Here is an 88,393-nt window from a genome sequence, read left to right on the forward strand (position 1 = left end):
ATGGCGATCATGCACAATGCCGTGCGCCGCTTCGGCCCGGTCGGCGAGCCGGTCTTCTATGCGCTGGCCGGCATCGCCTGGATTCCGGTGGCCATGCTGGTCATCTGGTGGATGGCCAAACCCGATCCGGATGACGAGACTGCCTGACCTTCGCAGTCGCAGCATCGGAGTTCCGCCTTGACCGCCATCGCGCCGGCCATCGCCCGCACCGTCCCCGACCTTCGCGCCCTCGTCGCCTCGTGGCGAGCCCGGGGCAAGCGCGTCGGCCTCGTGCCCACGATGGGCGCCCTCCACGCCGGGCATATCTCGCTGGTCGAAATCGCCCGACGTCACGCCGACCGGGTGATCGTCTCGATCTTCGTCAACCCGACCCAGTTCGCCCCGAGCGAGGATTTCTCGAAATATCCCCGCACCTTCGAGGCGGATCTCGCGAAGCTGACCGAGATCGGCGCCGACGCGGTCTATGCCCCGACCGTCGAGGTCATGTACCCGCCGGACGCGGCCACGACCGTCAGCCTGAAGGGGCCTGCAACGGCGGGTCTGGAGGACGTCTCGCGACCCTTCCACTTCGCGGGTGTCGCCACCATCGTCGCCAAGCTGTTCACGCAGTCGGCTCCCGATGTGGCCGTCTTCGGCGAGAAGGATTTCCAGCAGCTCGCCGTGATCCGCCGCATGGCCGCCGACCTCGATTTGCCGGTGGAGGTGATCGGAGCGCCGACCGTGCGCGAGCCGGACGGCCTCGCCATGTCCTCGCGCAACGTCTACCTCTCCCCCGAAAATCGCGCGAAAGCGCCGGAGCTGCACCGCATCATGCGGGCCTGCTCGTCCGGCATCGCCGCCGGAGGAGCGCCGGAAAGCGCCCTCGCCCACGCCCGCGAGGCGATCGCGGCCGCCGGCTTTGCGCCCGACTATCTGGAACTGCGCGATGCCGCCGACCTCGGCGAACCGCGCCCCGGCCGGCCCCGCAGGCTGCTGGCTGCGGCGACGCTCGGCGCGACGAGATTGATCGACAATATCGCCGTCGATTGACGCAGGCGGCGCCCGTCAGCGAACGACAATCGCCTGATCGAGCCGCTTCCGGCATTCCGTCAGTTCGTAGATCGCCGCCTGAAGCCTGCGGACATCATCGGCGCTGAGCCGGCGCGACGCGGGTTGGGCCGGCGCGGGTTCGGCGGCCTGCGACGGCATCCGCCGCTCCTCGGGCGGCGATGCCACTTCCGCTGCCCGGTGGGCCATTTCAGGGGCTGCCGCCGGGCGTGCCGGAGCGCGGAAATCAGCGGCGCCGGCGGCAGCTCTCGTTTCGCTGCCGGCTGCCTCGCCAGCATGCGACGCGCGGGCATCCGCCGTCGCGGCCTCGCGACGAACCGGCCCGTCCAGCACGGGCTCGCGCCGGAACGCCGCGAAAGGCCGTTCGCCGTAATTGTCGCCGCCGAGCGGCCGGCCGGCAGGCTCGGCGTCGAGCGCCAGCGGCGGCCGGACCGGGTCGGCCCGCTCGCCTCGGAACAGTCCCTTGAGACCGGAGCGAAGCCCGTGCTGGGCCGGTGCCGCCGGCTCGTCCGGCTCCATGTCGGCATCCGCCGCATCGTCGGGCCCGATCTCGTCCTCGGCCATGGCGCCGCGCGCCGAAGCTCCGGGGCTGATCATGTCCGAGCCGATGATCTCGGGGCCCTTGGGCTTCGGCAGACCCGCCGCGCCCTCGCCGCGCCCAAGCGCCTGGATGGCCTTGACCCCGCTCTCCTTGATGATCCGCTGGACACCGCGGATCGTATAGCCCTCGCCGTAGAGCAGGTGGCGGATGCCCTTCAGGAGGTCGATATCCTCGGGACGGTAATAGCGCCGGCCGCCGCCGCGCTTCAGCGGCTTGATCTGGGCAAACCGCGTCTCCCAGAAACGCAGGACGTGCTGGGGCAGATCGAGGTCGTCGGCGACCTCGCTGATCGTGCGATATGCGTCCGGTGCCTTGTCCACCAATCAATCCGGTTTTTCGCGAGAGTGCCCGAAGGTCATAGCCATACCGGGCGGCGGAACGGTGGCGGATTCGTGTCCGCGCGGCAATCGCGAATGACGCTAGGAAAGGTTCAAATTTCGGGCTGGCCCGACAGCGAGGACTCAGTCCTTCAGGCCTTCGCCGCTCTGGCCGTTGATCTGGGCCTTCAGGATGTTCGACGGCTTGAAAACCATGACGCGACGCGGCGCGATGGGCACTTCCTGGCCGGTCTTGGGGTTGCGCCCGATGCGCTCGCCCTTGGAGCGGACGATGAACGAGCCGAACGACGACAGCTTCACCGTCTCCCCGTCGGCGAGACAGTCGGTCATCTCTTTCAGAACGAGTTCGACGAGCTGCGCCGATTCGGTCCGCGACAGTCCGACCTTCTGATAGACGGCCTCGCAAAGATCAGCGCGCGTGACGGTCTTGCCCGCCATATCGACCCCCCCCCCAGGACCCATGCCTCAATCGCGGCCGGATCGACCGGCCGCATTGCCGCCATCCGCCTTATCACTCTGATTTCATTATCACTATGGGTTCGACACGCGACGGTCAACCCGTCCGCGCTGGCATCGTCACCAGCGGATCAGCGCCGAACCCCAGGTGAAGCCGCCGCCCATGGCCTCCAGCATGACGAGATCGCCCTGTTTGATCCGCCCGTCCTTCACGGCGACATCCAGCGCCAACGGAATGGAGGCGGCAGACGTATTGCCGTGACGGTCGACGGTGATGACCACCTTCTCCGGCGCGATCTTCAGCTTCTCGGCCGAGGCGTCGATGATCCGCTTGTTGGCCTGGTGCGGCACGAACCAGTCGAGGTCCTCGGAGGTCGTTCCGGTCGCGGCGTAGGCGTCATTCATCACGTCGGTGATCATGCCGACGGCGTGCTTGAAGACCTCGCGGCCCTCCATGCGCAGATGTCCGACCGTTCCCGTCAGCGAGGGGCCGCCATCGACGTAGAGCTTCGGCGTGTGCCGACCGTCCGAACGCAGATGCGTCGTCAGCACGCCCCTGCCAGCGGTGCCGTCCGGCTGGTCCTGCGCCTCGAGCACGATCGCGCCGGCGCCGTCGCCGAACAGCACGCAGGTCGTGCGGTCGGTCCAGTCGAGGATGCGCGAGAAGGTCTCGGCGCCGATGACCAGTGCCCGCTTGTGGCTGCCCGAGCGCAGGAACTTGTCCGCCGTCGTGACGCCGAAAACGAAGCCCGAGCACACTGCCTGGAGGTCGAAGGCAACGCCGTGGCGGATGCCCAGCCGGTCCTGGATCGCGGTTGCCGAGGCCGGAAATGTCCGGTCCGGGGTCGATGTCGCCAGCACGATCAGATCGATGTCCTGCGCGTCGAGGCCGGCATGGGCGAGCGCCGCCTGCGCGGCCTTCAGCCCGAGTTCGGCGGTGGTCTCGCCCTCGGCCGCGATATGCCGCTGGCGGATGCCCGAACGCTGGACGATCCAGTCGTCGGACGTATCGACCATGGTCGACAGTTCGGCATTTGTCAGGACACGGGCGGGCAGATGACTGCCCACGCCGCGCACCACGGAACGGCGTGTCACGATGCGGCCTCGAGGGGAGCGGCCGGGGCTTCCGGCCGGGATGCATGATAGGCGTCGAGCATGGACCGAATCTTCGACTGGAGGTCGTAGCGCGCCATGTCGTAGGCGACATCGACCGCGCTGGCGAAGCCGAGCGGATCGGTGCCGCCATGGCTCTTGATCACGACGCCGTTGAGGCCGAGGAACACCGCGCCATTGCTCTTGCGCGGGTCCATCTTCTCACGAAGCGTCGAGAATGCGTTACGGGCGAGCAGATAGCCGAGGCGCGAGCGCCAGGTGCGGGCCATGGCCGCGCGCAGATATTCGCCGATCTGCTTGGCCGTGCCCTCGCCGGTCTTCAGGGCGATATTGCCGGTGAAACCCTCGGTGACGATCACGTCGGTCACGCCCTTGCCGATATCGTCGCCCTCGACGAAGCCGCGGTAGTCGAGCCCCGGAATGGGCGTGTCGCGCAACATCTGGCCGGCTTCGCGGATGAATTCGAGGCCCTTGACCTCCTCGACGCCGATATTGAGCAGGCCGACCGTCGGCGTTTCGAGATCGAAGACGACGCGCGCCATGGCCGCGCCCATCACGGCCATGTCGACCAGCGCCCGCGCATCGGCGCCGATCGAGGCGCCCATGTCGAGCACGATGGATTCGCCCCGGAGCGTCGGCCAGAGCGCGGCGAGCGCCGGGCGCTCGATGCCTTCCATGGTCTTCAGGTTGAAGGCCGCCATGGCCATCAGCGCGCCGGTATTGCCGGCCGAGACGGCGGCGGCGGCGCGCCCGAACTTCACCTCGTCCATGGCCTTCCACATCGACGAGACACGCCGGCCGTAGCGCAGCGCCTTGGACGGCTTGTCATCCATCCTGATGGCGATGTCGGTATGGACGATCTCGGAATGCGCCTTGACTCGCGGATTGGCGGCCAGCAGCGGCGTGATCTGGCGCTCGTCGCCGACCAGCACGAACTCGATGTCGCGGTGCCGCGACAGCGCGATCTCGGCGCCGGGCACGACGACGGACGGGCCGAAATCGCCCCCCATCACATCGAGCGCCAGTCTGACCTTTTCCGACATCGTCACGTCCGTTCGCGCGGCGCTCTGCGCCATTCAAGACCGCGCGGCAGCGACCGACGCAGGGAGCCGGGACAATAGCGGCTGCCCGCGCCTGCACAAGAGGCGGGCAGGCCGGATCGGTTCATTCGCCGCGTCATTCAACCGCCACGCTTCAGTTTGGCGAGGCCGGCAAAGGCCGAGCCTTCGCCCGCGCCTTCCGGAGCCTCGAAGGCGACGCCCGGCTTGCGCGGATAGGGATCGACGCCGAGCGCGAGGAATTCCGCCGCGATGGCCGCCGCGTCGATGGCGCCCCCGACCAGCGGATCATCGGCGGCGACCGAGGCGTCGATCGCCATGCCCTCGTCCTCGTCATGGACGAGATGCGGCTTCAGCATCGCCTCGGGGCGGAAACTCGCCTCGACTTCCTCGTCGATCTCGTTTTCCACGGGATCGAGGGTGACGACGCAGATCTGCCCGACCGTCGCGCGCACCCTGCCCTCGACGGCCAGGCCATCGCCGCGATAGGGCTTCACGTGCAGATCGACGTCGAGCTCCGACATCGATTCGACGCCGATGGCGGCGGCAAAGGCCGCCAGTTCCGCCGCGGCGAGCCCGCGCTTGCGGACATGGACGCCGCCAGCGGGAACGTCGGCGATGCGCACCGGCCAGCGCGGCAGGCCCTCTCCGGTTGGCGATTTGCCGGTCATGACAGCGGTCCTTTCGGCTGGGGTCCTTTCGGCACCGGCGGGAAGGTGATCGACCCGGCGGCCAGCGTGGCATAGGGGATCGCGGCGATATCAGCCGCCGCAGCCCTCACATAGGAAGCGAGCGCCGCGGTGTCAGCGGTCGCGTCGGCGCGGACATTGCGCGCCAGCGCCTCCTCCAGCGCCTGCGCCTCGCCGCTCGCGAGCGCCTCGTCATAGGCCCTGGTGCGCCCGTAGAAGGCCTGGCTCATTTCGCGGATCTTCTTCGGCACCTTGGTGTCCGCGACGCCCAGTTCGCGCAGCGCGCGGTCGAAATCAGCGAACAGCAGGTCGAACAGCGCCTGCCCCAGCTCACGGCGCTCCTCGCTCTCCTGCTTCAGGCGGTGAAGCACCAGAAAGACGTGCAGAACGACCATCTCGAACCGGCCATCGACCGTATCGGGAACGCCATGGTCGCGGAAGAAGGCAGGCTCGCGCGCCTGCGCCACGATGGCGCCGTAAAGCCTATCGATGGTCGCGTCGCGCGCGCTTCGCCGGAACAGGCCCAGAATCATCGGTTTTGGTGCCTTCGGGTTGAAATGGCCGCTGCCGGGGGTTAAGTCATCGCGCCGCCGCGTTCAAGCGTGGCGCACCGCGCCGGGGGCGCGGTCAGGTTGGGTCCAGAGGTTTCGACAAGATGAAGCGCGTGCCGTCCAGTCCCGCCGAGGCCGCATTGTCCGTGGGTTCGCGCCGTATCGCCGCGGCGAGGCTCGCGCTGATCGCCGGCGCCGCGGTAACGCTCGCAGCCTGCTCGTCCGGCCCGAGCATCACCTCGCTGACCCCCTCCCTGCCGCAGCAGGAGCGCATGGGCTTCGGCGAAACCTTCAACCGCGGCTACGTCCCCTCCGAGGAGGCGCTGGCCCAGGTCAAGGAAGGCAACAGCCAGGATCAGGTGATGATCGCGCTCGGCACGCCGACGACGATCTCCACGATCAACGGCGACGTTTTCTATTACATCTCCGAGCGCCAGACCCGCACCTTCCAGTTCCAGGCGCCCCGGACGGTCGAGCGCAACGTGCTCGCCATCTATTTCAACCGCGAGCGCAAGGTCGAGCGCATGGCCAATTACGGCCTGCAGGACGGCAAGGTCTTCGACTTCATCTCGCGCTCGACGGTCACCGGCGGCGAGGAAGCGAACCTGCTCCGCCAGATCATCCAGGGCCCGCGCACCTGATGGATGCGCGCCGCGCCGGACCTTCGGCGTGCACGAGACAAAAGCCCCGCTCCGGCGGGGCTTTTTCATTTCCGGGCTCTGCAACCGGCGGCTGGCGGGCCGGGCCCCGCGGAACGCAGCGCCCGGCCCTCGTCCGCACCAAAAAAAGCAAAAGCCCCGCGGGATCGCTCCCGCGGGGCTCGTTGCATGACGTGACCCGAACTCAGTGCGCGAGGATCGCGAGGAGCAGCAGCGCCACGATGTTGCAGATCTTGATGGCTGGGTTCACGGCGGGACCCGCCGTGTCCTTGTAGGGGTCGCCGACGGTGTCGCCGGTGACCGAGGCCTTGTGCGCGTCCGAGCCCTTCAGATGCGTCACGCCGTCCTTGTCGACGAAGCCATCCTCGAAGCTCTTCTTGGCGTTGTCCCAGGCACCGCCGCCCGAGGTCATCGAGATGGCGACGAACAGGCCGTTGACGATGACGCCGAGCAGTGAGGCGCCGAGCGCCGCGAAGGCCGAAGCCTTGGAACCCGACATCCACAGCACGCCGAAATAGGCGACCAGCGGCGCGAGCACCGGCAGCAGCGAGGGGATGATCATCTCCTTGATCGCCGCCTTGGTCAGCATGTCGACCGCGCGGGCATAGTCCGGCTTGTCGGTGCCGGCCATGATGCCCGGCTTTTCCTTGAACTGGCGGCGGACCTCTTCCACGACCGAGCCGGCGGCGCGGCCGACGGCGGTCATGGCGATGCCGCCGAACAGGTAGGGGATGAGGCCGCCGAAGATCAGGCCGGCGACGACATAGGGGTCCGACAGGTCGAAGGTGACCGGCGACATGCCCTTGAAGTAGCTGTAGGCGGTCGATCCGGCCTTGTTCGCCTCGGCGATGAAGTAGTTGAGGTCGTAGCTGTAGGCGGCGAACAGAACCAGCGCGCCGAGACCGGCCGAACCGATGGCATAGCCCTTGGTGACGGCCTTGGTGGTGTTGCCGACCGCGTCGAGCGCGTCCGTCGAGTGACGGACCTCCTTCGGCAGGCCAGCCATTTCGGCAATGCCGCCGGCATTGTCGGTGACCGGGCCGAAGGCGTCGAGCGCGACGATCATGCCGGCGAGGCCGAGCATGGTGGTGACCGCGATGGCGGTACCGAACAGACCGGCGAGCTGGAAGGTCGCGATGATGCCGCCGACGATGACCATGGCCGGCAGCGCCGTCGATTCAAGGCTGACCGCGAGGCCCTGGATGACGTTGGTGCCGTGTCCGGTGACCGAGGCCTGGGCGATCGAGACGACCGGGCGCTTGCCCGTGCCGGTATAGTACTCGGTGATCCAGACGATCAGGCCGGTGACCACGAGGCCGACGAGGCCGCAGGCGAACAGGGCCGAGCCGGTCACGGTCTTGCCGGCGACCGTGCCGATGACGCCCCAGCCGGTGACGAACTGGGTGGCGAGGGCGAGACCGCCGATCGACAGGATGCCGGTGACGATCAGGCCCTTGTAGAGCGCGCCCATGATCGAGTTGTTGGCGCCGAGCTTCACGAAGAACGTGCCGACGATGGAGGTGACGATGCAGACCGCGCAGATCGCCAGCGGGTAGATCAGCGCCGAGGTGAGCGCGGGCGTGCCAGCGAAGAAGATCGCCGCGAGCACCATGGTCGCGACCACGGTCACGGCGTAGGTCTCGAACAGGTCGGCGGCCATGCCGGCGCAGTCGCCGACATTGTCGCCCACGTTGTCGGCGATGGTCGCCGGGTTGCGCGGATCATCCTCCGGGATGCCGGCCTCGACCTTGCCGACGAGGTCGGCGCCGACGTCGGCGCCCTTGGTGAAGATGCCGCCGCCGAGACGGGCGAAGATCGAGATCAGCGACGCGCCGAAGCCGAGCGCCACCAGGCCGTCGATGACCGTGCGGCTGTTCGGGGCAAGGCCGCCCGGACCGGTCAGGGCCCAGAAATAGACCGCGACGCCGAGCAGGGCGAGGCCCGCGACCAGCAGGCCGGTGACCGCGCCCGCCTTGAAGGCGATGTCGAGGCCGGCGGCGAGCGACTTCGACGCGGCCTGCGCCGTGCGCACGTTGGCGCGCACCGAGACGTTCATGCCGATGAAGCCTGCGGCGCCCGACAGGACCGCGCCGATCAGGAAGCCGACCGCGACGGCGGTGCCGAGCAGGTAGCCGACGAGGACAAGGATGACGAGGCCGACGACCGAGATGGTCAGATACTGGCGGCGCAGATAGGCCGCGGCGCCCTCGGCGACCGCGCCGGCGATCTCCTGCATGCGGGCATTGCCTGCATCGGCCGCCAGCAGCGACTTGGTCGCCCATACGCCATAGACCACGGACAGAAGTCCGCAGCCGATAATTACCCACAAGGCTGTCGTCATCGATGTTTCCTCTGTCGCGGCGCCCGCACGCGGGGCGTCCGACCGGCCTTCCGGTGCCGGATATTGCCTGCTCGTTCTTTTTGCGGCTCGGACCGGCTTGCGCCCACCCCACCACGAGTCCGACGCTTTTTTGCCAAAGTCGCGCGGGCGAAGCAACGGATGGGAGCCGTGCGCGCCTCGGTCTTTTGGCGGTTATTCAGGGATTTCGAGGGATTCCAGAAAGAGAAGGAGCGATCAGGCCGCCGCCACGCGCCTGCGCGTGCCGACCACGAGCGCCACCGCTGCGGCCGCGACGATCGGAAACACCACCCAGTTCACCGCATCCCAGCCATAGGTCGTGACGATCTGGCCCGAGGAGAACGAGCCGATCGCCATCACGCCGAAGACGCAGAAATCGTTGACCGACTGGACATGCGTGCGCTCTTCCGGCCGCGCGGCGGCGGCGACCATGGCGCTGGCGCCGATATAGCCGAAGTTCCAGCCGAGCCCGAGCAGCACCAGCGCCACGTAGAAATGCGCCACCGTGATGCCGAGCAGCGCCACGACCGCCGAGAAGGCCGTCAGCGCCAGGCCGACCGACACCACCTTCGGCGCGCCGTAGCGGGTGATGAAATGTCCGGTGAAGAAGCTCGGCGCGTACATGGCGATGACGTGCCACTGGATGCCGTAGGCCGCCGCGTCCACCGTGTGGTCGCAGGCGATCATGGCGAGCGGCGCGGCCGTCATGACGAAATTCATCAGCATGTAGGTCCCTGCCCCGCAGATGACGGCGGTCAGGAAGGAGCGGTCGCGGAAATAGTCCGAGATCGGCCTGCGCACGGTGCCGGCGGGCGCCGGCTTCGGCTTCGGAATGTCGATGAAGGACAGGATCACGCCGGCGGCGAGCGCCACCACGGCCTGTCCCAGATAGGTGCCGGCGAACAGCACCGGCGGCATCGCGTCCTTCGTCCAGACGACGAGCTGCGGCCCGACCACGCCCGCGATGATGCCACCGGTCATGACCCAGGAGATCGCCTTCGGCCGGAACGCGTCGGACGCGGTATCGGCGGCGGCGAAGCGGTAGCTCTGCGCGGCGGAGGCGTAGAAACCGGCCGAGAATGTCGCGAGACAGAAGATCGGGAAGCTCGACCAGACGACGCCGAGATAGCCGAACAGGCCGGTGAGCACGCCTGCGGCCGTCGCCATCTGATAGGCCGTGCGGCGGCCATAGCGGCGCACGAGCATGCCGACCGGCAGCGAGGCTGCGGCAAGGCCGACGACGAAGATCGAGATGGGCAGGGTCGCCAGCGAGCGGACCGGCGCGAGTTGCGCGCCGACGATCGCGCCCGTGGCGAACATGACGGTCGTATTGGCGCCGGCAAGCGCCGTCGCCAGCGCGAGGATGAAGGCATTGCGCCGCGCCAGCCGGTCGTCGTGGTGATGCGCGGTGTCAGAGACGGAAGTTGTCATGGCGTCACAGGACGGTTCTTTCCCGTCCTGGCCTCGATCGGAAATCCCGTGGCTCCGGGGACCGGCACGGGGAGAATTTCCCACTCGATTAGCCGGAATCGGCACCGCCAGCCAGACGCCTTCAGACGGAGTGGGCTGCGTGCCGGGCATGGTGCCGGCGGCGCGGGCTGGGGCGCGGACAGGCGAGCCCTGCATGCCCGGCGCTTGCCGTGGGGCATCGATTGCGGCCACATCGCTCCCGAAACGCCGGGCAAAACGCCCCGAATAACCAGTTCAGACTGCAAGAGGCCGCATGAGCCAGCTCTTCTCGCCCTTCGCCATCGGTCCCGTGACCCTCGCCAACCGCATCGTGGTTGCGCCCATGTGCCAGTACTCCGCCGATGACGGCTCCATGAACGACTGGCACCTGCAGCACCTGATGAGCCTGGCGATGTCCGGTGCCGCGATGGTGGTGGTCGAGGCGACGGCGGTCGAGCGGCACGGCAGGATCACGCATGGCTGCGTCGGCCTCTATTCCGACAGCAACGAACTGGCGCTGGGCCGGGTGCTGGCCGCCGCGCGCGGCGTCGCCCTCCCCGGCACCAAGTTCTGCATCCAGATCGGCCATGCCGGCCGCAAGGCTTCCTCCGAGCGGCCGTGGGAAGGCGGCGGCCCGCTGAAGGACAATGCCGACCCCTGGCCGACGGTCGCGGCTTCGGCGATCCCCTTCGACGAAGGCTGGCACACCCCGCGCGAGCTCACCGGCCAGGACAAGATGCGCATCGGCTGCGCCTTCGTCGACGCCGCCAGGCGCGCCGTCCGGCTCGGGTTCGATGCGATCGAGCTGCATATGGCCCACGGCTACCTGCTGCACAACGTCATGAGCCCGGTCTCCAACAAGCGCACGGATGCGTTCGGCGGCTCGCGCGAGAACCGCTTCGCCTGGCCGCTCTCCATCGCCGAGGCGGTGCGCAAGGCCGTGCCGGACAGCGTCGCGGTCGGCGCCCGCATCACCGGGCAGGACTGGACCGATGACGGTCTGCAGGTGGCGGACGCGGTCGCCCTCGCGGCTGAGCTCAAGGCCGCCGGCCTCGATTTCGTCTGCGTTTCCTCCGGTGGCATCCATCCGAAGATCCGCGTCTCGGTGAAGCCCGGCTATCAGGTGCCCTTCGCCGAGGCGGTGAAGCAGGGTTCCGGCATCGCGACGCGCGCGGTCGGCATGATCGGGACGGCGAAACAGGCCGAGGAGATCGTCGCAAGCGGCGCCGCCGACATGGTCGCGCTTGCCCGCGGCATGCTCGACGATCCGCGTTGGGGCTGGCATGCCGCCGAGGAACTCGGCGCCGACATCCCCTTCCCGCCGCAATATGCGCGCGTCGCCAGGAAGGCCTGGCCGGGAGCGGCGCTGGCGCGTCCGCGCTGAGGTCCATCGCTTTCCAGGCCGGCAGCGCCAGGCCGCGAACGATGTTCAGCTCCGAAGCTCCTTGCCGCCGATATCCTCCACCCCCGGACCGGCCGGTCTCGCGCCGGTCGCCCGGTTGACCAGGACGGTGACGATCCAGAGCAGGATGCCGATGCCGATCAGCGCGCCGGCGACCCGGTACTGGACGGGATCGCGTCCGGTCCAGGGACCGGCCAGAAAGGCACAGGACAGCGCCCCGAGGATCGGCATGATCGTCGGCGTCCGGAAGTGCTTGTGCTCCACCGGCTCCCTGCGCAGAACCAGCACGGCGACATTCACCACCGTAAAGACGCAGAGCAGCAGCAGCGCGGTCGTGCCGCCGAGCGCCGGCACCTCGCCGACGAAGGTGATCAGGGCGAAGGCCAGCAGGGTGGTGAAACCGATCGCGATGTAGGGCGTATGGCGGGTCGGATGGACCTTGCCGAGCACCGGCGGCAGCACATGCTCGCGGCTCATGCCGTAAACGAGGCGCGAGGCCATCAGCATGTTGATGAGGGCGGAGTTCGCCACCGCGAACATGGTGATGAAGCCGAAAATCCAGACCGGGAAGTTCGGCGCGCCCGCCTGAACCACCTTGAGCAGTGGCGTCTCGCCGATGCCGAGCTCTTCGGGCGAGACCAGCGTGATCGCCGAGATCGAGACCAGCACGTAGATGACGCCGGCGGTCCCCAGTCCGGCCAGCAGGATGCGCGGGAAGATGCGCGTCGGATCCCTGGTCTCTTCCGCCATGTTCACGGAGTCCTCGAAACCGACCATCGCGAAAAAGGCGAGCGTGGTGGCCGCGATGACCGGCCAGAACAGCCCGCCTCCCTCGGCCGGCTTGAACTGGGTGACGCGCGAGACGTCGCCCTGTCCGAGGCTGATGGCCCAGAAGCCGATGACGATGATGATCAGCAGGCCGGTCAGCTCGACACAGGTCAGCAGCACGTTGACCTTCACGCTCTCGCCGACACCGCGCAGATTGATCGCCGCGACGAGCGCCATGAAGCCGAGCCCGACCGCCGTGATGCCCCAGGCGGAGAAGTTGAGCCCGAAGGCGTGGGAGAGGTTCGCCGCGAACGCACGCGAGGCGGTCGACGACGAGGTGATGCCCGAGCACATCACCGCGAAGGCGACGATGAACGTGATGAAATGGATGCCGAAGGCGCGGTGCGCATAGAGCGCGGCCCCTGCCGCCCGCGGGTATTTCGTCACCAGTTCGAGATAGGAGAAGGCGGTGATGACCGCGACGACGAAGGCGACGGCGAAGGGCAGCCAGACCACCCCGCCCACCTGTTTGGCAACCTGCCCGGTCAGCGCGTAGATGCCAGTGCCGAGAATGTCGCCGACGATGAACAGCAGCAGCAGCCAGGGCCCCATCACCCGGCGGAGACCGGGCTCGACCACCGGCGCGGCGGACGTGGCTGCCTGACTGGCGGTCGCATCGGTCATTCCCGAACCCTCCTGAACCGGCTTGCGATCCGCGCTGCCCGGGAACTGTCCGCCCGTTGGTACGTTCCGCCATCGCCTGCCGCAACGGCTGGATTGCGGGGATCGCGGGCCCGGGCCGGCGCGCCGGCGGTCCACAGCGCTCCCTTTGCTTACGCGAAGCTTGCGCCTATAAGGGCGCGCCCGCAGGCGCCCGCTTGCCGGGTCTCGCGCGATTCCGCCTGCTACCGAACGGATTGTCCAAGAACCCGGCGCATGAGCACCGTCTTCGTCCTGAACGGCCCGAACCTCAATCTGCTCGGCACGCGCGAACCGGCCATCTATGGCTCGACCACGCTCGCCGACATCGAGGCCCTGTGCCGGACCGAGGCCGGCAAACACGGCCTGTCGGTCGACTTCCGCCAGTCGAACCTCGAGGGCGTGCTGGTCGACTGGATCCACGAGGCCGGGCGCGCTTTCGCGGCCGGCACGCTCAAGGGCGTGGTGTTCAATGCCGGCGCCTATACCCATACCTCGCTCGCCCTTGCCGACGCCACCAAGGCGACCGGCATTCCGCTGGTCGAGGTCCATATCTCCAATGTGCATGCCCGCGAGCCGGTGCGGCACCATTCATTCCTGTCACCCGTCGCGCGCGGCATCATCGTGGGGTTCGGTCCCCTCGGCTACGCGCTCGGCATCGCCGCGCTCGCATCCCTGACCGCCTGACGGCGGCGGCGGCAATCAGTTCAAGAGGGCACCATGCTCAAAGGCAAATCCCCCATCGATACCGCGATGATCCGCGAGCTTGCGCAGGTGCTGGCCGATACGGACCTGACCGAGATCGAGATCGAGCACGAGGCGCTGAAGATCCGCGTCGCCCGGCAGGTCACCGTCCACGCCACCGTCGCTGCGCCTGTTCCGGTGGCGGCCGCTCCGGCCTATGCGCCGGCTGCCGCGCCAGCCGCGATTGCCGCCGCACCGGCCGCTGCCGCCGGCGATGATCCGCGCAAGCATCCGGGCGTCGTGCCCTCGCCGATGGTCGGCACCGCCTATCGCCGCCCCTCGCCGGACGCCAAGCCCCTCGTCGAGCTCGGCCAGAGCGTCAAGGAAGGCGACCGCCTCTGCCTGATCGAGGCGATGAAGACCTTCAACGATATCGTCGCCCCGCGCTCCGGCACCGTGACGCGCATCCTGTTCGAGGACGGCCGGCCGGTGGAATACGGCGAACCGCTGATGATCATCGAGTGAGCGCCCAGCCCATGTTCCACAAGGTGCTGATCGCCAATCGCGGCGAAATCGCGCTCCGGGTGCTGCGCGCCTGCAAGGAGCTCGGGATTGCCACCGTCGCGGTCCATTCGACCGCCGATTCCGACTCCATGCATGTGAAGCTCGCCGACGAGAGCGTCTGCATCGGCCCGCCGGCCGCGCGCGACAGCTATCTCAACGTGCCGAGCCTGCTGGCGGCCTGCGAGATCACCGGCGCCGACGCCGTCCATCCCGGCTACGGCTTCCTCTCCGAGAACGCCCGCTTCGCCGAGATCCTTGAGAGCCACGGCATCACCTTCATCGGCCCCAAGGCCGAGCATATCCGGATCATGGGCGACAAGATCGAGGCCAAGCGCACCGCCAAGCGCTTGGGGATTCCGACCGTCCCCGGCTCCGAGGGCGGCATTTCCGACGACGAGGAGGCCCGCGCGGTCGCCCGCGATATCGGCTTCCCCGTCATCATCAAGGCGGCTGCCGGCGGCGGCGGACGCGGCATGAAGGTCGCCCGCTCGGCGGACGAGCTCGAAATCGCGCTCCAGACCGCCAAGACCGAGGCGAAGGCCGCCTTCGGCGACGATGCGGTCTATATCGAGAAATATCTCGGTCACCCCCGCCACATCGAGATCCAGATTCTCGGCGACGGACAGGGCAACGCCATCCACCTCGGCGAGCGTGACTGCTCGTTGCAGCGCCGCCACCAGAAGGTCTGGGAGGAAGGCCCCTCCCCGGTCATCACGCCCGAGCAGCGCGCCGAGATCGGCGGCGTCTGCGCCAAGGCCATGGCCGATATGGGCTATGTCGGCGCCGGCACCATCGAATTCCTCTACGAGGACGGCCAGTTCTTCTTCATCGAGATGAACACCCGCATCCAGGTCGAGCATCCCGTGACCGAGATGATCACCGGCGTCGATCTCGTCAACGAGCAGATCAAGATCGCCTCGGGCCAGAAGCTGTCGCTGAAGCAGTCGGACATCGTCATCGAGGGCCATGCCATCGAGTGCCGCGTGAACGCCGAGAACCCCGCGACCTTCCGCCCCTCGCCCGGCAAGCTGAACCTGTTCCATCCGCCGGGCGGCATCGGCGTGCGCGTCGACAGCCACGCCTACCAGGGCTACACGATCCCGCCGAACTACGACTCGCTGGTCGGCAAGCTCATCGTCCACGGCCGCACCCGCACCGAATGCCTCGCGCGCCTGCGTCGGGCGCTCGACGAGTTCGTGGTCGACGGCATCGAGACGACGCTGCCGCTGTTCCGCACGCTGGTCCGCAATCCCTCCATCATCGCCGGCGAATACGACATCCACTGGCTGGAGAAGTTCCTGGCCGGGGAAGCCGCCAGGAAGGGCTGACGAAGCCAGCCGCGCGCGGCCCCCGCTGCTGCCCCGCCTCGGACCGACGCCACGCATCGGTCCGTCGCGCGGCGGTTGCGCTTGTCGCAGGATGCGCAAGCGCGTTTGGTGGGGACGGCAGGATGTTTCAGCCTTGGAAGGGCGATCGGTGGGGACTGGGCGACAACGCCCTCGGCGGCCGGCGGCTGCTTGTTCTCGGAGAATCGCACTATTCGAAGGAGTTCCGTGTCGGGGATCGCGACCCCGGCATGACAAACTGGTGCGTCACTGAATTCCTCAAAGGCACGGGCGGCGAGCTCCGGCCGGAGGCGCGCCGCTTCTACGCCAAGATCACGTCCCTCGTCAGCGGCCGCCCCGCGGACGTCCTGTCGGCGCAGGATCGGCGGGACATCTGGGACAGCCTCACCTACTACAACTACATCCCGCGGATAGCGGCCAACGAGCCCGGAGTCGCGCCGCCTGAAGCCATGTGGCACGGCGAGGCGCCGCTCGCCTTTCAGGACATCGTCAGGTGCTCTGAGGCCGAGGCCATCATTGTCTGCGGCGCGCGGCTCTGGGCGCGAATGCCGGAGGGACTGCCCGGCGCGCCATCCTTTGCGTTCGAGGGCGTCCAGCGCCGGGCGCGGCTCTATGCGCCGTACGATGCGGTTGCCGCGCCGATCTGGCACCCCTCGGCCAGACGCGGCTGGCGTGCGGCCCGGTTTCGGCCGGTGCTGACATGTCTCTTCCGGCACCTCGAAGACCAACGCATCAGGAACGGGCACCCGCTGCCGCCTGACGCCGAGCGGCGACTGGAGGCCGACGCGACGGGTTCCCAGTTCGGCGCGGGAATGTAGGTCGGCGCGAGGAGACGGCAGGTGCAAATGCCTCTCAAGTTCATAGTCAATTGATATTGCTTGTGTTTTTCTGAGAACATCTTATCAGTGCGCTCGTCCGGCGCCGCCCACCAGCGGCGCCTTTGCCGTTCCGAGGGCTGCCATGTCTCCCGCCTCCATCGCCATTCTGGCCATCGGCATGTCGGTCGATGCCCTGATTGCCTCGGTGAGCCGTGGCGCAGCCATGCGGCGGCCTCGTATCGCCGAAGCCCTGCGCACCGGCCTCGTCTTCGGCGCTGTCGAAACGGTCACGCCACTCATCGGCTGGGCAGCGGGAATTGCCGCCAACCGCTACGTCGCGGCCATCGACCACTGGATCGCCTTCGCGCTGCTGGCGCTGGTCGGCGGGCGAATGATCGCCAATGGTCTGGCCGCGAAAGGGGAAGCGGAAGCAGTCCCGATCCAGCGCTCCCGTTTCGCGCTCCTCGCCACCGCTATCGGCACGAGCATCGACGCCATGGCGGTTGGCGTGTCTCTGGCCCTTCTCCATGTGAATATCGTTCTTGTCGCGCTGGCCATCGGCACGGCCACGTTCTGCATGTCTGCCGGCGGCATGCTCGCCGCGCGCCTGATCGGGCCGCGCTTCGGGCGCCGGGCGGAAGTCGTCGGCGGGCTGGCGCTGGTCGGGCTCGGTCTGTCGATCCTCGTCTCGCATCTGTCCGCCTGACGCAGAGCTTTCACAACTGCGTGTGACGCATCCGTTCGGCATCCTGCCGCGTATGATCGATGTCCAAGGGGAATCGCCCATGTCCGTCGCAAACGCCGCCGCCCCGTTCCGCCCGACCCGTCGCTCCCTGTTCGCCGGCGCGGCCTCGCTGGTCGCGACCCCGGCTCTTGCCCAAATATCCCGCGCTCCGGTCTCGCGGCCTCAGGTTTCGACCACGCCGTCCTACTCCCTGTCCTCGTCCACCGCCTACGCCTTCTCTTTCGAGGGACTGGAGGGCGGCACGGTCAGCCTTGCCGACCATGCCGGCCGCGTGCTGCTTGTGGTCAATACGGCGTCGTCCTGCGGGTTCACGCCGCAATATGCCGACCTCCAGACCCTGTGGGGGCGCTATCGCGACAGCGGGCTGACCATCGTCGGCGTGCCGTCCGACGACTTCAACCAGGAGCGCGGCACCGCGAGGGAGATCGCCGAGCTCTGCTCCGGCGTCTATGGCGTCGCCTTCCCGATGACCGCCAAGCAGAAGGTGACCGGCGGCGAGGCGCATCCCTTCTATCGCTGGGTCGCGGCACAGCGCCCGGCCGACATCCCCACCTGGAACTTCCACAAATACGTCATCGGCCGGAACGGTCAGGTGGCGGGTGCTTTCCCGGCGCGGGTTCGGCCAACCGATCCGCGCATCATTGCCCTGATCGAGGCGCAGCTCAGCGCGAGTTGATCCCTTCGCAATGCGATGGAATCTCCTGTATGCAGGACGTGATGCTGATCACCTCCTCGTCCGATCTCGCCGCGGTCTGCGCCCGGCTTGCCAAGCACCCCTTCGTCACGGTCGATACGGAATTCCTCCGGGAAACCACCTTCTGGCCGAAGCTCTGCGTCATCCAGCTCGCCTCGACCGACGAGGCCGTCGCGGTCGATGCGCTTGCTCCGGGAATGGACCTCGCGCCCTTCTTCGACCTGATGGTCGATCCGAATGTCGTGAAGGTGTTCCACGCCGCACGGCAGGACATCGAGATCGTCTGGCACCTCTCGAAGCGCATCCCCTCGCCGCTGTTCGACAGTCAGGTCGCCGCCATGGTGCTCGGCTATGGCGATTCGATCTCCTACGACCAGCTCGTCCAGCGCACCAACGGCACGCAGCTCGACAAGACCTCGCGCTTCACCGACTGGTCCAAGCGGCCGCTGAGCGAGGCGCAGATCGTCTATGCCATCGCCGATGTCACGCATCTGCGCGACATCTACGTCAAGCTCACTGGCGAGCTTGAGAAGCGCGGCCGCACCGAATGGGTCGCGGAGGAAATGCGCGTGCTTTCCTCGCCCGACACCTACCGGCAGGAGCCCGAGCGCGCCTGGGAGCGCTTCCGCAACCGCGTCAGGAAGCCGAAGGAACTCGCCGTCCTGATGGAGGTCGCCGCCTGGCGCGAGCGCGAGGCGCAGGCCCGCGACGTGCCGCGCTCGCGCGTGCTGAAGGACGACAACCTGTTCGACATCTCGCTGACCGGGCCGAAGAGCGCGGAGGCGCTGGGCGCCATGCGCTCGACGCCCAAGGGCTGGGAACGCTCGCGCGACGGCCTCGCCGTGGTCGAGGCGGTGCAGCGCGGCCTTGCCCACGACCCGCGCACCCTCCCCGCCATCGAGAAGCACCGGCCGCAGAGCCAAGCCCAGTCGGCGACCGTCGAGCTTCTCAAGGTGCTGCTCAAGATGGTCTCCGAGAAGCACCACGTCGCCGCCAAGGTGGTGGCGACCTCCGACGATCTCGACCGGATCGCCGAGAACGACGAGGCCGATGTCGGCGCGCTGAAGGGCTGGCGTCGCGAGATGTTCGGCGAGAAGGCGCTGGCGCTGAAGCACGGCCGGCTGGCGCTCGCCATCGAGAAGGGCCGCGTCGTCGCGGTCGACCGCATTCCCGCGGTGATCATCGCCGAGGAAAAGGCCTCGTGACATGACCAGGGCAGATGCCGCGCTGGCGAAGGCGAACGAACTGCTCGCGCGCTTCGGCCTGTTCGACGGCCACAACGACCTCCCCTTCGTCATCCGCCGGCAGACCGATGGCGACGTGAAGGCCTACGGGCTCGACCGCGTCCATCAGGAGGGCGACACCGACATTCCGCGCCTGCGCGAGGGCAAGGTGACGGCCCAGGTCTTCGCGGCCTTCGTGCCGACCTCCGTGCCGGACCCGGCGCGCTTCACCCTCGAGCAGATCGCCATTGGCCTCGATATCGAGGTCATCCACGGCGACGTCTTCCTCCCCGCCCGCAAGGCCTCGGACTTCGCGAGGGCCAGGCGCGCGGGCAAGATCGCCTCGGTCATCTCGGTCGAGAGCGGCGTCGGCCTCGGCAATTCGCTGTCGCCGCTCCGGGTCTGGCACGCCGCCGGCGTCCGCATCCTCACCCTCTGCCACAACGAGACGCTGGACTGGGTCGATTCGGCGACCGACGCGCCCCGCCATGACGGGCTCACCGATTTCGGCCGCGCCGTGATCGCCGAGTGCAACCGGCTCGGCATCATGGTCGATCTCGCCCACGCCTCGCCGAAGGCGCAGCACGCGGCGCTGGATGCCGCGAAGGCGCCGCTCCTCTGGTCGCATTCCAACGCCTTTGCGCTCTGCGACCACCCCCGCAACGTGCCGGACGATGTGCTGGACCGGGTCAAGGCCAATGGCGGCCTGGTCATGGCTACCTTCGTGCCGAACTTCATCTCGCGGCCGAGTCACCGCTGGATGACGCCGCTCCAGACCCACGGCAAGACCAGGCCCGGCCTCGACATCGACGCGGCGGTGACGGCCAAGGCGAAGACCGACGGTCCCTGGCCGCGCGGTTCCATCAGCGAGCTCTGCGATCACATCGAGTACATTGTCGGCCGCACCGGCCTTGCCCATATCGGCATCGGCTCGGATTTCTACGGCGGGCCGAACCCGCCGGACCTGAACGACGCCTCCCGCTTTCCGCATCTGGTCGCCGAACTGATCCGGCGCGGCTGGTCGGACGGCGCCATCGGCAAGATCGCATCCGGCAACATCCTGCGGGTATGGCGCGCCGTCGAGCGCCGCGCGGCGGAACTCGCCGCAACCGAGGCTCCGGGCGCCGCGCGCGTGACCGCAGAGCCTCTCGGCCGCCCGCGACGAAAGCCTGCCGGCGCGTGATGCGGACCACGGCCGCGCGAGCCTTCTGGCCGCGAAATCAACGGATTGTCAGTACTTTGGAAAGAATCGTTGCACATTAATGGCCGTGCCTCGGCCGCGATTACATGCAACTGGCGGCGCGGCAGATTGAAATCTCGCTGACAAGGACGATCCCCGCATGACCCGCACGCATCGCCACTGGTATCAGGGCGCGGCCCTCGCTGCTGCTCTCACGGCCGGCGCCCTTCCCGCTCATGCGGCCCCCGTCCCCGCAGCGGTCGGCACGAGCACGGCCGGTGTCGCGGCAACCGGCGGGCTCATCGGCGTTGCGACGTTCCTCGGCATCTATGACCTGATCCGCCGCGCCACCTGCTCCGGCGATCCCTTGCGCCTCGGCGGCCCGGGCTTCACCTCTCCCGTCGGGCCTTCGGACAACGTCCTGGTGCCGCGGTGTCGGCCCGCCCGCTGAAACATCGCCGTAGTCAAGCCGGGGGGCCGGGCGCCGGCCTCCCGATCCGGCCAACGATCCGTTTCGCTTCGTCAGACCGGGGCGATGCGGAACCTGCCCCGTCCGCAGCCGACCCCACCCGGCGGACATGAACCCGGGATCGTGATGGGCTCTCGCACCGCCCCCGGCTCTTAGGGGGACCGCATGCGCCTCCTCTTCTTCTTCGCCCTTACCCCCCGCCCCCACCTCTGCTAAGACGCCCGCGCCAGTCGCGGGGGCCCGGGCTAACGAGCGCATGTCCGGAGCACCGAGGCTGAGTCCCCTCTGCTCTAGCGCTCCTACAGGCCGACCCATGTCGAAGATCAAGGTCGCGGGCACAGTCGTCGAAATGGACGGCGACGAGATGACCCGCATCATCTGGGATCTGATCAAGAAGAAGCTGATCCATCCCTATCTGGACGTGAATCTCGAATATTACGACCTCGGTGTCGAGCACCGCGACGCCACCAATGACCAGGTGACGATCGACGCCGCCAACGCCACCAAGAAGCACGGCGTCGCCGTCAAATGCGCCACCATCACGCCGGACGAAGGCCGCGTGAAGGAATTCGGCCTGAAGGAGATGTGGAAGTCGCCGAACGGCACGATCCGCAACATCCTCGGCGGCGTCATCTTCCGCGAGCCGATCATCTGCAAGAACGTGCCGCGCCTCGTTCCGGGCTGGACCAAGCCGATCATCGTCGGCCGCCACGCCTTCGGCGACCAGTACCGCGCCACCGACTTCAAGTTCCCCACCGCCGGCACGCTGTCGATCAAGTTCGTCGGCGACGACGGCAAGGTGATCGAGCGCGAGGTGTTCAAGGCTCCGGGCTCGGGCGTCGCCATGGCGATGTACAACCTCGACGAGTCGATCAAGGACTTCGCGCGCGCCTCGTTCAACTACGGCCTCGCCCGCTCCTATCCGGTCTATCTGTCCACGAAGAACACCATCCTGAAGCAGTATGACGGCCGCTTCATGGAGATCTTCCAGCAGATCTTCGATTCGGAGTTCAAGGCCGAGTTCGACAAGAAGAAGATCGGCTACGAGCATCGCCTCATCGACGACATGGTCGCCTCGGCGCTCAAGTGGTCGGGCGGCTATGTCTGGGCCTGCAAGAACTACGACGGCGACGTGCAGTCGGACATCGTGGCGCAGGGCTTCGGCTCGCTCGGCCTGATGACCTCCGTGCTGCTCACGCCCGACGGCAAGACCGTCGAGGCGGAAGCCGCCCACGGCACCGTGACCCGTCACTACCGCGAGCACCAGAAGGGCAAGGAGACCTCGACCAACTCGATCGCCTCCATCTTCGCCTGGACCCGTGGTCTTGCCCATCGCGCCAAGCTCGACAACAACCCGACGCTGAAGCGCTTCGCGGACGAGCTGGAGAAGGTCTGCGTCGACACCGTCGAGAGCGGCTACATGACCAAGGACCTCGCCCTGCTCGTCGGCGCGGACCAGAAGTGGCTCTCCACCACCGGCTTCCTCGACAAGGTGTCGGAGAATCTGTCGGCTGCCATGGGCAAGTGGAACTGACGATCGACCCGGGCGGCGACGCCCGCTGCTGACAGCTTATCGGGCCGGCCGGCATCATGCTGGCCGGCCCTTTTCATTCGCCGCCGCCGGCGTCAGAGCACTGGAACCGTCATGCCGCCCGTGCTGGTCGATCCGGACAAGGTCCACGCATTCGAGGATGCGGACGCCTTCCATCTCTGGCTGTCGCGGAACCATGCCAGCCAAACCGAGGTCTGGATCCGCATCCACAAGGTCGCGTCCGGGCTGAGATCGATCACGCCTGCCGAGGCGATCGACATCTGCCTCTGCTGGGGCTGGATCGACGCCATCCGCAAGAGCCTCGACGCGACCAGCTATCTCCAGCGCTACACGCCGCGTGGCCGCAAGAGCGTCTGGAGCGAGATCAACGTCGCCAATGTCGCGCGGCTGACCGCCGAGGGCCGCATGACCGAGCACGGGCTCAGGCATGTCGAGGCCGCCAGGGCGGATGGCCGCTGGGACCGCGCCTATCGCGTGCGCGACGCCAAGGTCCCCGACGACCTGCGGGCCGCGATCGACGCCAACCCGACGGCAAAGGCCATGTTCGCGACGCTCAGCGCGCAGAACCGCTTCGCCCTCGTGTTCCGCATTCAAGGCCTCAAGACGGAGGCCGGAAGGCGGAAGCGCATCGCGGCCTTCGTCGACATGCTCGCGCGCGGCGAGACGATCCATCCCCAGCGCGGCCAGGCGCAGCCATGACCGGCCATGTCGCCCTGCTCTACTCCATCGTGCTGACGCCGGAGCGGCGCGTGGTCATGGCGGACCTGCGGGCCATGGCGAAGGAACTCGGCTTTGCCGACCCGCGCACGCTGGTCGCGTCCGGCAATCTCGTCTTCGGCGCGCCACCCCGGATGAGCGTTCGCGCCATCGAGACGCGCCTTGAGGCGGCTTTCGCCCCGCGTTTCGGCCGGCACGTCGACATCATCGTGGCGACGGCGATGGACTGGCGGGCCCTTGTCGCCGCCAATCCGTTTCGCGCCGAGGCCGAGGCGGCGCCGACATCGGTCCATGTCCGCGTCATGCGCGACCGGCTGCCGCCCGAAGCCGCCAATGGTCTCGCGCCCTATCTCACCCAAGGGGAACGCATCGCGATCGTCGATGGCCATTTGTGGATGCATTTTCGCGGCCCGCTGCACGAATCGAAGCTCGCGGGGCAGCTGACGCCGAAGCGGCTGGGCATCGGCACGACGCGCAACTGGAACACCGTGCGCCGGCTGGGGGAGATGCTGGATTAGCGTCTCGCGTCAGGCGAGGAAGTCGACCATGGAGCCGAGCCCGTCCTCGGCCAGCAGAGCTGCCGTCCGCTGGTCCGCCTTGGTCGGCGTGTCGGCGGCCCAGGCCACGCGCGCCATGGCCATTGTCATCGACGCCTCGAGGCCCTCGTTGGTCGTCGCGAACAGATTGTCGGCAGAGGCGGTATCGACGCCGAAAACCGCCAGCGCGGCATTGGTGGAAGGGTCCGCGCCGAACAGCTGGCTCGCCATGGCCGACGAGTTCGCCAGGCCCTGAGCCGCGCCGTAGCTGCGGTTCTGCCGGAACGATTGCATCGTATCCCAGGCGCTCGGGCCGAGGGCGGAGACCATGGCGGAAATCCTTTTCCGCCCGCACTAGGCCATGGCGTCGGTTAACGCCACGTTGCCACGAGCACTACTCATCGCATTCCGTGATCGCGGCAATGACAACAAGGCTCTGGACTGCGCCGCGCCGGCCGCCAGACTGCGTCCCCGAGGAGAACCAGAATGCCAGCCACCGTGAGAGAATTGACGCCCGCCGACCGCGCCGAGTGGGAGCCGCTCTGGAAGGGCTACCAGACCTTCTACAAGACCGACATCCCCGCCGCGACCACGGACGCCACGTGGCAGCGCTTCCACGATCCGGCTGAGCCCATGTGGGCTTTCGGCGCCTTCGACGGCGGCCGGATGGTCGGCATCGTCCATGCCATCCAGCACCGCTCGACCTGGACGGTCGGCGACTACATCTATCTGCAGGACCTGTTCGTCGATCCCGCGACGCGCGGCACCGGCGCGGGCCGCGTGCTGATCGAGCGGGTCTATGCGCTGGCGAAGGAGCGCGGCGCGAGCCGGGTCCACTGGCTGACCCACGAGACCAACCACACCGCCATGCTGCTCTACGACCGCATCGCCGACAATGGCGGCTTCATCCAGTACCGCAAGCTGCTCTAGCCGCCGGTGGCGGTGCCGGCCTCCGGCCCGTCGGGGATCGTCACCGCCGCGCGCAGGATCGGCCCGACATGCGGGCGGGCATTGACGATCGTCTGCAGGTCATCGACATCGAGCGTCAGCACCTTGACCCACGCGCAGGCGCGCGCGGTCTGGTGCAGGCTCGACCGGTCGAGGACGGCGGCCTCGCCGAAGCACTCGCCGGCGTAGAGCCGCCGCGATCCGTCCGGCAGATCGACCTCCACCTCGCCCTCGGCGACCACGAACATCGACCGGGCGCGTTCGCCGGAACGGCAGATCAGTTCGCCCGGCTCGTAGGTCGCGCTTTTCAGCACGCGCATGACATCGGCGACCGACGCCGCGTCGAGGCCGGCGAACAGCGGCACGTTGGACACCATGCTCCACGAAATCACGAAGTCGCGCCGCTGGATCTCGCGCGCGAAGGCGGTCGCGATGATGCCGACCGGCAGCGCGAGCATGGCTATGCCGAGGACCGCCGTGAACCCGGCAATCACCTTGCCGGCGGGTGTCACCGGATAGACGTCGCCATAGCCGACCGTGGTCAGCGTGATGACCGCCCACCACAGCGCATCGGGGATGGTGCCGAACTTGTCGGGCTGTGCGTCCTGCTCGGCGATGCGCATCGTCGCCGCCGCCATGATCATCGCGCCTGTGAAGATCAGCAGCGAGGCGCCAAGCGCGCGCCGCTCGCTCCAGACCGCGTCCACGAGGCTGGTGAAGCCGGGCGAATAGCGGGCCAGCTTGAAGAAGCGCAGCAGCCGGAGCAGCAGCAGGAACCGCAGGTCGCTATCGACCACGAAACTGGCATAGAACGGCAGGATCGCGATCAGGTCGATGAGCATGGCCGGCGACAGCGCCGCCTTGAGCCTCGCCCGCGCCGGCGACAGGGCGCGCAGGGCCGGATGGTCGACGGCCGTCCACAGCCTTGCCGCATATTCCACCGTGAACACGGCGATCGACAGGACTTCGAGCAGGACGAAGCCGATCCGGTAACGTTCGGCGATCGACGGCACCGATTCCAGCACGACTGCCGCGACATTGACCAGGACGAGGCCGATCAGGACGCCGTGGACGACATCCGCCGCGCCCGTGCCGACCATGCCCTTGTCGAGCAGATCATGGGTCCGCTGACGCAAGGCTGCGGCGTTCATGGCCCCTCCGGTGCTGGCCCGGCGGCGCTGGCGCCATGGCCGGGCGGGAGAACGGTGCCTAACGGCACTCCCGCCCGTCAACCGTGATCTGGCTCAGGCGGCGGCCAGCGCCTTCTCGATCGCGGCGAGAGCCTCCTCGGCCTTGGAACCGTCGGGACCGCCGGCCTGCGCCATGTCCGGACGCCCGCCGCCGCCCTTGCCGCCGAGAGCCTCGGAGCCGAGCTTGACCAGCTCGACGGCATTGACCTTCGCGGTCAGGTCCGGCGTGACGCCGACGACGATGCCGGCCTTGCCGTCCTCGGAGACGCCGACAATGGCGACGACGCCCGAACCGACCTGCGCCTTGCCGGCATCGGCGAGGCCCTTCAGGTCGCGCATCTCGACGCCGGAGACCGACTTGGCGAGAAGCCGCACCGAACCGACGGTCTTGACCGGATCGGCCGCGCCCGCGCCGCCACCCATGGCGAGCTTCTTCCTGGCCTCGGAGAGCTCGCGCTCCAGCTTGCGGCGGTCGTCGACCAGCGCCTCGACCCGCGCCTCGACATCGCCGACGGAGGTCTTCACCAGACCGGCCACCGCCTCGAGCTTGCGCGCCTGGCCCGCGAGATGGCGGCGAGCGGCGTCGGCGGTCATCGCCTCGACGCGCCGGACGCCGGCGGCGACGGCGCCCTCGCCGACAATGGTCACCAGACCGATATCGCCGGTGCGCGCGACATGGGTGCCGCCGCACAGCTCGACCGACCAGCCGGACGCGTTCGAGCCGGCAGGCGCCGGCCCCATCGACACGACGCGGACCTCGTCGCCGTATTTCTCACCGAACAGCGCGCGCGCGCCCGACGCGATGGCATCGTCCTGGCTCATCAGGCGGGTCACCACCGGCTGGTTGGTGAGGAGGACGCGGTTGGCGATGTCCTCGACCTCGGCCAGTTCCGCGTCGCTGATCGGCTTCGGGTGCGAGAAGTCGAAGCGCAGCCGGTCGGGTGCGACCAGCGAGCCCTTCTGCGCGACATGGTCGCCGAGCACCTGCCGCAGCGCCTCGTGCAGGAGGTGGGTCGCGGAGTGATTGGCACGGATCGCCGCGCGGCGGCCATGGTCGACATCGAGCTGCACGGCCTGGCCGACCGTGAGCGTGCCGTTGCCTACGGTGACTGCATGGACGAAGAGATCGCCGAGCTTCTTCTGGGTATCGGTCACCGCGGCGCTGAGGCCCTCGCCCGAGAGCTGCCCCCGATCGCCCTGCTGGCCGCCGGATTCGCCGTAGAACGGCGTCTGGTTGACCACGACGAGGCCGCTTTCGCCGGCCGAAAGGCTCGCGGTCTCCTGGCCGTCCCTGAGGATGGCGAGCACCTGCCCCTCGGCGGTCTCGGTGTCATAGCCGAGAAACTCGGTGGCGCCGGTCTTCTCGCGCACGCCGAACCAGACCGTGTCGGTCGCCGCCTCGCCCGATCCCGCCCAGGCGGCCCGCGCCTTCTCCTTCTGGCGCAGCATCGCGGCGTCGAAGGCGGCGGTGTCCACGGCGATGCCGCGCGGCCGCAGCGCGTCCTGCGTCAGGTCGAGCGGGAAGCCATAGGTGTCGTAGAGCGTGAAGGCGGTATCGCCTGAAAAGGTCGCGCCCTCGCCCATCGCGCGCGACTCGTCGTCGAGGATGGCAAGGCCGCGCTCCAGCGTCTTGCGGAAGCGCGTCTCCTCCAGCTTCAGCGTCTCGGCGATCAGCGGCTCCGCGCGGGCGAGCTCGGGATAGGCCTGGCCCATCTCGCGCACCAGCGTCGGCACCAGCTTGTGCATCAGCGGTTCCTTGGCGCCGAGCAGGGAGGCATGGCGCATGGCGCGGCGCATGATGCGGCGCACGACATAGCCACGGCCCTCGTTCGACGGCAGGACGCCGTCCGCCACCAGGAAGGACGCCGCGCGCAGATGGTCGGCGATGACCCGGTGCGAGACCTTGTGCGGTCCGTCCGGCTCGACGCCGGTCGCCACCGCGCTGGCGCCGATCAGCGCCCGCATCAGATCGATCTCGTAATTGTCGTGGGTGCCCTGCAGCACCGCGGAAATGCGCTCGAGCCCCATGCCGGTGTCGATCGAGGGCCGCGGCAGATCGGTCCGGATGCCGCCAGCCTGCTCCTCGTACTGCATGAAGACGAGGTTCCAGATCTCGATGAAGCGATCGCCGTCCTGATCCGCCGAGCCAGGCGGACCGCCCCAGATCTTGTCGCCGTGGTCGTAGAAAATCTCCGAACAGGGACCGCAGGGACCGGTATCACCCATCCGCCAGAAATTGTCGGAGGTCGGAATACGGATGATCCTGGAATCCGGCAGTCCCGCGATCTTCTTCCAGAGCGCGAAGGCGTCGTCGTCCTCGGAATAGACCGTGACGAGCAGCCGCGAGACCGGCAGCTCGTATTCCTTCGTGATGAGATTCCAGGCCAGCTCGATCGCGCGCTCCTTGAAATAGTCGCCGAACGAGAAATTGCCGAGCATCTCGAAGAAAGTGTGGTGCCGCGCGGTATAGCCGACATTGTCGAGGTCGTTGTGCTTGCCGCCGGCGCGCACGCATTTCTGCGCGGTCGTGGCCGTCGAATAGGGCCGCTTCTCGACGCCGGTGAAGACGTTCTTGAACTGCACCATGCCGGAATTGGCGAACATCAGCGTCGGATCGTTGCGCGGCACGAGCGGCGAGGATTCGACGACGGCGTGGTCGTTCTTCGCAAAGAAATCGAGGAAGGTCTTGCGGATCTGGTTGACGCCGGTCATGGGTCCGAAACTGGTGTTGCGGCGAGCTCATAACAACAAGGAGCCGCCTGAAATCTGGCCGGCGGCTGTTCTAGAGCATTTCTCCCACGATAGGGAACCGGATTCGACGGCGCGCCGGCCAACGGAACAGGGCCGGGCATGGCCCGACCCCGATGAAACTCCCGATGACATCTTGGCGCGTGCTCCCTGCCGGGGCCCAAGCGCCGGTCGCGCTCAGTCCGGGCTGTCGGCGTCTCCATCGGCCTCGGCCTCGCCGAGAATCTTATCGCCGATCAGTCCGGCATTCTGCCGGATCGCCGCCTCGATCTTCGCTGCCATGTCCGGGTTCTGCTTGAGGAAGGCCTTGGCGTTCTCGCGGCCCTGCCCGACGCGCTGGGAATCGTAGGAGAACCAGGCGCCCGACTTCTCGACGACGCCGGCCTTGACGCCGAGATCGATGAGTTCGCCCATCTTGGACACGCCCTCGCCGTACATGATGTCGAACTCGACCTGCTTGAACGGCGGCGCCAGCTTGTTCTTGACCACCTTGACGCGCGTCTGGTTGCCGACCACCTCGTCGCGCTCCTTGATCGCGCCGATCCGGCGGATGTCGAGGCGCATCGAGGCGTAGAATTTCAGCGCGTTGCCGCCGGTCGTCACCTCCGGCGAACCGTACATGACGCCGATCTTCATGCGGATCTGGTTGATGAAGATCACCATCGTATTGGACTTGGAGATGGAGGCGGTCAGCTTGCGCAGCGCCTGGCTCATCAGGCGGGCCTGCATGCCCGGCTGATTGTCGCCCATCTCGCCCTCGAGCTCGGCGCGCGGCGTCAGGGCCGCGACCGAATCGACCACCACCACGTCGATGGCGCCAGAGCGCACCAGCGTGTCGCAGATCTCCAGCGCCTGCTCGCCCGCATCGGGCTGGGAGATCAGAAGCTCGTCCAGATTGACCCCGAGCTTGCGCGCATAGACCGGATCGAGCGCGTGCTCGGCATCGATGAAGGCGCAGGTGCCGCCGCGCTTCTGCGCCTCGGCGATCGTGTGCAGGGTGAGCGTCGTCTTGCCCGAGGATTCCGGACCATAAACCTCGATGACGCGGCCCTTCGGCAATCCGCCGATGCCGAGCGCGATGTCGAGGCCGAGCGATCCGGTCGAGATCGATTCGATCTCGATCGACTTGTCGCTCTTGCCGAGCCGCATGATCGAACCCTTGCCGAAGGCCCGCTCGATCTGGGAAAGCGCGGCGTCCAGCGCCTTGGTCTTGTCCATGGATGAACCTTCGACGAGTCGCAGTGCGGCCTGACTCATGCTGTCGCTCCTCAATGCTTGCAAGGGCCGTGACGCCGATCCCCGGATAAATCCACCGTACACGTTTTGTTCTCGGCCGCAAGTTCTTTTTTTGTTCTTGCTGGGGTGATGCCGCTGTTGAAGGCCTAATTGTTATGGCGCCTCAGACGCCCCTGGGACCATCGCGGTGGGCAGGCTTAGCTTCATTGGCAGAATTTCACTTGAATGGCCGATACGGCAAAGACGCCCTGCCCATCGCTGACTGCTTCTAGTTGTTTCGCTATATGCTGGAAATTCCGAATCGGATGCGAGCGGGGCTCGTTGGATGAGTACGCGCACGGCTGTAGTCGGCGACAAGAGCGGGGAAGCGCTCGATGCCCTTCAGGGCTACGTTTACCAACTGTTTCAAAGCGCAGCAGCATGGGTCGAACTCAATGACGACGGACTGTTGCTTCTGGAAGTTGCAGAGGACTTTGCAGTTGTTGCCGAGAACGCGATTAATGCGGTCCAGGTAAAGAGCACTGTAGCGAACATTACCCTGAACTCCCCGGGGGTCATCGCTGCGATCAATTCTCAAATCCAGCTCGCCCGAAGCAATCCCGGTCAGACTGTTTCACTGCGGTATCTGACAACCAGCTTGATTGGCAGCGAGAGGGCCAACGCCGATAGAGTTGAAGGCGAGCCGGCGCTCCTAGCGTGGCGCAAAATAGCCAAAGCTGGCGATACGACTCCACTGCGGCTGATCTTGAATAAATCTGCGATTTCCGACGCATCAAAAGAATACATTTCCACACTTGATGATGACCAATTTCGCTCGAAATTACTCAAGCAGATTCATTTTGACTGTGGCGCATCATCAGTCGAAATTGTGCGCAAATGGTTTCGATCGCGATTGCATAAGCTCATACAGAGAGAAGGCGGGACCATCGATCAGTTGAATAATTGCGAGAGCACGATACTCCATAGACTTTTGCTGTCTTGTGCAGGAAAGGAAGAACGCGCGGTTACAAAAGTCGATTTGCTGGAACTCGTTCAAAGGTCGACACGCGTCCAAATTAGCCAAGCACACCTTGATGCGAGGCTTCTAAACTCACTTATGAAAGCGACGGTGCCCTCTGGTTTGACCGTTCAGCCAGAGATCAGTAGCGCAATTTTGCCGCTGCCCGAGCTCCCGCAAACTAGATTGGCCCGAGACGCTCTACGGAACGAAGGGTTCGCTTCGGTCGCGCGGTCAGGCTTACTCTGGCTAAATGGCGGTACCGGGCAAGGGAAGACAATGCTCGCGCGGCTCGTGGCCAATCACTGTGGCGGTCGCTGGGGCAGCGTCAACTTAAGAGGCGCGTCAGCGACGCACGTGTCTCTAATGCTATTGAACGTGTCAGATGCCCTGCCCTTATCGGGCTTCAACGGCCTAATTGTCGATGACCTAGAATACGCGGCGGACGCAGCGGTCGCTGACGCTTTTCAGAACCTCATGGAGTCAGCCAACCAATCCGACGTCCCAGTTTTAATAACTTCGTCTAGCGGCATTCCCTCCAAATTGATGTTCGCGATCGGCGTTGATGACCAAATCTGTCTGAAGGCGAACGACTTCTCTGAAGATGAAATCGGCGCGCTGATTGAACTGTTAGGTGGAAATCCCGCGCATTGGCGTCGCTATGTCTATCTGTCTTCGGGAGGTGGCCATCCGCAGCTAGCTCAGGCTCTCGTACAGAACCTGCGTCAGCGCAACTGGCCCTTGTCGGAAATGGACGCGCTGCCAGCGATTTTTGGAGATAATCCTGCGATCGCTGATGTAAGGCGGGAAACGCGAATTCGGTTGCTTCGGGAACTTCCGGAGGACGCACTCATACTTCTGCAACGTCTGTCTCTTCATACAGGACGGTTCAAACGAAAAATGGCACTCGAACTGGGACGACATGGTCCCGCGATCGCGAACGCCGGATTTCTGCTCGATGAGCTGGTCGGTCCTTGGATAGATCAACCTGACGCCGAACACTACCAAACGTCTCCCCTCCTGTCGGGCCTAGCCATCCAAACCCTAAGTAAAACCGAGCAAACATCCATCCATAAGACCATCGCTGACTTGCTCACCAGCGGGCCGTCCCTCGATGCTGCGGAAATGAATTCAGCCCTGCTCTCGGCGATGGCATCTCAGAACGAGAGCGCTCTCCTCACGATCTGCACCGCAATCATTACCACCCCAACGGATGGCTTACGAATAATTAGTGAATACATTCATATACTTGGATACATGTCGGCCAGCGAACTTGAGTGGCCTGTTGATCCGCACCAGAAAGCGATGCTAAGGGCAGCGCAACTGATAACAACTGTTCAGACAAAAACGGGACCAAAAAGGATTCCCGATCTGTTAGCTGCTTTTCAGAGCGCAATCGCAGAAATCACAGACATTCGTTTTTCGTATAATTTGGAAACACTTATATACGTGAAACTTCTTGTCTCGGGCAAGTTAGTGCCAGATTTTCCCCGCCTTGTAGCACGTCTCTCTGACATCGCTAGCGCGGCGCGAACAGCTGCACCGCCCATAGATCGGGCAAGCCCGTTGTTTTCGGTGGGAGGCATTGACGTTTCCGGATTTACATTCCTAGTTCAGCTAGGCCACGTCGAGAAGATCGATGAGCTGTTGCCGATATTCAAATTCGTCGATCAATCCTCTTCGGTATTACGGGCAGAATTACTGAGTCCCCTAAAGCGATCTGAGTTCGAAGCGGATATGTACGTCAGGTCAGCTTGGCTCTCCGAGGACCGCCTTCGCACAACAGATTGGAATAGGCACGCGAGCACTTTTGCTGAACTTGAGGAAATTTCTGCAAAGTGGGAAACCAAGGACATCGCCGTCTCTTGCTGCAAGCTTCGCGCGATAATACTCGATGAGTACGCTCAGAAGCCGGAGGCGGCACTAGAAGTACTCGAAGATGGGTTTCAACGATATGGCCTGACAAATTCTGAGATCGTCAGAGCCAAAGCCAAGGTTCTACATCGTGCTGGCGACCATTCAGGTAGCCTTGATTTGTCTAGAAAGCTAATTGACCAAAACCTAATCAGCAATCCTGTCGAGCGCGCCTTCTTAGGGCGCGATGCGGCGATCAGCGCGGAACGCAACAAGGATTACGCCGCCGCACGGCGCTATTACCTCTACGCGCGGGACGCCTCCCGGGAAGCGGCGATAGAAAGTATGAGGCCGATGGAAGTTGGCTTGCTAGCGGATGCGGCACTTGCATCCTGGCACTTGGAGGATCGCAAAGGATGCCTTCAGGATTATGCCAAGCTTCTGGATGAACTGGCTGGCCTGGACCCGTCTTCCTCCCTTCGGGCGGCTCATGTTCGCGCCGTTTCGCAACACGTAATACTTTGGATGGATCAACACGCCTCGGGAGAGGTGCGAAGTCTGCCAAACGGCGAGCCTCCACAAATTTATCCCGGATGCATTAGTAATCCCGAGCCTCATCCCGACATCAAGAGCTGGCCGGTCGTTCCGCTTGAGTTGGCCTGGCATATGTTGGCCGGAGTTGAATGTATGGCCGGTGTCGACGCCGGCATCACGACGGACCTGGACAAGCACCTCCCTAAGGGACCGATCCTTGAGGGGCAGATGATTCTGAGTCGTGGGCGTACTGCTAGGGCGCTTTTCAACTTGGATTGGCCCGAGTTGGTTAAAGTGGTGCGCTCCGCCGTCGATCAGCTAGCGTACATCAATGCAAAAGGTGGCCCCGAGAAGGTTTTGAAGCTTCCTAATGTGACTTACGCAATATTCCCCAGAGCGCTCACAAAAGAAATTGAGACTTACGGATCATTGGCTAAAAGTCATGCACTTTTATTTGCGATCCTAAGTGTAGCGCGAGACGATATTAGTTCTCTGTGCAAAGTCATTGAATCAAAGAATGGTAATGATGTAGTTTTTACTATAGACCCAGAGATTGAAAGCCTAATGACAGATTCTGAATCGGCCGGTTATCGGCCAACATTATTGGGTATGCTAAAGCAACAGCGGCACCGCATTGTTGACGATGACCTGCTCGATCCGCACACAATCGTTTACTTAATGTATACGGCAATCGAACTCGCGACTACACTTGATCAAATGAAAACTGTGAGCGAGGTGCTAGAGCCTTGGTATCGAGAAAAGTGTTGTGATTTTATTTCCTCCCAGCGTTTTCGATTGGTAGCGCCTAACTTACACGTTCCTGTAATAGAAAAAACGTTTGCAAGATCGAACTCCTATCAACCTGCCGGCTTCATAGAACTGGTTCTTGCAACGCTCCCAGCTACCAATATTCGAGGACAAACCACCGCGGTTTCGTTTTTGCAGGAGACGCGATCGGCGCTGCTGAAGCGCTCTCTATCCGCTATCGTCGACCCGCAGGTTCCTCCCAACTAGCTGCACTCGTGAATCTCGATCCTGCTGCTCCGCTCGTTCATGCGTTCAAGTGAAAGTTGATATTCCCTCTGTCGCTGGCGGTTCGAGTACGCACTAGCGCGACTTTTGCAAGCTGTGGGTGAAGTCGGCAAACGCCATCATCGCGAACAATGAAATCCCCAGGATGTAGCGGCTCGCGCTTGAGGAAGCCGATGATCTCGCGATCGACGTCCGCGCGATACGGCTCCATCGCGTCGAACCGAACGGCGTCGCGCCAGGCGATGCCTCATGCATGATACCTCGGGTCGGATCGTACCCTTCCCTCACCGCCTGAATATGAACTTGGCTTTGGAGCACGGTGTAGGCGTAGTTGAGCAGCGCCTGTACCGGGTGACCTGCGCAGCGGTCAGCCGTTATGCAGTGACCACCCCTGCGCTTCATCGGATGTTCGCCGATTTCAATCGTGGGAACGGCTACGCGGAGGGCGTCAAACCCTTCAATTTCTTGCTGGCGCTGCAAATCGACGGCGTGGCCTGGTCGCCCAAACTTCCGCCGTTCCCTGGAGCGTCAGGGCGCTCTACGCGATTGAAATTGGTCGAGCGGCCAATTGCGCCCTATTCGCGAAATCCGCAGGACGCCGCTGCGAATTGTTTTGATCGCGTGACGGGCCAGCCCATCGCTGCCCACAGATTGAAGACCTATCGCAGGGCCTTGGCGCAGTACCATTTGCGCCCGGAGATGAAATTCCGAAATGGCGATTACGTTGATCGCGGCTTCACGAAACGGCGGCACGTCAACGTGGTCGGAATTCGCTACATTGGCAAGGAGGCGAACAGGCTCGAAGAGCAGTATTTCATGGGCCTGCAACCTGACGCGCAGGTTGACTATGGCTTGGGGCGCGATGGCCTCGACGAACTGCTCACTGAAATTCGCGAAATCCTCGGCAAATTCGGGCAGCGCCGTGTAGCTGCCGAACTAGGAATTTCGCGCGGCTGCGTCGGCAAGCTCTGCAAGGAGGATTTCGAGGCAATCACGCCGCGACTGCTGAAAGCAATCCAATCCGGCATCCCGAAATTGCGGAATGCCCAATTTGACGAAGCGCAGCGCGAATTTTCATTGAGGCAGATGATCAACTCCGAAATCGCCGAAATCGGTTTGACGGCCTGCGCGAAATGGCTGGAGGTTGATCCGTCGAACCTGCGAAAATTAGCGCAAGGCCTGCGCGGCCTCAGCGAAGACCACAAGCGAGCGGCCGAGCAGCGCTTTTGGGAACGGGCTCAGAAGGAATTCGGCGTCTAGGCTTCTTTGGGTTTCCGCCCCCTTCGCAGTCCTTCGGACGGCTTCCTACCCGACGGCGTAACGAGCAACTGATCAATCGAAATTTCGAGCACTTTCGCCAATCGATCGATCACGTCGATCGTCGGATTTTCGATGCCGCGCTCAATGCCGCTGACATAGGAGCGGTCCATGCCGGAGTCGTATGCGAGCCGTTCCTGCGAAATCCCCTTCGCCACGCGAATTCGGCGCAAATTCAAGCTCAGAGTCGTGCGGCCATCCATGCCCCACGGGGCCAAATTGACCGGCCATCAAACCACTGGCTAACGCCCACATATTTTGCTTGAATCATACCGTTCGACGAACTCGCAGGAGCGGCGCAGATCATGGCGATCAGGATATTGGGGCAGCTGATGGTCATAGCCGGGTGTCTCGGCGCCGCTGCATCCGTTGCCTATTGGTATTGGTTCTATCTGAACGTCTTGCAGGCACTGGGAGAACGGGGCACGCCTCCGACAGAATGCCTGCTCGCGAGCAATGGCCCATGCAGCCTTATCGTGAATGCAGCGCGATTGATGGGACAGGCCCCGTATGAGCCGCACTTCCTTTGGACTAGCATCGCTCTGTTCGTGTTCGGCATCTTAGTGATCGCCGTATCGCCAAGAGCCCGCGGTCGCCTCGCCTCACATCGGCGCGAACCGAATTTCTGATCGGGAGAAGGCTTCGGTCATGCGAACGATCGCTCACGTGTTCATCGGCCTGCTTGCCTCGGTACAGCTCGCGGGAGCCCAGTATCTTGCCGATCGCGCCACCCGACTGCCCAACCCAACCGGCCAGCACATTTGGCTGGAAGTCACCCGCCCCATGCTCGGATGCAGCGGCACACAGGACGATCCAGAGCTGATCCCTCGCCTTTACAATGCGTTCGCCGATTGGATGGGCGGGCAACGATTGCCTGATGGCTGTTCAGTGATCCGGGTCGGAACCAAGCTGTTGCTCGATTACATTCAGCCGAACGGTGCTGTGCGACTGATTGAGGTTTGCGCGGGCGGCTGCTCGCCGTTCATGTGGCCCGTCTACATGCCACAGCATGTGTTCGCCGGCACATTTCTGAGGCCCACCCGGCCGCCTGCCTATGCGCGCAGATTGGGCTTACAATAGGCTTAGCTGGATCGGGCCGTCCAACGTCTGGGGAGAGGCTATCCGAGCCGGTAGGGCCAACCAAGACTGGATGACGTGTGGATCAACGTCATAACGTTTGACGATCCATACGGGGCACGGGCGCCCGACGCTCGGTCGAGCCCCGATCTTCCTATTAGCCAGCAGGTTGCAGGTAGGATTCGGTGGCTTAGCCATGCGCATGAGTTCGAGCCAGCGTGATGGGAGCCGTCCAGACACTGGTTCAGAACCGCATCCTATCTGAACAAAGGGGACTCCTTATAGCTCGCGAACAGATCGTCGCCGAATGCGTCTAGCGTCGGGACGAGATCGTCGGGCGCAATGAATGATTGCCGGAACCATGGGAACCGTGCCTGGTCAAATGATCGCTTGACCCAGTTGATGGCCTTGCGGACGTGCAGGAGTTCTGCCGCTCGCGGGTGATAAACAAGCCAGACATCGCGCTTCAGGACAAAATCGCGAGCGACATGAATGAGGCTTGGGCACAGCGCACGAGCATAAGTTGGCAAAGCCGCTATTCCCGCGCCTCCGGTCACCGCCAGAACCTGTGCCGAGCTGGTGTTGACCTGGATGCCAACAAAACCCCGCTTGTCCACCGGGGTGATCACTTCTTCGACGGTTGGAATCTGGTCGGCGACAAGATCGACGTATGGATGTTGGGGGACTTCCGCGCTGGTCATTGGCTGCCCATAGCGCTCGATATAGCGGCGCGACGCAAAGAGGCAGATGTGCAGCCATCCCAGGCGTTGAACGACCAACTCTGGATCGTCAGGCCGCTCTAGCTGGATCGCGAAATCGACTTCCAAGCCGGACACGTCCGGCATGCGCATCTCGCACTTGATGCTGCACCGAACGGACGGCTCTGCCGTCGAGAATTCCGTAATGCGGGGGATCAACCAGAAGGTTCCCAACCCTTCCGTAATGCCGATGCGAACCGTGCTTCGCAGCCCGGGCTTCGGGCGTTGCGAGAAATGGGCAAAAAGCTTGGCCTGCCGTAGCATTTCCTCGCCAATGCTTACAACGCGCCGCCCTTCCTCCGTTAGAACCGAGCCGCGAGCCGTTCTGATCAAGAGAACGGCATTCGATTGCCGTTCCAAGGCCTCGATACGCGAACGCAGCACGTTCACGGAAAGACCGATTTCGTCGGCTGCGGCACGCAGGCTCTTCGTCTGTGCAACTGACAGGAACAGGCGAATGTCGTCCCAGTTCAGCGGGTCGTCGCTGTGTTCCAAATGGTGCACCACCTGTTGCACTTTTCCCATCTGCTCCCCCCAGCGCTGATGTCGTTACCTGAGTGCCGAGCCAGCGGTCGGCTCAGGAGTAACCTCAATGGAACACGTCGATCTTGCGTCTCCCAGGCAGCCCAAGCGCGCCAAGTTCTTGCGCACGCTTGCTCTCGATCATGCGCGGAACGTCGTCTGCTTCACGCCTTCGGAAGCCATCATCGACCAGCTGATGCGCGTGGCCGAGAACGATATCCCCGGTCTTGCATCGAAGCCGGCCGTTCTGGCCGTCCTTCGGCACAATCCCGAGTGCATCTTCGCGTTCGCGCGCGGCGGCTGGCAAGAGCAACCTTCCGATGCGCCGATGGGCTTCATGGCTATGCTGCCGCTGACAAAAGACGGTCACCGCGCGCTGTTCGACGGCCGGCTGAAGACGGACGCGCCAGACCTGGCGTTCGTTGCTCGGCAGCACGAACGTCCGGACGCGATCTATCACTGGGGCGTCTTCGGTGGCCCCGCCGTCGTCGGCGGCATGGCGCTGGTGATGGAGCGCCTGTCGTCGGACAAGTTCCGCGGCCTGCCGATGTACTGCAAGGCCGCGAGCCCCGAGGCGCACAAGTTCATGCTGTCGATCGGCTTCGTCGACGGCGCCCAGCATCCGTCAGGACGGGAATACACGCGGTCGCTCATGGGCCTGCCGCGCGTGCCGCCCACACCGCATGGTTTCGACAGCTACACCCCCGGCGCGCTCCCTCGCGAAATCGGCATCAAGGTCGTGCATGACCTCGAGGAACTTTCGATGGTACGGGCCATTCGGGCGGCCGCCTACGTTAGCGAGCAGCAGATGCCGTATCGGGAAGACGTCGATGGCAATGACCTCTCCGCTACGCACCTGCTTGGCTATATCGGCGACGAGCCTGCCGGCTGCATCCGCATCCGCTACTTCGCCGGTTTCGTAAAGGTCGAGCGCCTGGCCGTCTTCGAGAGGTTCCGCAAGACCACGCTGGCGCTGAAGCTGGTACGCGCGGCCATCGAGTTCGGCAGGCACAAGGGCTACACACACTTCTACGGCCAGGCCGAGGAGAGCGTCATCAAGCTCTGGGAGCGTTTCGGCTTCATTCGCCGCGAAGGTCCGGGCGTCAAATACATGACCGACCTCTACTACCACGAGGGCGATCTGAGGGTGGAGGCGTCGCCCGAGGCCGTCCATGCGCAGTCCGGCCCCAATGTACTGATACGGCCAGAGGGTCAGTGGCATCGGCCCTCTCATCTGGAGGTGGGCGGATGAAGCGCCGCCCCGCTGCAGCTAACGACGATGGTGCTGGCGGCGATACGGAGCGCATCAAGGATATGGAGACTGCAATCGCGTTTGCGGACTACCTGTCGCTTGCTTCGAAGGAATGGAGTGCGCTGGCATCCTATTTGTTCCGCGTCGCCTCGGCTGATTTGAAAGAGAAGCTTGCGGCGAGAAATCGGCTTACAGACACGTCGAATTAGCCTCGATCGGCCCGCCACCTGTCCGGCGGGCCGTTCTCCATTCAATGGCATTGCAGAACATCGCCAAGTCTTGCAGGGTGCCGCAACGTCAAATTCGGAGAGCGCAATGACGGGCGAGACGACGGCTGCAACCGACATCGATCTGTTGAAGCTCGTGCAGGCGCATGTTGCAGATCTTCGCTCGCGCTACCCCTCGCACGACGTGCGGGTTATTGTTTCGACTGCCCCGCCCGGATACCCTGACACTGACGAGGAGCCAGTCCGGCCGGTCATGCTGGAGCTTCTCGCACAGCCGAGGCTGCGGGTGGCTGGGGCGTAACTGGTTGACGCACTTGCAGCGTTCAACGCTGCGACAATCTCGACCACGGTAGAACTGACGGTGACCTGAGCCCCCGGCTTCAGGGCGTCAATCCCGCACTTGCACGATCAGCTAGGTGAACCGAACCACTGACAGAATGGTGGGGGTAGCGAGTTCACCAAACCGCCCTACCCGCGTTCTGGTCCTGTTCGGCTCGCTTGAAGGGCGGTCGCAATACCCCTTTTTGTTCTTGCCCGAAATGCCCTCGACGAGGAGCGGTCAGCCGGCCCCCCGGTTTCGGCGAACATGCCGGGCGGCCACGACGGGGGCGGCAGCCCCGGCCCCGGCTCAGTTGCGGGGTGCGGCGGGCGGCGGCGAAAGGCCCGGCAGGCCGCCCGGCGCGTCGAGGCCGGGAAGACCACCGCCGATGCCCGGCATGTCGATGCGGATCTCGACCTTGGAGGGGTCCATTTTCGGGCCCTTGTCGAGCCAGTAGGTCACCGAGCCCGGCCAGAAGATGACGACCGCGACCAGCAGCAGCTGCATGAACACCCAGGGTATCGCGCCGAGATAGATGTCGTTGGTCTTCACCGAGGGCGGCGCGATGCCGCGCAGGTAGAACAGCGCGAAACCGAAGGGCGGGTGCATGAAGCTCGTCTGCATGTTCACGCAGAGCAGCACGCCGAACCAGATCAGGTCGATGTCGAGCTTGGCCGCCACCGGCGCCAGCAGCGGCACGATGATGAAGGCGATCTCGAAGAAATCGAGGAAGAACGCCAGGAAGAAGACGAAGATATTGACGAAGATCAGGAAGCCGACCTGCCCGCCCGGCAGGTTGGTGAGCATGTGCTCGATCCAGCGCGAACCGTCCATGCCCTGGAAGACCAGGCTGAAAACGGTGGCGCCGATCAGGATGAACACCACCATGGCGGTGATGCGCATGGTCGATTTCATCGCCTGGTCGACCAGCGGCCAGGTCAGGCGGCGATGGAGCGCGGCGAGCACCAGCGCGCCGACCGCGCCCATGGCGCCGGCTTCCGTCGGCGTCGCAAGGCCCATGAAGATCGTGCCGAGCACGAGGAAGATCAGGACGATGGAGGGGATCATGCCCCACAGCACCTGGCGGATCAGCGGCCAGCCGATCTCGCCGCGCGCCTCGGGCGGCAGCGGCGGCATGGTCTGCGGCCGGACGATCGACAGGAAGACGATGTAGAGGATGAAGATCACCACCTGCAGGATCGAGGGGCCGATGGCGCCGAGATACATGTCGCCGACCGAGCGGCCCAGCTGGTCGGCGAGCACGACGAGCACGAGCGAGGGCGGGATCAGCTGGGTGATCGTGCCGGAGGCGGCGATGACGCCGGTCGCCAGCTTCATGTCGTAGCCGTAGCGCTGCATGATCGGCAGCGAGATCACGCCCATGGCGATGACCGAGGCGGCGACCGTGCCGGTGATCGCGCCGAGGATCGCGCCGACGATGATGACGGCATAGGCAAGGCCGCCGGGCACGCCGCCGAACAGCTTGCCGGTGCCCTCCAGCAGGTCTTCGGCCAGGCCGCAGCGCTCGAGGATCGCGCCCATGAAGGTGAAGAACGGGATCGCCAACAGGAGGTCGTTGGAGATGATGCCGTGGAAGCGCAGCGGCAGCGCCTGCAGGAACACCGCCTCGAAATGGCCGGTCAGCACGCCCAGCGTACCGAACATCAGGCCGACCGCGGCAAGAGAGAAGGCGACGGGGAAGCCGATCAGCATGAAGCAGATCATTCCGCCGAACATGAGCGGAGGCATGATGCCGTGCGAGAACATGGGGCTGAAGTCTCCGGAAGGTTCTCGCCCGCTTACTGAAGCGGTTTCTCGTATTTGGATTCGAAGGTGATCAGGCCCCGCAGGGCCGCGACGCGCTTGATCAGCTCGGAAAGGCCCTGCAGCGTCAGCAGGGCGAAGCCCAGCGGCATCACCAGCTTGATCGGCCAGACCAGCAGGCCGCCGGCATTCTGCGAGCCTTCCCACTGCTTGAACGAGGTCAGGAAGAACGGCCAGCTGAGATAGGTCATGTAGACCGTCACGGGCAGCAGGAAGAAGACCATGCCGATGGCGTCGATCCACAGGCGCTTGCGGTCGGAAACGGCGCCATAGACCAGATCGACGCGCACATGCTCGTTCATCCTGAGCGTGTAGGATGCGCCCAGCAGCACCATCATGCCGAACAGGTACCACTGGATTTCCAGCATGGAGTTCGACGAGACGTGGATCAGGTAGCGGGTCGTCGCATTGCCCGCACTGATCAGGCAGGCGAGCAGCACGCACCAGTCGGCGATGCGCCCGAAAGCGGCGTTGAGCGCGTCAACCGCGCGGCTGAATGCAAGCAGGCCGCCCATGCAATCCCGTCCCCTGCGGATCTTTTTGTCCGCATCTGGGTTGACGAATACGCATAGGTAGCGACCAACCGCAAGACCGCTGGCTGGTCCTCCATCGAATATTTTCAAGGGTTTCGGCGGGATCATCGGCTGAAAGCGCGAATGATCCGCTTCGCCGGCAAGACAGGCATCGGCCTCCGTCCTCTGGCCGGGTTGCCGGCGGCCACGGAAAGCCGTCGCGCCCGCCTTCGCTCACCCACCGAGGCCCAGCACCTTCATCGCATTGCGCTTGAGGATGAGGTCGTGGACCTCTTCCTTGAACCCGGTCTCGCGGAACTGGGCGATCCACCGCTCCGGCTGGATTAGCGGGAAATCCGAGCCGAACAGCATCTTCGTCCTCAGCTGCGTGTTGGCATACTGGACGATCTGCGGCGGGAAATACTTCGGCATCCAGCCGGACAGGTCGATATAGACATTGGGCTTGTGCAGCGCGATCGACAGCGCCTCGTCCGTCCAGGGCCAGGACGGATGGGCGAGGATGATGGTCATGTCCGGGAAGTCGACCGCGACGTCGTCGATGTGGATGGGCTGCGAATATTTGAGCCGCATGCCGCCGCCGCCGCGCATGCCTGTGCCGATGCCGGAATGTCCCGTGTGGAAGATCGCCGGCAGCTTGTGGTGGGCGATCACCTCGTAGAGCTGATAGGCCATGCGGTCGTTGGGATAGAAGCCCTGGCAGGTCGGGTGGAACTTGAAGCCCTTGACGATGCCGGTCTTGATCAGTTCCTCCGCCTCGCGGGCGCCGAGCCGGCCCTTGTGCGGGTCGATCGAGGCGAAGGCGATCATCATGTCGGCATTGTCGCGCGCGGCGTCGGCGATTTCCTCGTTGGGGATGCGCCGGTTGCCGATCTGCGCCTCGGTATCGACCGTGAACATGACGAGGCCGATCTTGTGCTTGCGGTAATGCGCGATCGTCTCGGCGATGGTCGGCCGCTTGCCGACCTTGAAATACTTGCCGGCCGCCTCCTCGTAGGGCGTCCAGTAGGCGTCGACATCCTGCCGGCAGGAGACCTCGGCATGGGTGTGGATATCGATGGCGACCAGATCCTCGACGTTCATGGCGCGTCCTCCCGCGACCGCCCGTCCTCCGGGTAGTCCGCCCACAATCGTTATGATCAATAACTATCTGCCGTCAATCGCCGCTGCCCCGCAAGCGGTCAGCGTTGAACCGGATGGTGGCGCGCCATGCCGTGCCTATCGTGGCTGCAAGCCTCCCGGCGCGACCGCAAACGGCGCGGCGAAAGGAGGCGGTCGAGGAGACGATGCCCATGATGACACGACGCTTCTTCGCCACCTGCACGATCTGCGCGGCCACCGGCTTCGCGGCGACGCAGGTCTCTGCCCAGGGCGCCCCGCAGCTCAGCCGCAAGATGCTGTCGCAGACGGATGGCCCCACCCCCGGCTACGTGACGATCATCGCCGAGGTGGACATCCCCGCCGGCGCCGTCGTTGCCCCGCACACCCATCCGGGCATCGAGACGGGTTACGTCATGGAGGGCGAGATCGAACTGCCGATTCAGGGCAAGCCGACGGTCGTCCTCAAGCCGGGCGACGCCTTCCAGGTGCCAGCCGGCGCGGTCCATGGCGGCGGCAAGGCCGGCACCGGGCGCGTCAAGATCGTCAGCACATTCGTCGTCGAGAAGGCGAAGCCCCTCGCAACGCCCGCCTGAGCCCTGGTCCGATGGAAGGACCGGCGGCGCGCGCCTCCGCGTCGCCGGCTCCTGTCTCAAGCATTGTCAGATAGAGGTGTCCGGCCGTCTCACGCGGGCAGTTCGGCCAGCAGCTTCCGATAGTCCTGCTCGGGGAACGTCCTCATCGTGGTCGTCCGCACATTGCCCCGCGAGGCCATGGCGAGCGTGAATTTCACGATCGCCTCATCGTTCGGGGCCTTGAGATGGACCATGACGTCATAGGCCCCCATGCACAGGTGGACGTCGTTGAGCTCGACGCCGAGGCTCTTGGCGAGTTCGCGCGCGGCATCGACGCGCTTGGCGCCGTCGCGGATGGTGCGGATCCCCTGGTCGGTGAAATTGATGAGAACGCAATAGGCTGCCATGGCTGACCTCCCTTTGGTGCGGTTCAGCCCGATCCGGTGCGCGGCCTGCATGATGTCGGCAAGACCGGTCATCGCGGGCGACCATGTCTACGCTCTTTCCCCACCGGCGGCGAATCACGCGGCATTGTTCGTCGCAGACCCGGTTACCTTTATTCCACGCTTGCAATGCGTGAATAGCGGCGCACACTCCGGCCGCGACGGGACGAAGTCCCGCCATCGAACCGGAGGAATGGTCATGAACAACATGAGCCTGAAAACTCTGGACGCGGGCCGCACCATGATCGGCCACGCTGTCGTCGAAGCCATCGGCGCTGGGTTGCGCGGAGAAATCCTCGAGGAAGGCGATCCCGCCTATGACGCGACGAGGATGGTCTGGAACGCCGCGATCGATCGCAAGCCCGGCCTGATCGTGCGCTGCGCCGGCACGGCCGATGTGATCAGCGCGGTCAGGTTCGCGCGCGACAACCGCCTGCTGGTCGCGGTTCGCGGCGGCGGGCACAACATCGCCGGAAACGCCGTCTGCGACGATGGCCTGATGATCGACCTCTCGCCGATGAAATCCGTGCGCGTCGATCCCGACGCCCGCCGCATGTGGGTCGAGCCCGGCGCGACGCTGGCCGATGTCGACCGCGAGGCGCAGGCCTTCGGCCTCGCGGTTCCGACCGGCATCAATTCGACCACCGGCATTGCCGGCCTGACGCTCGGCGGCGGGTTCGGCTGGATCACGCGGAAATACGGGCTCACCGTCGACAGCCTGGTTTCCGCCGACGTGGTCACCGCCGACGGCACGCTCGTCCATGCCAATGCCCGGGAGAACCCTGACCTGTTCTGGGCCCTGCGCGGCGGCGGCGGCAATTTCGGCATCGTCACCGCGTTCGAATTCCAGCTGCACAGGGTCGGGCCGGAAGTGCTGGCGGGCCTTGTCGTGCACCCGTTCGAGAACGCCCCCGCGCTCCTGAAGGAGTATCGACGCCTCGCCGCGGCGGCCCCCGACGAACTCACCTGCTGGACCGTGATGCGCAAGGCCCCGCCCCTGCCCTTCCTGCCGCAGGAATGGCACGGCCGCGAAATCATGGCGCTGGCCATGTGCTATTGCGGCAGTGTCGAGGACGGCCAGAAGGCGACCCGCGAGCTGAGGGCGCTCGGCAAGCCGATCGCCGACATCGTCAGCCCGATGCCCTTTGCCGCCTGGCAGCAGGCCTTCGATCCGCTGCTCGCGAAGGGCGCCCGCAATTACTGGAAGAGCCACGATTTCATCGAGCTCGCCGACCCGACCCTCGCGCTTATCACCGGCGCGATCTCGCAGCTCCCCGACCCGGAATGCGAGATCTTCATCGGCCATCTCGGCGGGGCGGTGAAGCGCGTGCCGGTCGGCGCGACGGCCTTCCCGCAACGCAACTCGCATTTCGTCATGAACGTCCATGCGCGCTGGCGCGACCCGGCCATGGATGACGCCTGCATCGGCTGGGCGCGCGGCCTGTTCGAGGCGGCCAAGCCGCTTTCTGCCGGCACCGCCTTTGTCAACTTCATGCCCGAGGACGAGGCGGGGCGTGTCGAGGCCGCCTATGGCGAGAACTATCGCCGACTGGCGGACGTCAAGCGGCGATACGATCCCTCGAACCTGTTCCGGATGAACCAGAACATCCGCCCGGCCGCGACGCATTGATCGCAACAACAACTGGTGGCGGCGCAGCCGAAGGGCGGCGCCGCCACCAGCCGAACCGCTGGGGCGACCGGGGGACCCGCCCCCCCCCCCGGATCGCGGCGGCGTGGCCGCCTCCCCGCATGGCGCGTCGTCCCATTCCTTGGAACGACTTCAATCGAGGCGGCCGATGGACTAAGAACAGCCATACCTCAGTTCGGTCCCAGGCCTTCCCATGAACGCTCCGCTCGCCGCCGGCTCCTACTCGCTGTTTCCGCTCGCCAAGGACGAGACGCCCTACCGCAAGCTGACTTCGGAAGGCGTGCGGGTCGAGAAGGTGCTCGGCAAGGAGGTCGTGGTCGTCGAGCGCGAGGCCATCCGCCTGCTGTCGGAGCAGGCCTTCATCGACATCAACCACCTGCTGCGCCCGGGCCATCTCGCTCAGCTGCGCCGTATTCTCGACGACCCGGAATCGACCGCCAACGACAAGTTCGTCGCCTACGACCTGCTGAAGAACGCCAATATCGCCGCTGGCGGCGTGCTGCCCATGTGTCAGGACACCGGCACGGCCATCATCATGGGCAAGAAGGGCCGGCTCATCTGGACCGACGGCGATGACGAGGCGGCGCTCGGTCAGGGCGTTCTCGACGCCTATGCCAAGAAGAACCTGCGCTATTCGCAGGTCGCGCCGATCTCCATGTTCGAAGAGAAGAACACCCGCAACAACCTTCCCGCCCAGATCGAGCTCTATGCCGAGGGTGAGGACGCCTACAAGTTCCTGTTCATGGCCAAGGGCGGCGGCTCCGCCAACAAGAGCTTCCTGTTCCAGGCGCCGCCCTCGATCCTGACCCATGACAGGATGATCAAGTTCCTGCACGAGAAGATCCTGACGCTCGGCACCGCCGCTTGCCCTCCCTACCATCTCGCCATCGTCATCGGCGGCCTCTCCGCCGAGCACACCATGAAGACCGCGAAGCTGGCCTCGGCGCGCTATCTCGACGGCCTGCCGAAGCAGGGCTCGGAATTCGCCCATGCCTTCCGCGACATCGCCATGGAGGAGGAGGTCCACAAGCTGACCCAGGCCATGGGCGTCGGCGCCCAGTTCGGCGGCAAGTATTTCTGCCACGACGTCCGCGTCATCCGCATGCCGCGCCACGGCGCGTCACTTCCCATCGCCATCGCGGTGTCCTGCTCGGCCGACCGGCAGGCCATGGGCAAGATCACCCGCGACGGCGTATTCCTTGAGGAGCTGGAGCACCATCCCGCGCAGTATCTGCCCGAGATCGACGAGACCGCCCTCGGCGGCGGCGTCGTCAGGATCGACCTCAACCAGCCGATGAGCGACATCCTCGGCACCCTGTCGAAGCACCCGATCAAGACGCGCGTCTCGCTCTCCGGTCCGATGATCGTCGCGCGCGATGCCGCGCACGCGAAGATCCGCGAGCGTCTCGACCGCGGCGAGCCGATGCCGGACTATTTCAAGAACCACCCGGTCTATTACGCCGGCCCGGCCAAGACGCCCGAGGGCTATGCCTCCGGCTCGTTCGGCCCGACCACGGCCGGCCGCATGGACGGCTTCGTCGACCAGTTCCAGGGCGCTGGCGGTTCCATGGTCATGCTGGCGAAAGGCAACCGGTCCCGCGAGGTGCGGGAAGCCTGCGCCAAGCATGGCGGCTTCTATCTCGGCTCCATCGGCGGCCCCGCCGCGCGCCTCGCCCAGGACTGCATCCGCAAGGTCGAGGTGCTGGAATATCCCGAGCTCGGCATGGAAGCGATCTGGCGCATCGAGGTCGAGGATTTCCCGGCTTTCATCGTCGTCGACGACAAGGGGAACGATTTCTTCAAGGAGCTGAACCTCGGATGAGGTGTTTCATCCGGCGAACAGACGCCGGATGACTGTTACCGAACGGAAACAGGCGGCTCTGCGATATGAAATCCCCATGAAACGCCATGGGGACATTCATGGCCTCATACCAAGAGGCTTTCGCCGAGAGGCCGCAATGAGCACCTCGAACCCGACCTTCACCACCGCCAAGGCGTCCGCCGCCGATGCGCACACGCTCGCTCTGATCGCTTCGTCGCTGGTCGCGGCGACGGCCGTCGCCTTCGTCGCCATGGTTTTCACGGCCTGGCCGGCCAAGGCCTCGGAGCGCATGCGGATGGCGGCGCTACCCGCCGCGCTGGTCCAGGGTGAGGCCGCGAGCCCGGTCTCGATCAGCCCGGCGCCTGCCCCGTCTCGCGCGGCCGCCCCGGCCCCCGTTGCTCCGGTCCGCACCGCCGCCCTCGGCACGCTGCCCATGCCGGCCCAGCCCTGCACCGAGGCGCTCGCCGCCGCGGAAACCGAGATGAACGCGACCCTCGCCAAGGTCGAGGCCCTCTCCGAGGCGGAAATGGGCGCCCAGTGCTCCGCCTTCCGCGTCCACATGTCCTCGCTTCAGCGTGCGGCTTCGACGGTCGACCGCTGCGTCGCCGGACAGGATCGCAGCACCAAAGCCGGGTTCATTCGCCAGTCCATGGCCGAGTGGCGCGGCGTGATCGCCAACGGCTGCCGCTGACGACCCCCCCTTTCTCCCTTTTTGCCAAGCACGACCTCCAAGCCTTGCTTGCCCCCTCGCGCCGGTGACCATTCCAAGTCACCGGCGTCTTTTTTTGCGCGGGAGCCTTCTGCCCGTCGCGAAGGCAGACGCGGGAAGGAGGCAAACAAGGCCAGACGCGCCGGCGGCGTCAGGCCTTCACCTGTTCCTTCACGGCTTCGATGAGCTGCTTGAGCGAGAAGGGCTTGGCGAGGAAGGCGAAGGCCTGCCCCTCGGGCAAGTCGTTCTTGAAGGCTTCCTCGGCATAGCCCGACACGAAGATGACCTTGATGTCCGGATTGGTCTTGCGCAGCTCGCCGAGCAGGGTCGGTCCGTTCATCTCGGGCATGACCACGTCCGAGACGACGAGATCGACCTGCCCGCCATTGCCGGCCATGACCTCCAGCGCCTCGACGCCCGAACCGGCCTCCAGCACCGTGTAGCCGCGCGAGGCCAGCGCCCGCGAGGCGAAGGCGCGCACCGCCTCCTCGTCCTCGACCAGCAGAATCGTGCCGGCGCCGGTATCGTCGCGGGGCTGCGGCGCCGGCTTGGGCGGCGGCGGGACGGCTGCGGCCGGCGCGTCCTGATCGCCTCCCGCGACGAGCATGGCAGGAGCCGAGGGGGTGCTGGCGGCGGGCGTGGCCGCCTCCACGAGACCGGCGGCCGCTGCGCGCTCCACCGGAGCCTGGGCCGATGCCGGCTGCTCGACATGGCGCGGCAGGACGATCCGGAACGTCGTGCCCTTGCCCATCTGGCTGTCGACGAAGACATAGCCGCCGGACTGCTTGACGATGCCATAGACCGTCGAGAGGCCGAGCCCCGTGCCCTTGCCGACCTCCTTGGTCGAGAAGAACGGATCGAAGATCTTCTGACGGATGTCCTCGGGGATGCCGGTGCCGGTGTCGGTGACCTCGATCATCACCGAATCGGTTGCCGGCATTTCCACCGGCTGGTCCTTGGGCTGGTAGCGCGCGACCTCGCTCGCCGGCACATTGGCGGTGCGGATCGTCAGCTTGCCGCCTTCCGGCATCGCGTCGCGGGCATTGACCGCCAGATTGAGGATCACCTGTTCGAGCTGCGTCACGTCGGCCCGCACCGGCCAGAGGTCGCGGCCGTGGATCATGTCGAGCCCGACGCGCTCGCCCAGCGTCCGGCGCAGCAGCATCGAGGTATCGGACAGGACATCGCCGAGCTGGACGACCATCGGCCGCATCGTCTGCTTGCGCGAGAAGGCCAGCAGCTGGCGCACGATGCTCGCGGCCCGGTTGGCGTTCTGCTTGATCTGCATGATGTCGTTGAACGACGGGTCGGCAGGCTTGTGGTTCATCAGCAGGAGGTCGGCGTGGCCGATCACCGCCTGCAGCACGTTGTTGAAGTCGTGGGCGACGCCGCCGGCGAGCTGGCCGACCGCGTTCATCTTCTGCGACTGGGCAAACTGCTCCTGCAGCTGGCGCAGCTCGGTCGTCTCGACAACGTAGGCGATCGCCGCCTCGCCCGGCTGCTCAGGATCGGTCACGGGCGCGACGAAAAAGCGCGCGAAGCGGTTGGCATCGCCCGTCAGCGCGCCATCGACCGGCGTCAGGTCGCCCTTGCCGGCAGCCGCCTCGCCGATGGCCTGGATCAGCGCCGGGCGCGAGGCCTCCTTGACCAGCGCCAGCAGCGAGCGGCTCCCGGCCTCGCCGGTGGGCATCAGGTCGGCCGACATGCGCGCGAAGAGCGGGTTCGACCGGCCGACATGGCCGCCGCGATCGACGGTGGCGATGCCCAGCGGCGAGGAGTTGAAGAAACGGGCGAAGCGCACTTCCGCCGCGCGCAGGCTGTCGGCGCTGTCGTCCGAGCGCGCGCGATTGATGACGAGCGTGCGCGAGGAGCCGGGCGTGCCGTCCGCCGCGAAGGCCACCTTGTGCAGCAGGCGCACCGGCAGCGCCTCGCCGCTACGCTTCTTCAGATCGAGGTCGAAGGTCGCGGTGCGGACCTCGCCGGGGGCCGGCGTGATCGTGCGCAGCAGCGCGGCCGCATCGGCGGCCAGGATGTCCGCGAGGGCAAGGCCGCCGGGGCCGACCTCGGCGAGGTCATGGTCGAGCCAGCCGGCGAGCGTCGCGTTCATGTAGGCGATCTCGCCGGACGGATCCATCGAGAAGAACCCGGCCGGGGCGTGGTCGAGGAAGTCGATGGCCTTCTGAAGGGTCTCGAAGGCGCTTTCCGCGCTCTGCCGGTCGCGGGTGATGTCCTCGACGCTCCAGACGCTCGCGCGCGCGGCCGCGCGCGGCTTCGCCACGCCCTCCCCCGCCATCGGCCGGACCCGCAGGCGATACCAGCGCGCGCCCTCGGCCTCAGGCTGGCGCACCTCCTCCTGATGCCGCCGGCCCTCGCGCGCCGCCTGCGACAGGCGGTAGATCGCCTCGGAAACCTCCGGCGCGCCGGTGAAGGCCCGCTCGACGCCGCGTACGTCGTCCTCGCCGGTCGCGCCGGTCATGGCGAGATAGGCGGGATTGGCATAGAGCACCCGGCCGGACGGCTCGGTGACGACCGCCGCCTCCTGGGCGCTGTCCACCATCGCCTTGGTCAGGTCGTTGCGGCTGTCCTCCGTGGCGAAGCGCAGGATCCCCGCCGCATAGGCGAACAGCGAGAACACGCCGCACACGGCAAGGCCGGCCAGCAGCGCGATGACATAGGGATAGGCGTTCTCGCGCCCGATCATCAGGAAGAACAGCGCCGCGCCGACCAGGACGATGGCGACGGCCAGCACCATGACGGTCGAACCCGAACTGTCCGATTTGTCGACGGCGCGTCGCGCGCCGGCGGCCTTTGGCGGCGCGGCGTCGGCGCGGACGGACTTTTCGACAAGTGCCATGGCGGAGAAGAGCCGTTGGTCGGGAGCCTGGAGAATCCATGCCCGATTCTCGTTGCTAGTGGTGCCGCTTCCCTGCCCGCGAGGCAAGGGCGGAGCATGCGCGCGCCGCGTTTCCCGGGCGGCCGTGGCGAAGATGCAGCCGCCGCTTGCGGCTCATCCCGCGGCGGGCGCCGGCAGCGGGATCAGCTCAGCGTGCCCTTGAGGCGCATGACGTAGCCGATCACCTCGGCCACCGCCTTGTAGTGCTCCTCCTCGATCGGCTGGTCGACCTCGACAGCGGCGTGCAGCGCGCGCGCGAGCGGCACGTTCTCGACGATCGGCACGTCGTTGGCGGTGGCAAGCTCGCGAATCTTCAGGGCGATGAGGTCAGCGCCCTTGGCGACGCAGACCGGCGCCTGCATGCCGGTTTCGTATTTCAGCGCGACGGCGAAGTGGGTCGGGTTGGTGATGACGACAGTCGCCTGCGGGACGTTCGCCATCATGCGCTTGCGCGAGCGCTCGCGGCGGATCTGCTTGATCTTGCCCTTGATCTCGGGATTGCCGTCCGACTGTTTGAACTCCTCCTTGATCTCGTGCAGCGACATTTTCTGCCGCTCATACCAGCGCCGGTACTGATAGACGTAGTCCGCGAGCGCCACGATCGCCATGATCGAGACGACGGCGATCAGGACGTTGATGATGATGCCGAACGTGTGCGGCAGCAGCATCTCGACATCCATCCGCACGAGGCTGTCGATGGCGCCGCGCTGCGGCCAGAGCACGGTGAAGATAACCGTGCCGACGACGCCGATCTTGGCGAGGCCCTTGAGGAAGTTGACGAAGGCATCCTTGCCGAAGATGCGCTTGAAGCCGGCCATCGGCGAAATCTTGGAGAATTTCGGCTTCAACCCCTCGCCCGACAGCACCAGCCGGTGCTGGACCATGTTCCCGGCGACCCCGGCGAGGAACAGGCCGAGAAAAGGCAGGCCGAGCGCGACGACCACGGCGAGGATCAGCGAGACCGTCAGCCCCATCAGGCCGGCGCGGTCGACGGACACAATGTCGGCATTGGCCATGAGGTTCTTCAGCGGCACGGCGAGCCCGCCCGCCGATCCCGCCGCCATGGTGGCGATGATCAGCGTGGCGATGAACAGCATCAGCCACGAGACGAGATCCTGACTTTTGACGACGTCGCCCTTCTTCAGCGCGTCGTCGAGCTTCTTCTGTGTCGGATCGTGTGTTTTCTGGTCCTTGTCGTCACCACCCTCGGCCACGGCTTACCTCCGGTTCACCGCGATCTCGCCGAGCAGGCTCTCGAGATGGCCGGCGTAGTGGGCCATCATCACGCCGATGACGAGGAGGAGGATCAGGAAGCCGACGCCGATGGTCACCGGCATGGCGACGAAAAAGACCTGCATCTGCGGCATCAGCTTGGACAGGATGCCGAGACCGATATTGAACACCAGCGCGAAGACGAGGAACGGCGCCGACAGCTGGATCGCGACGAGGAAGGCACGGCTCATGACGCCGGTGAGGAACTGCGCGGCGTCGCCCGAGGCCGGCAGCGCGCCCGGTCGGATGATCGAGAACGAATCCGAGATCGCCGCGATGACGAGATGGTGCAGGTCGGACGCGAAAATGATGGCGATTCCCGTCAGCGTCAGGAACGTGCCGATCACCGCGCCCTGCTGGCCCTGCGTCGGATCGACCTGCATCGCGAAGCCGAGGCCCATGGCGTTGGCGATGACGACGCCGGCCGTCTGCAGGGCCGAGACGGCGATTCGGCCCGCCATGCCGAGCGTGAAGCCGACGGCGATCTCCATGAACAGGGTCAGGAACACGCCCGCGGGCCGCGCGAGATCGATCGCATAGAGCGGCCGGTGCAGCGGAAACAGGATCATGGTGAGCAGCAGAGCGACGCCAAGCCTCACCCGCATGGGCATGGCGCGTTCGCCGAGACCCGGCATCAGCGCCATCATGGTTCCGACGCGCGCGAAGACGAGCAGGAACACGACCATCAGTTCGGGCGAGAGCGGCAGATTCATCGCGAAGCGCTCCCTCCTGGAGCGTCAGGGGCGGATCAGACCCGATTCACCCGCCGAGGACCACCTTGCTCATGATCCGGCCCATGATGCCGTTCATCAGATCGCCCATGAACGGCAGGGCCACCAGCATGGTCGCGAAGATGGCGAGGATCTTGGGCACGAAGACCAGCGTCTGTTCCTGGATCTGCGTCAGCGCCTGAACCAGCGAGATGGCGACGCCGACCACGAGGCCCACCACCATCAGCGGCGCGGAGACCAGGATCACGGTGAGAATGCCATCGCGGGCAACGTCGAGAATGTCGGCGGGGGTCATGTCGTGGCTGCCCTAGATCTGCATTCGCATGATTTCCTCGTAGGACTGCACGACCCGGTCGCGCACGGCCACGAGCGATTCGATGGCGACTTCGGTTTCGGCCACCGCCGTCACCACGTCGATGAGGTCGGTACGTCCCGCCGCCATGGCCGTGGTGCGCTGGTCGGTCGCGCGCGTGGTGCGGTCCAGCGACTGAAGGGCGTTCGACAGCATGTCGCCGAAGCCGTTGCCGCCCGGCCCGGCCGGGCGCTGGCCGCCATTCGGCGAGAACAGCCGCGCCGCCGATGCATAGGCGTTTGCGGCAATGGACGAGGTCGACATCGGCTCAGACCCTCAGGAGTTCGATCGTGCGCTGGATCATCCGACGCGTGGAGGTTACGACGTTCAGGTTCGCCTCGTAGCTGCGCTGGGCCTCGCGCAGGTCCATGCTTTCGACAAGCGAATTGACGTTCGGGATCTTGACGTTGCCGCGCGCGTCGGCAGCCGGATGGCTCGGATCGAAACGGGTCTGGAATTCGCCCGGCTGCTGTCGGACAGGGCCGAGCTGCACCGTCGTCGCCTGCAATTCGCGGTCGAAATTGGTGCGGAATGTCGGAATCTTGCGGCGGTAGGGATCGCCGCCCGGCGTTTGCGCGGTCGAACTGGCATTGGCGATGTTTTCGGCCGAGATGCGCATGCGGCCGGCCTGTGCGCGCAGGCCGCCGGCTGCGATGCGGATCGATTTGAGGAAGTCCATCGACATGTTCGGCCTCCTACGAGCGCTTGCCGAGCGCGGTGCGGATGAGGCCGAGCGAGCGCTGGTAGAGGCCCGTCACCGCCTGGTAGTCCATCTGGTTCTGGGCAACCTTGAGCATCTCGTCCTCGAGATTGACCCGGTTGCCGTCCGGCGTCGCCCGGACGCCGGTATCGCGCCGGACGTCGAAACTGGTGCCCTGCATGCTTGCAACCGCGATATGCCGGGCATTGGTGACCCGCATCGGGCCGGAACTGCCGCCCGCCCCGCCGGAAACGCCCGTGCTGGCGGAGGCCCCAGCGCTGCCGCGCATCATGGATTCGAAGTCGGGCGCCCTCAGATCACGTGCGCGGTAATGCGGTGTGTCCGCATTCGCGACATTTTCCGCCAATAGCTTCTGCCGGTCCTGATGCCAGCGCATCCGCGTCCGGAGCATGGAGAAAAGCGGCACGTCGCTGGTCGTCATCGTTGCCTGTCCCCACCCCTATGGATAGGCAAACAATGCCGGGGACATGGTTAACGAGCCGTTAAGCGTTAAGGGTCTTTCAACCTCTGCCCCGGCAGGTTAACCATCCCGCGAGGTCGAAGTCGGCAAGCCTTGCCGGGTCTGTTAACCTCAACATAGATTTAACGCGCGCGATTTTCGGCGGGCGTCCGGCATGCCATGGGATCGGTACCGATGAATTATCTCACCAATCTACTCGGTCCCAACGCGCCCCTTGCCGCCACGTTCATCGTCGCCTTCGCCGTCGTCCTCGTCCTGATCGGCCTGACCGCCTGGATCTTCCGGCTGATCCGTGGCCGTGGACTGGGCATCGGCTCGGGTGGGCGCGGCCGCCAGCCGCGCCTCGCCGTTCTCGATTATGCCGATGTCGACCAGCGGCGGAAACTGGTCCTGATCCGGCGCGACAATGTCGAGCATCTGCTGCTGCTCGGCGGACCGACCGACGTGGTCGTGGAGACCGCCATCGTGCGCGGCGTGCCCGTTCAGGCCAGCGTGCTGCGCGAGGCCGCGCAGGCGCCCGAGCCGCCGCCCGCCCCCGCACCCGATCCGACTTCCCGTCTGTCGATGCGCGACACTGCCCGCCAGGCCGCCGGTGAGCCTGCCGCCGCGCGCCCGGTCAACCTCGATCCGCCGCCGCGACCCGAGCCTGTGCGCTCGCCCCCGCCGCCGCCCGTTTCCCGTCCGGCGCCGCCGGCGCGCCCGGAGCCTGCCCGGGTCGAGCCGACGCGCGTCGAGCCCGTCCGCGCCGAGCCGCCCAGGACCAATCCTGTCGTGACACCCGCCCGCCCGGTTGCACCGCCGTCGCCCCCAGTTGCGCGCCCGGCTCCGCCGACCCCCGCCCCCGCGCAGCCCGACGATGTCGCGGCGCGGCTGGAAGCGGCGCTGCGCAAGCCGATCACGCCCAGCGCCCCGCCGGCTGCCGTCAGGCCGGGCGAGCCGCGCCCGCCGGTCGCTCCCGCCCCGGCACCGCCCCGTGCCCCCGCCGCCGCGCCGGCAAAGACCCTGTCGGCCGATGAAAAATCGGTGTTCGACAGCCTGGAAGAGGAAATGGCCGCCCTGCTCGGCCGCGGCCCGACGCCGCCCAAGGGCTGATGACCAAGGCCGCTTGTCGCGGCTGGCCGACGAACGAGCCGCGGCATCGCGGCGCCCTGCCTCCCGCAAGGGCAGCCCTGCCGACCTGCTAGACTGCCGCCATCGATTCGGCGCGCAGGACGGCAATGCGGCGACTTCCACCTCCGGCCCGACCCATGAAGCGCCTCGCGGCCCTTGCCGCGATGGCCGCCATTCTGGTCGCCGGCCCGGCGGCGGCGCAGGACATTTCGATCAATCTCGGTCAGGGCGCCGGCGTCAACGAGCGCGTCATCCAGCTCATCGGCCTGATCACGGTGCTGTCCGTCGCACCCTCGATCCTGATCATGGTGACGAGCTTCGTGCGCATCTCGGTGGTGCTGTCGCTGCTGCGCACCGCCATCGGCACGCAGACCGCTCCGCCCAATGCGGTGATCGTCGGCCTGTCGCTGTTCCTCACCGGCTTCGTCATGGCCCCGACGCTGCAACAGAGCTACGAGACCGGCATCCGGCCGTTGGTCGACAACCAGATCGGCATGCCGCAGGCCTTCGAGCGCGCCTCCGGCCCGTTCCGCGAGTTCATGCTGCGCCACGTGCGCGACAAGGACCTAGCGCTGTTTCAGGAGCTCTCGCGCGAAGCGGTGCCGCCGACGCCGCAGGAAGTGTCGTTCCGCGTGCTGGTGCCGGCCTTCATGATCTCGGAGCTGCGCCGCGCCTTCGAGATCGCCTTCCTGCTGTTCGTGCCCTTCCTCGTCATCGACCTGGTCGTCGCCTCGGTCCTGATGTCGATGGGCATGATGATGCTGCCGCCCGTGACGGTGTCACTGCCGTTCAAGCTGATCTTCTTCGTGCTGGTCGACGGGTGGAATCTCGTCGCCGGCAGCCTGGTGCGAAGTTTCGGACCCTAGAGCGCCGCCTCTCCGCGACGCTCCAGAAGCCTCCGCCCACTCAGTGCGCCATCAGGATCGGCACCGAGGAATATTGCAGCATGGTCGTGGTCGTGCCGCCGAGCACCATCTGCTTCAGTCGCGAGTGGGCATAGGCGCCCATCACGATCATGCCGGCGCGCACGTTCTGGGCGTGTTCGACGATCGTCTTGCCGACATTGCGGCTGTAGGGAAGGTTCGTGACCGTCACCTTGACGCCGTGGTGGGCCAGCATCGGCGCGAGGTCGGCACCGGCGACGATGTCGTCGGCATGGCGGTCGCCGAGCACCGAGACGATCTCCACCTGCCCCGCCTTGTCGATGAACGGCATCGCGCCGCCGATGGCCCGCGCGGCGACGGCCGAGCCGTCCCAGGCAATGACCACGGCATTGGACGAGCGCGATGCGTCGAAATCGTCCGGCGCAAGGATGGCCGGCCGGCCGGAGGACAACAGCAGCGTCTCGGCCAGTTCGGTCGCCCAGACGTCCGAGGGCCGCGGACGGCCGCAGACCGCGATGTCGTGCAGGCGGGCGCGCTTGCCGATCCGGCCGAACAGCGGGTCGATGGCGTCGGTCACGACCTCGACCGAGGCGGCGACGCCCGCCGTGCGGGCGAGGCCGCGGACGGATTCGCAGAGATCGTCGGCATTGTGGGTGCGGCTATCGTTCTCGTCGGTGACGATGGCCTGCACTTCCGCGACGCCGGAATAGACGACGACGGGCACCTTGATAGCCCCGACGATCACCGAAAGATGCGCGCCATGCTCGGCTGCCAGTGAGATCGCGTAGTCGATGGCGCCGCGCGGCTTGTCGCCGTCGCCAGCAATGATGGCCAAAAGAACCGATTTGATCGACATATAGACCTCCTGCGCCTGATGAACGCGCGGCGAAACTCGCGCGTTCCTGCCACGGCGTCCTTGACGGAGATCAGACGCCGGCCGGGATCATGGCACCGTAGACCACCGGGGGCCAAGGCCTTCCTTCGGCGACGGCAGGTCGCATCCGCTCACAGCGGGATGTTGTCGTGCTTCTTCCAGGGCGTTTCGCTGGCCTTGTTGCGCAGCAGTGCCAGCGCCCGGGCTACGCGCCGCCGGGTCGAGTGCGGCATGATGACCTCATCGATATAGCCGCGCTCGGCTGCGACGAAGGGCGACAGGAAGCGCTCCTCATATTCCTTGGTGCGCGCAGCGATCTTGTCGGGGTCATTCATGTCGGCCCGGAAAATGATCTCGACCGCGCCCTTTGCGCCCATCACCGCGATCTGCGCCGAAGGCCAGGCATAGTTGACGTCGCCGCCGATATGCTTGGACGCCATGACGTCATAGGCGCCGCCGAAGGCCTTGCGCGTGATGACGGTGACGAGCGGCACCGTGCACTGGGAATAGGCGAACAGCAGCTTGGCGCCGTGCTTGATCAGGCCGCCATATTCCTGCGCCGTGCCGGGAAGGAAGCCGGGAACGTCGACCAAGGTGACGATCGGAATGCCGAAAGCATCGCAGAAACGCACGAAGCGCGCGGCTTTCCGGCTCGCATCCGAGTCGAGCACGCCGGCCAGAACCATCGGCTGATTGGCGACGATGCCGACCGAGCGGCCTTCCAGCCGCGCGAAGCCTGTGACGATGTTGCCGGCGAATTTCGGCTGGATCTCGAAGAAATCGCCCTCGTCGACCATCTTCAGGATCAGTTCCTTGATGTCGTAGGGCTTGTTCGGATTGTCCGGCACCAGCGTGTCGAGCGACATGTCGATGCGGTCGGGCTGGTCGAAGGACGGGATTTCCGGCGGCCCCTCCATGTTGTTGGAGGGCAGAAAATCAATCAGCCGGCGCATCTGGAGCAGCGCCTCAAGGTCGTTCTCGTAGGCGCCGTCGGCCACCGACGACTTCACCGCGTGAACGGAGGCACCGCCCAGTTCCTCGGCGGTCACGACCTCGTTGGTAACGGTCTTCACTACGTCGGGGCCGGTCACGAACATGTAGCTCGTGTCCTTCACCATGAAGATGAAATCGGTCATGGCCGGCGAATAGACATCGCCGCCGGCGCAGGGGCCCATGATCAGCGAGATCTGCGGAATGACGCCGGATGCGATCACATTCCGCTTGAAGACTTCGCCATAACCACCGAGGGCATCAACACCTTCCTGGATTCGCGCCCCGCCCGCATCGAACAGGCCGATGACCGGCGCACGGGCTTTCAGCGCCATATCTTGAATCTTGGTGATCTTGGCGGCATGGGCGCCGGACAGCGAACCGCCGAACACCGTGAAATCCTTGGAGAAGACGAAGACGGTGCGCCCGTTCACCGTGCCCCATCCGGTGACGACGCCGTCACCGGGAATATGCGACTTCTCCATGCCGAAATCCGCGCAGCGATGCTGCACGAACATGTCGAACTCCTCGAACGAGCTCTTGTCGACCAAAAGCTCGATGCGCTCGCGCGCAGTCAGCTTGCCGCGGGCATGCTGGGCCGCGATGCGCTTCTCGCCGCCGCCGAGGCGGGCTTCAGCGCGACGGTCTTCCAGCCGTTCGAGCACGTCCTTCATGAATGTCGCCGGGGAAGCTCCCCGTCCCTCACATCGAGCCAAGCCGTGCGAATAGCACGCAAGGTGCGGGCCAACCAATGAGACTGACGGCGGATGCGCCTTGTAGCAATGATGATCGTAAACTAGCTTATTAGGCCAGTTGATCTCTTTGGAGGGTAGAGCGGTGCGATTTGTTGGGGCATTCGAGGCGAAGAATGCACTCGGCAGTCTTCTCGACCTCGTTGAACGAGGCGAGGAGGTCGTGATCACTCGGCGCGGCAAGCCTGTGGCACGTCTGGTCGCTGAACACACGATTGAGGACCGGCAGCGCGCGCGACAGGCGCTGGAGGATTTGATCGAGATGCGGAAGGGCGTCAGCCTTGGTGGTCTGACAGTTCGGGAGCTCATCGACGAGGGGCGCGAGTGAATCTCGTGCTCGACAGTTCGGCCGTTCTCGCGTGGCTGCTGGACGAAGAAGCTGGCGAAGCAATGACCGTCGCCATGACCCGCGCCGCCATTCTCGGCGCCGTCGTGCCCACCCTCTGGTTCTATGAGGTCGCCAACGGCATGCAGATGGCGGTTCGGCGAAAGCGGATCGACGCGCGCTACCGGGACGATGCTCTCATGCGGCTGGGCCGATTGAGGATCGGCGCCGACGCATTCTCGGACGATGTTGTATGGACTGCAACGTTGTCGCTTGCCGAGCGCCACGGGCTGACCATTTACGACGCCGCTTTTCTCGAACTCGCGCAGCGCCGCAGGCTGCCGTTGGCGACACTCGATGCGGACCTTGCCTCCGCAGCTCGACGGGATGGCGTCGAGCTCGTGCTCTGAACCTCGTCACGCCGGGATCGTTCGGCCCTGGTTGTATTTCCAGATGCCGACGGCGAGGCCGAGCGTCAGCACGCCCGCGATCAACACCGAGAAGGGATTGGGGCCGAGCTTCTCGAACCACTGCGTATAGAAGTGGATCGCGCCGAAAACAGCTGCGAGATTCAGCACCCACGGCCGGTTGGCGCGCGCCGCCCACAGACCCGCGCCGACGATGGCGACAGCCCAGAGGATCGAGAAGGTCCAGGCCGGGATCACCGGTGCATAGCGGCTGGTGGAGGCGCGATCGACGAACCAGGTCAGGCGGTCGCCCCAGAGCGAGCCGATCCAGAAGCCGAAATTGACGAGGAGCAGCGAGGTGCGCGCCGCCGTGATGGCGAGGCGGGAATGGTCCGCCTTGAGCAGTTTCGACGCCTGATAGGCCGCGATGGCGAGGGCCGAAAACAGAACCACCGTCATGAACGGCTGTTCGATGCCCAGGAAATAGGTGGCGCGCATGTAGCCGGTGCGCGCGCCGATGGCCGCCGACAGCGCGAGCACCGCCAGCGCGATGAGGAGGCCGGACCGCGCCGCGATGCCGCCGGCGACGAAGACGGCGGTGACGGTCATCAGCGCCAGAACCGAGCCCTTGGTCATGAACATGACGCCGGCCGCCAGCATCAGCGAACCGGCCAGCAAACAGATATTGGCGAGGATCGCCCAGGTCTGCTCGCCCTTGAGGACGAAACCGAGGCCGACCGCCGCCATCATGCCGCCGAGGACGACTGCCACCACCGGCTGCGGCACCAGCCCCATGACGCCGAGCGCCACCGCCACCACGCCGAAGCCGATGAGGATGTTCAGCGCCAGCGAACCGGTGCCCTCCGCGGCGAAGCTCTTCAGCCTGTCGGCCTCGACCTGAGTGAGGCGGCCTTGCTCCACGAGCTTGGCGAGATCGAGGGTAACCTTCATGGCTGTCTCCGGCGCGGCACGTTACGCCGGCAATCTGGACCCACCAGATGCCTTTTTCATGTTTCGCCGGCTTGTCACAGACAGGCGAGAACCTTTGCCGCCGCCGTCATTTCGGTGAGGCGCGCCGCGCGCCGCTCGGCGGCCTCCTCGTCCTCGCCCCATTGCGACATCTGAAAATCCTCGTCGACATGAGCCGCCGCCCATGCCTCGCCGGCCGTCAGGCGGCCGTGCAGCAGGGCAATGGCGACAAGCGCCGAGCTCGTGAGCGTCGTGACGACGTGGGTCGCTCCGATCCGCCAGCCGTCACCTGCCGGCAGGGCCCGGCGCAGTGCGGCGATGGCCGCCTCCGGTTGGGTCACATGCATGACCCCTTCCGAGAGGATCGGGCGGGCACCGAGTTCGTCCCTCGCCCATGCGAGAATCGGGTCCCACAGCGCCGCCTGACGCTCGACGAGCGTGCGCGGCCCATCGGCGCGGTAGCAGATCAGGTCCGTGCCAGCATATTTGACGATGTCGTCAGCGACCGGCCCGGGATCGGGTGCGACGCCGTCGATGATCGAATTGGCGATTCGGGTGATCGGCATGCGGCGCGGGTCGATGAACTCCGCCTGCGCATTCCACTCCTCAGCCACCGCCTCGCCCAGCGCCTGCGTCGGGAAGGCCAGCGGATTGCGTCCCGGCGTCTTCGCGGGACGGCCGTCGAGCAGCAGGCGCCAGCCGCCCTCGCCTTCTCCCGCGCTCGCGAGCGTGTAGAAGCGCTTCGGAAAAACCGGTTTCGCCGCCACCCGCGCCGTCGCGATGGGATCGTAGGCGGCCGGATCCTGCTGGCCCTTGTCGAACCAGTCCTCGAACGCCGATTTGCTCATGACTGCAAGACCACTCTGCTCATGGACGCGATGTAGAGCCCCGGTCGCCGCTTTTCAAACCGGAGCCGTCCAGAGCCCTTCGAGGACCGCCGGCAATTCGGCATAGCGCTCGATCATCGCATGGGGCTTCAGCCGCGCCAGCGCATGGGCGGGGTGATAGCCCCACGACACGCCGATGGCTGCGACGCCGGCGGCGTGCGCCATGTCGATATCGTAGGTGGTGTCGCCGATCATCACGGTATCGCGCGGATTGGCGCCCACAGCCTGCATAGCTTGCTCGATCATCGCCGGATGCGGCTTTGACGGCGCGTCATCGGCCGTCTGGATCGTCGCGAACCGGTCATAGAGGCCGTGATGGCCGAGCACGATGCGCACGCCGCGCTGCGACTTGCCCGTGGCGATGCCAAGCGCGACATCCCGCGCCGCCAGCCATTCGACCATCTCGCGCGCGCCCTCGTAGAGCGGCTCGGTGTGGTTCGGGTCGGCGCGCAGAGCATGGAAGGCATTCTTGTAGCCCTCGATCAGCGCGGGAACGTCGGGATCTTCGGGCGCGGTCAGCGTCGACAGGGCCTCGACCAGCGACAGGCCGACGATGGAGAGCGTCGCCTCGCGCGTCGGGGCCGGCCGCCCGAGCGTCGCAAAGGCGCCGTTCATGGCGGCGACGATCATGTGCTGGCTATCGACCAGCGTGCCGTCGCAATCGAAGATGACGAGCTTCACGGAAAAGGCGCTCCAGATGTCCGGAGCGCCTTCTGGGTCATGATTGATCGGAACTCAAGCGCCGAAGCGGCAGGCCCTGACCGCCATGCGGAACGGCGGCGTGCGCGGAATGTAGCCCTGGGCGCGCACGCTCTGGCGGCATTCGACGATCCGCGCGAGATCCGGCCGGCGGGCGCGCAGGCAATCGACCACCGCGCCGCGTACGAAGGGAGGACGATAGCCGCGGGCAAGCGCCTCCTGCCGGCAGGCGAAGCGGTTGGCGCGCAGGTCGGGGTTGCCGCGGCGGAACCCGGGGCCCGGACCGAAGCCGGGGCCCCCGCCGTAATAACCAGGGGGCGGGCCGCCATAGGGCTGGGCCGCGGCAGGGGTCGCGAAGGGCGCGGCGGCGAGAAGCGCTGCGGCGCATGCGAGGGCGAAGCGTGTCATCCTGTGCTCCTGAATGGCTGTTCCAGTGGAGACAGATGCGCCCTCCCGCGCTGAACGATCGCTGAACCGGGCCTTCAGCCGGGCTTGTGGCCGGCCTTGCGCTCCAGAACCTCGACGCGCCCTTCAAGCGCCGCGAGCCGCCGCTCGGCCAGGTCGTTGGCGCGGCGCAGCTCGGCGACAAGCTCGGTCATGGCGCGGGTGTCGATGGCCGGGCCCGGCACGGTGCGGATCACCCGGCGGGTGATCATGACGATTCCGGCGAGGATGGCGGCCAGCGCCGCGGCCGTGACGTAGATCCAGCCGGTCAGCGACATCACTCCTCCGGCGCCTCGACGATGGGATCGTAGCGCGACACGTCCCAGCCGAGCAGGTTGAAGGTCTGCTCCATATGCGGCGGCAGCGGCGCGGAAATGTCGATCGTGCCCTTGCCGCGCGGATGCGGCACGACGATGCGGCGGGCGTGGAGGTGCAGCTTTTTCTGGATGCCGCCCGGCAGATCCCAGTTCTCGACATCGAAATATTTGGGATCGCCGATGATCGGATTGCCGACCTCGGCCGCATGGACGCGCAGCTGATGGGTGCGGCCCGTCACTGGCTTCATCGATAGCCAGGACAGCTTCTGCGCCATCGTGTCGATGACGGCGTAATAGCTGACCGCATGGCTCGCGCCCCGCTCGCCATGCTTGGCGATGCGCATGAAGCTCTCGTCCTCGCGCTCCTCCTTGGCGAGATAGGTCGAGACACGGCCCTGCCGCGGCTTCGGCACGCCAGCCACCACGGCCCAGTAGATCTTGCGCGCCGCGCGGGAGCGGAAGGTCTTGGCTAGCGCCGCGGCGGCGAAACGCGTCCTGGCGACCAGCAGGCAGCCGGACGTGTCCTTGTCGAGCCGGTGGACGAGGCGCGGCCGCTGGCCGTCCTCGTCGGTCAGCACGGCAAGCATGCCGTCGAGGTGCTTCTTCGTGCCTGAGCCGCCCTGCACGGCAAGACCGGCGGGTTTCGACAGCACGAGAACGTCCTTGTCCTCGTAGAGCGTGATCGAGGCGAGGAACCCGGCAATGTCCTCGCCGACCTTGGCCGAGATCGGCCTCGCCTGGTCGAGCTTCAGCGGCGGCACGCGGACGGCCTGCCCCGGCTCCAGCCGGTCCTTGGTCTCGACGCGGCGGCCGTTCACCCGCAATTCGCCCTTGCGGACGATGCGCTGAATGTAGCTGAACGACAGTTGCGGAAAGCGTGCGGCAAGGAAGCGGTCGACGCGCATGTCGGCTTCGTCGGCCGTCACCGTCAGGGTCTGGACGCCGGTCTGCAGCGTCGCGGTGGCGGCGGCCTTGAGCTCGGCACGGGTCGGGCCCGTCGGCGCGGCGCGGCGTGCCTCGTCGCGGCGCGGTTCGTCGCGGCCGGATTCGTCGCGACGTTGCGGCGACCGCCGCTCGCCCGATCCGGCGGGCTTGCGTGCCGGGGCGCGCGGTTGGTCGCGGGGCTCCTCGATGGCGGCGATGTCGAGATCATCCTCCGGCGACCAGCCGCGATCATCCGCATCCCAGTCGTCGTCCTGGCCGCGGCGCGGCGCTTCGTCGAACGAGCGGAATTCCTGTTCGCGCGGCGGCACGCGCCGGACGCGCTCCAGCGAACGGCGGTCCTCGCCGCGATGGGGAGCCGGTTTGGCGAACGGCCGGGCGTCATCGCGGCGACGGCCGGCTTCCGGCGGACGTGACGGCTTCCGGCCGCGCTTGTCCTCCGCCTCGTCGCGGCTGGCCGGGGCCTTGCCCCTCGCTCGCGGCGGCTTCGCCCCGGCGGCCGGCCGTTTGCCCGGCGGGCGCTGAGCCCCCGGTCCCCGCCCCTGCGGCCCCTTGCCTGCACCGCCGCGGCCCGGCGGCTTGCCCCTGCCCTTCATGAGAAGCTCCTGACAACGGCAAGGCCGACCGCAAGCGCTGCGACCGACAGGATCACCGAAGCCACCACATAGAGCGCCGCGAGGCCGAGGTCACCCCGCTCGTAGAGCACGACGGCATCGAGCGAGAAGGCCGAGAAGGTGGTGAAGCCGCCGAGGATACCCGTGGTGAGGAACAGCTTCAGTTCCTGGCTCCAAGGCAGCTGCGCGCGGAAGGCCAGCCATCCCGCGATCAGACCCATGGCGAGGCCACCGGCGATGTTGACGATGAAGGTGCCGGCGGGGAAATGCGGTCCGAAGGCTTTCAGCGACCAGACATTGACGCCGTAGCGCGCCGCGCCGCCGATGCCGGAGCCGAGGAAGACGAGCAGGACCTTGGTCATGCAACAAGCGTTAGACGAGGTTTCCGCCGGATTGAAGCGCAAAACGGCTATCCGCCCCGCTCCTTCCTGAGTTTCGCCCACCATTCCATGCGCTTGGCCACCTCGCGCTCGAAGCCGCGCTCGACCGGCCGGTAGAACGATTGCCGCCCGAGCGCCTCGGGCCAGTAGTCCTGTCCGGAGAAGGCGTCTGGCTGGTCGTGGTCGTAGGCATAGCCCTCGCCATAGCCTTCCGACTTCATCAGCTTGGTTGGCGCGTTGAGGATGGTCTTCGGCGGCGTCAGGCTGCCGCGCTCCTTGGCTACGCCAAGCGCCGCCTTCCAGGCAGTGTAGGCGGCGTTCGATTTCGGCGCGGTCGCGACATAGATCACGGCATTGGCGAGGGCGAGTTCGCCTTCCGGGCTCCCGAGGAAATCGTAGGCATCCTTCGCGGCATTGGCGACGACGAGGGCCTGCGGGTCGGCGAGGCCGATATCCTCGACCGCCATCCGCACCACGCGGCGGGCGATGAACAGGGGGTTCTCGCCGGCATCCAGCATGCGCGCGAGATAGTAGAGCGCGGCATCCGGGTCCGAACCGCGCACCGTCTTGTGCAGCGCGGAGATCAGATTGTAGTGCCCCTCCTGCGCCTTGTCGTAGATCGGCGCCCGGCGCTGGACGATCTCGGCGAGGCCCGCCGTGTCGAAGGTCTCTCCCTCGCCCGCGGCGCGCCAGACCTCCTCGGCAAGCGTCAGCACGGCGCGGCCGTCGCCATCGGCCATGCGAACGAGCGCGACCCGCGCGTCGCCGTCGAGCGGCAGCGGTTTGCCCTCCATCTCCTCGGCGCGTGCCAGCAGCTTTTCCAGCGCCTCGTCGTCGAGCGAGCGGAAGGTCAGCACGCGTGCCCGCGACAGAAGCGCTGCATTCAGCTCGAAGGACGGATTCTCCGTCGTCGCGCCGACGAGCGTCACCGTGCCGTCCTCGACAACGGGGAGGAAGGCGTCCTGCTGCGAGCGGTTGAAGCGGTGGATCTCATCGACGAAGAGCAGCGTCCCGCGCCCCTGCACGCGGCGCGACCGGGCCTGCTCGAACACCTTCTTCAGATCCGCGACGCCGGTGAAGATCGCGGATATCTGCTCGAAGGCGAGATCGGTCTCGCCCGCCAGCAGGCGCGCGACCGTCGTCTTGCCCGTGCCGGGCGGTCCCCAGAAGACGAGGGAGCCGAGCGAACGCGTGCGCAGCAGGCGCGTCAGCGCCCCCTCCGGTCCGGTCAGGTGCTCCTGCCCCGCCACCTCCGCCAGCGATTTCGGCCGGAGGCGGTCGGCGAGCGGGCGCGGCGCCTTCGGATCCGGCCCCGCCGCCTCGAACAGGTCCAAGTCAGCCGCCCATCATCGAATTGATGACCTGCCCGCCGCGGTCGATCTGGAAGCGCCAGAGGCGCGCGCGCTCGCGCGTGGCCTGCTGGAGGTCGGCCGGCGCCTTGATCTCCCGGCCATTGACCCCGAGCACGACATCGCCCGGCTGGAGGCCGACCTGCGCGGCCGGCGATCCCGGCTCCACCTTGGTGATGACGACACCCTCTGAGCGGTGATTGACGCGCAGTTCGTCGGCGATGCCCGGCGACAGCGTCGCCACCGTCACGCCCTGAAACGGCGACAGGCCGGTGATCTGCTCCGCATCCTGCCCGCCACGCGGAGCCGGCTCGAGCGCCACCGGCACGACGAGCGGCCGGCCGCTGCGCGTGACCGCAAGGCTGGCGACGCCGCCGATGGGGCGCACCCCGAACCGGTAGCCGAAGGCGTCGGGATCGTCGATCTGGTGGCTGTCGACGGCGGTGATCAGGTCGCCCGCGCGCAGGCCCGCGCGCGCCGCCGGCGAATTGGCCACCACCGACACGATGAGCGCTCCGGACGGCCGCGCGAGCCGCAGGCTCTCCGCGACATCCGCCGTCACCGCCTGCAGGCGGCCGCCGAACCAGGGGCGCTGCACCGTCTGGCTGCCGGCCTTGGCCGATTCGATGATCAGGCGAACCATGGCGGTCGGAATGGCGAAACCGATGCCGTGGCTGCCGCCGGAGCGCGAGAAGATCGCCGTGTTGATGCCGATGAGGCGGCCGTTCATGTCCACCAGCGCGCCGCCGGAATTGCCGGGATTGATGGCCGCATCCGTCTGCACGAAGGACTGGTAGTCGGAAACACCGACCTGGCTGCGGGCAAGCGCGGAGACAATGCCCTGCGTCACCGTCTGTCCGACGCCGAACGGATTGCCGATGGCCAGCACGATGTCGCCGACCTCGAGCGCTTCGGAATCGCCGATGTCGAGGGTGACGAGATCGGCCGGCGGGTTCTTCAGCTTCAGCACGGCGAGGTCGGTGCGCGGATCGCGCAGCACGATCTCGACCTCGAACTCGCGCCGGTCGGCGAAGGCGACCTTCACCTCGGTCATGTTCTCGACCACGTGGTTGTTCGTCACCACGAGGCCGGAGCGGTCGATGATCACGCCCGAACCGAGCGAGCGGGCGACCTCGGCGCGCTGCGGGCCCTGCCCCTGCCCGCCGCCACGGTTGCCGAAGAACCGGCGGAACATCGGATCGTCGAAGAAGGGATGATTCTGCACCTGCTCGACGCGCGCGCCATAAACGTTGACGACGGCGGGGGCTGCCCGCTTCACCACCGGCGCGAACGACAATTGCACCTCCGCGCGGGTCTGCGGGGGCTGGCGCTGGGCTTGCGCCGAGGCGGGAGCGATGGCGGCGATGAGAGCCGCGACGGCGAGAAGGCTGAATCTGGTCATGCCGCGAATATAGCTGCCGCGTCGCGCTCCCGGAAGGGAAAGGCGGCAGCAGGCTGGCATCTGCGTTCGCACGCCGCACCCCCGCCGGGTTGAACCGGCGAACGCACCGTGCGATTGAAACCGTCGGCTCCAACACGCACGAGGGAGGGCTGAATGCATATTCTCATGTTCGTCACTCCCGCCGGCCGGTCCCGCCGTTAGGCCAGACCCTGCCGCTGCCACGGACCGCCCGATGCGGTCCTGAGCCGATTTCCATCCCCGTCCATTCGTCATTCCGGGCCTGAATTCGCCACGCGCGATTCCGTGTCCGCCATTGCGGAGCCGGCCGCCTTCGGGAGCCGGAAGCCATCATGTCTTCATCGTCTGAAACCGGGCGGCGTGAGCCGTTCCGCGCCGTTCTCGCCTTCACGTTCCGCCACTGGATGCGCACGCCCCTGCGCGTCGCAGCGGTCGCGGCAACCTTCATGGCCGCGACGACGGCCGAGTTCCTTGTGCCGGTCTATGCCGGCCGGCTGGTCGATGCCGTCGCCGGACAGGGCGGCATGGAGGCGGCGCTCTGGGCGCTCGCCGGCATGCTGGTGCTGGGCGCGGTCACCGTGCTGTTCCGTCACGCCTCGTTCATCGGCATCACGACGCTGACGCTGCGCACGATGAGCGATACGGCACAGGAAGCCTTCGCGCGCCTCCAGCGCTTCTCGACCGACTGGCACGCCAGCAATTTCGCAGGCTCGACCGTGCGCAAGATCACGCGCGGCATGTGGGCGCTCGACCTGCTGCACGACACCATCCTCGGCGCTCTCTGGCCCTCGGTCGTCGTGCTGGTCGGCACCACGGCGCTGCTCGCCTGGCACTGGCCGGCCATGGGCCTCGTCGTTTTCACGGGATCGGTTGTCTACGTCGCCGTCACGGTCGCGCTGTCGCTCGGCTATGTCGCGCCGGCGGCACGCCTCGCCAATGCCTGGGACACCAAGGTCGGCGGCGCTCTGGCCGACGCCATCTCCTGCAATCCGGTCGTGAAGGCCTATGGCGCGGAAGCGCGGGAAGACGCACGCCTTTCGGACACCTTGTCGCGCTGGGCGCTGAAGACGCGGCGCACCTGGGTGCGCGGCACGATCTCGGGGACGGCCCAGCAACTGGTGCTGCTGGTGCTGCGCGGCTCCGTGGTCGGCCTCGTCATCTGGCTTTGGGCGAACGGCAAGGCGACGCCCGGCGATGTCGCCTTCGTGCTGACATCCTACGCGGTGGTCCACGGCTATCTGCGAGACGTCGGCCAGCATGTCCACAACCTCCAGCGCTCGGTCAACGACATGGAGGAGCTGGTGGCCATGGACGCCCTGCCTTTCGGCGTGGCGGATCGACCGCAGGCGAAACCCATGGCCGTGACGGCCGGCGCAATCGCCTTCGACCGGGTCACCTTCCATTATTGCGGCCATGCCGAGCCGCTCTACCGCGACTTCTCGTTGAAGATCGCAGCAGGAGAGAAGGTCGGCCTCGTCGGACGGTCGGGCTCGGGCAAGACGACCTTCGTCAAGCTCGTCCAGCGGCTCTACGACGTGAATGCAGGGAGCATCCTGATCGACGGTCAGGATATTGCCGGCACCACGCAGGCGAGCCTCCGGTCGCAGATGGCCATCGTCCAGCAGGAGCCGGTGCTGTTCCATCGCTCGCTAGCTGAGAACATCGCCTATGGCCGGCCGGGCGCGAGCCGGGCGCAGGTCGAGCAAGCCGCGCGCCTCGCCAATGCCCACGACTTCATCATGCGCCTGCCGAAGGGCTACGAGACCCTCGTCGGTGAGCGCGGCGTGAAGCTCTCGGGCGGCGAGCGGCAGCGCGTGGCGCTGGCGCGGGCCTTCCTCGCGGATGCGCCCATCCTGATCCTGGACGAGGCGACATCGAGCCTCGATTCGGAGTCGGAGGCGCTGATCCAGGAAGCCGTTGAGCGGCTGATGGCGGGGCGGACCACGATCGTCATCGCCCACCGACTCTCGACCGTCCGGGCCATGGATCGAATCCTGGTCTTCGACCGGGGCGAGGTCATCGAGGAGGGCAGCCACGATGTGTTGCTGAAGCGCGAGAACGGCGCCTACCGGGCGTTGTTCGAGCGGCAGGTCTCCGAACTTGCCAAGGGCATCGCGCCGGAGGACGCCCCGCACCGGCGGGCCGATGAGAGCCTGATCGAGGACTGACGAAGGGCGGCGCCTTCCAAGCAGGAGGCGCCGCCACCGCGAGGTTCGCGGCCTGCAGATCACAAAGTGCGTCCTTCCATTCATGCTGGCCGAGAGCGAGGACCAGGCACACACCGGCCCGATGCATTCCTGCTTGTTGACCGCCGTCGGATGAGTGGCGACGCTCGCCATGAGGAAAACCCCGAAGGGCATCATGACCACAGTCGACTTCACCCCCGGCAACTATCGCTATCAGCCGAGCGTCTTCCAGTATTCGGCGGGCGTCGCGGCGCTGCCCGGCTATCGGATCGAGCGGGTGATGTTCCGCAATCCTGTGCCGCTCAGGGCCGGATTCGCGCAGATCGCGCGGATGATCCAGGCCGCTGGCCGGCCACTGACTTCATTCTGCGCCTGCGAACTGCGCTCGCCCGCCCCCTTCGACGATGCCGGCTTCAAGGCCTTCAACGAGGTCTATGTCGGCACGCTCACCGACTGGGGCATCTACAATGCCGAGACCAGGGCCAATCCGGTGGCGCGCTCCAACGTCTGTCCGGAAATCGCGGGGCCGCCGGAGCCCTCCTTCCACGCCTTCTCCTTCGTCGTCGAGGGCGATGCCGGCGCGCCGCAATTCGTCATTTCCGGCTCGGCCGAGGCGCGCGACGGTTCGGCCCCCTATGCCGAGCGCATCGTCCGGCTCAACGACACAAGCCCTGACGCCATGCGCGAGAAGGCCGCCTTCGTGCTGGGCCGGATGGAAGACCGGATGGCCGCCTTCGGCCATGGCTGGAAGGATACGACGGCAAGTCAAGCCTACTGCGTCTATGACATTCACCCGTTCATGGCCGGCGAAATTGTCCGGCGCGGCGCGGCCCGCAACGGGCTCTCGTGGCATTTCAACCGGCCACCGGTGATCGGCCTCGACTACGAGATGGATTGCCGCAGCGTCTCGGTCGAGCGGGCGGCCTGAGCGCCATGGAGGTTCTCGATTTCGCTCCCGGAAACTACCGCTTCGTTCCCAATGTCTTTCAGTACTCGGGCAGCGTCGCGGCCATGCCGGGCTACCACATCGAGCGGGTGACGTTCCGCCGGCCGCTGCCGCTCGCGGCAGGCTTTGCGCGGGCCGCGGAGGTCATCCGCGGCGCGGGCCGGCCGCTGACGGCCTTCTGCGCCTGCGAATTGCGCTCGCCCGCCCCGTTCGACGAAACGACCTTCAAGGCCTTCAACGAGGTCTATGTCGGCACGCTCACCGAGTGGGGCCTCACCGACGGCACGACCAACCCGGTCGCGCGCGCCAATGTCTGCCCTACCTTCGAGACGCCGGCCGGCCCCTCGCTCCACGCCTTCTCTTTCATTGCCGAGGGCGAGGCATCCCTGCCCTCCTTCGTGGTCGCCGGGTCGGGCGAGGGCTTCGACAAAGGCCCCGGCCATTTCTCCGAGCGCATCGTGCGCTTCGGCGACACGAGCCCCGAGGCGATCCGCGAGAAGGCGCTGACCGTGCTGACGCATATGGAGACGCGAATGGCGCCGCTCGGCTTTACCTGGGCCGACACGACGGCGGCGCAGATCCACACGCTGCACGACATCTTTCCGTTCCTCGGGTCCGAGATTGTCGCGCGCGGGGCCGCGCGGAAAGGCGTGACCTGGCACCTCGACCGACCGCCCATCGTCGGTCTCGAAGTGCTGATGGACACACGCGGCGTCGGCATCGAGCGGGTGTTGTGACGTCGGCCGCGCCGACAGGCGGGCGCTGGGCCGGCTTTTTCGGGCCGGCCCTCGCCGGCTATTGTGGCCTGCTGATCGGCGTCGGCATGGGCCGCTTCGGCTATCCGCCGCTGATTCCCGCCATGGTCGAGGCCGGCTGGGCAACGCCGACCACGCTGCATCTGGCGGCGGCCTTCAACCTCGCGGGCTACATCGTCGGCGCCGGAACCGCGCTCGCCACCGCCCGCCTCTTCGGCGTTCGCGCCGCCGTGGCGTTGGCGGCGCTCCTCGCGGTGCTGGCCTTCGCGGCCTCGGCCGTGCCCCTGCCCGGCTGGCTCTTCATTGCCCTGCGCGCCCTCTCCGGCGCGACCGGCGGCGTCATGATGATCGTCATCCCGCCGGTCATCGCCAATGTCGTCGCGCCCTCGCACAAGGGGCGCGCCAACGGCCTCGTCTTCGCGGGCGTCGGCACCGGCTTCGTCCTGTCGGGTACCGCCGTGCCGGCCTTCGCCGCCTCCGGACCGGCGGCGGCATGGCTGGCGCTGGCCGCGGTTCTCGCGCTCGCCAGCGTCGTGCTGATGGCGCTGCTGCCGCGCTCGGCCCCGCCGGAGGCTCCGGTTCGCGGCCAGTCAGCTCCGGCATGGCGGCGCGATCCCGCCTATCTCGGCCTTGCCGCCGCCTATTGCGGCGCGGCCGCCGGCTACGTGCCGCATACCATCTTCTTCGTCGACCACGTCGCGCGCGATCTCGGCTTCGGCCTCGGCGTCGGCGGCTGGATCTGGGTCGCGGCGGGGCTCACCGCCGTCGTCGCGCCGATGGTCGCGGGCCTTGCCGCCGACCGCTTCGGCTATGCGCCGGTGCTGCGGATCATCGTCGGCCTGATGGCGATCGGCGCGGCGCTGCCCGCGGTCACGCACAATCTCGTCCTGCTGACGCTCTCGGCGATGATGGCCGGCGGTCTGATGATCGGGCTCGGCTCGTCGACGTCCGGGCGGACGCGCGAGATCGTCGGGCCGCAGGCCCACACCGCGGCCTGGGCGCTCCAGACGGTCGTCTTCGCCGTGGCCCAGGCCGGCGCGGCCTATGGGTTCACCGCCCTGCTCGCCGCCACCGGCAGCCACAGGCTGGTCTTCGGGCTCGCCGGAGCAATCATGGCCGCCGGTCTCGCCGCCGAGCTCGCGACTGCGCGCCGCTGACCGAGGCCGATCCGCAAACGCAAAAGGGCGACCCGGAGGCCGCCCCTGCATCAGGCCCGCCCTGAAGCGGTCCCACTTTCCGTTGGTCAGATCAGGCCGCGGCCTGCTCGGCGCGCGGCTGGACCGGACCGGATTCCTTGCCCTTGGCATCGACGTCGCGATCGACGAACTCGATCACCGCCACCGGCGCATTGTCGCCGTAGCGGAAGCCGGCCTTCAGCACGCGGGTATAGCCACCCTGGCGCGACTGGTAGCGCGGTCCGAGAACCTCGAACAGCTTCTTGACCATGCCGATATCGCGGATCTGCGACACCGCCTGACGGCGGGCGTGCAGATCGCCGCGCTTGCCGAGCGTCACCAGCTTCTCGACGATCGGACGCAGGTCCTTCGCCTTCGGCAGGGTGGTGACGATCTGCTCGTGCTTGATCAACGCGGCGCACATGTTGGCGAACATCGCCTGACGATGCTCGGCCGTGCGGTTGAACTTGCGGTGGGCTTTGCCGTGACGCATCGCCTTGTCCTCTCAGGTGGCCGCGGACCTCACGGTCGGCGGGGAATGGGATCAGTAATGGTCCTCGAAGCGCTTTGCCAGCTCTTCGATATTCTCCGGCGGCCAGCCCGTGACCTCCATGCCGAGGTGGAGGCCCATCTGGGCAAGCACTTCCTTGATCTCGTTCAGCGACTTGCGGCCGAAGTTCGGGGTGCGGAGCATTTCCGCCTCGGTCTTCTGGATCAGGTCGCCGATATAGACGATGTTGTCGTTCTTCAGGCAGTTGGCCGAGCGAACCGACAGTTCGAGCTCGTCGACCTTCTTCAGCAGCGCCGGGTTGAAGGCGAGGTCCGGGATCGATTCCTGGACGACTTCCTTGCGCGGCTCCTCGAAGTTCACGAAGATTTCCAGCTGGTCCTGCAGGATGCGCGCCGCATAGGCGATCGCGTCCTCCGGCGAGACCGAACCGTTGGTCTCCACCGACAGGGTCAGCTTGTCATAGTCGAGCACCTGGCCCTCGCGGGTCGGCGAGACCTGATAGGACACCTTCTTCACCGGCGAGTAGAGGCTGTCGACCGGGATGAGGCCGATCGGAGCGTCCTCGGCACGGTTCTTCTCGGCCGGGACATAGCCCTTGCCGGTATTGACCGTGAACTCCATGCGGATCGAGGCGCCCTCGTCGAGGGTGCAGATGACCAGCTCGGGATTGAGGACAACAACGTCGCCAACCGTCTGGATGTCACCAGCGGTGACCGTGCCCGGGCCTTCCTTGCGCACGACCATGCGCTTCGGACCGTCGCCCTGCATCTTGATGGCGATGTCCTTGATGTTGAGGATGATGTCGGTCACGTCCTCGCGCACGCCGGCGATGGACGAGAACTCGTGCAGCACGCCGTCGATCTGGACGGCCGACACGGCGGCGCCCTGGAGCGAAGACAGGAGAACGCGGCGCAGGGCGTTGCCCAGCGTCACGCCGAAGCCGCGCTCCAGCGGCTCGGCGGTCGCGGTCGCGAACCGCTTCGCATCGTCGCCGGCGACGATATGGAGCTTCTCCGGCTTAATCAGTTCCTGCCAGTTCTTCTGGATCACGGGTCTTCACCTTCGCTTCTGGCCGCTGTCTCGTCCCCTGCAGGACCCTGACGACCGGTTCCCGTCCCTGTCCGGGAAGGGCGACAAACCACCGGCCGCCACAGGCCGGCCGGCGGTTGCGATATGGAATGCTCGGCCTTAGACGCGGCGACGCTTGCGCGGGCGGCAGCCGTTGTGCGGGATCGGGGTCACGTCACGGATCGAGGTGACGGTGAAGCCGGCGGCCTGGAGGGCGCGCAGGGCCGATTCGCGGCCCGAGCCGGGACCGGAAACCTCGACCTCGACGGTGCGCATGCCGTGCTCGGAAGCCTTGCGGGCGGCATCCTCGGCGGCAACCTGGGCCGCATAGGGGGTCGACTTGCGCGAACCCTTGAAGCCCATCGTGCCCGACGACGACCAGGCGATCGTGTTGCCCTGCGCGTCGGTGATGGTGATCATCGTGTTGTTGAACGATGCGTTCACGTGGCAGACGCCGGAGGCGATGTTCTTGCGCTCGCGGCGGCGAACGCGTGTGGCTTCCTTGGCCATCAGTCTTGTCCTTGTCCTTCAGGCGCGCCCGTAATGCCAGGCGCTCGGGATAGAAAGGCCGGAGCGGACAAACCGCTCCGCGCCCGGATCACTTCTTCTTGCCGGCGATCGCCTTCGCCGGACCCTTGCGGGTGCGGGCGTTGGTGTGCGTGCGCTGGCCGCGAACGGGGAGGCCCTTGCGGTGACGAAGGCCGCGATAGCAGCCGAGGTCCATCAGGCGCTTGATGTTCATCGAGACTTCGCGGCGAAGGTCGCCCTCGACCATGTAGTCGCGGTCGATGGTCTCGCGCATCGCCAGCACTTCCTGATCGGTGAGCTGGTTGACGCGGCGCTCGGCCGGAATCTTGACCTTCTCGCAGATCTCGGCGGCGAACTTCGGGCCGATGCCGTGGATATACTGCAGCGCGATAACCACGCGCTTGTTGGTCGGGATGTTGACACCCGCAATACGAGCCATGTCTCGTCTCCATGTGATCCGCGTCGCCGCGGTGGAAAAATGAACCCGTGCACCGGTGGAGGCCGGCCCTTGCCCGGGATGTCCGTCAAACGAAACGTTCCGCCTGCTCTGGCAGACGGAACGATGTCACCGTCGATCGGACGAGTTGGGGCACATACTCAACTCGGCCGCATCCGTCAACAGCCAATGCCCGGTGCGGCCGAAATTCGCGAGGAACCATGCGCCAATCCGTCAGGGCTCCGCAGGCGACGGCACGACTGGTGCTCTTCGGTGTGCTCGGCCCTCCCCTCGGCCTTGCAACGGGCCTCGGCGTCCTCGCGCTTGTCGGTCCCGGCCAGCCCATGGCCGGGATCGGCATTCTCGTCCTGCTGATACCGACCTATTTCCTCGGCCTCGTGCCAGCCCTCGTGACCGCGCTGATCGATACCGTCCTCGCCGAGCGCGGCACGCCGCGCCGCATGCTCTGGACGACGCTCGCGGGCGCTGCCTGCGGCTTCATCCTCGTCGCGGCGGCCATCGGCTATTCGGGCCTGATCCGCCCGCTATGGCTGGCCTGGGGCCTGGTCGGCGCGGCTCCCGCCGCCATCTGCTCGTGGCTGGCTGGCCGGCTCGCCCGATAAGGCTGGCCGGCCGGAACGAATGTCAGGCCGCGAGATGCCCCGCGATGGCCGTCGTCACATCGTCGATCGGCGCCATGCCGTCGACGGTCTTCAGGGCGCCTTTGGAGGCGTAGTAATCCGCCACGGGGGCCGTCTGCGCGCGATAGGCGTCGAGCCGCTTCTTCAGCGATTCGGCATTGTCGTCGGCACGCACCGCCTCGCCGCGCGCGGTCATCTCCGCGACGCGCTTCTCGATTCGGCTGACGAGAATGCCCTCGTCGACCTTCAGTTCGATCACGCCGTCCAGCTTCAGGCCGTGCCGCGCCAGCATGGCGTCGAGCGCCTCGGCCTGCGCCACCGTCCGGGGGAAGCCGTCGAGGATGAAGCCGTTGCGGCAGTCCGGCTCGGCGATCCGATCCTCGATGATGCCGACGACGATCTCGTCGGAAACGAGCTCGCCGCGGGCCATGACGTCCTTCGCCTTGAGACCGACCGACGTACCGGCCTTGACCGCCGCCCTCAGCATGTCGCCCGTGGAGAGCTGCACGATGCCGTGCTTCTCCACCAGCCGCTGTGCTTGGGTCCCCTTCCCCGCTCCGGGAGGCCCGAGCAGAATCAGCTTCATCGGCGTTTTCCCCTCAACTGCGACTTCTTGACCAGCCCCTCGTACTGATGGGCCAGCAGATAGCCTTGTACCTGCGCCACCGTGTCCATGGTCACCGTGACCACGATCAGCAGCGATGTGCCGCCAAGGAGATAGAAGCTCTGGCCGAGTTGGCCAATCAGCATTTCGGGCAATAGGCAGACGAGGGTGATGTAGAAGGCGCCGATGACCGTGATGCGCGTCAGCACGTAGTCGATGTACTGCGCCGTCTTCTCACCCGGCCGGATGCCCGGAATGAACCCGCCATACTTCCTCAGATTGTCGGCGGTCTCGGTCGGATTGAACACGATCGCCGTGTAGAAGAAGCAGAAGAAGATGATCAGCAGCGCATAGAGCGCCATGAACAGCGGCTGGCCGTGGCCGAGCAGCTGCGCGGTGAGGCGCAGCCATTCCGGCGGATTCGACTGGAACGACAGCGCGGTCGTCGGCAGCAGCAGCAGCGACGAGGCGAAGATCGGCGGAATGACGCCGGCCGTGTTCAGCTTCAGCGGCAGGTGCGAGGAATTGCCCTCGAACACCTTGTTGCCCTGCTGGCGCTTCGGATACTGGATCAGCAGCCGGCGCTGGGCGCGCTCGCAGAACACGATCACCGCGATGGTAATGCCGACGAGAATCAGCAGCGAGAGCAGCAGCGGCGTCGAGATGACGCCCTGGCGACCGAGTTCGAAGGCCTGGGCCAGCACGCTGGGAAGCTCCGCCACGATGCCCGCGAAGATGATCAGCGAAATGCCGTTGCCGATGCCGCGCTGGGTGATCTGCTCACCCAGCCACATCATGAACATGGTGCCGCCGGTCAGCGTGATGACCGTGCTCATGATGAAGAACAGGCCGGGGCTGGCGACCACCGAACCGGACGACTGCAGGCCGACCGCGATGCCCCAGGACTGGAACAGCGCCAGCACCACCGTCAGGTAGCGCGTGTACTGGTTGATCTGCTTGCGGCCTTGCTCGCCTTCCTTCTTGAGCTTCTCGAGCTCGGGAACCACGGCGGTCAGCAGCTGGATGATGATGGATGCCGAGATGTACGGCATGATGTTCAGCGCGAAGATCGCCATGCGGCCCACGGCGCCGCCGGCGAAGACATTGAACATGGCCAGAACGCCCTGATTGGCGTTGAAGATCTGGCGCAGCGCTTCGGGGTCGATGCCGGGCAGCGGGATATAGGTGCCGAGGCGATAGACCAGCAGCGCGCCGAGCGTGAACCACAGCCGCTTCTTCAGGTCCTCGGCTTTGGCGAGCGCGCCGAAATTGAGGTTGGCTGCCAGTTGTTCCGCTGCCGATGCCATGGTGGCTCCGATGCATGAAGTCCGGGCGGACGGGCCGCCGGATAAGGTCGCATTCACTTAGCCGCCCGCAGGCCGCTTCGCCAGTCCCTGCCCCGCCACACGCTGTCGCGCCGTGCCGGCTCCACAGGAAGAGACCGAGGCTCAGGGCCTGCCGGTCAGACGAAAGGGGCCGGTCCTTATCGAACCGGCCCCTCTCGAAGTGTCAGCCGTTGGGGCGCGCTGCCGGTCAGGCCGCGGCTTCCGCCTTCGGCTTCGTCAGCGTGACCGAGCCGCCAGCCTTCTCGACGGCGGCGACAGCGCCGGCGGAAGCGCCGGAAACGGTCAGGTCCAGCTTCGCCTTCAGCTCGCCGGAAGCGACCAGGCGGATGCCGTCGCGGGCGCGGCGGATGACGCCGGCCTCGACCAGAGCGGCCTCATCGACCTTGCCGGCCTTCAGCTTGCCGGAATCGACCGCGCGCTGGACGCGCTCGAGCGTGACGGACACGAAGTCGAGGCGGAAGATGTTGTTGAAGCCGCGCTTCGGCAGGCGACGATGGAGCGGCATCTGGCCACCCTCGAAGCCCTTGATCGCGACGCCGGAACGGGACTTCTGCCCCTTGACGCCACGGCCGCCGGTCTTGCCCTTGCCCGAGCCGATGCCCCGGCCCACGCGAATGCGGCGATGGACGGCGCCGTCATTGTCCTTGATGTCGGTGAGTTTCATCGATCTCACTCCTCGACCACTTTCACGAGGTGAGCCACCTTCGCGATCATGCCGCGCACGGCCGGAGTATCCTCCAGCGTCGCACGACGGTGCATCTTGTTGAGCTTGAGGCCGACGAGCGTCGCGTGCTGCGACTGCTCGCGGCGGATCGACGAGGCGATCTGCTCAACGGTGACGGTTGCTTTCTTGGCCATGGATCCGATCCTTACGCGTCGCCCTCGCCTTCCTCCTGGCGCCGGCCCTGGAGGACCGATACCTTGAGGCCACGGCGAGCCGCGACGGAGCGCGGGCTGTCCTGGTTCTTCAGCGCGTCGAAGGTGGCGCGAACCATGTTGTAGGGGTTCGACGAGCCCATCGACTTCGCGACCACGTCGGCCATGCCGAGCGTCTCGAAGACGGCGCGCATCGGGCCGCCGGCGATGATGCCGGTACCGGCCGGAGCCGAGCGCAGGTACACCTTGCCGGCGCCGTGGCGACCGGCGACGTCGTGGTGCAGCGTGCGGCCTTCGCGCAGCGCAACGCGGATGAAGCCGCGCTTGGCCGCTTCCGTCGCCTTGCGGATCGCCTCAGGCACCTCGCGGGCCTTGCCGTGGCCGAAGCCGACGCGGCCCTTCTGGTCGCCGACGACGACGAGTGCTGCGAAGCCGAAGCGCTTGCCGCCCTTCACCGTCTTGGAGACACGGTTGATGTGCACGAGCTTGTCGGTGAATTCGCTGTCGCGCTCTTCGCGGTTGCGCTCGCGTTCACGTTCCCGAGCCATGTTCTGTCCTTTCGGCGGCGAGGCCGCCCGTATCCGTTAGAAGCTCAGGCCGCCCTCGCGGGCGCCGTCGGCGAGCGCCTTGACGCGCCCGTGGTAGAGATAGGCCCCGCGGTCGAACAGCACGGTCGACACGCCAGCCTTCACCGCGCGCTCGGCGACGAGCTTGCCGACGGCTTGAGCCGCGGCCTGATCGGCGCCGGTCTTCAGCGAAGACTTCAGGTCCTTCTCCAGTGACGAGGCACTCGCAACTGTCACGCCCTTCTGATCGTCGATGATCTGCGCATAGATATGCTTCGACGACCGGAAGACCGACAGCCGCGGACGCCCATTTGCCGTCGAGCGAAGCGCCCGACGGACACGCGCCTTGCGACGCTCCGATGCATCCTTCGTATTGGCCATGGCCAGCTCCTTTGATCGGACGCGGCCCTCTCTGGAACCACGCCCCGGAAGACAGACGCGCCCGGAACCGGGCGCGGCGCCTTACTTCTTCTTACCTTCCTTGCGGAAGATGAATTCGCCCTCGTAGCGGACGCCCTTGCCCTTGTAGGGCTCCGGACCGCGGAAGTCGCGGATCTCGGCGGCGACCTGGCCCACCTGCTGCTTGTCGATGCCGGAGATGATGATCTCGGTCGGCTTCGGCGTCGCAATGGTGATACCGTTCGGCACGGGGTAGTTGATGTCGTGGCTGTAGCCAAGCGCGAGGTTCAGCACCTTGCCCTGGGCGGCCGCGCGGTAGCCGACGCCGGTGATCTCGAGCTTCTTCTCGAAACCCTTGGTCACGCCGACGGCGAGGTTGGAAACCCGCGTGCGAGCCATGCCCCACATGGAGCGGGCACGCTTGCCCTGGTCGCGCGGGTCGATCTTGATGACGTTGCCGTCAACCTTGACCACGACGTCGTCCGGACAGGTGAACGACAGCTCACCCTTCGGGCCTTTGACTTTGACGGTCTGGCCGGCGAGCTGGGCAGTGACGCCCTGCGGCAGGTCGACCGGCTTCTTACCGATACGAGACATTGGAAATCGTCCTTTGTCGTGAGAGCCCTGCCAGGTCAGAAGACCGTGCAGAGCACCTCCCCGCCCACATTCTGCTCGCGAGCCTCATGGTCCGCCATCACGCCCTTGGGGGTCGAGATGATGGTGATGCCGAGGCCGTTCGACACGCGCGGCGAGTTGCCGACGCCGGCATAGACGCGCCGGCCAGGCTTCGACACGCGGGCGATCTCGCGGATCACCGGCTCACCGTCGAAATACTTGAGCTCGATCTCGAACTCCGAACGGCCGTTCGGGTGCGTGACGGTCATGTAGTCGCGGATATAGCCCTCGGACTTGAGGACTTCGAGGACGCGGGCGCGCAGCTTGGAGCCCGGCGTCAGGACGCGGTTCTTGCGGCGCATCTGCGCGTTGCGGATGCGGGTCAGCATATCGCCGAGCGGATCGTTCAGAGCCATGGTCGGTCTCCCCTCACCAGCTCGACTTCACGAGACCGGGAACCAGGCCCTTGTTGCCGAGGTCGCGAAGCGCGACGCGGCTCATGCCAAGCTTCCGGTAGAACGCGCGCGGACGGCCGGTGACCTCGCAGCGGTTCTTGATGCGGACCTTGGCGCCGTTGCGCGGCAGGCTCGCGAGCTTCACGGTGGCCGCGAAGCGCTCTTCGATGGACAGCGACTGGTCCATCACGGTCGCCTTCAGCGCGGCGCGCTTCTTGGCGTCCCGCGCGACCAGTGCGCGGCGGTGGTTGTTCTTTTCGATGGAGCTCTTCTTCGCCATCGGTTTCTCCTGGTTTCCGCGTCTGGGACGGGCTTCTAGAGGATCCTAGGAACCCGGCTCACTGCCGGAACGGGAAGTTGAAGGCCTTGAGGAGCGCGCGCGCTTCCTCGTCGGTCTTCGCGGTGGTGCACACGATGATGTCCATGCCCCACATCTGATCCACCTTGTCATAGGAGATCTCGGGGAACACGACATGCTCCTTCAGACCAAGGGCGAAGTTGCCATTGCCGTCGAAGCTCTTCGGGTTCAGGCCGCGGAAGTCGCGGACGCGCGGCAGCGCGATCGTGACCAGACGGTCCATGAACTCGTACATGCGCTGCTTGCGCAGGGTCACCTTGGTGCCCAGCGGCATGTTCTCGCGAACCTTGAAGTTCGAGATGGCCTGCCGGGCGCGGGTGATGACCGGCTTCTGGCCGGAGATCAGCGCGAGGTCGGCGGCAGCCACCGAGGCCTTCTTGGAATCGGCCGTCGACTCGCCCACGCCCATATTGATGACGATCTTGTCGATCGCCGGGATCTGGAGCGGGTTCTTGTAGCCGAACTGCTCGACCAGCTTCTGCCGGACGACGTTCTGGTAATGCGCCTTGAGGCGCGGGGTGTTAGCCGCCTCAGCCATCGATCGTCTCCCCGGACTTCTTGGCCACGCGCACCTTCTTGCCGTCGGCGAGGACCTTGAAGCCGATGCGGGTCGGCTGGTTGGTCTTCGGATCGGCATAGGCCAGGTTCGACAGATGGATGGGGGCCTCTTTCGAGATGATCCCGCCTTCCTGGGTCTGGCTCTGGCGCTGGTGGCGCTTCACGATGTTGACGCCGCGCACGAGAGCACGGCTCTCGGTCGGCATGACCTGGATGACCTCGCCGGTGCGACCCTTGTCGCGCCCGGTGAGGACGACGACCTTGTCGCCCTTCTTGATCTTGGCGGCCATCACAGCACCTCCGGCGCGAGCGAGATGATCTTCATGTGGTTCTTGGCGCGCAGCTCGCGCGGAACCGGTCCGAAGATACGGGTGCCCACCGGCTCCTTCTGGTTGTTGATCAGGACGGCCGCGTTGCGGTCGAACCGGATCACCGAACCGTCCAGGCGACGGATGTCCTTGGCGGTGCGAACGACGACCGCCTTCATGACGTCGCCCTTCTTCACGCGGCCGCGCGGGATCGCTTCCTTCACCGACACCACGATGATGTCGCCGACATGGGCGTAGCGGCGCTTCGCGCCTCCGAGCACCTTGATGCACATGACGCGGCGTGCGCCCGAATTATCCGCCACATCGAGATTGGTTTGCATCTGGATCATGACGCAACCTCTTCCTTTCGCGCCCGTCTCGGATCATCCGACCGCAGCGCGCTGTTCTGACAATCGCCGAGGGCTCACGCCTTCGGCAGTACGACCCAACGCTTCAGCTTCGAAAGGGGCTTGCCCTCCTCGATGCTCACCACGTCGCCCGTCTTGAAGGCATTGCCTTCGTCGTGGGCGTGGTAGTTCTTGGTGCGACGCACGGTCTTCTTCAGCAGCGGATGGGTGAAGCGACGCTCCACCTTCACCACCACCGTCTTGTCCTGCTTGTCGCTGACGACGATGCCCTCGAGCACACGCTTCGGCATATGCCCTCTCCTTACTTCTTCTCGCCGCGCTTCTGCGCGGCGACGGTCTTCACGCGGGCGATGTCGCGGCGCACCTGACGGACGCGGGCGACGTTCTCAAGCTGACCGGTGGCCTTCTGGAAGCGCAGGTTGAACTGCTCCTTCTTCAGGTCACCCAGCTGGCCCTCGAGTTCGTCGAGGGTCTTGGTCCGGATTTCTTCGGCCTTCATGACCTCTTCCTCACTCGGCGATGCGCTGAACGAAGCGCGTCTTGATCGGCAGCTTGGCCGCGGCGAGTTCCAGGGCCTTCTTGGCGACCTCGACCGGCACGCCGTCGAGCTCGAACATGATGCGGCCCGGAGCCACCTTGGCGGCCCAGTACTCGTTGGCGCCCTTGCCGGAGCCCATGCGGACTTCGGCGGGCTTCTTCGACACCGGCACGTCCGGGAAGATGCGGATCCAGACGCGGCCGGCGCGCTTCATCTCGCGGGTCATCGCGCGGCGAGCCGCCTCGATCTGACGCGCGGTGATGCGCTCCGGCTCCATGGCCTTGAGGCCGAACTGGCCGAAGTTCAGGTCCGTGCCGCCCTTCGAGGTGCCGGAAATCCGGCCCTTGAACTGCTTGCGGAACTTCGTCTTCTTGGGCTGAAGCATGGTTCTAGACCTTCATCCTCACGCCGCGTCGCGGTCTTGGCCGCGCGAACGGCGGGTCGACCCCTCACCCTCGGACAGCTTCTTGTCCTGGGCCATCGGGTCGTGCTCCATGATCTCGCCCTTGAAGATCCACACCTTCACGCCGCACGTCCCGTAGGTCGTGTAGGCGGTGCCGACGCCGTAATCGACATCGGCGCGCAGGGTGTGAAGCGGCACGCGACCTTCGCGATACCATTCGAGGCGAGCGATTTCGGCGCCGCCGAGGCGGCCCGAGCAGTTGATGCGGATGCCCTCGGCGCCAAGACGCATGGCCGACTGAACGGCACGCTTCATGGCGCGGCGGAACGCCACGCGACGCTCCAGCTGCTGGGCGATCGAGTCCGCCACCAGCGTCGCATCGGTCTCCGGCTTGCGGATCTCGACGATGTTGATGACGACTTCCGCGTCCGTCAGCTTCGAGACGGCCTTCTTCAGCTTCTCGATGTCGGCGCCCTTCTTGCCGATCACGATACCCGGGCGGGCCGAGTGGATCGTGACGCGGCACTTACGGTGCGGACGCTCGATGACGATCTTGGAGACCGCCGCCTGCTTCAGGAGCTTCAAGAGCTCACGACGGATCTTCAGATCCTCGTGCAGCAGCTTGCCGTACTCGCCCTTGTTGGCGAACCAGCGCGAGTCCCAGGTCCGGTTGATGCCGAGGCGAAAACCGATCGGATTGATCTTCTGACCCATCGTTCTCTCCTCAGGCCTTCGCTTCCTCGACCTGACGAACGACGATCGTCAGGTGCGAGAACGGCTTTTCGATCCGGGCGCCGCGACCGCGGGCACGGGCGTGGAAGCGCTTCAGCACGAAGGCCTTGCCCACATGGGCCTCGGCGACGACGAGATCGTCGACGTCGAGATCATGGTTGTTCTCGGCATTGGCGATGGCGCTCTCGAGGCACTTCTTGACGTCACCCGAGATACGCTTGCGCGAGAATTCGAGATCGGCCAGCGCGGTCTCGACCGGCTTGCCGCGGATCAGCGCGGCGACCAGGTTGAGCTTGCGCGGCGACACGCGCAGCATGCGCGCGATGGCCTTGGCCTCGTTGTCCTTCAGCGCGCGGGGAGTTGCGGTCTTAGCCATGACTCACCTCACTTCCGCTTCGCTTTTTTGTCGGCCGCATGGCCGTAGAAGGTGCGGGTCGGCGAGAACTCGCCGAACTTGTGCCCCACCATCTCCTCGGTGACCTGCACCGGGACATGCTTCTGACCATTGTAGACGCCGAAGGTCAGCCCGACGAAATGCGGGAGGATCGTGGAGCGACGGCTCCAGATCTTGACGACCTCGTGACGGCCCGACGAGCGGGCTGCCTCGGCCTTCTTCAGGAGGTATCCGTCGACGAACGGACCTTTCCAGACGGAACGTGCCATGACGGGCCTCTGTTACTTCTTCTTCGAATGGCGGCTCGACACGATCATCTTGTCGGTCCGCTTGTTCGAACGAGTCTTCTTGCCCTTGGTCGGGAAGCCCCAGGGCGTGACGGGGTGACGGCCACCCGAGGTGCGGCCTTCGCCGCCGCCGTGCGGGTGATCGACGGGGTTCATCGCGACGCCGCGGTTATGCGGACGCCAGCCGAGCCAGCGATTGCGGCCGGCCTTGCCGATCGAGACGTTCATGTGGTCCGGGTTCGACACGGCGCCGATGGAGGCGACGCAGCGGCCATGGACTAGACGCTGTTCGCCCGAGTTCAGGCGAAGGATGACGTAACCCTCGTCGCGGCCGACGATCTGGGCGTAGTTGCCGGCCGAACGGGCGACCGCGCCGCCCTTGCCGATCTTCAGCTCCACGTTGTGCACGATCGTGCCGACGGGGATGTTGGCCAGCGGCATGCAGTTGCCCGGCTTCACGTCGGCCGTTTCGGCCGAGATGACGCTGTCGCCGACAGCCAGGCGCTGCGGCGCCAGGATGTAGCTCAACTCGCCATCGGCGTACTTGACCAGCGCGATGAAGGCCGAACGGTTCGGATCGTACTCGATCCGCTCCACGACGGCGGCCATATCGGTCTTGCGGCGCTTGAAGTCGACCAGACGGTACGACTTCTTGTGGCCGCCGCCCCGGAAGCGCGACGTCACGCGGCCGAGGTTGTTGCGGCCGCCCGTGGACGACTTGCCCTCGGTGAGCGTCTTGACCGGCTTGCCCTTGTAGAGGTCAGAGCGGTCGACCAGGACGAGCTGACGAAGGCCCGGCGTGATCGGTTTGAAGGTCTTGAGTGCCATGGTCTAAACCCCTCGCCTCACAGACCGGTCGTGATGTCGATGGAGTGGCCCTCGGCGAGGGTCACAACCGCCTTCTTCACGTCCGAGCGCTGGCCGAGCATGCCCTTGAAACGCTTGGTCTTGCCCTTCTGGACGAGCGTGTTGACGCTCTTGACCTTGACGTCGAACAGCTTCTCCACGGCCGCCTTGATCTGCGGCTTGGTGGCGGTGCTGGCGACCTTGAAGACGACCTGGTTCAGTTCGGCGACGAGCGATCCCTTCTCGGTGATCAGCGGCGCCTGGATGACGTCGTAGTGACGCGGATCGACGGTGCTCATTTGAAGCGCGCCTCCAGCGCATCGACGGCCGCGCGGGTCAGGACCAGCGTGTTCCGCCGCATGATGTCGTAGACGTTGATGCCCTGGACGGGCAGCACGTCGACCAGCGGGATGTTGCGAGCCGCCAGCGCGAAGTTCTTGTTCACCTCGGCGCCGTCGATGATCAGCACGCTCTTGAAGCCGAGCTTCTCGAACTGCGCCTTCAGCGACTTGGTCTTCGCAGCTTCCGCCGCGACCGTCTCGAGCACGACGATGGAGCCGGCCTTCACCTTGGTGGAGAGGGCATGCTTCAGGCCGAGCGCGCGGACCTTCTTCGGCAGCGCGTGCTCATGCGAGCGCGGCGTCGGGCCGAAGGAGCGGCCACCGCCGCGGAAGAGGTTGGCACGAGCCGAGGAGTGACGGGCGCCGCCCGAACCCTTCTGCTTGTACATCTTCTTGCCGGTGCGCCAGATCTCGCCGCGGTTCTTGACGTCGTGCGTGCCGGCGCGACGCTTGGCGAGCTGCCAGCGAACCACGCGGTGCAGGATGTCGGCGCGCGGGTCGAGGCCGAAAATCTCGTCGGAGAGATCGATCGAGCCGGCGTCGGCGCCTTCGAGGGTCTTGACTGTCAGTTTCATCTCAACCCTCCGTCGTCTCGGCGGCGGCAGGAGCTGCCTCCGTCGCGCCCGACAGCTTGAAGCTGCCCGGCTTCGGGGCGTCCTTCGGCAGCGGCTTCTTCACCGCATCGCGCACGAGGATCCAGCCGCCCTTGGAACCGGGGACCGCGCCCTCGACCAGGATGATGCCGCGCTCGACGTCGGTGCGGACCACCTTGAGGTTCTGCGTGGTGACACGCACGACGCCCATGTGACCGGCCATCTTCTTGTTCTTGAAGACCTTGCCGGGGTCCTGACGGTTACCCGTCGAACCGTGCGAGCGGTGCGAGACCGACACGCCGTGAGTGGCGCGCAGACCACCGAAATTGTGCCGCTTCATGGCACCGGCGAAGCCCTTGCCCTGGCTGGTGCCGGTCACGTCGACGAACTGGCCGGCGACGAAATGATCGGCCGAAATACGCGCGCCAACCGGCATCACGTCCTGCTCGCCGACGCGGAACTCCACGATCTCGCGCTTGGGCTCGACCTTGGCGACGGCGAAGTGGCCGCGCTGCGCCTTGGTCGTGTTCTTCACCTTGGCCAGACCAGCACCGAGCTGGAGAGCCGTATAGCCGTCCTTCTCCGCCGTGCGGTGAGCGACGACCTGGCAGTCGTCAAGCACCAGCACCGTCACGGGGACGTGTTCGCCGCCATCGGTGAAGATGCGGGTCATCCCCATCTTCTTGGCAATCACACCGGAACGCATCGCGCGCATTCCTCGCTTTGGGGTCATCCTGTCGCCCTTTGGAAGGACCGGAGAGGACCCGGGTTCAACTTGTGATGCAACGGAACCGGTGCATCGGATTATCGCGTCGACAGGCCGTCATCAGCCTGTCGCAAGAGTCACAGTTTGATCTCGACGTCGACACCGGCGGCGAGGTCGAGCTTCATCAGCGCATCGACCGTCTGCGGGGTCGGGTCCACGATGTCGAGAAGCCGCTTGTGGGTGCGGATCTCGAACTGCTCGCGCGACTTCTTGTCGATGTGCGGCGAGCGGTTCACCGTGAACTTCTCGATCCGCGTCGGCAGCGGAATCGGCCCGCGGATCTGGGCACCAGTGCGCTTCGCCGTGTTGACGATCTCGCGCGTCGAGGTGTCCAGGACCCGATGGTCGAACGCCTTGAGGCGGATCCGGATGTTCTGGTTCATGGGTTCGCCCCTTTAAGGCAAAGCGAAGAGGACGCACGGCAACCCGCGCGTCCCCGGGAAAAAGCGATCACTCGATGATGGTAGCAACGACGCCGGCGCCGACGGTGCGGCCGCCCTCACGGATGGCGAAGCGCAGCTTCTCCTCCATGGCGATCGGCACGATCAGGTTCACTTCCATGGCGATGTTGTCGCCCGGCATGACCATCTCGGTGCCCTCGGGCAGGTGCACGATGCCGGTCACG

General features: G+C 66.1%; 101 protein-coding genes and 2 pseudogenes (1 of these 103 only partly in view). 37 read left to right on the forward strand and 66 right to left on the reverse strand.

Annotation, left to right across the window (positions count from 1 at the left end):
* Together JNK84_RS13190 and panC are read left to right on the forward strand one after the other, a co-directional pair.
* Positions 1-147 carry the 3' portion of a DUF2842 domain-containing protein gene (locus JNK84_RS13190; RefSeq protein ID WP_293424785.1) on the forward strand. It extends 75 nt beyond the left edge of the window, so 147 of the gene's 222 nt are visible here — the last part of the coding sequence; the start codon falls outside the window, past its left edge; it ends in the stop codon at positions 145-147.
* Between the two features lie 30 nt (positions 148-177).
* Complete coding sequence (panC, locus tag JNK84_RS13195) at positions 178-1,029, forward strand: pantoate--beta-alanine ligase (protein ID WP_293424787.1); 852 nt, start codon at positions 178-180, stop codon at positions 1,027-1,029.
* A gap of 683 nt (positions 1,030-1,712) precedes the next feature.
* On the opposite strand, the pseudogene JNK84_RS13200 reads toward panC, so the two are convergent.
* From JNK84_RS13200 to JNK84_RS13225, 6 genes and pseudogenes are all read right to left on the reverse strand, one after another.
* Positions 1,713-1,968, reverse strand: a pseudogene (locus tag JNK84_RS13200) (MerR family transcriptional regulator); the annotation flags it as partial.
* A gap of 141 nt (positions 1,969-2,109) precedes the next feature.
* On the reverse strand, positions 2,110-2,424 hold the full coding sequence (locus tag JNK84_RS13205; protein WP_293424789.1) for an integration host factor subunit alpha: 315 nt from the start codon (positions 2,422-2,424) through the stop codon (positions 2,110-2,112).
* A gap of 138 nt (positions 2,425-2,562) precedes the next feature.
* The gene (locus tag JNK84_RS13210; RefSeq protein WP_293424949.1) at positions 2,563-3,540 is read right to left on the reverse strand and encodes a beta-ketoacyl-ACP synthase III; all 978 of its coding nucleotides are present in this window, start codon (positions 3,538-3,540) and stop codon (positions 2,563-2,565) included.
* Positions 3,534-4,598: a phosphate acyltransferase PlsX gene (plsX, locus tag JNK84_RS13215; protein WP_293424791.1), complete on the reverse strand. Its 1,065-nt coding sequence runs from the start codon at positions 4,596-4,598 to the stop codon at positions 3,534-3,536. Before plsX ends, JNK84_RS13210 begins: the two co-directional genes overlap by 7 nt.
* Before the next feature lie 137 nt (positions 4,599-4,735).
* Positions 4,736-5,284 (reverse strand): YceD family protein, encoded by a 549-nt coding sequence (locus JNK84_RS13220; protein ID WP_293424793.1) that lies wholly within the window; start codon positions 5,282-5,284, stop codon positions 4,736-4,738.
* Positions 5,281-5,835, reverse strand: coding sequence for a ubiquinol-cytochrome C chaperone family protein (locus tag JNK84_RS13225; RefSeq protein ID WP_293424795.1), 555 nt, complete (start codon positions 5,833-5,835; stop codon positions 5,281-5,283). Before JNK84_RS13225 ends, JNK84_RS13220 begins: the two co-directional genes overlap by 4 nt.
* Positions 5,836-5,966: 131 nt before the next feature.
* Here JNK84_RS13225 and JNK84_RS13230 point away from each other — a divergent pair, with 131 nt between their 5' ends.
* Positions 5,967-6,494 carry an outer membrane protein assembly factor BamE gene (locus JNK84_RS13230; protein ID WP_293424797.1) on the forward strand — a complete coding sequence of 176 codons (528 nt, stop codon included), beginning with the start codon at positions 5,967-5,969 and terminating at the stop codon, positions 6,492-6,494.
* A gap of 202 nt (positions 6,495-6,696) precedes the next feature.
* Here JNK84_RS13230 and JNK84_RS13235 read toward each other — a convergent pair whose 3' ends face one another.
* Both JNK84_RS13235 and JNK84_RS13240 read right to left on the reverse strand, forming a co-directional pair.
* Complete coding sequence (locus tag JNK84_RS13235; protein WP_293424799.1) at positions 6,697-8,853, reverse strand: sodium-translocating pyrophosphatase; 2,157 nt, start codon at positions 8,851-8,853, stop codon at positions 6,697-6,699.
* A gap of 234 nt (positions 8,854-9,087) precedes the next feature.
* The gene (locus JNK84_RS13240) at positions 9,088-10,302 is read right to left on the reverse strand and encodes an MFS transporter (RefSeq protein WP_293424801.1); all 1,215 of its coding nucleotides are present in this window, start codon (positions 10,300-10,302) and stop codon (positions 9,088-9,090) included.
* A 292-nt stretch (positions 10,303-10,594) separates the two neighbouring features.
* On the opposite strand from JNK84_RS13240, the gene JNK84_RS13245 reads away from it, so the two are divergent.
* The gene (locus JNK84_RS13245) at positions 10,595-11,704 is read left to right on the forward strand and encodes an NADH:flavin oxidoreductase/NADH oxidase (RefSeq protein ID WP_293424803.1); all 1,110 of its coding nucleotides are present in this window, start codon (positions 10,595-10,597) and stop codon (positions 11,702-11,704) included.
* 45 nt (positions 11,705-11,749) lie between these two features.
* On the opposite strand, the gene JNK84_RS13250 is transcribed toward JNK84_RS13245, so the two are convergent.
* Entirely contained in the window at positions 11,750-13,174 is a 1,425-nt protein-coding gene (locus JNK84_RS13250; protein WP_293424805.1) for an APC family permease, read from the reverse strand.
* Between the two features lie 252 nt (positions 13,175-13,426).
* Here JNK84_RS13250 and aroQ point away from each other — a divergent pair, with 252 nt between their 5' ends.
* From aroQ to JNK84_RS13310, 12 genes are all read left to right on the forward strand, one after another.
* The gene (aroQ, locus tag JNK84_RS13255) at positions 13,427-13,876 is read left to right on the forward strand and encodes a type II 3-dehydroquinate dehydratase (RefSeq protein WP_293424807.1); all 450 of its coding nucleotides are present in this window, start codon (positions 13,427-13,429) and stop codon (positions 13,874-13,876) included.
* Positions 13,877-13,909: 33 nt separating this feature from the next.
* A complete protein-coding gene (gene accB, locus JNK84_RS13260; protein WP_293424809.1) occupies positions 13,910-14,398 on the forward strand; it encodes an acetyl-CoA carboxylase biotin carboxyl carrier protein in 489 nt (162 codons plus the stop codon).
* An 11-nt stretch (positions 14,399-14,409) separates the two neighbouring features.
* Entirely contained in the window at positions 14,410-15,765 is a 1,356-nt protein-coding gene (gene accC, locus JNK84_RS13265; RefSeq protein WP_293424950.1) for an acetyl-CoA carboxylase biotin carboxylase subunit, read from the forward strand.
* A 122-nt stretch (positions 15,766-15,887) separates the two neighbouring features.
* Positions 15,888-16,601, forward strand: a complete 714-nt coding sequence (locus tag JNK84_RS13270; protein WP_293424811.1) for a hypothetical protein — start codon at positions 15,888-15,890, stop codon at positions 16,599-16,601.
* Between the two features lie 142 nt (positions 16,602-16,743).
* Positions 16,744-17,307 (forward strand): manganese efflux pump MntP, encoded by a 564-nt coding sequence (locus JNK84_RS13275; RefSeq protein ID WP_293424813.1) that lies wholly within the window; start codon positions 16,744-16,746, stop codon positions 17,305-17,307.
* A 79-nt stretch (positions 17,308-17,386) separates the two neighbouring features.
* A complete protein-coding gene (locus JNK84_RS13280; protein WP_293424815.1) occupies positions 17,387-18,022 on the forward strand; it encodes a glutathione peroxidase in 636 nt (211 codons plus the stop codon).
* 29 nt (positions 18,023-18,051) lie between these two features.
* A complete protein-coding gene (rnd, locus tag JNK84_RS13285) occupies positions 18,052-19,245 on the forward strand; it encodes a ribonuclease D (RefSeq protein WP_441343239.1) in 1,194 nt (397 codons plus the stop codon).
* A gap of 1 nt (position 19,246) precedes the next feature.
* Positions 19,247-20,446 (forward strand): dipeptidase, encoded by a 1,200-nt coding sequence (locus JNK84_RS13290; RefSeq protein ID WP_293424817.1) that lies wholly within the window; start codon positions 19,247-19,249, stop codon positions 20,444-20,446.
* 157 nt (positions 20,447-20,603) lie between these two features.
* Positions 20,604-20,894 carry a hypothetical protein gene (locus JNK84_RS13295; protein WP_293424819.1) on the forward strand — a complete coding sequence of 97 codons (291 nt, stop codon included), beginning with the start codon at positions 20,604-20,606 and terminating at the stop codon, positions 20,892-20,894.
* A 331-nt stretch (positions 20,895-21,225) separates the two neighbouring features.
* A complete protein-coding gene (locus JNK84_RS13300; protein ID WP_293424821.1) occupies positions 21,226-22,446 on the forward strand; it encodes an NADP-dependent isocitrate dehydrogenase in 1,221 nt (406 codons plus the stop codon).
* A 111-nt stretch (positions 22,447-22,557) separates the two neighbouring features.
* Positions 22,558-23,163 (forward strand): YdeI/OmpD-associated family protein, encoded by a 606-nt coding sequence (locus JNK84_RS13305; RefSeq protein ID WP_293424823.1) that lies wholly within the window; start codon positions 22,558-22,560, stop codon positions 23,161-23,163.
* Complete coding sequence (locus JNK84_RS13310; protein WP_293424825.1) at positions 23,160-23,699, forward strand: DUF1697 domain-containing protein; 540 nt, start codon at positions 23,160-23,162, stop codon at positions 23,697-23,699. Before JNK84_RS13305 ends, JNK84_RS13310 begins: the two co-directional genes overlap by 4 nt.
* 9 nt (positions 23,700-23,708) lie before the next feature.
* Here JNK84_RS13310 and JNK84_RS13315 read toward each other — a convergent pair whose 3' ends face one another.
* Positions 23,709-24,047, reverse strand: coding sequence for a hypothetical protein (locus JNK84_RS13315; RefSeq protein ID WP_293424827.1), 339 nt, complete (start codon positions 24,045-24,047; stop codon positions 23,709-23,711).
* 156 nt (positions 24,048-24,203) lie between these two features.
* Here JNK84_RS13315 and JNK84_RS13320 point away from each other — a divergent pair, with 156 nt between their 5' ends.
* A complete protein-coding gene (locus tag JNK84_RS13320) occupies positions 24,204-24,647 on the forward strand; it encodes a GNAT family N-acetyltransferase (RefSeq protein ID WP_293424829.1) in 444 nt (147 codons plus the stop codon).
* On the opposite strand, the gene JNK84_RS13325 is transcribed toward JNK84_RS13320, so the two are convergent.
* The 3 genes from JNK84_RS13325 to recA form a co-directional block, all read right to left on the reverse strand.
* Complete coding sequence (locus tag JNK84_RS13325) at positions 24,644-25,816, reverse strand: cyclic nucleotide-gated ion channel (protein ID WP_293424831.1); 1,173 nt, start codon at positions 25,814-25,816, stop codon at positions 24,644-24,646. The two genes, JNK84_RS13320 and JNK84_RS13325, sit on opposite strands and share 4 nt — an antisense overlap.
* Before the next feature lie 93 nt (positions 25,817-25,909).
* Positions 25,910-28,567: an alanine--tRNA ligase gene (alaS, locus tag JNK84_RS13330; protein ID WP_293424833.1), complete on the reverse strand. Its 2,658-nt coding sequence runs from the start codon at positions 28,565-28,567 to the stop codon at positions 25,910-25,912.
* Positions 28,568-28,780: 213 nt separating this feature from the next.
* Entirely contained in the window at positions 28,781-29,860 is a 1,080-nt protein-coding gene (gene recA, locus JNK84_RS13335) for a recombinase RecA (protein WP_293424835.1), read from the reverse strand.
* Between the two features lie 304 nt (positions 29,861-30,164).
* On the opposite strand from recA, the gene JNK84_RS13340 reads away from it, so the two are divergent.
* Positions 30,165-34,238 carry a hypothetical protein gene (locus JNK84_RS13340; protein ID WP_293424837.1) on the forward strand — a complete coding sequence of 1,358 codons (4,074 nt, stop codon included), beginning with the start codon at positions 30,165-30,167 and terminating at the stop codon, positions 34,236-34,238.
* 93 nt (positions 34,239-34,331) lie between these two features.
* Here the strand turns inward: JNK84_RS13340 and JNK84_RS23475 are convergent, their stop codons facing one another.
* On the reverse strand, positions 34,332-34,574 hold the full coding sequence (locus tag JNK84_RS23475) for a hypothetical protein (RefSeq protein WP_367272344.1): 243 nt from the start codon (positions 34,572-34,574) through the stop codon (positions 34,332-34,334).
* Between JNK84_RS23475 and JNK84_RS13345 the strand changes: the two genes are divergently transcribed.
* The gene (locus JNK84_RS13345; RefSeq protein ID WP_293424839.1) at positions 34,506-35,516 is read left to right on the forward strand and encodes a hypothetical protein; all 1,011 of its coding nucleotides are present in this window, start codon (positions 34,506-34,508) and stop codon (positions 35,514-35,516) included. The genes JNK84_RS23475 and JNK84_RS13345 overlap by 69 nt on opposite strands.
* Here the strand turns inward: JNK84_RS13345 and JNK84_RS13350 are convergent.
* A complete protein-coding gene (locus tag JNK84_RS13350) occupies positions 35,513-35,776 on the reverse strand; it encodes a helix-turn-helix domain-containing protein (RefSeq protein WP_293424841.1) in 264 nt (87 codons plus the stop codon). The two genes, JNK84_RS13345 and JNK84_RS13350, sit on opposite strands and share 4 nt — an antisense overlap.
* A gap of 102 nt (positions 35,777-35,878) precedes the next feature.
* Here JNK84_RS13350 and JNK84_RS13355 point away from each other — a divergent pair, with 102 nt between their 5' ends.
* Positions 35,879-36,202, forward strand: a complete 324-nt coding sequence (locus JNK84_RS13355) for a hypothetical protein (protein ID WP_293424843.1) — start codon at positions 35,879-35,881, stop codon at positions 36,200-36,202.
* Positions 36,203-36,221: 19 nt separating this feature from the next.
* Positions 36,222-36,653 (forward strand): hypothetical protein, encoded by a 432-nt coding sequence (locus tag JNK84_RS13360; RefSeq protein WP_293424845.1) that lies wholly within the window; start codon positions 36,222-36,224, stop codon positions 36,651-36,653.
* Positions 36,654-36,907: 254 nt separating this feature from the next.
* Here the strand turns inward: JNK84_RS13360 and JNK84_RS13365 are convergent, their stop codons facing one another.
* Positions 36,908-37,933, reverse strand: coding sequence for a LysR family transcriptional regulator (locus JNK84_RS13365; RefSeq protein ID WP_293424847.1), 1,026 nt, complete (start codon positions 37,931-37,933; stop codon positions 36,908-36,910).
* A gap of 67 nt (positions 37,934-38,000) precedes the next feature.
* Here JNK84_RS13365 and JNK84_RS13370 point away from each other — a divergent pair, with 67 nt between their 5' ends.
* From JNK84_RS13370 to JNK84_RS13380, 3 genes are all read left to right on the forward strand, one after another.
* Positions 38,001-39,182 (forward strand): GNAT family N-acetyltransferase, encoded by a 1,182-nt coding sequence (locus JNK84_RS13370; protein ID WP_293424849.1) that lies wholly within the window; start codon positions 38,001-38,003, stop codon positions 39,180-39,182.
* Positions 39,179-39,391 (forward strand): hypothetical protein, encoded by a 213-nt coding sequence (locus tag JNK84_RS13375; RefSeq protein ID WP_293424851.1) that lies wholly within the window; start codon positions 39,179-39,181, stop codon positions 39,389-39,391. Before JNK84_RS13370 ends, JNK84_RS13375 begins: the two co-directional genes overlap by 4 nt.
* Before the next feature lie 106 nt (positions 39,392-39,497).
* Positions 39,498-39,710 carry a hypothetical protein gene (locus JNK84_RS13380; RefSeq protein ID WP_293424853.1) on the forward strand — a complete coding sequence of 71 codons (213 nt, stop codon included), beginning with the start codon at positions 39,498-39,500 and terminating at the stop codon, positions 39,708-39,710.
* Positions 39,711-40,037: 327 nt separating this feature from the next.
* Here the strand turns inward: JNK84_RS13380 and JNK84_RS13385 are convergent, their stop codons facing one another.
* From JNK84_RS13385 to JNK84_RS13395, 3 genes are all read right to left on the reverse strand, one after another.
* The gene (locus JNK84_RS13385; RefSeq protein WP_293424855.1) at positions 40,038-41,495 is read right to left on the reverse strand and encodes a TRAP transporter large permease; all 1,458 of its coding nucleotides are present in this window, start codon (positions 41,493-41,495) and stop codon (positions 40,038-40,040) included.
* A 32-nt stretch (positions 41,496-41,527) separates the two neighbouring features.
* On the reverse strand, positions 41,528-42,067 hold the full coding sequence (locus JNK84_RS13390) for a TRAP transporter small permease subunit (RefSeq protein ID WP_293424857.1): 540 nt from the start codon (positions 42,065-42,067) through the stop codon (positions 41,528-41,530).
* A gap of 231 nt (positions 42,068-42,298) precedes the next feature.
* Complete coding sequence (locus JNK84_RS13395) at positions 42,299-43,165, reverse strand: amidohydrolase family protein (RefSeq protein ID WP_293424859.1); 867 nt, start codon at positions 43,163-43,165, stop codon at positions 42,299-42,301.
* A 209-nt stretch (positions 43,166-43,374) separates the two neighbouring features.
* Between JNK84_RS13395 and JNK84_RS13400 the strand changes: the two genes are divergently transcribed.
* On the forward strand, positions 43,375-43,776 hold the full coding sequence (locus JNK84_RS13400) for a cupin domain-containing protein (RefSeq protein ID WP_293424861.1): 402 nt from the start codon (positions 43,375-43,377) through the stop codon (positions 43,774-43,776).
* A gap of 89 nt (positions 43,777-43,865) precedes the next feature.
* Here JNK84_RS13400 and JNK84_RS13405 read toward each other — a convergent pair whose 3' ends face one another.
* Entirely contained in the window at positions 43,866-44,162 is a 297-nt protein-coding gene (locus JNK84_RS13405; protein ID WP_293424863.1) for a GYD domain-containing protein, read from the reverse strand.
* Positions 44,163-44,397: 235 nt separating this feature from the next.
* Between JNK84_RS13405 and JNK84_RS13410 the strand changes: the two genes are divergently transcribed.
* The 3 genes from JNK84_RS13410 to JNK84_RS13420 all read left to right on the forward strand — a co-directional run bounded on the left by JNK84_RS13410 (position 44,398) and on the right by JNK84_RS13420 (position 48,359).
* Positions 44,398-45,828 (forward strand): FAD-binding oxidoreductase, encoded by a 1,431-nt coding sequence (locus JNK84_RS13410; protein WP_293424865.1) that lies wholly within the window; start codon positions 44,398-44,400, stop codon positions 45,826-45,828.
* 211 nt (positions 45,829-46,039) lie between these two features.
* Entirely contained in the window at positions 46,040-47,668 is a 1,629-nt protein-coding gene (locus JNK84_RS13415; protein ID WP_293424867.1) for a fumarate hydratase, read from the forward strand.
* 136 nt (positions 47,669-47,804) lie between these two features.
* Positions 47,805-48,359, forward strand: coding sequence for a hypothetical protein (locus JNK84_RS13420; RefSeq protein WP_293424869.1), 555 nt, complete (start codon positions 47,805-47,807; stop codon positions 48,357-48,359).
* 169 nt (positions 48,360-48,528) lie between these two features.
* Here JNK84_RS13420 and cckA read toward each other — a convergent pair whose 3' ends face one another.
* From cckA to flgB, 7 genes are all read right to left on the reverse strand, one after another.
* On the reverse strand, positions 48,529-51,231 hold the full coding sequence (gene cckA, locus JNK84_RS13425) for a cell cycle histidine kinase CckA (protein ID WP_367272338.1): 2,703 nt from the start codon (positions 51,229-51,231) through the stop codon (positions 48,529-48,531).
* A gap of 182 nt (positions 51,232-51,413) precedes the next feature.
* Positions 51,414-52,484 (reverse strand): flagellar biosynthesis protein FlhB, encoded by a 1,071-nt coding sequence (gene flhB / locus JNK84_RS13430; protein WP_293424871.1) that lies wholly within the window; start codon positions 52,482-52,484, stop codon positions 51,414-51,416.
* A 3-nt stretch (positions 52,485-52,487) separates the two neighbouring features.
* Positions 52,488-53,255, reverse strand: coding sequence for a flagellar biosynthetic protein FliR (gene fliR, locus JNK84_RS13435; protein ID WP_293424873.1), 768 nt, complete (start codon positions 53,253-53,255; stop codon positions 52,488-52,490).
* Between the two features lie 46 nt (positions 53,256-53,301).
* A complete protein-coding gene (locus JNK84_RS13440) occupies positions 53,302-53,568 on the reverse strand; it encodes a flagellar biosynthetic protein FliQ (protein WP_293424875.1) in 267 nt (88 codons plus the stop codon).
* Positions 53,569-53,580: 12 nt separating this feature from the next.
* Positions 53,581-53,889, reverse strand: coding sequence for a flagellar hook-basal body complex protein FliE (gene fliE, locus JNK84_RS13445; protein WP_293424876.1), 309 nt, complete (start codon positions 53,887-53,889; stop codon positions 53,581-53,583).
* Positions 53,890-53,893: 4 nt separating this feature from the next.
* Positions 53,894-54,304 carry a flagellar basal body rod protein FlgC gene (flgC, locus tag JNK84_RS13450; protein ID WP_293424953.1) on the reverse strand — a complete coding sequence of 137 codons (411 nt, stop codon included), beginning with the start codon at positions 54,302-54,304 and terminating at the stop codon, positions 53,894-53,896.
* 16 nt (positions 54,305-54,320) lie between these two features.
* On the reverse strand, positions 54,321-54,767 hold the full coding sequence (flgB, locus tag JNK84_RS13455) for a flagellar basal body rod protein FlgB (protein WP_293424877.1): 447 nt from the start codon (positions 54,765-54,767) through the stop codon (positions 54,321-54,323).
* 213 nt (positions 54,768-54,980) lie between these two features.
* Between flgB and JNK84_RS13460 the strand changes: the two genes are divergently transcribed.
* Together JNK84_RS13460 and fliP are read left to right on the forward strand one after the other, a co-directional pair.
* Entirely contained in the window at positions 54,981-55,898 is a 918-nt protein-coding gene (locus tag JNK84_RS13460; RefSeq protein WP_293424878.1) for a flagellar biosynthetic protein FliO, read from the forward strand.
* Positions 55,899-56,023: 125 nt separating this feature from the next.
* On the forward strand, positions 56,024-56,782 hold the full coding sequence (gene fliP / locus JNK84_RS13465; RefSeq protein ID WP_441343240.1) for a flagellar type III secretion system pore protein FliP: 759 nt from the start codon (positions 56,024-56,026) through the stop codon (positions 56,780-56,782).
* 40 nt (positions 56,783-56,822) lie between these two features.
* Here fliP and JNK84_RS13470 read toward each other — a convergent pair whose 3' ends face one another.
* Both JNK84_RS13470 and JNK84_RS13475 read right to left on the reverse strand, forming a co-directional pair.
* Entirely contained in the window at positions 56,823-57,656 is an 834-nt protein-coding gene (locus JNK84_RS13470) for a universal stress protein (RefSeq protein ID WP_293424882.1), read from the reverse strand.
* 149 nt (positions 57,657-57,805) lie between these two features.
* A complete protein-coding gene (locus JNK84_RS13475) occupies positions 57,806-59,338 on the reverse strand; it encodes an acyl-CoA carboxylase subunit beta (protein ID WP_293424884.1) in 1,533 nt (510 codons plus the stop codon).
* Positions 59,339-59,501: 163 nt separating this feature from the next.
* Between JNK84_RS13475 and JNK84_RS13480 the strand changes: the two genes are divergently transcribed.
* Positions 59,502-59,744 carry a type II toxin-antitoxin system Phd/YefM family antitoxin gene (locus tag JNK84_RS13480; RefSeq protein WP_293424886.1) on the forward strand — a complete coding sequence of 81 codons (243 nt, stop codon included), beginning with the start codon at positions 59,502-59,504 and terminating at the stop codon, positions 59,742-59,744.
* Complete coding sequence (locus tag JNK84_RS13485; protein WP_293424888.1) at positions 59,741-60,151, forward strand: type II toxin-antitoxin system VapC family toxin; 411 nt, start codon at positions 59,741-59,743, stop codon at positions 60,149-60,151. Before JNK84_RS13480 ends, JNK84_RS13485 begins: the two co-directional genes overlap by 4 nt.
* A 6-nt stretch (positions 60,152-60,157) precedes the next feature.
* Here JNK84_RS13485 and JNK84_RS13490 read toward each other — a convergent pair whose 3' ends face one another.
* The 9 genes from JNK84_RS13490 to JNK84_RS13530 all read right to left on the reverse strand — a co-directional run bounded on the left by JNK84_RS13490 (position 60,158) and on the right by JNK84_RS13530 (position 68,151).
* Positions 60,158-61,099 carry a hypothetical protein gene (locus JNK84_RS13490; RefSeq protein ID WP_293424889.1) on the reverse strand — a complete coding sequence of 314 codons (942 nt, stop codon included), beginning with the start codon at positions 61,097-61,099 and terminating at the stop codon, positions 60,158-60,160.
* A 74-nt stretch (positions 61,100-61,173) separates the two neighbouring features.
* Positions 61,174-61,965, reverse strand: coding sequence for an ATP12 family chaperone protein (locus JNK84_RS13495; RefSeq protein WP_293424890.1), 792 nt, complete (start codon positions 61,963-61,965; stop codon positions 61,174-61,176).
* 54 nt (positions 61,966-62,019) lie between these two features.
* Complete coding sequence (locus JNK84_RS13500) at positions 62,020-62,685, reverse strand: HAD-IA family hydrolase (protein ID WP_293424891.1); 666 nt, start codon at positions 62,683-62,685, stop codon at positions 62,020-62,022.
* Positions 62,686-62,739: 54 nt separating this feature from the next.
* Positions 62,740-63,111 (reverse strand): hypothetical protein, encoded by a 372-nt coding sequence (locus JNK84_RS13505; protein ID WP_293424892.1) that lies wholly within the window; start codon positions 63,109-63,111, stop codon positions 62,740-62,742.
* A 74-nt stretch (positions 63,112-63,185) separates the two neighbouring features.
* A complete protein-coding gene (locus tag JNK84_RS13510) occupies positions 63,186-63,425 on the reverse strand; it encodes a hypothetical protein (protein WP_293424893.1) in 240 nt (79 codons plus the stop codon).
* The gene (locus JNK84_RS13515; RefSeq protein ID WP_293424894.1) at positions 63,425-65,002 is read right to left on the reverse strand and encodes an RluA family pseudouridine synthase; all 1,578 of its coding nucleotides are present in this window, start codon (positions 65,000-65,002) and stop codon (positions 63,425-63,427) included. Before JNK84_RS13515 ends, JNK84_RS13510 begins: the two co-directional genes overlap by 1 nt.
* Complete coding sequence (gene crcB / locus JNK84_RS13520; protein ID WP_293424895.1) at positions 64,999-65,382, reverse strand: fluoride efflux transporter CrcB; 384 nt, start codon at positions 65,380-65,382, stop codon at positions 64,999-65,001. The genes JNK84_RS13515 and crcB overlap by 4 nt, the downstream gene beginning before the upstream one ends.
* A gap of 47 nt (positions 65,383-65,429) precedes the next feature.
* Positions 65,430-66,728, reverse strand: coding sequence for a replication-associated recombination protein A (locus JNK84_RS13525; RefSeq protein ID WP_293424954.1), 1,299 nt, complete (start codon positions 66,726-66,728; stop codon positions 65,430-65,432).
* Between the two features lie 7 nt (positions 66,729-66,735).
* Positions 66,736-68,151: a DegQ family serine endoprotease gene (locus JNK84_RS13530; protein ID WP_293424896.1), complete on the reverse strand. Its 1,416-nt coding sequence runs from the start codon at positions 68,149-68,151 to the stop codon at positions 66,736-66,738.
* Between the two features lie 350 nt (positions 68,152-68,501).
* Here JNK84_RS13530 and JNK84_RS13535 point away from each other — a divergent pair, with 350 nt between their 5' ends.
* From JNK84_RS13535 to JNK84_RS13550, 4 genes are all read left to right on the forward strand, one after another.
* Positions 68,502-70,337 carry an ABC transporter ATP-binding protein gene (locus JNK84_RS13535; RefSeq protein WP_293424897.1) on the forward strand — a complete coding sequence of 612 codons (1,836 nt, stop codon included), beginning with the start codon at positions 68,502-68,504 and terminating at the stop codon, positions 70,335-70,337.
* Positions 70,338-70,530: 193 nt separating this feature from the next.
* Positions 70,531-71,283 (forward strand): 2-amino-5-chloromuconate deaminase CnbZ, encoded by a 753-nt coding sequence (gene cnbZ / locus JNK84_RS13540; protein ID WP_293424898.1) that lies wholly within the window; start codon positions 70,531-70,533, stop codon positions 71,281-71,283.
* A 5-nt stretch (positions 71,284-71,288) separates the two neighbouring features.
* Positions 71,289-72,038 carry a 2-amino-5-chloromuconate deaminase CnbZ gene (gene cnbZ, locus JNK84_RS13545; protein WP_293424955.1) on the forward strand — a complete coding sequence of 250 codons (750 nt, stop codon included), beginning with the start codon at positions 71,289-71,291 and terminating at the stop codon, positions 72,036-72,038.
* Complete coding sequence (locus tag JNK84_RS13550) at positions 72,035-73,213, forward strand: YbfB/YjiJ family MFS transporter (protein WP_293424899.1); 1,179 nt, start codon at positions 72,035-72,037, stop codon at positions 73,211-73,213. Before cnbZ (JNK84_RS13545) ends, JNK84_RS13550 begins: the two co-directional genes overlap by 4 nt.
* A 91-nt stretch (positions 73,214-73,304) precedes the next feature.
* Here the strand turns inward: JNK84_RS13550 and rplQ are convergent, their stop codons facing one another.
* The 4 genes from rplQ to rpsM all read right to left on the reverse strand — a co-directional run bounded on the left by rplQ (position 73,305) and on the right by rpsM (position 75,777).
* Positions 73,305-73,724 carry a 50S ribosomal protein L17 gene (gene rplQ / locus JNK84_RS13555; RefSeq protein WP_293424900.1) on the reverse strand — a complete coding sequence of 140 codons (420 nt, stop codon included), beginning with the start codon at positions 73,722-73,724 and terminating at the stop codon, positions 73,305-73,307.
* A gap of 51 nt (positions 73,725-73,775) precedes the next feature.
* Positions 73,776-74,792 carry a DNA-directed RNA polymerase subunit alpha gene (locus tag JNK84_RS13560; protein ID WP_293424901.1) on the reverse strand — a complete coding sequence of 339 codons (1,017 nt, stop codon included), beginning with the start codon at positions 74,790-74,792 and terminating at the stop codon, positions 73,776-73,778.
* A gap of 138 nt (positions 74,793-74,930) precedes the next feature.
* The gene (rpsK, locus tag JNK84_RS13565; RefSeq protein ID WP_293424902.1) at positions 74,931-75,320 is read right to left on the reverse strand and encodes a 30S ribosomal protein S11; all 390 of its coding nucleotides are present in this window, start codon (positions 75,318-75,320) and stop codon (positions 74,931-74,933) included.
* An 88-nt stretch (positions 75,321-75,408) separates the two neighbouring features.
* Positions 75,409-75,777, reverse strand: coding sequence for a 30S ribosomal protein S13 (gene rpsM, locus JNK84_RS13570; protein ID WP_293424903.1), 369 nt, complete (start codon positions 75,775-75,777; stop codon positions 75,409-75,411).
* Positions 75,778-75,995: 218 nt separating this feature from the next.
* Here rpsM and JNK84_RS13575 point away from each other — a divergent pair, with 218 nt between their 5' ends.
* Positions 75,996-76,397, forward strand: a complete 402-nt coding sequence (locus JNK84_RS13575) for a hypothetical protein (RefSeq protein WP_293424904.1) — start codon at positions 75,996-75,998, stop codon at positions 76,395-76,397.
* Positions 76,398-76,419: 22 nt separating this feature from the next.
* Here the strand turns inward: JNK84_RS13575 and JNK84_RS13580 are convergent, their stop codons facing one another.
* The 24 genes and pseudogenes from JNK84_RS13580 to tuf form a co-directional block, all read right to left on the reverse strand.
* Positions 76,420-77,001 (reverse strand): adenylate kinase, encoded by a 582-nt coding sequence (locus JNK84_RS13580; RefSeq protein ID WP_293424905.1) that lies wholly within the window; start codon positions 76,999-77,001, stop codon positions 76,420-76,422.
* Positions 76,998-78,326 carry a preprotein translocase subunit SecY gene (secY, locus tag JNK84_RS13585; RefSeq protein WP_293424906.1) on the reverse strand — a complete coding sequence of 443 codons (1,329 nt, stop codon included), beginning with the start codon at positions 78,324-78,326 and terminating at the stop codon, positions 76,998-77,000. The genes JNK84_RS13580 and secY overlap by 4 nt, the downstream gene beginning before the upstream one ends.
* Positions 78,327-78,552: 226 nt before the next feature.
* On the reverse strand, positions 78,553-79,029 hold the full coding sequence (gene rplO / locus JNK84_RS13590; protein ID WP_293424907.1) for a 50S ribosomal protein L15: 477 nt from the start codon (positions 79,027-79,029) through the stop codon (positions 78,553-78,555).
* A gap of 5 nt (positions 79,030-79,034) precedes the next feature.
* Complete coding sequence (rpmD, locus tag JNK84_RS13595) at positions 79,035-79,223, reverse strand: 50S ribosomal protein L30 (protein ID WP_293424908.1); 189 nt, start codon at positions 79,221-79,223, stop codon at positions 79,035-79,037.
* 11 nt (positions 79,224-79,234) lie between these two features.
* Positions 79,235-79,789, reverse strand: a complete 555-nt coding sequence (gene rpsE, locus JNK84_RS13600) for a 30S ribosomal protein S5 (protein WP_293424909.1) — start codon at positions 79,787-79,789, stop codon at positions 79,235-79,237.
* Positions 79,790-79,825: 36 nt separating this feature from the next.
* The gene (rplR, locus tag JNK84_RS13605; protein WP_293424910.1) at positions 79,826-80,188 is read right to left on the reverse strand and encodes a 50S ribosomal protein L18; all 363 of its coding nucleotides are present in this window, start codon (positions 80,186-80,188) and stop codon (positions 79,826-79,828) included.
* Between the two features lie 81 nt (positions 80,189-80,269).
* Positions 80,270-80,803 (reverse strand): 50S ribosomal protein L6, encoded by a 534-nt coding sequence (gene rplF, locus JNK84_RS13610; protein WP_293424911.1) that lies wholly within the window; start codon positions 80,801-80,803, stop codon positions 80,270-80,272.
* A 35-nt stretch (positions 80,804-80,838) separates the two neighbouring features.
* Positions 80,839-81,237: a 30S ribosomal protein S8 gene (gene rpsH / locus JNK84_RS13615; RefSeq protein ID WP_293424912.1), complete on the reverse strand. Its 399-nt coding sequence runs from the start codon at positions 81,235-81,237 to the stop codon at positions 80,839-80,841.
* Between the two features lie 13 nt (positions 81,238-81,250).
* A complete protein-coding gene (gene rpsN, locus JNK84_RS13620) occupies positions 81,251-81,556 on the reverse strand; it encodes a 30S ribosomal protein S14 (RefSeq protein WP_293424913.1) in 306 nt (101 codons plus the stop codon).
* 58 nt (positions 81,557-81,614) lie between these two features.
* Entirely contained in the window at positions 81,615-82,172 is a 558-nt protein-coding gene (gene rplE / locus JNK84_RS13625; RefSeq protein WP_293424914.1) for a 50S ribosomal protein L5, read from the reverse strand.
* Entirely contained in the window at positions 82,165-82,482 is a 318-nt protein-coding gene (gene rplX / locus JNK84_RS13630; protein ID WP_293424915.1) for a 50S ribosomal protein L24, read from the reverse strand. Before rplX ends, rplE begins: the two co-directional genes overlap by 8 nt.
* A complete protein-coding gene (gene rplN / locus JNK84_RS13635; protein WP_293424916.1) occupies positions 82,482-82,850 on the reverse strand; it encodes a 50S ribosomal protein L14 in 369 nt (122 codons plus the stop codon). The genes rplX and rplN overlap by 1 nt, the downstream gene beginning before the upstream one ends.
* A 74-nt stretch (positions 82,851-82,924) precedes the next feature.
* The gene (rpsQ, locus tag JNK84_RS13640; protein ID WP_106748018.1) at positions 82,925-83,158 is read right to left on the reverse strand and encodes a 30S ribosomal protein S17; all 234 of its coding nucleotides are present in this window, start codon (positions 83,156-83,158) and stop codon (positions 82,925-82,927) included.
* 11 nt (positions 83,159-83,169) lie between these two features.
* Positions 83,170-83,367: a 50S ribosomal protein L29 gene (gene rpmC, locus JNK84_RS13645; RefSeq protein ID WP_293424917.1), complete on the reverse strand. Its 198-nt coding sequence runs from the start codon at positions 83,365-83,367 to the stop codon at positions 83,170-83,172.
* Positions 83,368-83,377: 10 nt separating this feature from the next.
* Positions 83,378-83,791 (reverse strand): 50S ribosomal protein L16, encoded by a 414-nt coding sequence (gene rplP / locus JNK84_RS13650; protein WP_293424918.1) that lies wholly within the window; start codon positions 83,789-83,791, stop codon positions 83,378-83,380.
* An 18-nt stretch (positions 83,792-83,809) separates the two neighbouring features.
* The gene (gene rpsC, locus JNK84_RS13655; RefSeq protein ID WP_293424919.1) at positions 83,810-84,523 is read right to left on the reverse strand and encodes a 30S ribosomal protein S3; all 714 of its coding nucleotides are present in this window, start codon (positions 84,521-84,523) and stop codon (positions 83,810-83,812) included.
* 10 nt (positions 84,524-84,533) lie between these two features.
* Entirely contained in the window at positions 84,534-84,917 is a 384-nt protein-coding gene (gene rplV / locus JNK84_RS13660; protein ID WP_293424920.1) for a 50S ribosomal protein L22, read from the reverse strand.
* Between the two features lie 8 nt (positions 84,918-84,925).
* Positions 84,926-85,204 (reverse strand): 30S ribosomal protein S19, encoded by a 279-nt coding sequence (rpsS, locus tag JNK84_RS13665; protein ID WP_106748013.1) that lies wholly within the window; start codon positions 85,202-85,204, stop codon positions 84,926-84,928.
* 12 nt (positions 85,205-85,216) lie between these two features.
* Complete coding sequence (rplB, locus tag JNK84_RS13670) at positions 85,217-86,050, reverse strand: 50S ribosomal protein L2 (protein ID WP_293424921.1); 834 nt, start codon at positions 86,048-86,050, stop codon at positions 85,217-85,219.
* A gap of 17 nt (positions 86,051-86,067) precedes the next feature.
* Positions 86,068-86,367, reverse strand: coding sequence for a 50S ribosomal protein L23 (locus JNK84_RS13675; RefSeq protein ID WP_293424922.1), 300 nt, complete (start codon positions 86,365-86,367; stop codon positions 86,068-86,070).
* Complete coding sequence (rplD, locus tag JNK84_RS13680; RefSeq protein ID WP_293424923.1) at positions 86,364-86,984, reverse strand: 50S ribosomal protein L4; 621 nt, start codon at positions 86,982-86,984, stop codon at positions 86,364-86,366. Before rplD ends, JNK84_RS13675 begins: the two co-directional genes overlap by 4 nt.
* A 1-nt stretch (position 86,985) precedes the next feature.
* Entirely contained in the window at positions 86,986-87,708 is a 723-nt protein-coding gene (gene rplC / locus JNK84_RS13685) for a 50S ribosomal protein L3 (RefSeq protein WP_293424924.1), read from the reverse strand.
* 137 nt (positions 87,709-87,845) lie between these two features.
* Positions 87,846-88,151, reverse strand: coding sequence for a 30S ribosomal protein S10 (gene rpsJ, locus JNK84_RS13690; RefSeq protein ID WP_293424925.1), 306 nt, complete (start codon positions 88,149-88,151; stop codon positions 87,846-87,848).
* Positions 88,152-88,218: 67 nt separating this feature from the next.
* A pseudogene (gene tuf, locus JNK84_RS13695) lies at positions 88,219-88,393 on the reverse strand (elongation factor Tu); the annotation flags it as partial.

Source organism: Phreatobacter sp. (assembly GCF_016793595.1).
Lineage (GTDB): Bacteria > Pseudomonadota > Alphaproteobacteria > Rhizobiales > Phreatobacteraceae > Phreatobacter.

Coding starts and splice junctions, on each gene's coding strand:
- JNK84_RS13205 (WP_293424789.1), bottom strand. CDS start 2,424: ATGGCGGGCAAGACCGTCACGCGCGCTGATCTTTGCGAGGCCGTCTAT.
- plsX (WP_293424791.1), bottom strand. CDS start 4,598: ATGTCGGAAAAGGTCAGACTGGCGCTCGATGTGATGGGGGGCGATTTC.
- JNK84_RS13220 (WP_293424793.1), bottom strand. CDS start 5,284: ATGACCGGCAAATCGCCAACCGGAGAGGGCCTGCCGCGCTGGCCGGTG.
- JNK84_RS13225 (WP_293424795.1), bottom strand. CDS start 5,835: ATGATTCTGGGCCTGTTCCGGCGAAGCGCGCGCGACGCGACCATCGAT.
- JNK84_RS13235 (WP_293424799.1), bottom strand. CDS start 8,853: ATGACGACAGCCTTGTGGGTAATTATCGGCTGCGGACTTCTGTCCGTG.
- JNK84_RS13240 (WP_293424801.1), bottom strand. CDS start 10,302: ATGACAACTTCCGTCTCTGACACCGCGCATCACCACGACGACCGGCTG.
- JNK84_RS13245 (WP_293424803.1), top strand. CDS start 10,595: ATGAGCCAGCTCTTCTCGCCCTTCGCCATCGGTCCCGTGACCCTCGCC.
- JNK84_RS13250 (WP_293424805.1), bottom strand. CDS start 13,174: ATGACCGATGCGACCGCCAGTCAGGCAGCCACGTCCGCCGCGCCGGTG.
- aroQ (WP_293424807.1), top strand. CDS start 13,427: ATGAGCACCGTCTTCGTCCTGAACGGCCCGAACCTCAATCTGCTCGGC.
- accB (WP_293424809.1), top strand. CDS start 13,910: ATGCTCAAAGGCAAATCCCCCATCGATACCGCGATGATCCGCGAGCTT.
- accC (WP_293424950.1), top strand. CDS start 14,410: ATGTTCCACAAGGTGCTGATCGCCAATCGCGGCGAAATCGCGCTCCGG.
- JNK84_RS13270 (WP_293424811.1), top strand. CDS start 15,888: ATGTTTCAGCCTTGGAAGGGCGATCGGTGGGGACTGGGCGACAACGCC.
- JNK84_RS13275 (WP_293424813.1), top strand. CDS start 16,744: ATGTCTCCCGCCTCCATCGCCATTCTGGCCATCGGCATGTCGGTCGAT.
- JNK84_RS13280 (WP_293424815.1), top strand. CDS start 17,387: ATGTCCGTCGCAAACGCCGCCGCCCCGTTCCGCCCGACCCGTCGCTCC.
- rnd (WP_441343239.1), top strand. CDS start 18,052: ATGCAGGACGTGATGCTGATCACCTCCTCGTCCGATCTCGCCGCGGTC.
- JNK84_RS13290 (WP_293424817.1), top strand. CDS start 19,247: ATGACCAGGGCAGATGCCGCGCTGGCGAAGGCGAACGAACTGCTCGCG.
- JNK84_RS13295 (WP_293424819.1), top strand. CDS start 20,604: ATGACCCGCACGCATCGCCACTGGTATCAGGGCGCGGCCCTCGCTGCT.
- JNK84_RS13300 (WP_293424821.1), top strand. CDS start 21,226: ATGTCGAAGATCAAGGTCGCGGGCACAGTCGTCGAAATGGACGGCGAC.
- JNK84_RS13305 (WP_293424823.1), top strand. CDS start 22,558: ATGCCGCCCGTGCTGGTCGATCCGGACAAGGTCCACGCATTCGAGGAT.
- JNK84_RS13310 (WP_293424825.1), top strand. CDS start 23,160: ATGACCGGCCATGTCGCCCTGCTCTACTCCATCGTGCTGACGCCGGAG.
- JNK84_RS13315 (WP_293424827.1), bottom strand. CDS start 24,047: ATGGTCTCCGCCCTCGGCCCGAGCGCCTGGGATACGATGCAATCGTTC.
- JNK84_RS13320 (WP_293424829.1), top strand. CDS start 24,204: ATGCCAGCCACCGTGAGAGAATTGACGCCCGCCGACCGCGCCGAGTGG.
- JNK84_RS13325 (WP_293424831.1), bottom strand. CDS start 25,816: ATGAACGCCGCAGCCTTGCGTCAGCGGACCCATGATCTGCTCGACAAG.
- alaS (WP_293424833.1), bottom strand. CDS start 28,567: ATGACCGGCGTCAACCAGATCCGCAAGACCTTCCTCGATTTCTTTGCG.
- recA (WP_293424835.1), bottom strand. CDS start 29,860: ATGAGTCAGGCCGCACTGCGACTCGTCGAAGGTTCATCCATGGACAAG.
- JNK84_RS13340 (WP_293424837.1), top strand. CDS start 30,165: ATGAGTACGCGCACGGCTGTAGTCGGCGACAAGAGCGGGGAAGCGCTC.
- JNK84_RS13345 (WP_293424839.1), top strand. CDS start 34,506: ATGCATGATACCTCGGGTCGGATCGTACCCTTCCCTCACCGCCTGAAT.
- JNK84_RS13350 (WP_293424841.1), bottom strand. CDS start 35,776: ATGGATGGCCGCACGACTCTGAGCTTGAATTTGCGCCGAATTCGCGTG.
- JNK84_RS13355 (WP_293424843.1), top strand. CDS start 35,879: ATGGCGATCAGGATATTGGGGCAGCTGATGGTCATAGCCGGGTGTCTC.
- JNK84_RS13360 (WP_293424845.1), top strand. CDS start 36,222: ATGCGAACGATCGCTCACGTGTTCATCGGCCTGCTTGCCTCGGTACAG.
- JNK84_RS13365 (WP_293424847.1), bottom strand. CDS start 37,933: ATGGGAAAAGTGCAACAGGTGGTGCACCATTTGGAACACAGCGACGAC.
- JNK84_RS13370 (WP_293424849.1), top strand. CDS start 38,001: ATGGAACACGTCGATCTTGCGTCTCCCAGGCAGCCCAAGCGCGCCAAG.
- JNK84_RS13375 (WP_293424851.1), top strand. CDS start 39,179: ATGAAGCGCCGCCCCGCTGCAGCTAACGACGATGGTGCTGGCGGCGAT.
- JNK84_RS13380 (WP_293424853.1), top strand. CDS start 39,498: ATGACGGGCGAGACGACGGCTGCAACCGACATCGATCTGTTGAAGCTC.
- JNK84_RS13385 (WP_293424855.1), bottom strand. CDS start 41,495: ATGTTCTCGCACGGCATCATGCCTCCGCTCATGTTCGGCGGAATGATC.
- JNK84_RS13390 (WP_293424857.1), bottom strand. CDS start 42,067: ATGGGCGGCCTGCTTGCATTCAGCCGCGCGGTTGACGCGCTCAACGCC.
- JNK84_RS13395 (WP_293424859.1), bottom strand. CDS start 43,165: ATGAACGTCGAGGATCTGGTCGCCATCGATATCCACACCCATGCCGAG.
- JNK84_RS13400 (WP_293424861.1), top strand. CDS start 43,375: ATGATGACACGACGCTTCTTCGCCACCTGCACGATCTGCGCGGCCACC.
- JNK84_RS13405 (WP_293424863.1), bottom strand. CDS start 44,162: ATGGCAGCCTATTGCGTTCTCATCAATTTCACCGACCAGGGGATCCGC.
- JNK84_RS13410 (WP_293424865.1), top strand. CDS start 44,398: ATGAACAACATGAGCCTGAAAACTCTGGACGCGGGCCGCACCATGATC.
- JNK84_RS13415 (WP_293424867.1), top strand. CDS start 46,040: ATGAACGCTCCGCTCGCCGCCGGCTCCTACTCGCTGTTTCCGCTCGCC.
- JNK84_RS13420 (WP_293424869.1), top strand. CDS start 47,805: ATGAGCACCTCGAACCCGACCTTCACCACCGCCAAGGCGTCCGCCGCC.
- cckA (WP_367272338.1), bottom strand. CDS start 51,231: ATGGCACTTGTCGAAAAGTCCGTCCGCGCCGACGCCGCGCCGCCAAAG.
- fliR (WP_293424873.1), bottom strand. CDS start 53,255: ATGAATCTGCCGCTCTCGCCCGAACTGATGGTCGTGTTCCTGCTCGTC.
- JNK84_RS13440 (WP_293424875.1), bottom strand. CDS start 53,568: ATGACCCCCGCCGACATTCTCGACGTTGCCCGCGATGGCATTCTCACC.
- fliE (WP_293424876.1), bottom strand. CDS start 53,889: ATGTCGACCTCGTCCATTGCCGCAAACGCCTATGCATCGGCGGCGCGG.
- flgC (WP_293424953.1), bottom strand. CDS start 54,304: ATGGACTTCCTCAAATCGATCCGCATCGCAGCCGGCGGCCTGCGCGCA.
- flgB (WP_293424877.1), bottom strand. CDS start 54,767: ATGACGACCAGCGACGTGCCGCTTTTCTCCATGCTCCGGACGCGGATG.
- JNK84_RS13460 (WP_293424878.1), top strand. CDS start 54,981: ATGAATTATCTCACCAATCTACTCGGTCCCAACGCGCCCCTTGCCGCC.
- fliP (WP_441343240.1), top strand. CDS start 56,024: ATGCGGCGACTTCCACCTCCGGCCCGACCCATGAAGCGCCTCGCGGCC.
- JNK84_RS13470 (WP_293424882.1), bottom strand. CDS start 57,656: ATGTCGATCAAATCGGTTCTTTTGGCCATCATTGCTGGCGACGGCGAC.
- JNK84_RS13475 (WP_293424884.1), bottom strand. CDS start 59,338: ATGAAGGACGTGCTCGAACGGCTGGAAGACCGTCGCGCTGAAGCCCGC.
- JNK84_RS13490 (WP_293424889.1), bottom strand. CDS start 61,099: ATGAAGGTTACCCTCGATCTCGCCAAGCTCGTGGAGCAAGGCCGCCTC.
- JNK84_RS13495 (WP_293424890.1), bottom strand. CDS start 61,965: ATGAGCAAATCGGCGTTCGAGGACTGGTTCGACAAGGGCCAGCAGGAT.
- JNK84_RS13505 (WP_293424892.1), bottom strand. CDS start 63,111: ATGACACGCTTCGCCCTCGCATGCGCCGCAGCGCTTCTCGCCGCCGCG.
- JNK84_RS13510 (WP_293424893.1), bottom strand. CDS start 63,425: ATGTCGCTGACCGGCTGGATCTACGTCACGGCCGCGGCGCTGGCCGCC.
- JNK84_RS13515 (WP_293424894.1), bottom strand. CDS start 65,002: ATGAAGGGCAGGGGCAAGCCGCCGGGCCGCGGCGGTGCAGGCAAGGGG.
- crcB (WP_293424895.1), bottom strand. CDS start 65,382: ATGACCAAGGTCCTGCTCGTCTTCCTCGGCTCCGGCATCGGCGGCGCG.
- JNK84_RS13530 (WP_293424896.1), bottom strand. CDS start 68,151: ATGACCAGATTCAGCCTTCTCGCCGTCGCGGCTCTCATCGCCGCCATC.
- JNK84_RS13535 (WP_293424897.1), top strand. CDS start 68,502: ATGTCTTCATCGTCTGAAACCGGGCGGCGTGAGCCGTTCCGCGCCGTT.
- cnbZ (WP_293424898.1), top strand. CDS start 70,531: ATGACCACAGTCGACTTCACCCCCGGCAACTATCGCTATCAGCCGAGC.
- cnbZ (WP_293424955.1), top strand. CDS start 71,289: ATGGAGGTTCTCGATTTCGCTCCCGGAAACTACCGCTTCGTTCCCAAT.
- rplQ (WP_293424900.1), bottom strand. CDS start 73,724: ATGCGTCACGGCAAAGCCCACCGCAAGTTCAACCGCACGGCCGAGCAT.
- rpsK (WP_293424902.1), bottom strand. CDS start 75,320: ATGGCCAAGGAAGCCACACGCGTTCGCCGCCGCGAGCGCAAGAACATC.
- rpsM (WP_293424903.1), bottom strand. CDS start 75,777: ATGGCTCGTATTGCGGGTGTCAACATCCCGACCAACAAGCGCGTGGTT.
- JNK84_RS13575 (WP_293424904.1), top strand. CDS start 75,996: ATGCGCCAATCCGTCAGGGCTCCGCAGGCGACGGCACGACTGGTGCTC.
- JNK84_RS13580 (WP_293424905.1), bottom strand. CDS start 77,001: ATGAAGCTGATTCTGCTCGGGCCTCCCGGAGCGGGGAAGGGGACCCAA.
- secY (WP_293424906.1), bottom strand. CDS start 78,326: ATGGCATCGGCAGCGGAACAACTGGCAGCCAACCTCAATTTCGGCGCG.
- rplO (WP_293424907.1), bottom strand. CDS start 79,029: ATGAAACTCACCGACATCAAGGACAATGACGGCGCCGTCCATCGCCGC.
- rpmD (WP_293424908.1), bottom strand. CDS start 79,223: ATGGCCAAGAAAGCAACCGTCACCGTTGAGCAGATCGCCTCGTCGATC.
- rpsE (WP_293424909.1), bottom strand. CDS start 79,789: ATGGCTCGGGAACGTGAACGCGAGCGCAACCGCGAAGAGCGCGACAGC.
- rplR (WP_293424910.1), bottom strand. CDS start 80,188: ATGGCCAATACGAAGGATGCATCGGAGCGTCGCAAGGCGCGTGTCCGT.
- rplF (WP_293424911.1), bottom strand. CDS start 80,803: ATGTCTCGTATCGGTAAGAAGCCGGTCGACCTGCCGCAGGGCGTCACT.
- rpsH (WP_293424912.1), bottom strand. CDS start 81,237: ATGGCTCTGAACGATCCGCTCGGCGATATGCTGACCCGCATCCGCAAC.
- rpsN (WP_293424913.1), bottom strand. CDS start 81,556: ATGGCGAAGAAGAGCTCCATCGAAAAGAACAACCACCGCCGCGCACTG.
- rplE (WP_293424914.1), bottom strand. CDS start 82,172: ATGGCTGAGGCGGCTAACACCCCGCGCCTCAAGGCGCATTACCAGAAC.
- rplX (WP_293424915.1), bottom strand. CDS start 82,482: ATGGCCGCCAAGATCAAGAAGGGCGACAAGGTCGTCGTCCTCACCGGG.
- rplN (WP_293424916.1), bottom strand. CDS start 82,850: ATGATCCAGATGCAAACCAATCTCGATGTGGCGGATAATTCGGGCGCA.
- rpsQ (WP_106748018.1), bottom strand. CDS start 83,158: ATGCCGAAGCGTGTGCTCGAGGGCATCGTCGTCAGCGACAAGCAGGAC.
- rpmC (WP_293424917.1), bottom strand. CDS start 83,367: ATGAAGGCCGAAGAAATCCGGACCAAGACCCTCGACGAACTCGAGGGC.
- rplP (WP_293424918.1), bottom strand. CDS start 83,791: ATGCTTCAGCCCAAGAAGACGAAGTTCCGCAAGCAGTTCAAGGGCCGG.
- rpsC (WP_293424919.1), bottom strand. CDS start 84,523: ATGGGTCAGAAGATCAATCCGATCGGTTTTCGCCTCGGCATCAACCGG.
- rplV (WP_293424920.1), bottom strand. CDS start 84,917: ATGGCTAAGACCGCAACTCCCCGCGCGCTGAAGGACAACGAGGCCAAG.
- rpsS (WP_106748013.1), bottom strand. CDS start 85,204: ATGGCACGTTCCGTCTGGAAAGGTCCGTTCGTCGACGGATACCTCCTG.
- rplB (WP_293424921.1), bottom strand. CDS start 86,050: ATGGCACTCAAGACCTTCAAACCGATCACGCCGGGCCTTCGTCAGCTC.
- JNK84_RS13675 (WP_293424922.1), bottom strand. CDS start 86,367: ATGAGCACCGTCGATCCGCGTCACTACGACGTCATCCAGGCGCCGCTG.
- rplD (WP_293424923.1), bottom strand. CDS start 86,984: ATGAAACTGACAGTCAAGACCCTCGAAGGCGCCGACGCCGGCTCGATC.
- rplC (WP_293424924.1), bottom strand. CDS start 87,708: ATGCGTTCCGGTGTGATTGCCAAGAAGATGGGGATGACCCGCATCTTC.
- rpsJ (WP_293424925.1), bottom strand. CDS start 88,151: ATGAACCAGAACATCCGGATCCGCCTCAAGGCGTTCGACCATCGGGTC.